This is a genomic window from Pontibacter actiniarum, assembly GCF_003585765.1.
GTDB lineage: Bacteria > Bacteroidota > Bacteroidia > Cytophagales > Hymenobacteraceae > Pontibacter > Pontibacter actiniarum.
In genome coordinates this window covers 4255197-4370539 of the sequence record NZ_CP021235.1, presented here as the reverse complement: position 1 = coordinate 4370539, position 115343 = coordinate 4255197, and the positions used below count along the sequence as shown (strand labels likewise).

The window sequence follows — 115343 nt, the reverse complement described above, 5'->3', positions numbered from 1 at the left end:
ATCGTCAGCAGCACGGCCACCAGGGCTTGCCACCCTTTGTTTATCGCTTTCATATTTATCAATCCATTAGTTAGAAAATAGCTTTACGACCAGAGCAGCCTTGCCGTTACGAAAGGGCTGGCACAACTAAGTGCCTCTAGCGGCGTATCTTACAATAGGCGGCACTGGTTAACGCAGGGCCGCCGCTATGAAAACAAGTTTGACTTAAAGAGAAATTTATATGGGATTGTTTGATTTTTTTAAGAAGGGAAAGGAAGAACCATCTAAACCAGCCAGCAATGTGGAGTCGTCTAAGCGAGTCGACACGCCAAAGGGCACGCAGCCGATCAGCAAAGGCACTGATATGGTGTCGAAAGCGCCTGGCCACCCGGAGCAAGGCTTCTACAGCAAGAGCGACATGAACAAAGTAACCGACCCGGGGCCAAACCAGGACGTGTACACGGTACAGAGCGGCGACTCACTTTCCAAAATTGCCCAGAAGCACTACGGCAACGCCAACGACTGGACAAAGATCTACAAAGCGAACAAGGATAAGATTGGCGATAACCCAGACCTCATCCGCCCAGGCCAGCGCCTGGCGATACCAAGAGACTAAAAGCACCTGTTTGTGTTGAAGGTAAGCGGCCGGCACCCTTTCTGGAGCCGGCCGCTTTTTACTTTCTGGCTGTTTCGTTGCACCGCCGGTGCTCCTGCGCCCTGCGCTTGAACTATGGCCTGGCGCAGCCTAAGCCCAAAAAACAAAAAGCCCACCAAGCATACAGCTTAGCGGGCTTTTAATCAATAAGTATCCTTTTGCTTAGAAACGCTCGTCAGCAGCGAAAAAGAAATCGCCTTCGATCTTTGCGTTCTCGTCAGAGTCAGAACCGTGAACGGCGTTTGCCTCGATTGACTTGGCGTACTTCTTACGGATTGTTCCTTCAGCAGCGTCAGCCGGGTTAGTGGCACCGATCAGCTTGCGGAAGTCCTCTACGGCGTTGTCTTTCTCCAGAATCATCGCCACGATAGGGCCGGAAGACATGTATTTTACCAGATCTCCGTAGAACGGACGCTCCTTGTGCACCTCGTAAAACTTGCCTGCGCGCTCCTCAGACAGTTTTGTCTTTTTCATTGCCACAATGCGGAAGCCGACTTCCTCAATCATCTGGGTAATACCGCCAATGTGGTTTTCTGCTACCGCATCAGGCTTAATCATGGTGAATGTAATGTTTCCGGCCATGTTCTCTTTTACTTTATCGTTTATAACTTCTAATTTAGCTCGCAAAAATAGCGCATTTCGGGTAATATAGCATACTTTTAAGCTATACTTTAGTAAAGAACCTGATTTACCTGGTGGGCTTACACGCCCCTGCCAACGCCGCCGGTGTTGCTTTAGACGTATTTTATTCAGAAATTCGCGCCTTATATCCCTATTAATCAGAGGATTTATACTTACAGCATGCATAACATTGACGCTCTTAAAGAGCTCCTGAATGAGCCTAAAGAGGTGATGATCACCACACACCACAAACCGGACGCCGATGCGTTGGGCTCTTCACTTGGCCTGGCCGGCTACCTGAAAAAGAAAGGCCACCGGGTTACAGTTATCACCCCGTCGGACTACCCGGACTTCCTGAACTGGATGCAGGGCAACGACGATGTGCTTGTTTACTCTGCGAAAAACGATGCGCTGGTGCGCCGGATCATCAAAGAGGCCCAGGTCATTTTCTGCCTGGATTTCAACAACCTCTCACGCATTAACGAGATGGGCGGGTACATACGCGAAGCCGAAGGCACAAAGGTACTGGTGGACCACCACCTGCAGCCGGAGAACTTTGCCGACCTGGACTACGCCAACACCAATGCCGCCGCCACCGCCGAGATCGTGTATGACCTGATCAAGGCCATGGGCGACGCAGACCTGATCGACACCGGCATTGGCGAGGCGCTCTATGCGGGCATCATGACCGATACAGGCTCTTTCCGCCACCCGAGCACTTCCCAGAACGTGCACCTCATTATCGCCGACCTGCTGAAGATCGGGGTAAAGACCTCCGATGTGCACCGCCTTATTTACGACAGCTCTTCGGAACTGCGCCTGCGCTTTTTGGGTTACGCCCTGAAAGACAAGCTGGTGGTGCTGCGCGAGTACAATACGGCCTACATTGCCATCACGGCAGAGGAGCTGAAGGCCTACGACTCGAAAACAGGGGACACGGAAGGCCTCGTAAACTACGCCCTCTCCATAGAAGGCATTGTTTTTGCCGCCCTCATCATCGATCGCTCACAGGCCGTGAAGATGTCCTTCCGCTCGGTGGGGGATTTCTCCGCCAATGAGTTCGCACGCGATCACTTTAACGGAGGCGGCCACAAAAACGCGGCTGGCGGCATGTCTATGGACACGCTGGACGCTACTGTGGCCAAGTTCGAGAGCCTGCTGCCGCTCTACAAAGAGCAGTTGCAACAGGCCACTGTCAGATAAAAACTTATATCAACCTATACTAAATGCTATCTAAGACAAAATTTTTACTGCCGGTGCTGGCAGGTGTGTTAGCGTTGCAGGCTTGCAACAACAACAACGATGAGTTTTATACTACGGCTGACGGCCTGACCTATAAAATCTTTGAGCAAAAGGAAAACGGAGAGTACGAGAACAAGGGCAAAGTTGCCCCGGAAGACTCTACCGGCGCCAAAATCGGGCAGGTGGTAACAATGCACATGTCCTACAAAAACGCAGAGGACTCCGTGCTGTTCGACTCCCGCAAGCAGGGCATGCCGATCATGATCCCGGTAATGGAGCCATCGTTTAAAGGAAGCTTGGAGCAGGCCCTGATGATGCTCTCCCCGGGCGACAGCGGCGTGTTTAAAGTAAACGCAGACTCTTTGTTTGCCAAAACGTTCGGCCAGCCAATGCCTCCGTTCATCAAGCCGGGCTCTGACCTGACCTTCTTCATTAAGGCGGAGAAAGTGCAGTCGCGTGAGCAGGCCATGGTAGACCAGCAGCAGATGATGCAGGAGCAGATGCAGCAGGCACAAGTTCGCGCCGAGAAGCAGCTGAAGGTGGACGATGAGAAAATCCAGCAGTACCTGAAGGAGCAGAACCTGCCAAACGCTCAGAAAACAGAGTCTGGCGTGTACTACGTGGTAACAGAGCCGGGTAAAGGGCCACAGGCCAGCGCCGGGGACCAGGTAACGGTACACTACACGCTCACGCACCTGGACGGGAAAGAGCTGGAGTCATCGCGCAACAACCCGATGAACAACAACCAGCCGTTCCAGTTCACGCTGGGCCAGGGCCAGGTGATCAAAGGCTGGGACGATGCCATTCAGCAACTGAAAGAAGGCAGCAAAGCCACGCTGCTGGTTCCTTCGCCGCTTGCTTACGGAGAGCAGGAGCGCGGCCCGGATATGCCGGCAAACTCTATCCTGCGCTTCGACATCGAGCTGATGAATGTAGAAAAACAATAACTAGCTAGCAACAGATGCTCTCTTACAACATAAACAAGCACAGAAGCGGCCTCCTGCAGGCGCTTCTGCTGCTGTTCGTCGCCCTTTCGTTCTCTGCCTGCAAAGACGATGACGTGGACCAGAAGGTGAAGGACGACGCACAGATTCAGCAGTATTTTAAGGCCAACAACATTGATACGGCCACTGTGGTAAAAACCAACTCAGGTCTGTATTATCAACTCTTGAGGGAAGGTACCGGCGAGCGGATTTACCCTGGCGACAGAGTATCCGTAGATTACCTGGGCACGCTGCTAAACGGCACCAAGTTCGACTCCAGCTATGACGAGGGAAAAGAGCCAATCGAGCTTACTGTCGGCGTAACTAAAGTCGTACTAGGATGGCAAGAAGGGCTGCAGCTGATGCGCGTAGGCGAAAAAGCGCGCCTGTTTATCCCGTCCCACCTGGGCTACGGCACAAGGAGAGATGTTCCTGCTATCCCACCAAACTCACCTCTGGTTTTTGAGGTGGAGGTGCTGGAGATACTGTAGTACCGCTCTCTATAAGCGAAGTATAAAAAAAGCCGCTGGACTTATGTGCAGCGGCTTTTTTATACTTCGTTTTTTCCTGTTCCTACTCAGCCAGCACCTCCGAAAGTATGGCCAGCGACTTAATCTCCCCCAGCCTATCCACGTGCAGCTGGTAATAGCGGATCACGATATCCAGCAGCTCGCGCCGCACCTTGCCGTTCGGGATGGTAGCGTAGTCCGGCTCTTTCAGCAACTGGTCAAAGTAGGCCTCGTGCACCTGCAGCGCCAAAACGGGTGGTGCAGAGGTGGCTGCCTGCGTGTTGGGGGAAAAGGCCACCTGCTCTACCACCTCTGCCCCGGAGCTCGGGCCAAAGCCCAGGTGAAAGCTCAGCTGCAGCAGAAACACCAGGTGGAAGTTCTCGAAGCCCCGGTCCATCTCATCAAAAGTGACCACGGCGTTAAACAGAAAGTGAAACAGCGGCGGGTTTTCCTCCTCCTCCTTCACGGTGCGCGACAGTATTTCTGACAGGAACAGCAAAACGCTGCTCTTCCGGATATCAAAGGGAATGGTCGCAAAGGGGTGCGCCGACCTGTACTCGGAAATGCGCGTCAGCCCGCCTCTCTGGGAGGTATACACCACCATGTCCAGCAGGGTGAACGGCTGAAACAGCGCAATGCGTGAGCCCGTGCCCTTCTTCCGCACACCGTTGACGATGTACGACTGCACACCCAGCGTTTCGGTGTATATTTTGGTGATGATGGACGACTCTCTGTACTTGATGTAGTTGAGTACAATGCCCCTTGTCTTGACTAACATTTACTCCAGTACGGCTATTTTACTGATACAGGTTTGGTCACCTTCTTCGCTGGCACTCATAACTAAGTAGACGCCGGCTTTCACGCGCCTGCCGTTGTAGTCTCGGGCATCCCAGGCGAAGGTGCCGCCCGTGGCTTTGCCTTTATACACCAGGCTTCCGGACACGTCGGTAATGCGCACATCGGCGTTGTTCGGCAAGCCCGAGATGCCGATTTGCCCGGTGTAATCCCGGCGCACGGGATTCGGGAAAACCATCGCGCACTCCGGTTCGCCCTCGGTTACGGTGGCGTCGGAGCGGAAGGAGGCCACACCCGCTGTCGTGGCAATAAACACTTCCCCTAAACGGTGCTCTACCCCCACCGACAGCACCGTATCGGACGGTAAAGGGCTGTTTTGTGTGGTGAAGTGGTAGATCAGCTCATCCCCGTCCGGCCCGAAAAGCCACAGCCCGTTATCTGTGCCCATCCATTTGCGGTTGGCGCCGTCTACGGCGATGGTGCGCACCGCCTGCCCGTCCAGCAGCGGCCGCCCGTCTATAATAGGAATCCGCGCATCGTACTGTTGCGACTCAAACACAAAGGCTGGGTTATAGTAGACCCCCACGCCGCTGGCGGTGCCCACCCAGATGTCCCCGTTCAGGTCTTTGGCCAGTGCGTAAAGGGAGCTGCTCGGCAGGTTTCCGTTTCCCTCGCCAGTGGAGAGCAGCCGTGCTTTGTTCTGCTTTTCGTCGTACACCACCAAGCCGCTCCGGCTGTTTTGCCGCCTGGCAATCGATAGCCACTTCTGCCCATATGCGTCTATGACAATCTGCGACAGGTTGCTCGCATCTGCCACGGGCAGCCTGAAGGCCTCCCAGGCGCCATCCGGTGTCAGCTTGTGCAGCCCCGCCCCTCCGTTTTGCTGGTTTCGGTTCACGGCCCACACGTTTCCCGCTTCATCCACGGCCACATCGGTTACGCGCACCTGGTTGTTGGGGTCATCGGCAGGCAGAGTGCTAAGGAGCGTGCTGTTGGTGCGATTGTACAGTTGGGTGTTGCCAGGCCCGCCCCACTCCAAAAGTCCATTGCCGTAGCTGGCGAAGTATACTTTGTCTGTCACGGGGTTATAGGCTGCCGCAACCAGATCGCGGGCCGCTGAAAAACCGCCGTCCGTAACCTGGTTGAAGTTTTGCCACTCCCCTTTTTCATAAACATAAAACCCCTCATGCAGGCCCTGCGGTGCATAGCTCTCACTGTAGCCACCGCTCAGCACGTATACTTTGCCGCCAGAAGTATAAACAGCGAAACTATTGCTGGCATAGGGCCCGTTGGGTGCAAAGGCAGCGGCATCGTTGTTGTTCAGGTTTATGCGCACCAGCCCTTTGGTGTAGTCGGCCACCCAGGCTGTGCCGGCCTCAGTGGCAACTGCCTCCCGTGGCTGTGCCAGCAGGGCATGGCTGAGCACTTTCTTTTTTCCGCCGGCCTCCAGCACAACTACCCCTGTAGCCGTGGCCACAGTTAGAGCAGCCCCCGTGGCGTTCAGGCTTCGCACAGGAGCTCCGGAACTGAGGGTGGTGATTTGCCAGCTGCCGTTGCGGAGGGCATAAACGCCACTGCCTGTGCTGGCATACAGCTGCCCCTGAAACGCAGCCAGGCTTACAACCTTATTCGCATCTGCAAGGCCCTCGCTCTGGTTCTGCCAGCTCAGGAAATCCGGCAGGTTAGCCCCGGCAACAGGCGCAGAGAGGATGCCATAGTCGGTGGCCAGGTAAAGCCTGTCCTGCAGTATGGCAACATCCGTCGCGCGTGTTGCCTCGCCGTTGGGCCCAAGGCCACTGTAGGTGTCTTTCACTTCGCGCTTCTGCAGGTCCAGCACCACCACGCCGAAGCTGGTGGCCAGGTAGGCGAGTTTGTTGTGGATGTAAATGCTGTTGATCTTCTTTTCGCCGGGGATGCTTTTGCGGAAGATGTCGGTAAGGGTGTAGACCGTTTGATCGTGCAGCAGGTCTACCCTGGTGCTGTTGTAAGCTACTACAAGCGTGCCGGTTGCCTCGTCAAAGGCGATATCCCTGATCTGCTGCTCGCTCAGGCCATCCACCTTTGTGATGGTTTCGGTGGTGTTAAACTCCTGGTCAAAGTAAAAGAGCCCCCGCTCAGCGGCCACGTAAACCTTATCGCCTGCTACGGCAACAGCTTTGCCTTGCTGGTACGGCACATGCACCTGCCAGTTCCCGATCGGCACCTGGCTTTGCGCCTGCACCCGGTAGGCCGCCATGCCGCACAGCAGCCAGGTCAGCAGCGGCAGGCAGACAAGCACTTTCAACTGTTTGGCAAGTATGGCTCTCACTGTTTTTTCGTGTAACGGTTAACATACTGATGCTTTCCTGTTGTAGCTGGGCAGCACGGCCTGCGCCGGCAGGCACACAGGATCAGCTTTTCTTCCCCTTCATGCCCTCGGTAAAGCAGTGGCGGCAGCGGGCCTCGTACGAGTCAGACTCCCCTAACAGCACCTGCTTCTCATCTGCGGCGTTGCGGAACGAGTAGTTGGCGATGTCTCCGCACTGTACGCAAACGGCGTGCACCTTCGTCACGTACTCCGCCACCGACATGAGCGCCGGCATAGGCCCGAAGGGCTTTCCCTGGTAGTCCATGTCCAGGCCGGCGGCGATAACGCGCACACCGCTGTTGGCCAGTTTCACGCATACTTCGGCCAGGCCTTCGTCAAAGAACTGGGCTTCGTCTATGCCTACTACGTCGCAGCTGCCCCCCAGCAACAGCATGTCCTGGGCAAAGTCTATAGGTGTTGAACGTATGGAGTTGGCATTATGTGATACCACATCCTCTTCGTGGTAGCGCTTGTCTACGGTAGGCTTGAAAATCTCGATCTTCTGCTTGGCGATTCTGGCGCGGTTCAGCCTCCTGATCAGCTCTTCTGTCTTGCCGGAGAACATGGATCCGCAGATCACCTCAATCCATCCCCTTCTGTTAGCGTGGTTCTTGTTGCCTACGCGTGGTTCAATAAACATTGTCTGGTAATGTGGTATTTAAATATATATGCTGATGCATTGCTACAAGTACAGCTTCGCGTGCGGCTCTGTGGGCACGGCCGCTACACGGCCTGCAGAAGAGGGTCTGCCCCGCAGGCAAGGGAGGCCGCACTAGGCGCCGTACTCCTCCCTAACACGCTAACCGCTATAGTTTAAGTGCGGGAGCTTTGTCTGCTCGGGCACTTTCCCGGTAACTTCTCCACCGGTTAAAGTACACTGGCACGTGAGTCTTTCGTTATCTTTCAGCCGGCCCTTCTCGCGGTAGCGGGTTTCGGCAGCCGAGAGCGGCCCAAAGTGCTCCATCCCCTGCAAAACAATGACGCGGCAGGAGGTGCAGCGGCCTTTGCCCCCGCAGGCATGCATCCAGTCGGTGCCGGTGGCCTGGAGGGCTTTCAGCAGCGTCTGCCCCTCGGTTACCCTTACTTCAAGGTTCGACAGGTTTTGCACCGTCAACTTTGCCATATTTTTATAACTTTACAGGAGAAAGCGACACCCATGGAAGACAAATATAATCAATTACACCTGGAACGGTACAGCAAACAGCTGGCAAATCTGCTTTGCGACCGCCACTTTGCCTCTCACGACACTCTGAACGGGCCCCAGCTCATCAGTTTTACCCCTATCAGGCAGGTGAACCTGTTTGTGATAAAGGAGCTGCTGCTGAAGTGGCACCACGAAATGGCGAACCTGCGCAGCCCCTATTTCGACTATGAGCACGAGGAGGTGAAAGAGGCGCTGGTGAACTTCATGAACGTGCTTTCGCGCAAGATCCTGATGAAACGCGATGCGTTTGAGCCACTGCTGCAGAAGGCGGTCTACGACACGTTTTTGGTGGTGCTGGCCCCGGCGGCGACCTTTGAGGAGAAGTTTCTCCGTATCCAGGAGGAGATTACGCTGCCCAAGCTGCAGGAGAACCTCAAGTACATCGACATTGACAAACCGCTTTTTGCCGGCTTCGTTGAGACGCTTTCCCCGAGCAGCCGTGACCGCGAGTACATCCTTAGCCGCTTTAAGCTGTACATAAACGCCAACCAGCAGCAGCGCACGCCGCTGCGCCAGCTGGTGGAGCAGTTCAGCGCGTTGCTGCCCGTAACAGAGGAGGAGATAAGCGGCCCGTCCGCGGCGGCGCCGGTTGTGGCCACGCCACTGCCGAAGGCCACTCCTGCCGCACCAACGCAGGAAAAGGATATTGTGTCGCCTATCCACACCACCCAGCGCGAGGCCTCTGCCCCTACGGCACGGCCGGTTATGTTTAAGGATGAGGAGGACGACGAGGCGGAGGAAGCCAGCAACCCCATGCGCCCGACCCTGAACGATAACTTCCGGAAGACAGCCGCATCGTCTGTGGCAGACGCTCACAGCAACCGCAAAATCGACTCGCTGAAGAACTCCATCTCCATCAACCAGCGGTTTAGCTTTATTAATGAGCTGTTCGACGGCGACAACCTGACCTATTACCAGACGATCCAGACGCTGGACAGCTTCTCGGACGTACAATCGGCCAAGCAGTACGTGTCGCACACGCTGGCGCCCAAGTATGACTGGGGCAAAAAGCAGGACCACGTTCAAAAGCTGCTCCGCCTGATAGAGCGCAAGTTCGCCTAAGCCTTTCGCTGGCCACACATACCAGGAGCCACTGTTTTCCACAGTGGCTCTTTTTAGTTGGGCCCACCCCGCTAAAAAAGGCAGGGATTCACAAAAAAGTTAGGCAACGTGGCTAAAAGTACATCCGTAGGGATTGCAAATAAAGGTGCGAAATACTAATTATGCACTTTGCTTTACACGCTGCCACAGTTTTCTGCGCCTGCTTCGGCTCTTTAGCGAAAGGCTAAAAAGTAGCCGCAACCTGACACAAACAGCGTTTCAACCCGTAACACTTTTAAAAGAACCTGATTATCAGCCATGAGAGACGATTTTGACTACGACGACGACTTAGCCTACAACGACTTTGACGACGAGGATGAGGATGATGACTTCGGAATGACGTTTGAGGAGGATTTATACCTGATGATCCGGGAAAAACTCCGCGACACCATTCAGGAGTACAAAGGGCAGTATCCGGCGCTAAAGAAGCTGGAGAGCGCTGTGAGCTCGTTTAAGGTAAACGCCAAGAACACCGACGACTCAAAGTTTTACCCGCTGGCGGCTAAGTTGCTGAGTGAGCACATTAAGCCCCTGGCCCAGGACTCGGAAGAGATTCAGGAAATCTACGATAACATGCAGGCCGACATCACGCGGTTCAAGAACCAGCGCGCGCACGGTTATGAGGGAGAGCTCTACCTCACCAACTAGGCGAGAGGCACAGCACGAAACAAAAGAGCCTGCTTTTGCATAAAAGCAGGCTCTTTTGTTCTCTCCTGCAGCAGGCCCTTTTTCACCCCTCTCCGGAAGTATGGGCGCCTTTGGCTGCCTTTATTTTATAATTTTCGTATTTAGCTTTATGTTTTAGCATCTTTGCACGCAAAAAAATCTATATTTGCACGCAACACGGATGCAACCCTTTAGTGGTTTTCGGAATCTTACAGACAGAACATTACCCCGAAAGCTGTGATACTGACATTAATACGCTACCCCAAATTAAACAAACTTAAAGCTCCGGCAAAGATGGCGACAAACAAGCTATTACCTGGAGAGCAGTACCTTATCCAAACAGTGGACAAGCGAATCGCCCTCACAACACACCGCCTGATCCAACGCAGCGCATCCTGGTCACGGCATAAAAGCCAGGCAGTAATGCTTGAAGACATCGAAGACTGGGAGGTGAAATCCACCGGTACCGCTTTGTACCTCGGCCTGAGCATCGCCTCCTCGCTGCTGGTATACTTCAACGACTCCTTCTTTTTACTCAGCGGCTTCTTTCTCGCGCTCTTCATCATGACGCGCCGCCAGCGCATCCATGTGCGCACCAGCGACGGCGCCACGATGGTGCTGCCGCTCGACGTTGACCAGAAGCACGTGCACAGCCTGATCCCGCTGGTGAAAGAGGCACAGCAAAACCGCAGGAGCACCCTGCAGCACCACGACCTGGTGGCCGCCTAAGCCATACCTGTACCACAGCATGTACAAAGCACCTGCCTCAGGTGCTTTTTTGTTTTACCTCCCCGGCGCGCAATATCTTGGCAGTACTACCGTATTATGCCTATATTTAGGGGTTTAACGGCTGGTATAGCGGCAGTCTGTTGGCCAGCCTGATTTATCTGGATAGCGTGAACACATATCAACTCAAAATAAAGCAAGTATTTAACGAGGTAAGCAAAGTGGTGGTGGGCCAGTCGTACATGGTTGACCGCCTGCTGATTGGCCTTTTCACCGGCGGCCACATCCTGCTGGAGGGCGTGCCCGGCCTGGCCAAGACGCTTACCATCAACTCCCTCTCCAAAGCACTGCACCTGGACTTCCAGCGTATTCAGTTCACGCCGGACCTGCTGCCCTCCGACCTCATCGGCACGATGATCTATAACCAGAACGCCTCTATTTTTGAGGTGAAGAAAGGGCCGATTTTCGCCAACCTCATACTTGCCGACGAGGTGAACCGCTCCCCTGCCAAAGTGCAGTCGGCGCTGCTGGAGGCAATGCAGGAGAAACAGGTCACCATCGGGGAAACCACCTACAAGCTGGACCTCCCCTTCCTGGTGCTGGCCACGCAGAACCCTGTGGAGCACGAGGGCACCTACCCGCTACCCGAGGCGCAGGTAGACCGCTTTATGATGAAGGTGTACATTGACTACCCCAAAAAGGAGGATGAGCTGGAGATCATGCGCCGCATGGCCAACATGAGCTTTACCGACTCGGTGGTGAAAGTGCTCAGCAAGGAGGATATCTTCGCCATCCGGAACGAGATAAACCAGGTACAGATTTCAGAGACCCTGGAGCGCTATATTATAGAGCTGGTGTTTGCCACCCGTCGCCCGGCGGAGTATGACCTGCTGGAGTTCGCCCCTTACATCCAGTTCGGGGTGTCGCCGCGGGCAAGTATAGCCCTGAACCGTGCCGCCAAGGCCGTGGCTTACTTCGACGACCGCGACTATGTGCTGCCGGAGGACATTAAGGAGGTGGCCTACGATGTAATGAACCACCGCATCATCCTGAACTATGAGGCTGAGGCCGATGGCATCAGAACCAAAGACTTCATAGAGGCCATACTCCGGAAAGTGCCGATCAGTTAGAAGTATAAACCCACTGACAGAAGTATAAACAAGAGGAGCCCGGACTTACTGCCCGGGCTCCTCTTGTTATGCAGCACTTTTGAGGTGCTCAGTGTTTTAAAAAGAGCCCACCGGAGGGCGGGCTCTGCGCAGCGCGGGGGACTAAGCCTCGCTGCTAATGATTGCCACGATGTTTCTCACCCATACATGTGCAACCAGTTTCTCTCTTAGTCTATGCGGTAGGTAACCCCCACTGCGAACGTTCTGCCCTGCTTGTACGAGGAGTAGATGTACTCTTTCCCGTTGTACTCGTGGCTGTTCACAAAGGCAGGGTTAAAGATGTTATCCACCGATACTTTTGCCGTGAAGGAGTCGCCCAGGCGCTTTGACACGACCAGGCTGGCCAGTGGCCTGGAGCGCTCGTAGATGTTTGGCGTCCCCCCAACCGAGATCGCGGAGATTCTGTCGCCGAACACATTGTAGTTTGCCGTGGCAATCAGGCCCAGCGAATCGTTCTGATAGGTTAGGCTGGCGTTGGCAACAAAAGGCGACTGCCCGAACAGGGGCCTTGTGGCATCTGCACCCGGCCGCACGGCCCGGATAATCTCCAGCTCCTGGGGCTCGATACTAACCTCAGACTTGATCAGGGAAAGGTTGGAGCTCACAATGAAGTTATCAAGCCCGGAGGAAATGAACGACAGGCGCTTGTTAACCTCAAACTCCAGCCCGTATACTTTGGCGTTGTCCACGTTCTTGATAAAAATCTCGTTGTTCTGCGCCAGCGTGTTGATGGTGCGCTCTATCGGGTTCTGGAAGTTCTTGTAGAACGCGCTCACACTTACATACTCCCCCAGGTTAGGGTACCACTCCCACCTTGTGTCAAAGTTGTCGATGGTGGTCCGCTCCAGGTTTGCGTTACCCGTAAAGGCGGGCTCGCCAACAAAGTCGAAGGAAGTATAAGGCGCAATCTCCCTGAAGTTAGGCCTTGCCAGCGTTCTGGAGTACCCCGCCCTCAGGTTCATTTTCTCTGTCAGGCTATAGGTCGCGTTTACAGAAGGCAGCACATCAACCTGGTTCAGCTCCCCTGGCATCAGCGATTTGTTGAAGCTTTCGACGAACATGTCTGTCACCTCCACACGGGCACCGGTTACCACCCTTAGCTTTGCTGTCAGCGGAAGGTCTACCATAGCGTAGCCTGCGTAAACGGCCTCCTGCCCATCGTAGTTGTTGGTGCGCTGTGAGCCATCCTCCAGGAAAACGCCATAGCGATACAAGCCGCCGCTTTCCGGGTCCTCAGGGCGCGCCACAATGCCGAGGTTCTCAGGGGCGAAGAAATCAGCGATGCTTCCGTTGTAGCCGTAGCCTTCGTTGAACCTGTAGCGGTAGATGTTCTCCCTGAACTTTCTGTCTTTGCGAATGGCGGCGGCGCCGAACTTTGTTTTTGCCTCTAGGCCGTTCCAGATGGTGAGCGGCGTCTCGATGTTTACTTTCACGTCCAGGTTTGTCTCATCCAGATCCCTGAAGAAGCGCGACGGCAGCGTATAGGCAGCCGGCTGAATGCGGTACGTCGTATCTGTGCCGTTCACAAAGTAGTCGTTAGCAAAGAAGCGCAGGTCCGGCTCATCCTGCTGCGACAGGGTAAAAGACGCCAGCCAATCCACCTTGCTGCCCTTCAGGCCGGTAAGCACGTGCTCCCCTTTTAGCTGCGCGCTGGACAGGGCCCGCTGCGTGTAGTGCAGTGCCCTCGACTCAAAAATGGCTCTGTCGTCGCTCACGCCGGAGGTGCCCGGGTATGTTCCGAACAGGTACCTGCTGGAGTTGCTGCCGCTCTGGTTCCGGATCAGGTTCAGCGATACTTTGTTGTTGCTGTTGAGCTTCAGGGCGAAGTTCGACAGGAAGCCAAGCGACACCTCCTCAACGCCTTTTTCATCCTCGTACAGGTTGTTGTTGTTCAGGCCATTGGCTCCCACACTGTTCAGCTCCCAAAGCCCGAAGGTGCCGTTGTTGTAGTAAGCGTAGTTTCTTTGGTAAGAGAGCCCCACCACGTAGCCGAACTGGCGGCCAAAAAGCTCCGTCTGGTTCCCCAGCGAAAAGGAGTGAGAGTGGTTAACGGGGGCTGTCATCCTCTTTGGCCCCATCTCCGTGTTGAAGGCGTTTGTGGCCTCGTCTATTTGCTCGGCTAGCTGCTTGTTAGAGTAGCTTTCAAACGGGATCTGGTAGTTTATCGCATCTGGCACAGCTCTGGTACCGTCATCAAACCCCAGCCAGTCGGAGCCCCCTTTGTTGGAGCTCAGAAACCTGTTGTTGAAGGTCGCCTGGTCGTTGTAGCCAATGGAGGTAGAGAACTGCAGAGTATACCTGTCCGGGAAATCTTTTGTGGTGATGTTCACAAACCCGCCCGAGAAGCTGCCCGGCATATCGGGGGTGAAGGTTTTGGAAACCGTCAGGTTGTCCAGCAGGTTCGACGGGAAGAGGTCCATCTGCACCGTATTTCTGTTGGGGTCGAGGCCCGGGATCTCGGCACCGTTCAGGGAGGTTTTCACGTAGCGGTCGCCCAGGCCACGCACATACACATACTTGCTGCCTTCCAGGGAGATGCCGGTGACGCGGGTTAGGGCCGCTGCGGCATCGCTGTCCCCGCTTCTGGAGAACTGCTCCGCAGAGATACCGTCCATCACCACAGCCGCCTTTTTCTGCGTGTTGCGCAGCGTGTTTTCGGAGCTCCTGATGGCTCTCCCCTCTATCACGACCTCTTTCAGATTGGTGGTGGCAGCGCCGAGCCTGATGTTGAGAACGGTTACTTCGTTTTCTTTCACTACAACGCCCGTAACCGTTTTGGGCTCATAGGAGATATAGGATGCCTGCACCTCATAGGTGCCGGGCTTGATGTTTGCCAGGTTAAACTTCCCATCCAGGTCGGTGGCCGCACCGTTGGATGTCCCTTTTATCACGACTGTGGCCCCTATCAGCTCTTCGCCAGTCTCGCTACTTGTGAGCTGCCCTCTGATAACGCCGCTCTGTGCAAACACAACGGACACAGTAAGGCCCAATAAGCTTATTAAGCTCGTGATTTTACGTAACATACTTACAGATTAAGATTGGGTGAGAAAATCCAGGAAATAAGCCGGGGCCGCTCACCTATAGTCGGAGTAAGCGGCCCCGGGCCTGCAGTTATTTCAGATAACCAAGCTGGTCGATGTAAGTCCAGCCCTTCATCCAGTTGTCGGTACCGAAGGCACCTATGTAGTCGACACTCTTAAAGAAGCCACCGTTGCTCGGCACTGCCCCGCCCGTCAGGGCAATGCTGCCAGTGGCTGGCAGTGGGTTCAGCGCTTTGTTGTTCTGCCTGCTAATGCCAGCCAGAACAGGGTCAGGCGTTACGGTGTTGTTGTTCGCGGAAGCCTTCAGGTGCTCCAGCAGGTACCCCTGGTTAGGCTCAACAGAGGTAATGCCCTCAAAGGTGTTGTTGTTGACGTTCGTGAAGATGTTGTTCTTGAAGAGCAGATCGCCGGCTTCCAGCCTCTGGCGGCTGTCCCCTACGCTTGCGTCCGCAAGGTCCTCCACCACAATACCTCCCGCAAAGTCTGCAAAGATGCTGTTGTAGATCTTGCCCCCGGCATTGTCCACCAGCATGACAGCGTTCTGGCTGGCCAGTGTTTTACCGCCGATAATGGTAGCGTTGGAAATAGTGGGGATAGAGAACGGCACGGCATCGTCTGGCTTGGAGCCTCCGTCAAACTCGCCACCTGTACCGCCTGCGTTTTCGCGGTAGATGCCAAACCAAAACTGGTTGTTGCCTCTCCAGCCCTGGTCATAGTCAAACTGGTCGTCGTCGTTGAAGGCTGACACCAGGTACTTTGTGTTCACGGTGCCACCGAACCATTCGAAGCCGTCGTCCTGGTTAGAGTAAACCTCTACGTACTCGATGGTGGTGCCGGAGCCGACGCCGCCCATTGTCAGGCCGTTGATCTCGTTGTTCGCCCCGATAACGGTACCCGCGTGGCGGATGGACACATACTTGAACACGCCTGAGTTATCGGCATCGTTTGTGCCGCCGTAAACGCCCCTTTTCTCTTCGGTCGGGATGCCTTCAATAGCCCCCTCTCCGCCTGCTTTGTTGATAGTAGCCTTGCCAAGCAGGATAACGCCGCCCCACTTACCGGTAGCGTCCAGGGGCATGTCATCAATCCTGGTTACGTCATCCTCCAGCGCCGTGAAGATAATCGGCTTCTCGGCTGTACCCTGCGCCATGATCTTGCCGCCACGCGCCACGATCAGCGCACTTGCGTTCTCTCCCGTACCTGGCTTAGCCTTGATAACCGTGCCCGGCTCGATGGTGAGCGTCTGGCCATCGTTCACAAACACAAAGCCATCCAGGATGTAGGTGTTGTTGGCCGTCCAGGTGACAGTGCCTGTACCTGCAGCGCTCTCTGTTACCACGATTTCCTGGCCTTGTGGCTGGTCGATTACCGGCCCGTTGTCATCATCATCGTCATCACAAGACGAAAAGGTGCACACAGAACCTGTCAGCAACAGTGCAAGCAAAAATTTACGCGTTACGTTCATGACTTCTTCGAGTTTAGTTGTTAGTGACTTGTTAGGGGAAACCATGCGGAGCAACGGCTCCGGGGCAGGTGTAAACCTTTCCTTCTGATTTCTGTCACAAAGGTAGCGCGGGTGTTTTAAGCTAGTTTTAAGGCGTGGTTATGATACCGTTAAGCATTGCAGCGGCCTGTTAAGCAATAGTTACTGCAGCTTTACCGGCACTTTACCTGTAGGTTACCGCTGCGTTAAAGCCCGCCCGGCAAGGGGCCTAAAACGGTGTTTGCACAACGAGTTATCCGCCCTAACTCCTCTAAATCCTGCTGTACTACAGCATTTTACAAAACCGAAGAAAATGGGCGCAAGCTTAACATTTGCATAACTTTACCATAACAAAGCAGTAACAGGAATACGCTTATTTTGCAGTATGATTCAGCACCGAGCACCTGCTTCTGACTGAAACTACAGCGCATGAACGCCAGGCTCCGGTAACGTGACTAATTACCGGCGCGGGGTTGCCTTCTTCAGAATTCCTTTAGAGTTTGAGCATATACTTACTCCGACGTGTAGCTGAAGACAGGTAAAAAGTACAAGTAACAGTAACACGATTAAAGCTCATTTCTCACCCAAATCTAAAATTCGTGTACAAGAAGCTAAAGAGCCTCCTTTTGGCTATGCTAGGTTGCCTTGCCCTAAGTACAGCACAGGGCCAAAGCGTAAACTACTCCCGATTCGGCAAAGGCCTGCAGTTTATCGCCGCCGACTCTTCTTTCAGCCTTAAATTCAGCACCCGTTTCCAGATGCTGTACCAGGGCGGCATCAACACCACCACCGACCAGCTGGACGACCGCTTCCTGATCCGCAGAGCGCGCCTTAAGTTCGAGGGCTTTGCCTATTCGCCTAAGCTGGAGTATAAAATAGAGCTCGGCCTGAGCAACAGCGATATCGGCAACGATGACCCGGCCATGTTCAACAATGCCAGCAACGTTATACTTGACGCGGTGGCCAAGTGGAACTTCGCCCCGCACTGGGAGCTGTGGGTAGGGCAGACGAAGCTGCCCGGCAACCGGGAGCGCATCATCTCCTCGCAGAAAATGCAGTTTGTGGACCGGAGCCTGCTCAACTCGCGCTTTAACATTGACCGCGACGCAGGGGTGCAGCTGCACCACGCCCACAGCATCGGCCGTGTGCTGATCCGAGAGGTGGCCTCTGTCTCCATGGGCGAAGGGCGCGACATTGCGGTAGACAACGCCGGCGGCTACGACTACACCGGGAAAGTAGAGGTGTTTCCGCTCGGCGATTTTGAGGGAGACGGCGCCTACGTTGGCAGCGACATTTACCGGGAGGAAACACCCAAGCTCGCCGTTGCCGCCGCCTATGACTTTAACGACGGTGCCACCCGCTCCAGGGGGCAGCTGGGCGACTTCCTGAGCGAGCAGCGCGACCTGCACACCTTCTTCGCCGATGCCATGTTTAAGTACAGAGGCTTCTCTGCCATGGCAGAGTACGCCAACAGCAGCGCCACCGGCGGTCCCGTCGTCAGCAGAACAGACGAAGGCGTTGTTGAGGAGACCTTTGTGACAGGCAACGCCTTTAACATCCAGGGCGGCTATCTCTTTAAAACCAACTGGGAAGTGGCCGGCCGCTATACCGCCTACAACCCGGCGGCGGTAACAAACCTGCGTGCGCAGGAGCAGTACACCCTGGGCATGTCTAAGTACATTGTGGGCCATAGCCTGAAGGTGCAAAGCGAGATAACCCTGCAGGACCAGCCGGGCCGGGAAAACAGCTACCTTTTCAGGCTGCAGATGGAGGTATCGCTTTAGCCCCAAAGCTTAACAAACACTTAACATTGCAAAGCAAGAATTAACAAAACTTCTGCCTCTCTTTGCACCCAGAATAGTGCGTAAGCGGCACAAAAGGCAACTTTCACAACTACTTGATTAGCATCAAGGTATATCACCAAAAACCACGGTGCTCCTATAAACCCACCAAAACACAACCTACAATTAAACGCAACGCTAGCTTATGTTAAACTTTAGGCTTAACAACATCAAAGTAAACGCGGCCCTACTCATGGGTACAGCACTGATGCTCGGTGCCTGTGGCGGCAACTCAGAAACTGACTCCGGCCTTTCCGGCAACATCCAGATAGACGGCTCCTCTACCGTGTACCCTATTACAGAGGCTGTGGCAGAGGAGTACCGTGCCGAGGCGCGGGACGTGCGGGTGACCGTGGGGGTGTCCGGCACCGGCGGCGGCTTTAAGAAGTTTACCCGAGGCGACATTGATATTGTGGACGCCTCCCGCCAGATAAAGCCGTCTGAGGACAGCCTGGCGCAGGCAAACGGCATTTCGTATGTGGAGCTTCCTGTAGCGTACGACGGCCTGACAGTAGTGGTACACCCTGAGAACGACTGGGTAAAGGACATCACGATCGAGGAACTGAAGAAAATATGGGAGCCGGCAGCGCAGGGCACCATTAAACGCTGGAACCAGATTCGCCCGGAGTGGCCCGACCAGGAAATTCACCTGTACGGCCCTGGCGTTGAGTCTGGCACGTACGATTACTTTACCGAGGCTGTTGTAGGCGAAAGCGGCGCCAGCCGTGGCGACTACACGGCCAGCGAAGACGACAACGTGCTGGTACAGGGGGTGTCTACCGACCCTAACGCACTTGGCTTTTTTGGCTACGCCTACTATGAGGAGAACCAGGGCAAGCTAAAGGTGGTGCCGGTCGACGACCTGAACGACAGCAATGGCAAAGGGGCGATCACGCCGACGCTTGAGACGGTAAAGGACGGTTCCTATGCGCCGCTTTCCCGCCCGCTCTTCATCTACGTTAACTCCAAGGCCACTGCCAGCCCGGCCACGGTGGACTTTGTAAACTTCTACCTGGACAATGCCGCCGCGCTGAGCCAGGAGGTGGGATACATCCCGATGCCAGACGAGCTGTACAAAGAGCAGAAGCAGAAGTTTGCGCAGTTTGCCAAAGGCACGCAACAGCAGGGGACGCAACAGTAATATTCAGACAGAACGAGGCACAGGCACGGCAGCGACACAGGTTGCCGCGGCCTGCGCTCCAAAACTTACAGCACCTTGAGAGTATCAGAGAAAATTATCGAGGGCTTGTTGTGGTTAGCAGCCGTAATCACAATACTCATCACGGCAGGCATTATTTGGGTGCTCCTGTCCGAGTCTATCAGCTTTTTCAGGGTGGTTCCGCTTTCAGACTTCCTGACCGAGAAGGAGTGGACGCCCCTGTTTGCCGATAAGAAGTTTGGCATTATGCCGCTGGTGGCGGGCACCTTGCTAACCACGGCCGTTGCCATTGCGGTGGCCCTGCCCATTGGCCTGACCATTGCCGTGTACCTGAACGAGTACGCTCATGCTACCCTGAAACAGGTTGTAAAACCAATGCTGGAGGTGCTGGCAACCATCCCAACGGTCGTGTACGGGTTCTTTGCCCTGACGGTGGTCACGCCGTTCCTGCAGCAGATTATCCCGTCGCTGGCTGGTTTTAACGCCCTTTCAGCCGGTATCGTAATGGGCATTATGATCATCCCGATGATCTCCTCGCTAAGTGAGGATGCCATCAGCTCGGTGCCGCGCTCCCTGCGCGAGGCTGCCTACGGCATGGGCTCCACCCGCCTGCAGACGTCCTTCGGGGTAATGGTACCGGCCGCCTCGTCGGGCATTGTGGTGTCGGTTATACTTGCCATCTCCAGGGCCGTGGGCGAAACCATGATTGTGGCGATTGCCGCCGGGCAGCAGCCGCGCCTGACGCTGAACCCGCTCGTGCCGATCGAGACGATCACCACGTACATCGTGCAGGTAAGCCTGGGCGACGTGCCGCAGGGCTCGCTGGAGTACAAGACCATCTTCGCGGCAGGTATTACCCTGTTTGTCTTCACGTTTGCGCTGAACAACCTCAGCTTCTGGATTAAAAAGAAATACCAGGAAAAATATGACTAACTCCGACATCAACAGGCTAAAGGACAAGGCATTTCAGGTCTTCGGCATCTTTTGCACCTTTATAGGGCTGGTCGTGCTGGCGATCTTCCTTATTGACATCATCGCAGAGGGTGTGGCCCGTATCGACTGGGACTTCCTGGTTAGCCTGCCATCGCGCAGGGCCAGCCGCGCCGGCATCTTAACGGCCTGGGTGGGTACGCTCTGGATCCTGGTGCTCACCACGCTTATCGCCTTCCCGCTCGGCGTGGCCGCAGGGGTCTACCTGGAGGAGTACAGCAAGAAAAACAGGCTGAACAACTTCCTGGAGATCAACATTTCGAACCTGGCGGGTGTGCCCTCCATTATCTACGGCCTGCTGGGCCTGGAGATCTTCGTGCGCCAGATGCGCCTGGGCGGCAGCCTGCTGGCCGGCGCGCTTACGCTGTCGCTGCTCATCCTGCCGATCATCATCGTAACGACGCGGGAGGCGATCAAGGCTGTGCCGCGCAGCATCCGCGACGGCTCCTATGCGCTGGGCGCCTCCAAGTGGCAAACCGTCTGGAACCAGGTGCTGCCAGCTTCCTTCGGCGGGATTCTTACCGGCATCATCCTGGCGCTCTCAAGAGCGGTGGGCGAAGCAGCGCCGCTCATTGTAATCGGAGCCCTGGCCTATGTGCCTTTCACACCGGCCTCGCCCTTTGATGAGTTCACCGTATTGCCGATCCAGATCTTTAACTGGACCTCCAGGCCGCAGGAGGCGTTCCTGACGAATGCAGCAGCGGCCATTATTGTACTGTTGATTATCACCTTTATGCTGAACGGCATTGCCGTATACTTACGCAACAGGCAGCAGAAAAAAATTAAGTGGTAACATACCATGAGCAAAAAAGCAACAAAACTGGAGGCCATAGACCTCAACGCATACTACGGCGACTTTCATGCGCTGAAGAACATTAACATTGGGATGGAGGAAAAGGCCGTAACAGCCTTTATCGGCCCTTCCGGCTGCGGCAAGTCCACGTTCCTGCGCACCTTCAACCGCATGAACGACTACATAGACGGGTTTAAGGTAGAGGGGCAGATCCTGATCGACGGAAAGGACATCTACCAGAAGAGCGTGCGGGTAGACGAACTGCGCAAAGAGGTGGGCATGGTCTTCCAAAAGCCTAACCCGTTCCCGAAGAGCATTTTCGAAAACGTGGTGTACGGCCTGAAAATACAGGGCATCAAGAAGAAGGCTGTGCTGGAGGAGGCCGTGGAAACGTCGCTGAAGCGTGCGGCCCTGTGGAACGAGGTAAAGGACAAGCTGCACAAGTCGGCCCTGGCGCTTTCGGGCGGGCAGCAGCAGCGCCTGTGTATTGCGCGCGCCTTGGCCATCTCCCCCTCTGTGCTGCTGATGGACGAACCGGCCTCTGCCCTGGACCCCATCTCTACCGCCAAGGTGGAGGAGCTGATCTATGAGCTCAAGAACGACTACACCATCGTTATTGTGACGCATAACATGCAGCAGGCCGGCCGCGTGAGCGACTATACCGCCTTCTTTTACATGGGCGAGCTGGTGGAGTTTAACAAGACCAAAACGATCTTCACAAGCCCGAAGGATGACCGCACGCAGAACTACATTACAGGCCGCTTCGGTTAATCCGCTGCATGGCCCTTTTCGTATACTTTAGATTCTCACCCTTCTAGATAAAAAGACCTACATGCCACACATAGACACCGAACTAGAACGCCTGAAGACCAAGCTCCTGGAGATGTGGGACCTGGTGGAGTACCAGCTGCAGAGCGGCCGTGAAGCGATGCTCACAGCCGACGTGGAGCTGGCCAAGCTGGTTATCAAGCGCGACCGCAAAGTAAACCAGTACGACGTGAAGATAGACCGCATGTGCGAGAACTTCTTTGCCCTGTTTACACCCGTTGCCGTGGACCTGCGCCTGGTGCTGGCGGTACTGAAGATCAACGCCAACCTGGAGCGCATCGGTGATACAGCGGAGGGCATTGCCCGCTTTGTGAAGAAGCTGGAGGCGCCTGTGGAGCCTAAACTGCTGGAGCTGACCAAGGTGCTGCCCATGTACGATGAGGCCCTGGCCATGTTTGAGGACTGCCGGGTTGCCTTCAAGGACAACGACCCTGTGCTGGCCAAGGCCTTGATCAAGCGCGACAGGATGCTGAACAAGATCTACCGTAAATCCGACTCAATTGTAACGGAGTACATGGCCGCCAACCCGAGCAGGATATCAGAGGCGCTGGCTATACTTTCCATCATCAAAAAGCTGGAGCGCGTAGGAGACCAGGTAACCAACATTGCGGAAGAAATCATCTTTTACCGGGAGGCGAAGGTTGTGAAGCACAAGGACTACAAAAAGAAGAAGAAAAACGGGAGCAAGAATAAAGACAAAGACACAGACACAGACAACACCGAGCAGTAGTATACCTACAGCGCGATAGCCAGGAGCGGCACGGGCCACAGCGGTCCGTGCCGCTCTGTTTTTCTCCCCTTCGGTTAAAGGCAGCGGAGGGCAAAGCAGCGGACCTCCTCGCCCTCTGTCGCCTTGCAGATCAGCAACTAATCACTAAAAGCTACTTTCACAAGCTTTTGTGCCTTAACTTTGCGGCAAAACGAGAAAACGTGCTGCTTAAAGAGATTCTATACCTGATTCAGAAAGACCTGGTGCTGGAGTGGCGCCAGAAGTATGCTTTAAACGGCATGCTGCTCTACGTGGGAAGCGTGGTGTTTGTGTGCTACCTGAGCTTTGGCATGCGCTCTAACATACTGGTGGCACCGGTCTGGAACGCGGTGCTCTGGATTATACTTTTGTTTACCTCCGTAAACGCCATTGCCAAAGGCTTTATGCAGGAGAACCGGGGCCGCCTGCTGTACTTCTACTCCATTGTGAGCCCGCAGGGCATTATCCTGGCGAAGATCATTTACAACACCCTGCTGATGCTGCTGCTGGCCACTATCTGCTTCGTGTTTTACGGCTTTGTGCTGGGCAACCCCGTCCACGATGTGCCGATGTTCCTGCTCAGCATTCTGCTTGGGGCCATTGGCTTCTCCACCTCCCTCACCATGATTTCGAGCATCGCTGCCAAGGCCGCCAACAGCAGCACGCTGATGGCCGTGCTGAGCTTCCCGGTCATCGTTCCGATGCTGCTCATGCTCATTAAGATGTCTAAAAACGCCATGGATGGCCTCGACCGTAGCCTCAGCCTCGACGAACTGCTTACCCTGCTTGCCATAAACATGATCGTTGTCACTGTTTCTTACATCTTATTCCCGTACCTTTGGCGTTCGTAAAGCACGCGCCATAACACAGGTGTAAGCAGCTTTTTTCGGGGCTTTGGTGACGAATCCGGCGGAAAAGTGTTCTTAGTCTGTAACGCGCGTTAACCGCTTTAGATATTCAAGTACAGATGAAAAAAAATTGGTGGAAAATACTGGCAATCGCACTCCTGGTGTTTACGGTGGTGGCCGGTATACTTTCTGAAGTGCCGCGGCTGGCGATCCTCAACGAGACCATCCGCAACCTGTTCTTCCACGTGCCCATGTGGTTTGGCATGATCCTGATCCTGCTGGTGTCGGTTATCTACTCTATCAAGTACCTGCGCAACCCAACTGTAAAAAACGATGTGGTGGCCTATGAGTCCGCCAAGGTCGGCATCCTTTTCGGGGTGCTGGGCATTGTGACCGGCATGGAGTGGGCCAGGTTTACCTGGGGCGACTACTGGAGCAACGACCCGAAGCAGAATGCAGCGGCCATTGGCCTGCTGATCTACTTCGCCTACCTGGTGCTCCGCAGCTCCTTTAACGAGCAGCAGCAGCGGGCCCGCATCAGTGCGGTGTACAACATCTTTGCGTTCGCGGCGCTTATTCCGCTGCTCTTCATCCTGCCGCGCCTTACCGACTCGCTGCACCCAGGCAACGGCGGTAACCCCGGCTTTAACACGTATGACCTGGACAGCAGCCTGCGCCTGGTGTTTTACCCGGCCGTGCTGGGCTGGACGCTGCTGGGCATCTGGATTGTGAACGTAAAATCAAGGTTAGAATTACTCAGACAACGCTTATATGAAACTGTTTAGAATACTGGCGATGTGGTGCTTCGTACTGTGCGCCACCGCTGGCATCCAGCAAGTGCAGGCCCAGCCCGCCCAAACCGAGAAATCCACTAGTGTTTTGGCAGAGGCAGAGGTGCAAATGGCCGATGCGCTGCGCCAGGATGGGAAGATTTACGTCGTGGTGATGGTGCTCCTGACGGTCATGATCGGCCTGATCGCTTACCTCATCACCCTGGACCGGAAGGTCGGCAAACTGGAAAAGCAACTCCGCGACTAGCCCGCACCGCCTTCTTATACTTATACGCAGGCAGAAGAGCAGCAAGGATAACGGCGAGTATTTCTTTACCCGCCGTGCAGCATTAAAAAATAGCCGGGCGCTATGGATTTAAAATAGCCAGTGGCATGTTAGGCAACAAGAATAGCAGTACCAGATTTATACTTGACAGATGAAAAAGACACACATCATCGGTATTCTCGTGATTGCAGCGGCAATCGTCATCATTATGTCGTCAGTAGGCGATGCCAGCACCTACGTTAGCTTCGGCGAGGCCATTGAGCGCTCCCAGGACGGCGACATGACCAAAGTGCACGTGGTAGGCCGCCTCAAGAAAGACCCACAGGGCCACATTGTAGGCATGAACTACGACCCGCTCGTGGACCCCAACTACTTTACCTTTACCCTGGTGGACACCAACCGTGTAGAGCAGCAGGTGGTGTACTATAACCCAAAACCGCAGGACTTTGAGCGCTCAGAGCAGGTGGTAATCACGGGCAACATGCAGCAAAACGTATTTGTAGCCGATAAGATCCTACTCAAGTGCCCGTCGAAGTACGTGGAGAAGGAAGTACAGCAGAACACAGCAAGCCTGTAGTTTAGTTAAGGGTTGAAAGTTAAGAGTTTAAAGTGATGACTCTTTTCCCTACTCAACTCAAACCTCTCAACTTTAAACTTTTAACTGTTAAAAATGATTAATACGCTGATCGGGGATATTGGCCATGCGAGTGTGATTGTGGCTTTTGTAGCGGCCATAGTATCCTCCTATGCTTATTTTATGGCCTCTCGCGCCAAGGTAGAAGCAACCGGCGACAACAGCTGGCGCAACCTGGCACGCGGTGCGTTCTACGTGCACGGAGCCGCCGTTATGATGATCATCTTCGCGCTGTTCAACATTATTTACGAGCATCGCTACGAATACTATTACGCCTGGAGCCACTCCTCCAACCACCTGCCGGTGCACTACATGATCTCCTGCTTCTGGGAGGGCCAGGAAGGCTCCTTCCTGCTCTGGATCTTCTGGCATGTGCTGCTGGGCCTGGCACTGATACGAGGCGGCAGGAAAGACAAAGTATGGGAGGCGCCTGTGATGGCGATGTTCTCCTTTGTACAGCTCTTCCTGACTTCCATGATCCTGGGTGTGGTGATCGGAGACCTGAAAATAGGTTCCTCTCCTTTCATCCTGATGCGCGACTTTATGACAGACGCGCCGGTGTTTGCCCTGGACCCTAACTTTGTGCCCAACGATGGCACGGGCCTGAACCCGCTGCTGCAGAACTACTGGATGGTGATTCACCCGCCTACCCTGTTTCTGGGCTTCGCCGCAACGCTGGTGCCTTTTGCCTTCGCTATGGCTGGCCTCTGGAAAGGCAAGTTTACCGAGTGGGTAAAGCCTGCGCTGCCATGGTCGCACTTTGCGGCAGTGGTGCTAGGCATAGGTATTATCATGGGTGCCTACTGGGCCTATGAAACGCTGAACTTTGGTGGCTACTGGAACTGGGACCCTGTAGAGAACGCCGTGTATATCCCATGGCTGGTGCTGGTGGGCGCGATTCATACTATGATCGCCTACCGCCGCGGCAAGTCCGGCCTGAAGGCTTCTTACATACTTGTTATTGCCTCTTTCCTGCTGATTCTGTATGCCACGTTCCTGACCCGTAGCGGTATCCTGGGCAATGCATCGGTACACTCTTTCACAGACCTGGGCCTGTCTGGGCAGCTGTTTGCCTACCTGGCGGTGTTTGCCGTACTGGCTGTTGCCCTGCTGGCTTATCGCTGGAAGAGCATCCCAACAACGCAGAAAGAGCTCGCTACCTACAGCGGTGAGTTTTGGGTGTTTATCGGCGCTATTGTGCTGTGCCTTGCGGCCTTCCAGGTGCTGTTCACCACCTCTATCCCGGTTTACAACTCCTTTATGGGCTTTATCGGGTTTGAGTCTAATGCAGCCCTTCCGGCAGATCAGATTGCACACTATACCAAGTTCCAGCTGTGGGGCGGTGTAGCCGTGGCCGTGATCTCTGGCATCGGCCAGCTGCTGTGGTGGCGCAAAGGCAACCAAGGCAGCTTTCTGGACGCCATTACGCTGCCGGGCATGCTAACCCTGCTGTTTGCCAGCCTTATTATCGTACTGTCTAAACTTGGGGTGCTCAACGAAACAATTGACAACCCGGTGTATATCACGCTGCTGGTGGCGGCTCTGTTTTCTGTGTTCGCCAACCTGAGCATCATCCTGAACCTGCTGCACAAGAAAGTATCGCTTTCGGGTGGTGCTGTGTCGCACATCGGTATTGCCCTGATGCTGATCGGTATCCTGTTTTCTTCAGGCTACTCCAACATCATCTCGCAGAACGTTTCAGGCATGGTGTACTCCCGTGAGTTTTCGGATGATATTAACCGTGACAACGTGCTGCTGTGGCGAAACTCTCCGGTGGAGATGGACAAGTACTCTGTAAGCTACCACGGTCAGTTTCAGGAGATAGCCGGTGTGCCGGGCTATGTAAACCGCGAGCTGCTCTTCCCGACTGCGGATGAGTACAAAGCCATCGCCCGCGGCCCGATCAAAGCCAAGGACAAAACATACTTTGAGACCGGCGATACGCTGGAGGTAGTTTCCCCGGAGAATATCTATTACCAGGTGCAGTATAAAGAGCGTGACGGAGACAAGTCCTTTACACTCTACCCACGCGCTCAGGTAAACCCGAACATGGGCCTGTTAGCCTCTCCGGACATCAAGCACTTTGCTGACAAGGACCTGTACACGCACGTATCCTCTATTCCGGACCCGAATGAAGAGAAAGAGTGGGGTGAGCTGCAGGAGTACGAGGTGACCGCCGGCGACACCATCATTCTGAACGACTATGTGGCGGTGTTCAACGGTATTGAGCCGATACAGCAAGTGCCAGGCGTAGCACTGGAGCCAGGCGACGTAGCAGTGCAGGCCGACATGAAGATCTTCGGGGAGCGTAAGAACTACCACGCGCACCCGGTGCTGATGATCAAGGACCAGATGCTGGGCCGCGTGCCGGAAGAGGTGGCTGACCTTGGCCTCCGTATCACGTTCCTCAACATCGACACAGAAAACAATAAGTTCAAGCTCGGTGTGAACGCCTCTCAGAAGGACTACATCATTCTGAAAGCCATGGAGAAGCCGTTTGTAAACGTTCTCTGGATAGGCACAATCGTGATGTCTATCGGTTTTGTGATGGCCATCATTCGCCGAAACGACGAAGGAAAGAAAAAGCCGAAAGCTGCCGCTCCGAAAGAAAAAAGAAAAGTACAGGCGGCCTAACGCTAAAATAATTAGATTTGAAAAGGCAGGCGGGTTCGCCTGCCTTTTTTTGATTTAAGTTGAGCGCAGCATGAATGTATTCGTCATCCCCTCCTGGTACCCTACACAGCACAGGCCCCACTCGGGTATATTCGTGCGGGAGCAGGCAGAGGCGCTGGCACAGGCGTACCCGGGCTCTAACTTCGCTATCAGCACTTGGGGCTCGCACAACCCTGATCTCCAGCTGTGGGCAAAGGACCACGTCAGGAACCTGGCCAAAGTGCTAAGGCACAGGCGCGGGCAAACATCCGAAACAAAGCTTGGGCCTAACTTAACAGAATACTACACCCCAGCCTTCACATGGAGCCGGAAGATCCTGCGAGGCAATATCGATACCATCATCAAAGCGAATGAAAGCCATTTAAAGGCTTTTGAGGCAGCAGCAGGCCCGGTAGATGTGCTACATGCCCATACGGCTTACCCGGCGGGCTGGGTGGCCATGCACCTTTCCGCCAGGTACAAGGTCCCCTACCTTATAACTGAGCACATGGGGCCCTTCCCGTTTAAAGATTTCCTGTTAAGGCCCGGGCAGCTAAGCCCCTATTTGCAGAAGCCTCTGCAGCACGCTGCTGCCACCGTTGCGGTAAGCCCACAGCAAAAGGAAACGCTGCAACACTGGGGCATTCCCCACGTGCAGTACATCCCCAACCTCACCGATGAGAGCTTTTTCAAGCCTTCGCCGGGGCATCAGAAAAACAGCCTCCCCACAACGTTCTTCACCTTGGCGCGGCTGGAAGAAGGCAAGGGCATACGTTATCTGATTCAGGCGTTCAAGCTTTTCCTTGCGGCTCATCCGCAGTGCCGTCTGCGCATCGGGGGCGGCGGCTCCTGCCGTGAGGAGTATCAAGCTCTGGTGGAGGAGTTGGCGATAGCGGATAAGGTAGAGTGGCTTGGCGTACTGAACCGGGAGAGCGCCCTGGAGGCATACCGGCAGTGTGATGTTTTTGTGCTGCCAAGCCTCTACGAGAACCTGCCGCTGGTGCTGCTGGAGGCCACAGCATGCGGCAAGCCTGTCATCGGTACCTATTGCGGTGGGCCAGCCAGTATCATTAACCGCAACAACGGCCTTTTAGTAGAGCCGGGCAACGTTCAGGAACTGCACCACGCGCTGCTGGAGATCTACAGCAGCTACAGCCAGTACGACCAGGAGGCAATTAGAAACGAGTTTTGCAGCAGGTACTCCAGAAGTGTTGTTTGCCAGCAGATTATGGAAGCTTACCACGCCGCAGTTAAGGAACATAGAACCAAAGTATGAACATAGCCATTATCGGCGCCGGAAACGTAGCCTGGCACCTGGCGCAGGCGCTGCAGGCGGCCGGGAACACCGTTAGCGCCATTTACAGCCGCACACCTGCGCACCGCGAAGCCCTCGCACGCCTGTTGCCGCAGGCGCATGCCCTCACCTCCCTGGATCTCCAGCAAACAAGCGCAGACATTGTGCTGGTAGCGGTGCCCGATGCCGCGCTTGCCGGTGTGGCCGCGGCGCTGCAGGTAAAGGCGGGTACCATTGTGGCGCACACCTCCGGCTCTGTGCCTATGGGTGTACTTAACAGCGTAGCAGGAGCAAAACCAGGCGTTTTTTACCCCCTGCAGACCTTTTCCAAGTCCAAGCCGGTCGACTTTGCACTGGTGCCGCTGCTCGTGGAGGCACAGGAGGCGGAAAGCCTGCAGCAGCTGGAGCAGCTGGCCCACAGCATCACCCCCAAAGTGCAGCGGGTTACCTCGGAGGCACGCAAGCAGCTACACTTGGCGGCGGTGTTCGCCTGCAACTTTACAAACCATTTGCTCGGCATCAGCCAGCAGCTGCTGCAGGAGGCGGATCTACCTCTGGAGCTGTTACAGCCGCTGGTGCAGGAAACAATAGCCAAAGCCATGCAGCAGCACCCTTACACCGTGCAGACCGGTCCCGCCGTCCGCCACGATGAGAACGTTATTCAGGAGCACCTGCACATGCTGCAGCAGCACCCCCGGCAACAGGCGCTCTACCGCCTCCTCACACAAAGTATACAGGCCACCCACAACGGCAGCTAACGGAGCAGCCGGGCGCGGCCAAAGCCGTGCCATTCCTACAAGTGCACTTTGATTCGGTAGCTTGGCTTTGTAACTTTGCAGTTTAGAATAAAGACACAGACATGAAAGTTGTAAATATAACGTTTAAGTTTGCAGATGGCTCCCCGGACGAAACCCACCCAGCTGTAGAAGGCGAGTCGGTGCTGGATGTAGCCCTGAACAATGACATCAAGCTGCAGCACAACTGCGGCGGCGTGTGCGGCTGCAGCACCTGCCATGTGTACGTAGAGGCCGGCATGGACGACCTGCCGGAGATTTCCGACAAAGAAGAGGACTACATTGACCGCGCCGTTGACCCGCGCATTAACTCCAGGCTGGGTTGCCAGTGCGTGGTGCAGGGCAACGAAGACATAGTGGTAACCATTCCGGAGCAGGACTTCCTGGGCCATTAATCCTTTACATTTAACAGCAGGCGTTTATCGGCACTAGTGCGGTAAACGCCACATGATAACCGATAACTGAAAAAGAGTATGAGCTACGAGCCACCAATACACTGGAACGATTACGAAGACATCGCCATGGCACTTTACGAGAAGTTCGGCGATGACTTTACAGAGTCTAAGATCTACCGCATCCGCTTTACCGAGCTGTTGGACTGGGTACTGTCGCTGCCGAACTTTGTAGGCACCCGCGAACAGGCTAACGAAGGCCACCTGGAGCAAATACAGGCAGCCTGGGTATACGAGTGGCGCGATAACCAGGACTAAATCATACCTGCCCTCCGCACGTATAAATTCAGAATTTTATATACTTTTAAAGGCTCTTTCACCGTAAAGGGCCTTTTGCTTTTGTTAGCATGTAAGTAACCTATTATTCACTTGTTGTCTCTGCCAAGATGTCAATCACTCAAACAGACCTTACCCGCATCAACACCTTTGTTTTCGATGTGGACGGCGTATTAACCGACGGCCTCCTCTACTGCTTTGCCGACGGGGAGCAGGTGCGCGCCTTCAACATTAAAGATGGCTTTGCCATTAAACACGCCATCAGCCAGGGCTACCGCGTGGCCATTATCTCCGGCAAAAACGAGCCCGGGGTGCGTAAGCGCCTGAGCCAGTTAGGCATAGAGGACATCTTTCTGGGGATTGAGGACAAGGTGGACGCGCTGGAGGATTACATTTACACGCAGGGCATACACCCGGCAACAGTAGCTTACATGGGCGACGATATGCCTGATTTTGAGGTCATGCAGCGTTGCGGCCTGCGGGCCTGCCCCGCCGATGCAGCCGACGATATCCGGGCAATCGCCACCTTCGTTTCTACCAAAAACGGGGGCAGAGGCGCTGTGCGTGAGCTTGTTGAGCAGGTAATGAAGGCACAGGACACTTGGTAGTTAAACATCGTTTATACTATTTTGCAAAGGAATTGAAGAATTTCTTTAATATGCTATTGCATATATTGAATCATTTTTTTAGTTTACACTCAGTTTAATTACCATTAACAGTTCAATTACTTATGAAGACAGGAAAAGTAAAGTTTTTTATTGAGTCTAAAGGCTTCGGCTTCATCACCGAGGACGACACGAACGAAGATTTCTTTGTTCACGTGACTGGCCTGAACGGTCTGCAGATCCAGCAAAACGACCGCGTTGAGTTCGACACTGTAGAAGGCAAAAAAGGAATCAATGCAGTAAATGTGAAGAAGTTCTAACGACGCATACTTACTGATACAGGAAAAGCCCCGCTACCGGGGCTTTTTTTGTTGCCCGTTTGCCGCTGTGTCGTAACTTTACAGCAGCCACTCGGCCTGATTTACCTGTGAAGTATATTCTGACCCTCATACGTGCCCGCAACCTTGTGATGATTGTGCTGAGCCAGGCGCTGGTGCAGGCGTGTTTGCTGGCTCCCGGCGTTGACTGGGCCAAACTGCTGGACCCGGGCTTTCAGGTGCTGGTGCTGTCAACGGTGTGCATCGCCGCCGCGGGCTACATTATCAACGACTACTACGACGTTAAGATCGATGCCATAAACAAGCCGGACAGGCTGCTGGTGGGGCGCCGCATACGCAGGCGCCGGGCGATGTTCGCGCACCTGATCCTGTCGGCGGTGGGCGTGCTGCTCGGCCTGCTCCTGTCCATCCCTGTAGCGCTGATCAACCTGGGCGCGGTGCTGCTGCTCTGGGGCTACTCGGCCCGGCTTAAGAAAATGCTGCTGGTGGGCAACGTAGTCATTGCGCTGCTGTCTGCCTCCATGCTGCTGGTTGTGGCGGTTTACAACGACACCCTCAACCGCATTACCCTCGGCTTTGCCTTATTTGCGCTGCTCATATCGCTAATCCGCGAAATCATCAAGGACGTGGAGGACATGAAAGGCGACGCCTCCTTCGACTGCCGCACCTTGCCTATTGTAGCGGGTTTGCGCGGGACGAAGCTGGTGCTGTACCCGCTCGTTGGTCTCTTCCAAGTGTTCGTCCTCGTCGTGGTCTTTCACCCCGCCTCCAAGCCCCTCTTCGACGCTTACATGCTCGTGCTGGTGCTGCTGCCCAGTGTGTGGCTGGTGGCTAAACTGGTGCGTGCCGACCGGAAGCGCGATTTCTCTTACCTGAGCAACTTAAACAAGTTTATCATGCTCACCGGCATTCTCTCCATGCTGCTGCTATAAAGAACAAAAGCCTGGGGCAGCTGCCCCAGGCTTAAACGTAACCAATAAGCAAAGGAAATTATCTTACGATCAGGCGGCTCGACGCCACGTCATCTTCTGCAAACACTTTAACGAAGTAAGTACCGCGGGCATAGTCCTGTGTGTTGATCTCCACTATCCCGTTTGCCTTGCTTACCTCCAGCACCTTGCGGCCCAGCATATCCACCACAGCCACGCTGGCGTTGCGGATCTGGCCCAGGTTAAGCCGCACAGCCCCTTCCGAAACAGTAGGGTAAACGGCTACGCGCGTGCCACCGATCATATCGTCGATGCCGGCTACCGTGCCCACCTGCACACTTTCGTCCAGCCTGGCCAGGTCGGTGCCGTCCCTGCGGCGCAGGGTTAGTTTATAACCGTACACGCCTTCTTCGGCAAAGTTAATTTTAAAGTACTCCCGGTAGTTTCCCTCCATCTTCTCGCCCTTCGGAGGGCCAACCATGGCAAAGCCGGCTTCGTTAAACTCCACCTGAGAGTAAGTGGCCTCCTCCTCATTCTGGGCCTCCCTGTTGGAGTTGTAAAGCAGTGTGAAATTATCGCGAAGCTCCGGGTTCAGCAGCTGTATCTCCAGGTTTACGCTATCGCCCAGATAGTCGTACGGCCTCACGAACACCTGCCACAGGTAGTCTTCGCCTACCTCCAGGTTCTCGTAAGTGTCCAAGGTGCCGTCAATCGTCGGCTCCTGGATGGTTGACTGTGCTTGGCTGGTGCCAATTGCCAGGGCAAGCGCTATAATGGTTAAATAAGCATGTAGAGTTGCTTTCATTGTAAGAACTTATAATGATGTAACTAATGGATATAACTATTCAGCACTAGGTGTAACTTTAAATTTCATACGTAAGCGGTACGATTTTGCTTGCCTTTTTCTATACTTTTTTTACTATATACTATTTGCCCTTTTTTGCATTTTATGTTTTATGAGGATAAACCTGTATATTTGAAGGCTGCTGAGGACAGTGAATGTTAGAGAAAATGGAAAAAGCGCAACAGCTGTTATTGGACTATGGTTTACGCAAAACTGGATGCCGCCAGGAGGTGCTGCGCCAGTTTCTACATAACGGCCACGCCCTGTCTCACGCCGACCTGGAACGGCTCATCGGCGACCGCTACGACCGCGTCACCATTTACCGCACCCTGTACTCTTTCGAGGGGAAAGGGCTAATCCACAGCATTAACGATGTCAGTGGGGCTGTGAAGTTTGCCCTCTGCCAGGAAGAGAGCTGCTCCCGCCAGCACCACCACGACAACCACGTCCACTTTAGCTGCACTGCCTGCAGCCAGACGTTCTGCCTGAACGAAGTACACATCCCCCCTATTTCGCTGCCGCAGGGGTACCAGGTGGAGCGCATGCATTTCTCAGCCGAAGGCATCTGCAAAGACTGCAGCACCCGCTAAGCAAGGCTTTATACTTTTATTTACCTATATTTATACTTGCTGCACTTCCCCTTTCCCCAAGGCGGGCGGGAACACGGCAAGTATAAACGATAGCATCATGAAAGCACCTAAAGATAAAGCCGCTGAGTTCCGCCAGATGGTGGCCTCGCCTGTTAAGTTCCGCCTGTTTATGCTGGCCAAACTGCCCATGGCCTACATGGCCGACCTGCGGGTCGCCTCTATTTCCGAGGAGCGCGCCACTGTTACCATCCCGTACAAGTACCTCAACAAAAACCCGTTCAGCTCCATCTACTTTGCCTGCCTGAGCATGGCTGCCGAGCTGTCGACGGGGGTGCTGTGTATGATGCACGTGCACAAGTCGACCCCGGCGGTGTCAATGCTGGTGGTGCACATGGAAGCCGATTTCACCAAAAAGGCTGTGGGCAAAATAACGTTCAGCTGTGAGGATGGGAAGCAAATACAGGAAGCCATCGACAAGACGAAGGCCACCGGAGAGGGTGTTACGGTAATAGCAACCAGCATAGGCCGCAACGAGGCGGGCGAGCAGGTGGCCACCTTCCGCTACACCTGGTCGCTGAAGGCCAAGAGCAAGCAGCTGGCCTGAAGTTGATTAGCTTTTGGGCCGCTATACTTGTAACTTGCACCCGCAACCATACAGGTGACTTTATCCCACATGAAATTCCGAGCCATTTGCACTGACATAGACGGCACACTGCTGAACAGCGAGCGCCAACTCTCGCAGCGCACCATCGACACGATCAAAAGCTTAGACACAGACGTACCCGTAATCCTGGCCTCCTCGCGCATGCCGAGCGCCATGCGCCACCTGCAGCAGGAGCTGGGCATCCTGCACCACCCACTCATTTGCTTTAACGGTGGCTATGTGATCTACTTCGAGGACGGCAAGACAGCACCCGTGCAGCTGGACTCCGTGCAGATAACTCCTTCGGTCTGCCAAACCATTCACGACTTTGCCAAAGGGACCGACCTGCACGTGAGCCTTTACGAGCAGGACAACTGGTATGTGCCACAGTTCGACTATTGGGCAGAGCGGGAGAAGAACAACACCAAAGTCTCGCCTAAAGTAGCGGAGCTGGCCCCAATACTCGAAAACTGGCACCAGGCGGAGACCGGGGCACATAAAGTAATGTGCATGGGCCCGGCCGATGAGATTGACGCCTTGCAACAGGAGCTAACCACCAACTATGTTGGCCAGGTACACGCTTACCGCTCCAAAGACACCTACCTGGAGATCGCCCCGCGCGCCATCTCTAAAGCCACCGCACTGGAGCTCGTGCTGCAAGACCGCTTTAACATAGCCCTGCACGAGGTGATGGCCTTCGGCGACAACTACAACGACATAGACATGCTGCAGGCTGTGGGCATGGGCGTAGCCGTGGGCAACGCCCGCGAAGAAGTAAAAGCCGTAGCCGATAACGTTACCCTGAACAGCATAGACGACGGTGTAGCCGTAGCTATAGAGAGGTATTGGAAGTAACTTTTAGACATAAGTAGTAAGACTCAGGACACAAGACTTTATCATAAAGCAATTTCTGCCTTAAACACTTATAAGCTCTTTTTTCAAGTATACCGAAAGAAGTCTTGGGTCTTGATACCTGTGTCTTACATCCTTTTAAAGAACCATGAAAGACTACAAGAAATACTACATCATCCCTGCCGAGCCGGAGGAGGTGTACATCGCCCTGACGAACCCGCAAACACTGCAACTCTGGACCGGAGAGCCGGCCGAGATGTCTACGGAGCCGGGCTCGGAGTTTTCGCTTTGGGAAGGCAGCATCACCGGAAAGAACTTGGAGTTTGAGGAAGGCAGGATGCTGGTGCAGCAGTGGTACTTCGGGGAGCAGGAGGAGCGGTCCATCGTTACGATCAAACTGCACCCGCACAAGTACGGCACCTCGGCCGAGCTGCGCCACCTGAACATCCCCGACGAAGCCTACGAAGACATTACCGAAGGCTGGGATGAGGCGTACTTTGCCGCGCTGATCGACTTTTACGAAGGGGAGTAAGCAGTCTGTATCTTTTATACTTCTTTGCTTAGCATCTATGGCATAACCCGCTATATTTGCAGCTTCATTACAAGACCGTACTTTTGGAACCTAAGGATAAGAAAAACATAGTCATTTTCGCTTCGGGGTCAGGGAGCAATGCGCAGCGGCTGCTGGAGCACTTTGAGCACCACCCTGAGATTCGTGTGGCCGCCCTGTTCTCCAACAACCCGAAAGCGTATGCCCTCAAAAGAGCCGAGACCTTCCACGTCCCGGCTCTTTTGTTTTCCAGGGATGAGTTTTACAACACCGGCAAGGTGCTGGAGCAGGTGCAGTCCTTTGCCCCCGACCTGATCGTGCTGGCCGGCTTTCTGTGGCTGGTGCCGCTGAACCTGCTGCGCGCCTTCCCGAACCGCATCATCAACATACACCCTGCCCTGCTGCCCAAGTATGGAGGCAAAGGCATGCACGGAATGCATGTGCACACGGCCGTTCTTCAGGCGCAGGAGCCGGAGTCGGGCATCACCATCCACTACATAAACGAGGAGTACGACAAAGGCGAGTTTATACTTCAGGAGCGCTGCCCGGTGCAAGCCACCGACACCCCCGAAGAACTGGCTGCCCGCGTGCTGCAGCTGGAGCACCGGCACCTGCCGGAGGTGGTAGAGAAGCTGCTGCTCGAGAAGGCTTAAACTAAAAACCAATAATCAACCAATACCTTCATTCCCATGCAACCCGTTAAAATTAAGTCCGCACTGATCTCGGTGTACTACAAAGACCGCCTGGAGCCACTGGTGGAGCTGCTGAAGCAACACGGCGTCACCATTTACTCTACCGGCGGCACGCAAACCTTCCTGGAGGAGCAAGGCGCAAACGTAGTGGCCGTAGAAGACCTGACCGACTACCCGTCTATCTTCGGTGGCCGCGTGAAAACGCTGCACCCGAAGGTGTTCGGCGGTATTCTGCACCGCCGCGACAACGACAGCGACCTGTCGGAGCGCGAGAAGTATGAAATCCCGCCGATTGACCTGGTGGTGGTGGACCTCTACCCGTTCGAGGAAACCGTCGCGTCAGGTGCATCAGAGGCAGATGTGATCGAGAAAATAGACATCGGCGGCATTTCACTTATCCGTGCGGCTGCCAAGAACTTCAAAGATGTACTGATCGTCTCTTCCAGAGAGCAGTATGGCGAGGTAGTAGAGCTGCTGCAGGAGAAAAACGGTGCCACCGACCTGGAAGACCGCAAGCGCTTCGCCGCCAAGGCCTTCAACGTGTCTTCGCACTACGACACCCACATCTTCAACTACATGAATGCCGGTGAGGAAACGCAGGCCTTTAAACAGAGCGTACAGCACAGCACACCGCTGCGCTACGGCGAAAACCCGCATCAGAAAGGTACTTTCTACGGTAAGCTGGAGGACCTGTTTGAGCAGCTGAACGGCAAGCAGCTGTCTTACAACAACCTGGTGGACGTAGACGCCGCCGTGGCCCTGGCCGCGGAGTTCGAGGAACCGGTGGTAGCCATCCTGAAGCACACCAACGCCTGCGGCTGCGCCACTGGCGAGACCATGAAAGAGGCCTACCTGAATGCCCTGTCCTCTGACCCGGTATCAGCTTTCGGCGGAGTGCTCATCGCCAACCGCACCATTGACATGGCCGTGGCCGAGGAACTGAACAAACTCTTCTTCGAGGTGCTGATCGCGCCGGAGTTCGACGAGGAGGCGCTGGCCCTCTTAAAGACAAAGAAAAACCGCATTCTGCTGAAGCAAAAACCGGTGGAGCTGCCAACCAAACTGTTTAAGACGCTGCTGAACGGCGTGATAGAGCAGGACAAGGATTTGGCAACCGAGACAGAGGCCGACTTTAAGACCGCCACCAAGCGCCAGCCTACTGCCGAGGAGAAAAAGGCATTGGTGTTCGCCGCCAAGGTGTGCAAGCACACCAAGTCCAACACCATCGTGCTGGCGACGGATAAAATGATGTTCTCCAGCGGCGTGGGCCAAACCTCCCGCGTGGACGCCCTGCGCCAGGCCATTGAAAAGGCCAACAGCTTCGGCTTCGACGTGAGCAAAACCGTGATGGCTTCCGATGCTTTCTTCCCGTTCCCGGACTGTGTGGAGATTGCCGATAAAGCGGGAATTAAGGCGGTAGTGCAGCCGGGCGGCTCTATCAAAGACCAGGACTCCATCGACTACTGCGATGCCCACGGCATGGCTATGGTGATGACCGGCGTGCGCCACTTCAAGCACTAAGCGATCAAAATATAATTTTACTTATTGATTTAAATCCCCGGCCTCGCTAAAAAGCCGGGGATTTTTTGTGCCCGCCAGGCAACTCCGAACGCCACGCTCAATTTACCGCTTCAACCTGCGTTAGATACCTGAACAGGCACATTCGCCTGTTTTGTACAAAAAAAAAATTTTTATTCAGGACACAGAAGAGTACTTACATTATTAATTCCACTGAAATTCACTAATTTTGCCGCAAGTTTTTGATTAGAAATATTGTATACAGAAAATATAACAGGCAACCGCGCGCCGTTCATACTTCACCATGGGACTATTTAATTTCTTAACCAGCGATATAGCCATTGACTTGGGTACCGCCAATACCCTGATCATCCACAACGATAAAATTGTAGTAGACGAGCCTTCTATCATCGCCGTGGATCGCACCACTGGCCGGGTGCTGGCCATTGGCCGCAACGCCATGCAGATGCACGAGAAGACACACGAGAACATCAAAACCATCCGCCCGCTGAAGGATGGGGTGATCGCCGACTTCCACGCCGCTGAGGAGATGATCCGCGGCATGATCAAGATGATCGACACGGGCCGTCGCCTGTTTCAGCCTTCGCACCGCATGGTTATCTGTATCCCTTCGGGTATCACGGAGGTGGAGAAACGTGCCGTGCGCGACTCTGCGCAGCACGCAGGTGCCAAGGAAGTATGGATGATCCAGGAGCCGATGGCCGCCGCGATCGGTATTGGCATCGACGTGGAGCAGCCGATCGGCTCCATGATCGTGGACATCGGGGGTGGTACAACGGAGATTGCCGTCGTAGCCCTGTCCGGCATCGTGTGCGACCAGTCTATCCGCATTGCCGGTGACGTGTTTACCAAGGATATCCTGGACTACATGCGCCGCCAGCACAACCTGCTGATCGGGGAGCGCTCAGCCGAGAAAATCAAGATAGAGGTTGGCGCAGCGCTGACCGAAATAGAAAACCCTCCTGCTGATTACGAGATCCGCGGCCGCGACCTGATGACGGGTATCCCGAAGGTGATCAAGGTAACCTACCAGGAAATTGCCATTGCCCTCGACAAGTCGGTTTCCAAGATAGAGGAGGCTGTGCTGAAGGCGCTGGAGATCGCGCCGCCGGAGCTTTCTGCCGACATCTACGACAACGGTATTCATCTGACAGGCGGTGGCGCTCTGCTGCGCGGCCTGGACAAGCGCTTGGCTGCCAAAACCAAGCTGCCGATCCACATCGCCGAAGACCCATTAAGAGCGGTAGTGCGTGGCACAGGCGCCGCCATCAAGAACATAGAAGGATTTAAGAACGTCCTGCTAACCTAACAGGGCTACATGCGGAATCTATTTGCATTTTTTTACCGGTTCCGTGCGTTCCTCGTGTTCTTGTTGCTGGAGGTGCTGTGCGTGTACCTGATCGTGCGTTACAATACGTACCAGGGCGCAGCGTTTTTTAACTCGGCAAACAACTATGTGGGGCAGGCACTGGAGTTCCAGAGCGGTATCACGGACTATTTCCGTCTGGCGAGCGTCAACCAAACGCTCGCCAGCGAGAATGCGCAGCTGCGCCAGGAGCTGATGCTGCAGCGCCAGTTGGCTGCGGCCGACAGCTCCGCCAGCATGGACAGCACCTACTATGCCGCCACCGACTCCAGCAGGGCCCACCCTTTTATCCTGCACGCAGGCCGGGTGATCAACAACTCCGTGCGCCGGATGAACAACTACCTGACCATTGCCGCCGGCACAGCCGACGGTGTGCAACCCGGCATGGGCGTGGTGGCGCCCAACGGGGTGGTGGGGCGCGTGAAAACGGTGTCGCAGCACTACGCCACGGTCACCTCGCTGCTGCACTCCCAAATGCTGGTTTCCGCGAAGATTAAGAAGAGCGATACCTTCGGCACGATAAAGTGGACGGGCGGCAACTACCGCACGGCACTGCTCGACTACATTCCGCTGCACATTAAGCCGGTGAAGGGCGACACTATCGTGACGAGCGGCTTTAACACGGTCTTTCCGGAGGGCATCATGGTCGGCACGATCAGCTCAATCGAGAAGGAGCCCGACAAAAGCTTCTACACCATTAAAGTAAAGCTGGCCGTGGACTTCGCGCAGCTTTCTTATGTGTATGTGGTGGAGAACACCCTAAAAGAGGAGCGTGACACGCTGGAACAAAACGCAGGCATCATTACCGATGAACAGTAGCTTTGGCTTAAAATATATCGCCCAGTTTTTTTTGTTTGTGGCCCTGCAGATTCTGCTGATGGACAGCCTGGTGCTCTACAGCACCGGCTTTTGCTTTATCTACATTGCCTTCCTCCTTTTCTTACCCCTGAGTATCAACCGGGTATGGCTGCTCGTGCTCGGCTTTATAGTTGGGTTTACCGTGGACATGTTTTATGACACGATGGGCATACACGCGGCGGCAAGCGTGCTGCTGGCCTTTTTAAGGCCGCACGTATTGAACCTTCTGACGCCGCGCGATGGTTACGACAGTGGCGATGCCGTGAACATACACACGATGGGCTGGCGCTGGTTTTTGGCTTATACGTTTACCCTGGTGCTGATACACCATACGGCTGTCTTCTTTCTGGAGACCGTTACGTTTCAGACGGCGTGGTACACGATCGTAAAAATCCTGCTCAGCACCCTCTTTACAGGTATCGTCATGGTTATCCTACAACTTCTGTTCTTCTCACCTAAGCGAGAGCGAATAGATTACCGATGAAATACTTAGAAAACAGAAAGTACATCATTCAGGGCATCTACCTGCTGGTAGGCATCGTGTTTGCCCTCCGCCTTTTCTACATCCAGGTAGTGGACAGCAGCTACAAGCAGGCCGCTGAGACCAATGCCATCAAGGCAATCGTGCAGTATCCTTTCCGGGGCCTCATCTATGACCGCAACGGAAAGCTGCTGGTGCAAAACACCCCAGTCTACGACCTGATGGTGATCCCGAAGGACGTAAAGAACCTGGACACGCTACGCCTGGCGGAGCTGGTTAAGCTTCCGCTGGAGGATGTGCGCGAGCGCCTGAAGCATGCCCGCGCCTACTCCTATGTGCAGCCCTCGCCGTTTTACCAGAAGCTAAGCACCCAGGAGTTCGCCTATATCCAGGACAACCTTATCGACTTCCCCGGCTTCTTTATCAATGCCCGTACGGCTCGCGGCTATCCGCACCAGAGCCTGGCGCATGCCTTGGGCTATATCGCAGAAATCAGCCCGAAGCAGTTGGAAGACTCCACCTACCGCGGCTACCGCCCCGGCGACTACATTGGCAAGAGCGGTATTGAGCTGGAGTATGAGCCTTACCTGATGGGCAAGCGCGGGGTAAAGTACAAAATGGTGAACGTGCGCGGCGTGGAGAAGGGCTCTTTCCGCGACGGTGCCTTTGACACACTGGCCATTGCCGGCAAAAACCTCATCAGCACCATCGACCTGGACCTGCAGGCTTACGGAGAGTACCTGATGAACGGGGCCAAGGGCAGTGTGGTGGCCATAGAGCCAGCCACGGGCGAGGTGCTGGCCTACGTGTCGTCGCCGTTCTACGACCCGAACCTGTTTACCGGCAAGGAGTACGGCAAGAACTACATGGCCCTGCTAAACGAGCCGAACAAAACCATGTTTAACCGCCCCATCATGGCGAGCAGCAACCCACCTGGCTCCATCTTTAAGCTGGCACAGGCACTGGTGGCACTTCAGCAGGGCGTTATTACCCCCAATACAGGTTACCCCTGCAACCAGAGCCTGGTAAAGTGCTCGCACGCGCACCAGGCTCCCTCTAACCTCTCCATCGCCATCAAGACCTCCTGCAACCCTTATTTCTACCAGGTGTTCCGGGCGATCGTGAACCAGGGAAAGTCGGGGAACACCTTTAAGGACACCTCTATTGGCCTGGCCGACTGGCGCGAGCAGATTACCAGTTTCGGCTTCGGCACGAAGCTGGGCATCGACCTGCCAAACGAGAAGAGCGGCATCATTGCCTCCCCGGCCATGTACGATAAAGTGTATGGCGAGAACCGCTGGAAGTTCTCCACCATTTACTCCCTCAGCATCGGCCAGGGCGAGCTAGGGGTAACACCGTTGCAGATGGCAAACTTTATGGCCATTCTGGCGAACCGGGGCTACTATGTGGCGCCGCACGTGATCCGCTCCATCGGAGAGAACGGCAAGCCGCTTCCGGAGTATCAGAAACGCCACTACACAAGTATCGATGCCAAGCATTTTGAGCCGGTAGTAGACGGTATGGCTGCCGTGGTTGAGTCTGGCACGGGGCGTAATGCCAGCCTGGCCAACCTGGGTATTGCCGTGTGCGGCAAAACAGGCACGGCCCAGAACCCACAGGGCAAGGACCATGCGGTGTTTGTGGCCTTTGCACCGAAGGACAACCCGAAAATTGCAATCGCGGTGTACGTGGAAAACGCTGGCTTCGGTGCGCAGTCCGCAGCGCCAATTGCCGGCCTTATGATGGAAAAGTATCTAACAGACTCTGTGTCTAGAAAATCAGTGGAAAAATGGGTGTTGAGCAGAAAGTACTTGGAAATAGATTAGTCGGCGCGCCTACCGTTCGCCGCTCCTCCCGCCTGCTCACCCCGCATATGGACTGGGTGACAGTGCTGCTGTACTTCCTGCTGGTGGCCCTGGGGTGGATGAACATCTACGCCGCCGTGTACAGCCCGGACAACGTGGTGAACATCCTGAGCTTCGACATTAACTCCGGAAAGCAGCTGGCCTGGATCGGCGCCTCTTTTCTGCTGATCCTGGTGCTGCTCGTGGTAGACTACAAAGTATACGAGCACCTTGCCTACCCTATTTACGGCTTTGTGATATTGCTGCTGCTGGTTACGCTGGCGATCGCCAAGCCTATTGCCGGGTCGCGCTCCTGGCTGGATCTGGGCGCCGGCATACGCCTGCAGCCTGCCGAGCTGGCGAAGTTTGCCACGGCTCTCGCAGCCTCCAAGTTCCTGGGGAGCGTGAATCTGCGCCAGCAGAACTTCAAGGACCAGATGAAGCTAGCGGCTATTACGCTGCTGCCGCCGGCCATTATCATCCTGCAGAACGAAACAGGCTCGGCGCTTGTATTCGCAGCCTTTGTGCTGGCGTACTTCCGGGAAGGCATGTCGCCGCTCATACTTATTGTCGGCGGATCGGCTGCGGCCATCTTCATACTTACGCTGCTCATCCCCAAGCTCTACCTTATCGCCGGCATCACGGTGCTAATGGCGCTGGCCACCTGGCTGGACTACCGCCTGCTGCAACGCTTCAAAACCATGATTCTGCTCTGGGGTATTGTGGTGGGGATGGTCTTCAGTGTGGACTTCTTTGTGAACGACGTGCTGCAGCCGCACCAGCAGAACCGTATCAAAGCGCTTATCAACCCGGAGGCTGACCCGCTCGGCTACGGGTGGAACGTAACGCAGTCAAAGATCGCGATTGGGTCTGGCGGCTTCTGGGGCAAAGGCTTTCTGGAGGGCACCCAAACGAAGTTCGACTTTGTGCCGGAGCAAAGCACAGACTTTATCTTCTGCACCATCGGCGAAGAGCACGGTTGGATTGGCAGCACCGTCCTTATTGCGCTGTTTCTCTTGCTGCTGATCCGGATAGTGGCTATTGCGGAACGGCAGAAGTCCGTTTTTGCCCGCACCTACGGCTATTGCGTAGCTTCGATCATCTTCTTCCACTTTTTGGTGAACGTGGGCATGACGATCGGGCTGGCTCCTGTGGTAGGCATTCCCCTGCCCTTCTTCAGCTACGGAGGGTCTTCCCTGTGGTCTTTCACGATACTGCTGTTTATCCTGATAGCGATAGACGCGAACCGGGCCAAGGACCTGGCCCGCTAGAGCAGCCTATGGCGCCGAGGCTTTGTCGGCCTGCTTTAGCACCACCTCTTTGGCAGTTTTTGGGTCTGTAGCCTGAGGCGCCAGAGAGGTGGCAGCCTCGGCAGGCAGTGGCGCCGTACCCTTCTTGCGGTAAGGCAGCGGCCAGTTAATGCTCCAGCTCCAGGCTTTGAGGTAGTTTTTCAGGCTTCTGGACACTTGTTTTTCCACATACCTGTTGATAAGTGAGGCCAGGACGGCGATTCCTGCAAAAATGACGGCTACCAGCACCAGGTGCACCCAGATGTTTTCTGTGGGAAAGAGCTTGCGGAAGGCCAGCCCGATCTCCTGGTGCAGCAGGTAAAAGGGATACGAAATCTCTCCCATAAACAGCACCCACTTATACTTGCTCAGGAAAGCCAGTTTACCGGCCACCAACAGCGCGAAAACGCCAAAACAGGCGCAGATAACCAACACTTCCAGGGTATGGTTGTAATAGCTCAAGTGCGCCCCAAACGTGTACTGCGTGGTAACCACCAGGCACAGCAGCAGCCCGATCAGGTGCTCCAGCTTTAGCTTTTGCGCCATGTACACCTGGTAAAACAGAATGCCTGCCACAAACAGCCCAAAGTACTTCACCACATCCTGCAGGTTCTTTTGTAAACCGGAGTCCGGTTCTAGGAACAGGCCGCCAAAGGCCGCTAAAAGCATAAAGCCTCCCCAGAAACGCGGATGCCGCACAGTTCCGGTAACAAGCGCGCCGAACACAATGACATACAGCACCAGCTCCTCCGTTAAACTCCAGTAAGCTCCGTCAATGTTACGCTCCCCCAGGAACATCTGGAACATCGTCAGGTTATAGCCCAGTTGCTTTAGCGTCACCTCCTGCCCATCCAGCAGCAGCACGGTAAACGTGAGCAGCAGGCACACCCAGTAAGTTGGATATAACCGTGAAAAGCGGGCAATAACAAAGTCAGAGGAGGCTTTCACGTTGTTTGCCGTCAGGAAAATGACAAATCCCGAGATAATGAAAAACAGGTGCACCCCCAGGTAACCGTAATTGAACAGCTGGAAGTGAAACAGGAATACGCCAAAAGCAGCCAACCCGCGCAAAGCGTCCAATTCTTTTATTCTCATAGCGTAATGTTTCCCCGGCCGAGCCTCGCAGCCGGTAAGATGAGCAAAACCAAACTAACCGCTATATCTCATCATAGGAGTATAGATAATCGGTTATACACCCGACACCGAATCTTGTTACAAAAAGACTGGATTAATTCGGGAATATAATGTAGTGAGTGACACCAACTTAGCGCTGCATGCAAGAGCAGACGAGAAAGCCCCTTATACGTCGAAGGCACGAGGGGCTTTCCTGTTCTTCTGCACGTTGACTTCAATGAACAGCGCAGGACGAAGATGGCGCTTACGGTTGCTTTTCCGCTCGTTTTAGTGGAGGTGTAGTTTCAGGAAGTATGGGAATTGGGAGTGTCGAGGGCTATAAAAGCAAAAAGCCACCTAAAACAGTGTTTAGGTGGCTTTTTGTAAGTATCTGCAGAAGCAGATACAGTAAGATATGTACTAGGAGCGTGTATTTAACCCTATCGCTATTAAGCTTTACATCAACATCTTACAAACAAATAGCAAGCATTGAGTTACAAACGAGTTACATAAATACTGTTAAAAAGAATAAATTTAAGTCTTTTAACCCATATTTAAATTACAGTTTTTAAGTATCGAATTTGAAAACGCTCCACCCTTTGTAATTATGTTAGCATTCTCAATAATGAGCTTATTAAATGATAGTTGTTCTTTAATAATATTAAGAGCAATTCTGCCTGTGATTTTTCCCCCAAAATCCATGGTCAAAATTTCATTCCCAGATGGAGTTGTTATCCTTAATCCCTTCTTATCTCCATAGATCTTATAGCCTTCATAACTCATGTTTAGTTTATGCACAATGAACTTTTCATTTGGAACATTTTCTATCTGTAGAGCAATATCACCTTTCTTCTTCCTTATGGTTAATACCCTACCTTTACTCTCTATGTCCCAATTTTCAGCATTCCCGTACCAAATATTATCAACAATTTTAAGAGTTTGCTCTTCTTCATCATTTTGAAAATAAGCATGTAATTTATAGGGTTCACCCTTTAGAGCAGGAGGAAGAATTGATAGAAGGCTAACGTTATCAACCACAATCAAAAACATAGGATTGATAAAAGTAGAATTTCCTAGCTGAACTACAGGACTCTTTCTACCAAAGTCTAAGCTGTCAAAGGAGAACCCTTTTTGTCTACATCTAGGGTTTTTCATTGCTTCTTTAACAGTATCTTTGCTAAGTATACCTCTAGTCTTTTTAGAATGACAGCTTCCACAAAGCAATGTCATGTGCTTAGGGTTATGGCTTTGTGCTTCATGCCACTCTGGATTAACATGTTCATACTCACAAATAGCCTCCCCACAAATTACACAACCAAAACCTGAGTTTTTTCTTATCTTTCTTTTTACAGTCTCAGGGATAGTTCTAGAAAGTCCATACTTGTTGACTTTTGCCATTTACAAGTTCCTTTTAAAATATAAGTACAAGGTACAAAGATACATTATGTTATAGGTAGGCTGAAACTCAATCCCAGCCCTTTTTTATATGTAAGAAAACTCAGTATTTATAATGGCTAAAGGCTTTCACTGTTAATTCAGTAATATTAAAGGCGCGTGTGATAGGCAGAAATCAACTTCTTTTTATGGTTTCTGAAAACTCAACTCCTACCCCTGTACACACACATCTTTATGTCTAAAATCTCAGGTTTTCTCGTGTTCCAACATATTAGGCTGCTAAGATCTGCTAAGGTTTATCACTGTTTATTCACTGTTAATTTGCGCGTGTGATAAGGAGAAACTCAGTAAACACTATTTTATATGTATGAAAACTTAACTGTTATCATGTCTGCTATACACGGGAAAATGTTAAGTTTTGCTAAGTTCTAGCTACTAATAAGCCTTAAGAGTAAACGATAATCTGTAGTTGTCAATAATTATTACAGTCCATAACGCGCGTGTGTGCGTGTGATAGTGTAAAAATCTTTTAAGACTCTTTTTGGCGAGTTATAATATTTATCTTTCTAGGTTTATTTAGGCTAAAAGTCGATTTGATCGGTCTGATAAATTTAATTTAACAGATGTACTAATACTTACCTATATTTAGAATTCATATAACTTACATAAGTAGCAAACTCAAAATATAGTATGGGAATTTTTGGCTTTATACTCTGGATAGCGTTATGCTTTGCTGTTTCCTCTTTTGCAAAAGACAGGAACATTAGCAGTACTACAGCTTTCATTGTAGCACTTTTCTTAAGCCCTTTAGTTGGCTTTATAGTTGTGGCTTTATCATCTAAAAAGGCTCCTCATCAGTGGAAGGCTTATGTGGAAGCGGGTAAAAAGGCTGAGTATAAAGGCGAGTTCAAAGAAGCCGTTAATTACTACAAAGATGCTATGTATCACCTAGAGAATGATTACAGCAATCTAAGCGATAAAGATGAAGAAGTAAGAAATGGTAGATTAGATCAAATCAGAATGAAGATTGAAGAGCTAAACAAAAATATTATTAGTTAATAATCATACTGAAAGTTAATGTTTATATGTCGCTCACTTTTAAAGTGTATATTCAATTGATTAGGTTAAAATAACTAACATTGCACTGCAACATATTCCCTTTAAATGACTTATGAGAAAAATTATAGCACTTCTACTTATCGCTGTATCAGCTGGATGTCAGCAAGAAAATAAGACTTATCAAGTTAATGTTTTAGATGCCAGTGGAAGCCTTAGGGAATCCTATGTTACAAGTAATGTAGAGTATGACGGTTGCTTTGTCAGGTTCAAAGACTCTATCTCTGAGGAAGAGTATTCACTTTCAGGCAACATAGAAGTAAAAGAACTATAAATACTACTAAGTAAAAAGGCCTCTTTTATGGAGGCCTTTTTACTTAGTCTACCTGTAATACCGCCTTGCTCGCTCAATTTTGCTATTTAGCTCCTGTATAAGTTCAGGCTCTTCTGCTTTGCCTTTGGTGCTTACCATCTTCTTAAGATCGTTTCTAAGGTCGGTATAATACTTTTTGTGCTTAAATACTTTTTGCTCTTTCATTATTTCAATATGATGCAGTAGAGCTTCTAAACCTTTTTCCTGCACTGCCATGAGTAACAGTTGGTCTTTATAATCTTTTGGGGTGTGTATTTTACTTGTATCCATGTTTGTAAGTCCTAATTTGTCTATGTTATCATACTCTTTATACCAGCGATCATAAATACCCATATAAAACCGCTCATCTGTCAGGGTTTCAGGGGTAATCAGTGCCTGATTGAATTGTTTTTGCAGGCGGGCTGTATAGCTAATCTCAAATCTAAACAGGTTCTTACCTGCATAAGGATCAGGTATATGCACTCTGTTCTTTTTGCTTTCAGCTATCTTGTTATAGGCCTTTTTGCTCCTTTGGCTGTTCTGATAGCTTATGCTTTTTGGCTGTGTCAGGCGGGTATAGTAGGCACTTGGCCCAAATGAGGGATAGTACAGCTCTGGCTTATAGTCTGTAATAATGTTATGCCCTGCATCTATCCTTGTAACCTTTGCCTTATGTATAGGCAGGTGCAGGGTATCTGCTAACTGCTCTAAAGCTCTTATAGTATCTGAGCGGGTAAGGGTGTGCAGGTTAGTTCCTAAGTAGAACTTAGCCAAGCTGCCTGTAATACTTACCCCATAATCTGATACTCCTACTCTTATGTTACCTGCATAGCCTGTAACATAAAGTCTGCCTGTATCCTGCCTGTAGCTTTGTGATAGGTTGGTAAGGTATGGCAGGCAATCCCAAACAGAACCGCCTGCCATATCCATAGGTAAGAATAAGCTTATAGTACAGTACATATCGTTTATAAAAACTATAAATGAATACTGCTTACTATAAGCAACTACCATAATCAAAGAACGGCTTAGCCTGTGCCCTTAGCTGTTCTATCTCACTGTCTAACTCCCCATCTATCAGGCGTTGGTAGTAAGCCCCTGCTAAGTTCCTGCCGTTGGCTATTACCAGTACCTCTACTGTGGAAAGATCCTGATTAGTGATGAACAGGTAACAATCGTTTCTGTAGGGAAACAGCGGGTTAGGCTGCCTGTTGCTTAGGAGCCTGTTAGCGTTGGGGTATCCATAGCCAAACTCTGGAAAATCAGGATCTTCAAAGTAGCTGCTGGATAGATTTAGCTTACCGCTTGATAGTGCCCATTCTGCCAGGCGTTTGCTGTTAGCCTTTACAAACTCCCTTGCAGGTATCTTGTACAGGTACATTTGCCCTTTGGTGTTTATAAAATCTATTAACCCTGTATAGCCGCTGGGGTTGGTGTGGGCTGTGCAGTCTAAACGCGCTTTGCTTCTTATGCCGTGCTTTGCCTTTACCTCATCAGGCAGGCTCTCAAACTTAAAGTATGCCGCTATCATGCCTTAGCCCTCCCCATGTTCTTAAGTGCTACATAGGTTGCCGCCTGCTGTTCTATCTCATCAGCATTTACAGGCGTTACAGGGTTTCTTTGCAGCCATTGGTCTATGTCTGCCTTGTTGAAATAGATATGCTTACCCTGTGGCTTAAAGTGGGGTATCTGGGCGGTGTGGGTTAGCTTATACAGGTAACTCTTAGATAGCCCTGTATAGGCTGCCACTTCATCAAAATTGAATACTGTTTTTTGGCTAAGCAACAGGATTTCAATGTTGCTCAGTCTTTGCTCTACTTGTTGTAAGTCCATTTCTAAACTGTTTGAAAGTTAATGAAATGGATTAGCGCTAATCCTTTGTCTGTTATAACAATAGCAAAGTAAAGCAATCAAGTAAAGGCAAAGTATTTACATAGGACTTAGGTAATAGTAAAGGTAAAGTTGTAAAGGCTATTTGAGTTTAATTAAAACGCTATCTATAATTTGTTGTTTGGCTGGGGCTAAGCCAAATTGTTTAAGGTTCTGCTTAGTTTGCCTTAAAGTTTCAGGGTTGAACTGCTCTCCATTAGGTTTCACAAAACAAGTGGTTAGCCGTTTATAATTTGCCCGTTCTTCTTTTTCTATGAGCCAACCATTAGGCCATTCATTTGAACCCTGCAATTGTTGGATAAAGTGTAACAGCTCACTTGCATTGTCTTCATGCCATTTGATAGGCTTAGGCTCTATTTCTTGTAAAGGCTTAGCCGCAAACACCGCTTCAAACTGTTCTAATGTGGTGTCTTTATGTATTAGCTCCTTATCTATCAGAGCTTTGCATAGCTTTGGCAAGTCTTCATCATTACTTAGCCAGGTATAGCTTTTATTATTCTTAGGTAACAACTCCCTTGCATTAGTATTATGATTTGGTTCTGATTTATGTTTAGCCTTTACAGGTATATTAAATCCTGCCTGTCTTTGCAAAGTGTACCAATAGGGCTCAGCATTTTCTTTGTACTCGCTTAACTGCCCACTAATATGTAACAATTCATGAATATGTGGCTTTGCATCTTCTATAAATGTTGGCTCAGGCAACTTGTCAGAATCAGGATCATTAAACCATGTTAACCAATTTAAATATTTAGCCTTGACTATTACTTCAAAGGCAGTATTAGTATCCATGTAGTAATACCGTTCTGAACTAAGAGTATCTACAACCTCACTAGAACTAAGTTTGTTTCTTTCATCTACTCCTTTCAAGGCATTAGCATATACCTCAGGGTAGTTTTTTTTAATCTCTTGTAGTTCTAATTTTACTTTCTCAATTTCCTCAGCTAGCATATCCCTCTTCATTAAGGAGTGCCTGAATATATCTTTTATTGGATTGCTCCTATGCCATAGCTCATTAGTTAACATTTTAAGATATGCCAATGACTGCAATGAAGTTATCGCTATATATGAGGTAATACCTAATTCATTTTTATCATATAAACTATCCACTTCATCTGACTGTATTGCCCCATTATACCAATCCATATAACCTAGGGAGTATGTGCCTTTTGTTTCTACCCCTCTTTCAGGATACTCTGTGTAGCTTAAATCTTCATTTTCAATTTTCAGATCTTCTGGCAGTACTCCCCATAACAACCAGTCTTCCAAAGTATATTTTGATATATCCATGATTAAAAATTAAGGTCTGGCAAGGCGTTTACAGCCTGCGCTTTGCGCTCATCTGCAATGCTTATGTATTTCTGTGTGTGCTGTATGGAAGTGTGCCCTAAGAGCTGGGAAAGAGTTTTAATGTCATACCCTAATACAAGTATGTTGGTAGCAAAGGAATGGCGGGCACTATGCCAAGTAATACGTTTGTCTATACCTGCTCTGGCTACCCAATTTTTAATAGTTTTTACTGAGCCTTCAAAGGTTGGCAGGGTAAATACAGAGGTATCAGGCTTACCCCGCTCTCCAATCAATTTAAGGGCGTTCTGGTTAAGTTTAAGCCTCAGCACTTCCTTAGTCTTGTTCTGCACTACAAACAGCTCAGAATCGCTTATATCCTGCCATTTTAGGGCTTTAATATCTCCAAACCTTAAACCAGTGTTGCAGGCAAACAGAAAGGCGCGTTTTACCACTTCATTACCACAATGTGCAGCGGCTAACCTGCCTATTTCATCTAAGCCTAATACCCCCTTATTCATGCCCCCGCTTTTAAACTTTACTTTCTCAGGCAGCGGGTATTGAGGAAATAAGTTTTCTCTCATACCATGCTTTACCACTTTCTTAAAGCGGGTAAAATATGTTTGTGGCCCCTCTCCTGTCTGCTTAGCTTCTAAAAAATCCTTAAAAGCTAAGACAAGGTTTGGGGTAAGGTCTTTACAAGGCAGGCGGTCTGTACTGTGCTTATCTTTTAGGAACTCCTTAAACTTGTTTAGGCAGGCACTAAGTACCCTGTGATCTGCTTTTGTGTAGTGGCTTACAAAACTCTCATAGTACTTCACAAAATCTACTGTTCCCTGATTCTTTGAGGAAAGGTTTAAAGCCCCTGTTAGCAGTTCCTCTGTTCTTTTGGCTTTGATGCGCTGTGCAAGCTCCAAAACTGTACTGTTAGATTGTTTTTCCTGCTTATCCTTTGGTTTGGCTATCAGGTACAGTTTTAAGAACTCAAATTCCCTTACCCCATCATAGTAGAAGTCTAAGTATAAGCTTAGGTTACCATTCTTAAGCTTTTTCTCTCTAAGCTTTACTGGCTCTTTTGCAGTTTGTTTTTTCCCTTGCATTGCTCTTGTATTCCTTTATTATCCAATATAAAAAAATATACTGAATGGAGTTACAAGCGAGTTACAAACCAGTTACAAACAACATCAAAACAAAGGAAAAAGCAGGGTATATCAGGAAAGGGCTATAAAAGCAAAAAGCCGCTTAAAACAGTGTTTAAGCGGCTTTTGAAGTATATCTGCTTTTGCAGATTAGTACATTGAGTACCAGGAGCGGGAATCGAACCCGCACGGCCTTACGGCCACAAGATTTTAAGTCTTGCGTGTCTACCAATTCCACCATCCCGGCAGCTTCGGGCTATTCCCGAAGAGGTGGCCTTAAAAAACAAAGACGTTGCTTATCACAACGTCTTTTGTCTTTCTTTAAGCGAGCGGGAGACGGGATTCGAACCCGCGGCCTCGACCTTGGCAAGGTCGCGCTCTACCAACTGAGCTACTCCCGCTTTTTGTTTTTCTTTTTTCTAAACCGCCGTAGTGATTTAGTGATGCAAAGATAGAGACAAAATCTGAGATGTCAATACCCTCTTCATTTTTTTTCGTCTCCTTCAGCTTTTCCTACTGATTATCAGGGAGAAAAATTTAAAACTTTTTTCAATGCTTTCGTGCCGCCAGCCGCTGCACGTGTTTACAGGTGTAAATTTATACTTCCTCCGCCAGAAAACAAGGGCCAACGAGCACAAAAACACCCCAGTGGGAGCTAAGGCAAGTATAAAGGCGAAGCAGAACAGCCAGTTCCCACAGCTGTTCTGCTTCTGAAGTCCGCGCTACTTTGCGCCAGCCTTCTGCTTGTCCTGCAGCAGCAGCTTCAGCTCGTTCAGCTTCAGCAGCGCCTCCACGGGCGTAATGGTGTTAATGTCCAGTTGCTCCATCAGCTCCTTAACGCGCTCCAGTTGCGGGTCGTGCAGCTCAAACATGCTGAGCTGGAAGTTGTTCTTCGGTGCTGTCTTCATCTTCTGCTGCGGGGCCTGCTCCGACACTTTCTCCTTCTCCAGGTGGTGCATGATCTCATCGGCGCGCAGCACCACATTGTTGGGCATGCCGGCCATCTGCGCCACGTGTATACCAAAGCTGTGCTCGCTGCCGCCCGGCACCAGCTTGCGCATGAACAGGATCTTACCGCCCGCCTCGCGCACCGACACGTTATAGTTCTTCACGCGCGGGAGCTCCTCAGCCAGTTGGTTCAGTTCATGGTAATGCGTGGCGAAAAGCGTCTTGGCTTTATACTTCGGATGGTTGTGCAGGTGCTCCACAATGGCCCAGGCAATGGAGATGCCATCGTAGGTGCTGGTGCCCCGCCCGATCTCGTCCATCAGCACCAGGCTGCGGTCCGATAGGTTATTCAGGATGCTGGCTGTCTCCGTCATCTCCACCATAAACGTAGACTCCCCCTTCGACAGATTGTCCGACGCACCTACTCTCGTAAAGATTTTATCGATCACGCCGATTGTAGCGGCCTCTGCGGGCACGAAAGACCCTATCTGAGCCATCAGCACCACCAGGGCCGTCTGGCGCAGCAGCGCGCTCTTACCGGCCATGTTCGGGCCGGTGATGATAATTACCTGCTGCTGCTCGTCGTCCAGGAAGATATCGTTGGGCACGTACGCCTCCCCTAGCGGCAGCTGCTTCTCTATTACCGGGTGGCGGCCCTTCCGGATGTCGAGAACATGGGTGTCATTTACCTCAGGTTTCACGTAACTGCTGCTGAGGGCGATACCGGCAAAAGCGCTCAGGCAGTCTATCACGCCGATCACTTTGGCGTTCTGCTGCACCTGCGCCACATAATCCATGGCATAAAGCACCAGCTCATTAAACAGGCCAAACTCAATGGTGTAGATGCGCTCCTCGGCGTTCAGGATCTTCTCCTCGTAGGTTTTGAGCTCTTCGGTGATGTAACGCTCCGCGTTCACCAGGGTCTGCTTGCGTATCCAGGTGCTCGGCACTTTGTCTTTATGCGCGTGCGTTACCTCCAGATAGTAGCCAAACACTTTGTTGTAGGCGATTTTAAGGGAGCTGATGCCCGTGTTCTTTATCTCGCGCTGCTGTAGCTGCGCCAGGTAGTCTTTGCCGGAGAAAGCGATCGCGCGCAGCTCATCCAGTTCCTCGTTCACCCCCTCGTTGATCATGTTCCCCTGGTTGGTGAGCATCGGCGGCTCCGGCTTCAGCACGTTTCGGATCTCTTCGCGCAGGCCGTCGCAAGGGGCCAGCTGTGCTGCCAGCTTCTGCAGGGCCGGAATATCGCTCAATGCCAACACCTTCTGAATCGGCAGAATAGCCTCCAGCGCCTTGGCCAGCTGCACCAGCTCGCGTGGGTTTACGCGGCGCACGGCCACTTTAGAGATCAGGCGCTCCAGGTCGTTTATCTGTTTCAGGTGCAGTACCAGCTCCTCCAGCAGCTCCTGGTGCTGCGTGAGCGCCTCCACCGTATCCAGGCGGCGGCGGATTTGGGTGACGTCCTTTAGCGGCAGCACCACCCATTTCTTCAGCAGGCGCGCCCCCATCGGCGTCACCGTCTGGTCCAGCACGTTTATTAGCGGCACGCCCTCCGGGTGCTGCGGGTACACCAGCTCCAGGTTGCGCACGGTAAAGCGGTCGAGCCACACGTACTTATCCTCCTCCAGGCGGGAGATGGTGGCGATGTGACTGATCTCGTTGTGCTGTGTTTCGGAAAGGTAATGCAGAATAGCACCGGCAGAGACGATGCCTTCGCGCATCCCTTCAATGCCAAAGCCCTTGAGCGAAGCCGTGCTAAACTGGCGCGTCAGCGATTCATAGGCGAAATCATAGTTAAACACCCACTCCTCCAGGGCATAGTAGCGGAAATCGGGGCCGTAGCGCTCAAAGAACGTCTCCTTCTCGCGCTTGCAGAACAACACCTCGGCCGGTGCCAGGCTCTGCAGCAGCTTGCCGATGTAGCTTTTATCGCCCTGGGCGGTGATGAACTCACCCGTGGAGACATCCAGGAAAGACACGCCCGTCTCGGTTTTGCCGAAGTGCACCGCGGCCAGGTAGTTGTTGCTGCGGCGCTCCAGCACCTGGTCGTTAAAGGACACGCCCGGCGTTACCAGCTCGGTTACACCGCGCTTTACGATGCCTTTCACCGTTTTCGGGTCTTCCAGCTGATCACAGATGGCCACCCGCTCGCCGGCACGCACCAGCTTGGGCAGGTAGGTGTCCAAAGAGTGGTGCGGAAAGCCTGCCAGTGCCGTTTCGGAGGCAGAGCCGTTGCCGCGCTTGGTTAGTACGATGTCCAGTATCTTACTCGCCTTGATGGCGTCTTCGCCGAAGGTCTCGTAAAAGTCCCCTACCCTGAACAGCAGCAGCGCCCCCGGATGCTTCGCCTTAATGGCGTTGTACTGCTTCATCAGTGGCGTTACCGTGCCTTTGCCTTCTCCTTTCATACTATGCTTACTAATTATGAATGCTGAATTATGAATCAGGAATGGAGCTACCCCACTCCTACCCCTCCGAAGAAGGATGTTATACCTGTCGTTACGGCACATAAAGTGCGCGGCCGTTTGACTTTTGCCCAAAACCGCCGGACCTTTGCAGCGCTGGGGACAAAAGGTCTTGTGTCTTATGTCTAAAGTCTAGCGTCTAAAAAATGCGTAAACTTTCGATAGATGACCTCAACCGCGAATCGGTTGAAGAATTCAAAAATAAGAAAAAAATACCGTTAGTCTTGGTGCTCGACAATGTGCGCAGCCTCAATAACGTGGGCTCTGTTTTCCGCACGGCGGATGCCTTTATGGCCGAAAAAGTATACCTCTGCGGCATTACAGGCAAGCCACCGCACCGCGATATAGAGAAAACGGCCCTCGGGGCCACTGAGTCAGTAGAATGGGAGCACGTGCCGGACACACTGGAGCTCGTGAAGGACCTAAAGGCGCAGGGCTACCAGGTAGGCTCGGTGGAGCAGGCGGAGCGAAGTATAAAGCTGAACGCGTTTGCGCCAGAACCGGGCCAGAAGTATGCGCTGGTGCTGGGCAACGAGGTGTTCGGCGTGGAGCAGGAGGTTATCAACCATTCCGACTTTGTGCTGGAGATACCGCAGTTCGGCACCAAGCACTCGCTCAATATCTCCGTGGCTACCGGGGTGGTGGTGTGGGACTTTCTGAGCAAAACGCTCACCGGAGCAAAGTAAAAGCCTCTGTTCTGCCGCAGAGGAAAGGCAGTGCCCACAGCACTGCCTTTTTTTGTGATGCCCCGGCGCAGCGCCTAACTTCCGGCCTGCTCATCTGCTGTGGCACCACAGGCAAGGCAGGCTTTTGCACCCGCGATATTAAACCTCTGGCCTCTGTAACAGTCTTATAGCTATAACCTGCTGGCTTTAGCGCTGCCCTCGCCCGATTTACCGCTTGGTTTCCAAGAATCGTGACGGCTGGAGCCTTTTTACCGTTAACAAGTGTACGACCTGTCTTCTCACCCTTAAACTACAGCAACGCAGCAAACACTGTACTTTACTCCTCATGAAAACGAACTTCTACCAGTTTATACTTATACTTCTGTTTCTCTCAACGCCCCTGCTCCTGCACGCGCAAGGGCAAACCAACGGCAGCATCAGTGGCACTGTGGTGGAAGGCCCCCAGAAAACCCCGCTCGGCTTTGCCAACGTGGTGCTGCTTACCCCCCGCGACTCCAGCCTGGTTACAGGCGCCACCACCGACATCAGCGGCAGGTTCGTGCTGGAGCGCGTGCCGCCGGGGTCTTACCTCCTCCGGATTTCCCTGGTCGGCTACCCGAACAAGTATGTGTCCAATCTCTCTGTCACGGCTGCTGAACCATCGGTAGCCCTGGGGAGCATTGCCCTGGAAGCCTCTACCACCAGGCTGAACGAAGTGGAGATTGTGACGGAGCGCGAACTGGTGGAGTATGACCTGGACAAGCGGGTCGTGAATATGAGCCAGGACATAGCCGCCGAAAGCGGGACAGTGGCCGATGTGCTGCAGAACGTGCCTTCCGTTGCCGTAGACATTGACGGGAACGTGAGCCTGCGCGGCAGCTCCAATGTAACCATACTGGTGGACGGCAAGCGCAGCTCCCTCGCAAACCTGAGCCTGGACCAGATCCCGGCGAACCTGATAGAGCGCGTGGAGCTGGTAACGAACCCTTCTTCCAAGTACGACCCAGAGGGCACTTCCGGCGTTATCAACCTCATCCTGAAAAAGGAAAAGAAAGCGGGCTTTAACGGCTCTGCCTCCCTAAACGTGGGCACCTACGAGAACTACAACTCCTCTCTGAACCTGAACTACCGCTACGACAAATGGTCGTTGAACGCAGGCTATGATTTCCGCCACAGAACCCGCCCCGGCACCAGCAGCAGCTTCACCGACTACCTCGGCAACACCGCCACGTTTAGGTCCGGTGCGGATTCCATCAGCTACAACTTCCTGGACCAGGTGCGGGAGCGGGATAACCTGGATGTGTCCCACAACTTCCGTTTCGGGGCCGACTACTCCCTCAGCCCCCAAAAAGCCCTCTCGGCCTCGGTGTTTTACCGCACCGATAACGAAGAGGGCTCCAGCGATCTGCTGTACCGTTTCCTGGGTGCAGGCCGCCAGGTGATTGGGGAGCGCACCCGCCTGACCGAAGACACCGAGGATGGCTTTAACATGGACCTCAACCTGGGCTACCGCCAAACCTTTGAGCGCAAAGGCCAGGAGCTGACAGCGGACCTTGTGTACGCCAACAACTATGACGAGGAGGGCAGCGATTTCAGGGAGGAGTACCTGGGCAGGCGCTCCCGGCAAAGCACAACGACCGACGATCAGAACACCCGCGTTACTGCGCAGCTGGATTATGTGCACCCTATTTCGGACGATAGCCAGGTAGAGGCCGGGTTCCGCAGCTCCTTTCAGCGGTTGGACGAGGACTCCCGCTTCTTCAGCTATGACTTTGAGGCGGACCGGCCAGTGTTTAACGACACTCTCAGCAACCACTTTGTGTACGACGAGCAGGTGCATGCCGTGTATGCCAACTACAGCAACAAGTATAAAAGCTTCAGCTACCAGCTGGGGCTGCGGGCGGAGCAAACGTTTACCACCTCCGACCAGCGCACCACCAACCAGGAGTACAGGAACGACTACTTTAGCCTGTTCCCAAGCATATTCCTTACCCACGACATCAACGACGACAACAAAGTACAGTTTAGCTACAGCCGCCGCATTAATAGGCCCCGAAGCCGCTACCTGAACCCCTTTGTGGACCGCACCGATAAGTTTGATGTGGATTTTGGCAACCCGCGGCTTAACCCGGAATTCATCAACTCGCTGGAGCTGGGCTACCTGAAGTACTGGGGCAGCTCCTCGGTTAACCTCAGCACCTTCTACCGCCATACAACTGACCAGATACAGCGCCTGCGCCAGACGGCTGAGGTAACCGAAGACGATGAAACGTACACGCGCCTGGAAACAACCTTCCTCAACCTCTCCACCAGCTCTTCTTATGGCGTGGAGCTGAGCGCCACACACGCTGTAGGCAAATGGTGGCGGCTGAACGGCAGTGTGTCCGGTTTCAGGACGGCGCTAAACGACACCCAGGGCGACACCGAGCTGAGCAACCAGCAGTTCAGCTGGAACAGCCGCCTTAACTCTACCATGACGGTGTGGAAGGACCTGGACATCCAGCTGAACGCCTATTACCGTGCACCCATGGCCACCCTGCAGGGGCGTATGGAGCAGCTATTCAGCCTTAACCTCGGCGTGCAGAAGGACGTGCTGGATAAGAAAGCCACCGTGATGCTGCGCGTGTCAGACATCTTTAACACCCGCCAGTGGAACTATGTAAGCTACAGCGACGAGTTCAGGACCGAGAGCAACAACCGCCGCCAGAGCCGCATCGTGTACCTTGGCTTCACCTACCGCCTCAACAGCGACGACAGCGACAAGCGCAACCGCCGCAGAGACCAGGACAGCCAGGGCGGCGGTGGAGACGAGGATGAGTTTTAGGCAACACCTGCACCTCAGCTTTTACCCAATGTTGACAGTACTTTAACCGCTGCCTCCGGTTTAAGTAAGGCTGGTTCAAGTGCACTTCTCCTATGTAAGAAAGGTTCTATTGCAAATGCAGAAGCTATCTGAATGTTTCCAGTCCTTGGGTTGAGCGCCTCTGGAATTTTTCGGTCCCGCATAAGCGGGATTGCAAAGCGACAGCGAGCAAAGAAAAGCTCCCAGCGCGATGCCCTTATCGAGGGCCCCTCCCCCCAGGACGAGCCCTCGCGGGCATGAGCGCCCCAAAGTATGAAGTGAAACAGTTGATGTTTGGGAACTGGAGGAGCAGCAGTGGCTAGAAAGTGTAGCTTGGCTGAAGATGCGGAAAGCAGTGGCTATGGAAGTACGGCCAAAGCTGTACAGGTGTGGCTCTGCGAGCCAGTTGAGTTACAAACGCAACATCATAATAAGACACGAGTTACAAACTCGCGCCAGCAGGGGCAGCTATTATGGAAATAGAAGCAAAGGTAGTCTAAGGCACAAGCGGACGCTTGCGCCAGAGAAGTTGTAGAAAGCAATAACGGGAAGTATGGCTTTGCAATCCAGTTGAGTTACAAACTCGCGCCAGCAGGAGGAAAACTGAAGTATCCCCCACTCCTACTACACTAACTCTAACTCCATCTTAATATCTGCCCGCTCGTAGATGCTCGGTGGCATCGGCACCTCCACAAAGCCCAGGCGTTCGTACAGGCTCAGGGCTGTTTGCAGGCGGCGGTTTGATACCAGGTATACTTTGTGGGCACCCACACGGCGCGCCCTATCTACAGCGGCTTCGCCCAGCATCTTCCCGATCTTCATGCCTTGCATTTTGGGCGCCACCGCCATCTTCGCCAACTCAAACACACCCTCTCCATCTTTGATCAGCGCACAGGTGCCAACAGGCTCACCATTAAAAAGCGCCATCAGAATATAGCCGCCCTTGTTAATGATGTAGCCCTGCGGGTCGCTGAGCGATTTAGTGTCGGCATCCTCCATCACAAAGTACTTAGAGATCCACTCGTGGTTCAGGTCATAGAATGCCTGCGCGTAGAACAGGTTGAAGTCCACGATTTGTATAGCTGAGGGAGTATTGTAGTGCTGTGCCATTTTATGGAAGTGTAAACACCGCAAAGGTAAGAAAATGCCAGCACTCGTGGCGGATCAAGCCTGCAGAATGAGGCACCATCCCACCTGAAGGGCTCTTTTTCGGGGTAGAGCCGACACTATACCGTGTTCCGAAAAGGCCATACCCTCCTCTGCTAGCCCAGTGTTGCACTGGTGCTGCTGCCAGTGGGAACAGCACCATGCCCTGAGCCCCCCTTCAGTTTTCTCTACAAAGAAAAAGCGGGCACAATGCGCCCGCTCTCACCTTATACAAACAACAATTTCTTACACTTTTCAACTGGTAGCTTCAGCCTCTGCACCGTTGCCATTTCTTCCTAAAGCCCTGGCTCTACCTGTATGCTGGTGCCATACGAAAGGCCTGTTTTAACAAAGCTCTTCTCAAGCTCCCGTTACTTCTCTTGCTAACCCCGGCACGATGCCAGTACTGGCGCTATAAACGGGGTACTACAATCTTTCTCATCCGGTGTCGCCACCGCCCGGCTGCAAACAGGCAACAGCCTTTTGGTGGAGCAGACTCAAGCATCGCTTTTGTACAGTATAGATGCAGGCACTAGTGCAAAGGTTGCCTGAAGGCCGAAGTATTTTATCGCCCGGCTTTTTACCAAAGCAGATTTGGCAGACCGTAACGCCCTACAGGGGAGCAGCTGCGTAAGAGGAGGCATGATGCAGCAGCTACCAAAGCCCATCCTGTTTCACCCGCTCAAGCACCACCTGGGCTATATCCGGGCATTTGCGCAGGAGAGCGTGAGCCTCCCGGAGCAGGAGCTAAGGCGTTTCCTCCGAACCATTGGCGGTTCTCAGCTGGACCTCTACACGGGGCCGCTCTCTCCGCTGCAGCTCTCCGAAGAGGTGGTTCTGCACCTGCAGGGGCAGGACCTGCTATCCCCGGCTCCTTTCCGCCGACACCTTACCCCAAGCGACTACCGCCTCTGTACCCTCTCCGACGGCTCTGCCTGGGCGCTGCGCTGGGGAGTGCAGGAAGGCCGGCACATACACCTGCACCCTGCCCGTTATTCCCCCCATACTTTACGCGTGAAGGCCAACCACCTTAAAACCGCCATCGCAGTAGCCATTGCCACCCGTAAGTATAACGCGTCCCCTAGCCTGCCGCTGCTCAACCAGGTGCGGGAAGCGTGGCTGGCCCTGCCCCCGGTACAGGAATACGTCCCTACCGAAGGACTGGGAAGGGCCCTTTCGCTGCTGCAGTAGCACAAAAAAAACAAGCGCCACCCTTTTTTAGGGGTGGCGCTGCCATTAAAAAATGTCTTTCGTTACCGGGCCATCTGTAGTAGCGAGGCCAGCGTTACCTGCTTGTTGTTAAACTTGGTATACTTGAAGTCATCGCCGCCACGGAAATCAGCCCCTTTGATGTTGAACGACTTCTTGACATCTGCATACTTGAAGTTGGCTGTGCCGTTAAAGAGCGCCTTTTCGAAATTAACGCCAGACTCAAACTCGGCATACTTAAAGTTAGCCTCCTCTGTGAAGTTAGCTCCGGCAAAGCTCACCAACTGCGGAAATTCAGCATACTTAAAGTTTGCCTCCCCGCCGAAACGCACATTGCTGAAGTTGGCTCTTTTGTCGAACTCAGCGTACTTAAACAGCGCTTCCTCTGCCAGGCGGCTGCTGATAAACGAAACAGCGCCGTCAAATTTGCTGTACTTGAAGGCAGTCCTTTGCTCAAAGGCGCAATTCTCAAACAGCACATCGCGCTCAAAGTTGGTGTTGTAGGTCTCGCTGTGCGAGTTTTTCAGGTTGATGCTGTTGTTGGGGTTATAGTAGGCCAGCACATCGCCCTTAAACCTGCAGTTCACAAAGGTAAGCGGAACGGTTACCGTGCTGACGTACTCCTTGGAGTCGTACTTGCTGTTGCTTTTCTTCAGCTCCATGTTCTGCAGCTTGGTCAGATTCAGGTCGCCCACGATCTCTGCGTTCTTGTAAGACACGGCCTCGCCACGGTTAATCTTCGCTACTATCTCCGAAGCATTTACTCTTGTTTGAGCCCATGCCATCAGGGGCAGCATAAGCATTGCCAATAATACCTGTACTTTTCTCATCATAGTGTATGGTTAGATTACAAATTGCTCTGCTCTTGTACTAAACAGATGCACCAACAGAAGGGAGGGTTGCCTGGGCCGCTAAAAAAATTAATCCTTAGTGCCTGCTGCTTCTGCAGGCACTAAGGATTGCATGCGGCTATTCGGCGGTACCTGGAGGCGCTGGCGGCTGCGGTGCGTTTTGTTGCACCGGCGTTAACGTGGCCGACTTGTCCAGGGCATAGTATTTAGCCGTGCCTAGCACCGCTGTAATACCGAGCAGCACCGCAAAGAGCAGGCCCAGCAGAAGTTTGTTACTTAGTTTCATGTTAATGCGCGTTAATGGTGAAGGTCTCTCCTAGTTTACACTTGCCCCGGCATACCTGGCCGCATAGGCTTTCAAGTCATCGAGCGACAGGCCCAGCAGCTTCATGGTTCTGAGGAAGGCGGGCAGCTCCTCCTCCACAAACTGCTCTTTCTTCAGGGCGATGGTCTTTTCAAAGCCGTCTTCGGCCAAGAAGTAGCCAATGCCCCGCTTGTTATAGATGATCCCCTTCTCCTGCAGGTAGTTGAACGTGCGCATCGTGGTGTTGGGGTTTACCTCAAACTCCACGGCCATGTCCCGGATAGAGGGTATTTTGTCGCCGCTCTGCCACTCCTTCTTCAGTATGTTCTCGAAAAAGCGGTTGGCGATCTGTAGATATATTGCCTGATTTTCTTTGAACTCCATCTTACACCTGCCTTTCTTTAAGTTTAAAAAACGATACCACCAGCAAAAAAAGCGGCAGCACAAACCAAAACAGTAGTGGCAGCACGCTTTTGACCACGAAGCCAAAAGAATCTTCCATCCTTTTAGAGTCCTCCACTGTAAAGGCAGGCCCTGCACTGCCAAACAGCAGATAGCCAAACAAGGCTGTATAGCCGACCAGCACTACCACGAATACAAACGCCGCCAGCAGTGTTTTCATGAAGTTGTTCCCCTTAAAGGCACACGCTCCGAGCAAGAACACCGTCTGGAAAACCATGTAAGCGCCTACGTCCCTAAGGTTCAGGAACAGGTACTTAGACTGAAAAAAGGCGAATGCGGACTCTCCTGCCATAAGGGCACTGATGAGCATCAGCACAGAAAAGCCAATGCCCGCAGCAGCGATAAACATAGGCGAGGAAATTAGCCAGGCCCCTACCAGCTTTTCGGCTGCAGATACCGGCAAGGCCAGAAACAGGTAGCTCTGCTGCGGAGACTGCATTTCGGCATATACTTTACTTGTGAGAACAAACCCGCTGATAAAGAAGACGGTCCCAAACAGGTTTACCAGCACAGGCACACTGTTCGCTCCCTTAAAGTACGGGAGGAGCACCGACGCCACCAGCAAAAAACCTGTTACCGCCACGGTGCCTACCCACAGCGAGCTACTATTCATGTACAGCTGCCGCTTTATAAAGTGGCCCAGCCGAGTTAAATCGAATGCAGTATTCATAGTTCTATTTTGTACAAATGGTCTAAACAATTATTACAGCGTTGCCGCGAAGTTATTCAAGAGCAACTGCAGCGTAGAAGTATAATCCAGCTGCACCGCCTGCACCAGGAAAGCGCAGCCCAGGGCGGCCGCACTGATCCAGAGCGAGCGCAGGCCTGGGCGCACCTGCTTTGCGGCCATTGCTCCCGGGCTAAGGTTAGTACTCATACTTCAGGTTGGCAAAAGCGCCATTAATGGCAGGTGCATTCTTCACGATACCGTTAAACAACAGTTCCATATCTACGCGGCTGTCTATGCCGGCTATGTTCTTCACGATACCCGCTCTGCGCCCCTGCAACTCCTCGGCGTACAGCACCTCCTCGTCCGGCACACCGGCCAGACTATGCTCAAAAGCCAGGCGTTCTGAAATGTCGGCTATACTTTGGTTAAAGATGATGTTGCCCTGCTCCAGCACCACAATGCTATCGATCAGGTTTTCCAGGTCGCGCACCTGGTGCGTGGAGATGATGATGATCTTCTCTTCGTCCAGTGCCGCCGCCATAATCTTCCTGAACTGGCTTTTTGAGGGGATGTCCAGGCCGTTGGTTGGCTCGTCGAGGATTAAGACGCGGGCGTTAGTGGCAAGGCCGAAGGCGATCAGGAACTTCTTCTTCTGGCCGTATGACAACGTAGACAGCTTATCATTCTCTGACAGCTCAAACTCGGCCAGGTATGCCTGCAGCTGGTTATAGCTAAACCGGGAGTAAAACACAGCGTTGGCCTTCACAAAGGTCGCCAGGCTGATGGCAGGCAGGTTAAACTCCTCCGGCACCAGGTACATGTCCTGCAGCATAGCCGGCTTACGCGCTGAGGTGTCGAAGCCGAAGACGGTACATGTGCCACTGTCCGGGTAAAGCAGGCCTACCATGTGCTTAAGCAGCGACGACTTGCCAGCGCCGTTTTTACCCAGCAAGCCATAGATAAAGCCCGGCTGCAGGGTAAGGTTCAGGTCCGCGAAGAGCTGCCGCCGCTTTTTGTACCTGAAGCTAATGTGTGAAAGTTTTATCATAGTTTTATTGGCTTAGTGTATTAGATACCTAGTACACTACAAAAGTAAAAAAGCAGTAGAACTTTCCAACTGTGTCGCAGAATATTTTTTTGTTGTTTAACAGGACTCGCTTGCAATATAGCTGCAACAACGCTCACAGGCACTTTCAAAGCCCCACAGGGGCTACGGGGCCTTTAAAACAACAGCGCCACCCTTTCGAGGTGGCGCTGCCGGTATTGTTAACTAAGAGGGAACCCGCTTAGATATGGATAGCCCGGTTATCTGTAGCGGCTAAACATGCTTCTTTCATGGCTTCTGCAAACGTTGGGTGCGCATGGCTCATACGGGCCACATCCTCGGCAGAGGCGCGGAACTCCATGGCTGTTACCGCCTCGGCAATCAGGTCGGCAATGCGCGGCCCGATCATGTGCACGCCCAGGATTTCGTCTGTCTCCTTATCGGCCAGCACTTTCACAAAACCGTCTGTATCGCCGGATGCCTTGGCGCGGCCAGAGGCTTTGAACGGGAACGAACCTGTTTTGTAGGCACGGCCCTGCTCCTTCAGCTGCTCTTCGGTAAAGCCTACGCCCGCCACTTCCGGCCAGGTATACACCACACCAGGGATCAGGTTGTAGTTGATGTGCGGCTTTTGACCCACGATCTGCTCTGCCACCAGCACGCCTTCTTCCTCGGCTTTGTGCGCCAGCATGGCACCGCGCACCACGTCGCCAATGGCGTAGATGCCCGGTACGTTTGTCTCCAGGTGGTCGTTTACGGCAATCATACCGCGCTCGCCCATCTGCACGCCCGCATTCTCCAGCCCAAGGCCTTCGGTATACGGCTTGCGGCCAACAGATACCAGCACGTAGTCGCCTTCAAAGGTAACCGCCTCGCCTTTCGGGTTCTCGGCCGTTACTTTCACGGTTTCGCCTTCGTTGGTAGCGCCTGTTACTTTGTGGTTCATGAAGAACTCAAACTTCAGCGACTTCTTTAGGATGCGCTGAAGCTCTTTGCCCAAGGCGCGGTCCATCGTCGGGATGATGGAGTCCATGTACTCGATCACCTGTACTTTGGCGCCCAGGCGAGCATACACCGAGCCCAGCTCCAGGCCAATCACGCCACCACCGATAATGATCAGGTTTTTCGGCACCTCTGTCAGCGATAACGCCTCTGTAGAGGTGATGATGCGTTTCTTGTCGATAGACAGGAACGGCAGCGTAGTAGGTTTAGAGCCCGTCGCGATGATGGCTTTATCCGTCTCGATCTGCTGCTCCTTCCCCTCTGCGTCTGTCACCTTGATCGTGTTCTTGTTCACGAAAGAGCCAAGGCCATAGTACGTATCCACCTTGTTCTTCTTCATCAGGTAGGTAATGCCATCGTTATTGGCTTTTACCACACCTGCCTTGCGCTGAATCATCTGCTGCAGGTTTACCTGCAGGTTATCCAGCTCAATGCCGTGCTCTTTAAAGGAGTGAGCGGCGTTATGGTAGTGCTCTGACGAATCGAGCAGCGCTTTAGACGGGATACAGCCCACGTTCAGGCAAGTGCCGCCCAGTACATTATACTTCTCTATGATCGCGGTTTTCAGGCCCAGCTGCGCGCAACGAATCGCTGCCACGTAGCCTCCAGGTCCAGAACCGATTACGGTTACATCGTATTTCATCTTTCAGATTAGAAATTAAAAATTAGAAATCAGGAGTTCGCCTTCATGGTGATCAGAATCTTGCTGATGATCTTTCGCACCTGCATGCAATCCTCATGTATAGAATCGAACGCCTTTTCAGGAAGGTACTGGCTGTCCTTTAGCAGGCGCAGCCAGTACGATGTTTCCCTTGCCTCTTTTGCGGCAATATTTAGTTTATGAACGAAATCAGCTTTAGAACTTGCAGCGATGGCTTCCTCTACATTTGCACCGATAGAAGTACCGCTTCGCAACAATTGCTTTGCCAGTACAAACTCCTTCTGCTCTTCTGTTAGAAACTTATAAAGCTTTACAATCCGGAGCGCGAAGGCATAACTCTTATCGCAAACAACATTCTCCTTCTCCTCCCCCACAATTTCTAATTTCTAATTTCTAATTCATAATTTGAGTTTAAACGCCTAATAGTAGGCGCATCGGGTCTTCCAGCAGCTCCTTCACGCGAACCAGGAAGCTAACCGACTCACGGCCGTCGATGATGCGGTGGTCGTAAGACAGGGCCAGGTACATCATTGGGCGGATCTCCACTTGTCCGTTAACAGCTACCGGGCGCTGCACGATGTTGTGCATACCAAGTATAGCCGACTGCGGCGCGTTGATGATCGGTGTAGACATCATGGAACCGAACACACCACCGTTCGTGATCGTGAAGGTACCACCCGTCATCTCCTCGATGGAGAGTTTACCGTCGCGGGCTTTCTTCGCCAGGCGGATAACTTCTTTCTCGATGCCGTCCAGCGTCAGTTGCTCCGCGTTACGGATAACCGGCACCACCAGACCTTTCGGAGAAGAAACAGCGATAGACACGTCCACAAAGTCATTAAAGACCATGTCATTGCCATCGATCTGCGCATTTACCGCCGGCCACTCCTTCAGGGCAACCGTACAGGCCTTCGTAAAGAACGACATAAAGCCCAGGCCCACTTCGTGCACCTCTTTAAACTTGTCTTTATACTTGGCGCGGATGTCCATGATCGGCTTCATGTCTACCTCGTTGAAGGTAGTCAGCATGGCCGTTTCGTTTTTCACCTGCACCAGGCGGCGCGCCACTGTTTTACGCAGTGAGCTCATTTTCTCGCGGCGCTGGTTACGGTCACCTGCAGCAGCCGGCGCGTCGTTAGAGGCAGTGGCCTCTTGCTTAGGAGCAGGAGCGGCGGCTGGCTTGGCAGCAGACTTCTGCGCGTTTTGCGCATCCTCTTTGGTGATGCGACCATCACGGCCAGTGCCCTGCACATCGGCAGGGTTGATGCCCTTCTCAGAAAGGATCTTACCGGCAGCCGGCGACGGTGTGCCTGAAGCGTAGGTCTGCGCTCCTGAGCTTGCGGCGGCCGGACGGGCCGTTGCTGCCTGCTGATCAGCGGCAGCCTGCTTGGCCGTAGCCTGTGCGTTTGCCTTCACGGCGCCAGCACCAGACACGATGCGGCACAGCAGCCCACCGATCTCCACGGTGTCGCCTTCCTGGGCCACGATCTCCAGTGTACCGGCAGCCTCAGCTGGCAGCTCGAACGTAGCCTTGTCGGACTCCAGCTCTGCAATTACCTCGTCCATCTCCACATGATCGCCGCTGCTTTTCAGCCAGCTGGCGATGGTCACCTCCGTGATGGACTCGCCTACAGTAGGTACTTTCATTTCTACCGTTTCGCCGGCACCGCCTGTTGCAGCGGGTGCGGCCTCCTGAGCGGCTGGCTGAGAAGCCTCGGCTGCCGGAGCAGACGGAGCAGCGGCGGCAGCGCCGTTCTCCTCTATTTTGCAGATAATAGCGCCCACGTCTACCGTGTCGCCTTCCTGTGCTACAATGCGTAAAATGCCTGCGGCTTCGGCTGGCAATTCGAACGTGGCTTTATCAGATTCCAGCTCAGCAATCACCTCATCCATTTCCACACGGTCGCCATCTTTCTTTAGCCACTGGGCTATGGTTACCTCGGTGATCGACTCACCTACGGCAGGCACTTTAACTTCTAAGCTCATATTTTAGGTCAATTATGAATTACGAATTATGAATTAGAAATGAAGTATGAATGATGACATGCGGTTGCTCTTGCAGCAATTCATCATTCATACTTCATCATTATAATTAAATGGCAAACGCGCGGTCTACCAGCTCCTGCTGCTCTTTTACGTGCACCTTCAGGTAACCGGTGGCAGGCGAGGCGCTGGCTTTGCGGGCCACCACGTCTTCTACCTGGCTGCGCATAATGCGCAGGATGTAGGTCCAGGCGCCCATGTTCTCCGGCTCTTCCTGCACCCAGTAGATTTTCGCGTTCTTGTACTTCTTCAGCTCTGCCTCCAACTGTACTTTCGGGAACGGCGCCAACTGCTCCATACGGATGATGGCGACGTCCTTGCGCTCGTTCTTCTGCTGCTCTTCCAGCAGGTCGAAGTATACTTTGCCAGAGCACAGCAACACCTTCTTCACCGACTTGGCTGTTACGTAGCTGTCGCCGATCACTTCCTTGAAACCTCCTGAAGTGAAATCCTCTACCGGAGACACCACCAGCGGGTGGCGCAGCAGCGACTTAGGCGACATGTTGACAGCCGGCTTGCGGAACGGCAATGCCAGCTGGCGACGCATGAAGTGGAACAGGTTGGCAGGTGTGGTAATATAGGTCACGAAGATGTTGTTCTCGGCAGCCAGCTGCAGGAAGCGCTCCGGGCGGGCGTTTGAGTGCTCCGGTCCCTGGCCTTCGTAGCCGTGCGGCAACAGCATCACCAAACCGTTCATGCGCTGCCACTTAGATTCCGTAGCCGTTACAAACTGGTCGATCATCACCTGTGCACCGTTGGCAAAGTCACCGAACTGAGCCTCCCAGATAACCAGGGCGTTCGGGTTAGCCATGGCATAGCCAAACTCAAAGCCAAGCACACCATACTCTGAAAGCAGCGAGTTGTAGATCTCGAAAGAGCCCTGCTGCTCAGCCATGTGGTTCAGGTTGTTGTACGGAGCGCTTGTTACGGCATCGTGCAACACGGCGTGGCGGTGCGAGAACGTGCCACGCTGCACATCCTGGCCAGAGAAACGAACGATGTGCCCATCCAGCAGCACAGAGCCGTAGGCCAGCAACTCACCGGCAGCCCAGTTCAGCTGCTTTGTCTCAAAGAACATCTCCTTGCGCTCCTTGATCAGCTTCTCGATCTGCTTGAGGGGCTTAAAGCCTTGCGGCAGGGTTGTCAGCGCTTTTCCAACGGTTTCCACTGCCTCGGCAGAGATGCCCGTCTCCGGCGACTGGTTAAAGTCTTCCGGCTTGGAACGGCGCAGTTCCTGCCACTCCTTCTCCATCTGCTGGTAGTTGTACGGCAGTGGCTTCTGCTTCACCATGTCCAGGCGGTCCTGCAGCATTTTGCGGAACTCCTTGTCCATGCTCTTCGCCAGGTCGGCGTCTACCTCTCCGCGGCTGATCAGGTCTTTGTTGTATACTTCGCGCGGGTTGGCGTGCTTCGAGATCAGGTTGTAGAGCTGCGGCTGCGTGAACTTCGGCTCGTCTGACTCGTTGTGGCCATGGCGGCGGTAGCACACCATGTCTATAAAGATATCGTTGTTCACCTTCTGGCGGTACTCCATGGCAAAGCGCATGGCAAATACCACCGCCTCCGGATCGTCGCCGTTTACGTGCAGCACCGGTGCGTCCAGAATCTTGGCCACGTCGGTACAGTAGATAGAAGAGCGGGCATCCTCAAAGTCAGTGGTGAAGCCAACCTGGTTGTTGATCACGAAGTGAATGGTACCACCTGTGTTGTAGCCCTCCAGGTTCGCCATCTGCGTTACCTCATACACAATGCCCTGGCCGGCTACGGCAGCATCACCGTGGATCAGGATCGGCAGGATCTTGTCGGCGTCCTTGTTATACAGGGTGTCGATCTTTGCGCGCACAAAGCCTTCCACCACCGGGTTCACCGCCTCCAGGTGCGATGGGTTCGGGGCCAGCTTCAGGTTCACTTTATTGCCGGAAGGCGTTACTACCTCAGAAGAGTAGCCCATGTGGTACTTTACGTCACCGTCACCCATGGTCAGGTCCGGAACGGCTGTACCCTCAAACTCAGAGAAGATCTGCTCATAGGTTTTGCCCATGATGTTGGCCAGCACGTTCAGCCGGCCACGGTGTGCCATACCGATCACTACCTCCTCAACACCCAGCTCAGAACCCCTGTCGATGATGGCATCCAGGGCAGGTATGGTTGTTTCGCCACCTTCCAGGGAGAAACGCTTCTGGCCCAGGAACTTCGTGTGCAGGAAGTTCTCGAACACCACCGCCTCGTTCAGCTTGGACAGGATGCGCTTTTTAAAATCGATGGAAGGGTTGAAGTTCAGAGAGTCTTTCTCTACCTTCTCCTTAAACCACTCCAGCACTTCCGGGTCGCGGATGTACATGTACTCAAAGCCGATGGCGCCTTCGTAGATTTTCTTCAGGGCCGCCTCAATATCGCGCAGGGTAGCCGGGCCGAGGCCGATGATCTCCCCCACCTGGAAAACAGTGTTCAGGTCAGCATCCGTCAGGCCGAAGTCGGCCAGGTCCAGGCGCGCCTTGCGGTCTTTGCGGGCACGCACCGGGTTTGTGATGGAGCGCAGGTGGCCACGTGTGCGGTAAGCATGGATCAGGTTACGAACCGCAACCTCTTTCTCTGACTCACCGGCAGCTACGGCGCCCTTTGCAGGAGCAGCGGCAACGCCTTCTGTAGCCTCGTGTCCGTTCTCGCCGTAAGCGGTGGCAAACTCGAAGCCTTCAAAAAACTTGCGCCAGCCCGCGTCCACTGACTCCGGGTCCTGCTGATAGGACTTGTACAGCCCATCGATGTAATCGCCGTGCGCGTTGGCGATGTATGTATATTTATCCATAGTTAAAACTACTGCATGTGTAAAAGGCAAAGTTAGAAGGATTATCCAAAAAACAAATTACATTAATTCGCATTAGCAAATATGCCTCATTATCACAGCATATAACATTTCCTAATGTACCTAAAATCCCCCTCTTCGGTTATGTTTTTTGTCACGCAGCCTTAAAAAGCTTATTCCCTGTGCGTTAATCAAACCACCGCCGCAAGCGCTGCTGCTGTAGGCTAATGAATGGGCACCTGGCCCTGCCGCTCTCCCCTGCCTGTGCCGCCACACGGGCACCACCCAAGGCCATGGCCTGCGGCGGCAAGCCCGGGCCGTGGTGTACGGCTCTATCACCCAGGCAAAAACAACTACTCCCGCCTGGAGAGACGGCTACAACATATGTTACTTTAAAAGCAGCCTGCACGGCATTAACACAGCTTATACTTAATTAACAGAACAAAAGCACCTCTTAAACCTTAAACCTGGCCTTGTAGTGCATGTTACCTTTAGCCGTTATAATTCCTGTTTTGATAGTCGCGACTGTGCTATTCTTGTATAGTGGAAACGGACGTAGCATGAGCGCGCAGTTTTGATAGAAACAGGCGGCCACAAGGCGAGTTAGTGTGTCGCATCTAAACAGCGAGAAGAGTATGTACAGTTATCTGCTGGAAGAACTTTCTAAAGCGATAGGGGCACGGCTGCTGATCAGCTTCGACTACAACGGCGAAAAGCACGTGGTGGAGCCGCACCTGCTGGGCCACAACCATCAGCACGAAGACTGCCTCTGTGCCTGGCGCCTGAGCAAGGGAGGGCAGCAGGAGCAGGAGTGGCAATGCTACAAGCTCAGCCAAATGCAGCACACCAAGCTGCTGGATGACCGCTTCAGCAGGAAACGCCCCGGCTACGACCCCTACAACAGCACCATGTCGCGTATTTACTACCGTATCTGATAGCGCCGCCACACGTTACCACTGCCTCTCCGAGTTATGAAAACCGCCTGCACCCGGCAACTATAGTGCCCTCTGAGTAAACTCTGCCGCCTTCGTTTGTGTTGCCAGTATGCAACAGAGGCATTGGCACAGCATTGGCAAAAACGCGAAAGAGAAAGTATAAACAGCCCCGGGAGCCGCTAACGGCGCAGGAGAAGATCAGCCGCTACATGCGCGGCAACAAAAGCAAAAACACCCTTCCTGAGCTAAAGCTGCGGCAGGCACTGTGGCAGGCGGGCCTGCGCGGCTACCGCGTGCACTGGCCTAAAGCGCCCGGCAAACCTGATATCTGCTACCCTGGGCGCCGGCTCGCCGTGTTTGTACACGGCTGCTTCTGGCACCGCTGCCCCTATTGCCAGCCCTCCCACCCCAAGACGAACCTCGCTTTCTGGCAGAACAAGTTCAGCCAGAACATCGCCCGCGATGCCCGGTACAAGCAACAGTACCGCGAGGCGGGCTGGCAGCGCCTGGTTGTGTGGGAGTGCCAGTTGCGGCAGCACCTTGCCGGCGTTGTTGCCACGGTACAGGAGCTACACCGGGGAGTGCCTGCCAGCTGGCAACTAGCTGCTTAAGGGCGGATGTATCGTTTTTTTTACTAATTTACAGGTTAGACCATAAGCATCTAACCTATGAGAAATCACCTCCCGCTGCTGGGCCTGCTCGGCTTGCTGGCGATGGGCTGCAACGAGAACAGCCGCCATGTAAGCGAGTCAGGCGACGAGGCAACCGCCCTTGCCGACAGCACCAACCTGCAGCCAGCCCTGCAAAGTATAACTGCCGCCGATTTGCTGGCGCACACCACTGTTCTGGCCTCCGACGCGTTTGAGGGCCGCAGCCCCGGCACCGCCGGCGAAGACTCCACTGTGGCCTACCTGACACGCCAGTTTGAGAAACTGGGCCTGCAGCCCGGCAACCCCGATGGCAGCTATGTACAGAAAGTGCCGATGTTCGGCTATACCCCGGACCCGACGGCAACCATCAACGCCAACGGCAAAAAGATACAGCTGAACTTCCCGGATGATTATGTTGCCGTGTCGCGCCGCTTTGTGCCCAACATCGACATAAACAACTCCGATATGGTGTTTGTAGGCTATGGCGTGGTGGCACCGGAGTACGGCTGGGACGACTACAAAGGCCTGGACGTAAAGGGTAAAACGATCGTGATGCTCGTAAACGACCCGCCCATACCGGACCCGAACAACCCGGGCCAGCTGGACAGCACCATGTTCGGAGGCAAAGCCATGACCTACTATGGGCGCTGGACCTACAAGTATGAAATAGCCGCTGAGAAAGGGGCCGCTGCCGCCATCATCATTCACGAGACGGGGCCGGCAGGCTACCCGTACGAAGTGCTCTCCGGCAGCAACAGCCGCGAAGGCTTCGACATCAGCGCCGCCAACAAGAACATGGACCGCGCCAAGATAGAGGCTTGGATCACGGAGCCAAAGGCGCGCGAGATCTTTACCGCCCTGGGCCGCAATTTCGAGGACCTGAAAGAGGCCGCTCGCAAAAAGGATTTCCAGCCGGTGCCGCTAAAGGCCACTGCTGACTTTACGCTTAAAAACAAGCTGCGCGAAGTGCAGTCGCAAAACGTGATTGCAAAGCTGGAGGGCTCAGACCCGGAGCTGAAGGATGAATACGTTGTGTACACCGCGCACTGGGACCACCTCGGCAAGGACACCAGCCTGAAGGGGGACCAGGTCTATAACGGCGCTCTGGACAACGCCACCGGCACAGCCGGGCTGCTGGAGCTTGCCGAGGCTTACGCTAAGATGGAGACCAAGCCGAAACGCTCTATCCTCTTCCTGGCCGTTACAGCCGAAGAGAAAGGCCTGCTGGGCTCCAAGTACTACGCCCACAACCCGCTTTACCCGCTCGAGAAAACGGTTGCGAACATCAACATGGACGTGCTGAATGCCTACGGGCCAACCGAGGATGTGGTGGTGATCGGGTACGGCAACTCTACTTTAGAAGATGTACTGGCCCAGGAGGCGGTTTCGCAAAACCGCCACATCGTGCCCGAGGAGTCGCCGGAGAACGGCTCCTTTTACCGCTCCGACCATTTTGAGTTTGCCAAGCAGGGGGTACCGGCGCTTTATGCCGAGTCCGGTGTAAAAGCGCGCAACCAGCCGGCAGACTATGTACAGAAGTGGAATGAGCAGTACACAGCCAACGATTACCATAAGCTGACGGACGAAGTACGAGACGATTGGAACCTGGAAGGGGCTGTAGAGGATTTGCAGCTGTTTCTGCGTGTTGGCAACCGCGTAGCTAACACCGAAAAGCTACCGGAATGGAAAGAAGGCACAGAGTTCAAGGCCAAGCGAGAGAAGATGCTCTCCGAGGCTTCTAAGCAACAAGTACAGTAGTTAACAAAAAGGGCCTGCCGCAGTTGCGGCAGGCCCTTTTCTTATTTTACAGGCTCTCTGTACTTCATATCCGTGAGATAGATCTCAAAGGTATTCTCTTCGGTGTTGTTGTAGATAACGTAGGCCCCGGGGTGATACCCTACCTGCTGCACCTGCGGCGCCTGCTTTACCGGCTGCATGTCCTTTCGGTTCGGATCAAGGCTCTGCAGGTAAGCCAAGGTTAGCATCGGCTCGTAAAAAATGATTTTGTTGTTATTCGCGCCGTAGATGAATGTCTTGGTGAAGACCTCCCCGTTTAGCTCCGGCGAGCTTCCGTCCATCCAATGCACTCCCATGTTAGGCACCACCTCCATACCGGACACATAACCGGCAGGGATGTACTTTTCCTCAAACTCCGGGGTATGCCCCTGCGGCCCCGGCACAACAGCTTCTCGCTCGGCTACGGGCACCGTATAGAAATGCACATCGAAGTGCGGCAGCACATACTCCATCGGCGGGTGGCCCTGCGGGTTCCAGTCCAGCATCACGTGGTTGTAAGGCGGCAGCTCCACCCCTTCCGGCAAGCCCAGCGTGTACACCGTCATCTCGTTTGGCAGTGACGGCACAACGTCTTTAGACATGCTCACGCCAATCTCCACCGGCTTTCTGTCCGGTGTTACCTTTACCCAGGCCCTTACAGCGCCCTCACCGATAAACGTTTCAGGGCCGTACAGAACGGTTGTCTCCTTGTCATCGTCTTTATCACAGCCGGTCAGCAGCAGCGACAGCCCCAGCAGTACTGCGCCCAACAGCCCGTTGGCCCTTAGTATATTTTTCATTCTTTCAACCTTATGGATTCGCCTTAAATTAGTAAAGTCCAAAATTACGTAATTAAATTTTAAATCAACAACCTGTTGCTGTACTTCTTGTGTTACCGCCGACACGAATAATCAATACTTTTACCTGTCAAAGAAGCGCATTAACTTCAAATAATGTAAACGACAACCACCGTAAGGGTTACTTTTCAGGAGGAATCGTATAAATAAGTACAAAATCAATTTGAATACGATTATGAAAAAGTATTGGAAATTAGCCGTGGCTGCCTTCGCATTCTTCGCGTTCACAGCCTGTAGCAACGAAGAAAATACAACCACTGAATCAGAGACCATCGATACAACAGAGGAATTGGAATCTGACATGGAAACTGACCTGGGCATGGAGGCTGATACCGCCACGATGATGGAGGACACCACTACCATGGACATACAGGAGGAACAACCGCCTATTGAGTAACAGAAGTATAACTATTTATAAACGGAAGGTCTCTGCCCAAAAGGCGGAGACCTTTTTCATTTTATAGTACAAAAGTGCACTGCAGCCCCAGAAAAAGGGGATCAGGGTGTGCGGATGTGCGGGAAACCTTTTAACTTTAGGAATGGAAAATACAACGCTGACACACGATGGCGTAACGATAAAACTGATCGAAGAGCAGGAGCAACTGCTGGAAACCCTGGCCACACTTTCCAGGAGCCAGGAGCTTGCACTGGACCTGGAGTTCGACCAGAATCGCTTTACCTATGGTTTTAACCTCTGCCTGGTTCAAATTGCCGACGAAAACGGCACCTGCTATATTATAGACCCTTTTGCTGTTGCAGACCTGCAGCCGCTGTTCGACCTGTTTGAAGACGGTCGCATCACCAAGATTATCCATCACTCCAACAACGATATCCTGCTGCTAGATAAGCTGGGGTGCAACATTCGCGGTGTTATGGATACTGATGTAGCCGCCAAGATCCTGAACTATGAGCGCTCTTCGCTGGCAACCGTGCTAAAGGAGGAGTTTGACATGGAGATCGATAAATCGCAGCAGTCCAGCAACTGGAACAAGCGCCCGCTCACGGAGGCGCAGCTGAAGTACGCTGCCATCGACGTTATTTACCTGCACCGCATCAAGGCAAAACTGGTGCAGGAGATTGCTGACCTTGGCCGCCTGCACTGGCTGCAGGAGGAGAACCAGCTGTTGGAGGCGCTTACCTATTCGGAACCGGAGAACCCGCACCTAAAGCTGAAAAACGCTTTCAGGCTCAACTTCTATCAGCAGCACATTCTAAAGCACCTGTTCGCCTTTCGGGACCAGATGGCCATGCAGTTTAACAAGCCCGCCTCCTACGTTATTTCTAACGAGGCGCTTGTGGAGCTGGCCAGCACGTCTAACGTGGACGTGCACGAGTGGCTAAACCACACGAAGGGCATCCACGGGGGGCTTAAGCGCTCCCGCAACGAGAAGCTGCTGGTAGACGCGCTGTCGGAGGCCAGGCAAAGCGCCAAGGACAACAACATCAGCCACGACTTCCCGAGCAACCGCTGGCCGCGCCCAGTGCGCACCCCGGAAACGGAGCAGCGCCGGGAAGAGCTCGTGCAGGTGCAGAAACAGATTATGGCGAACTATGGTGAGTTTGCCTCCAGGCTGATTATCAACCAAAGCCTTATCAACGACTACAGTTATACTGGCGAACTTCGCTGCACCAAGGAATATGCAACGCAGATTGTTTTAAGTACAGCCTCGGAGCTGGGCATCAGTTTGCCCACACCTGTTTCTAAGAATAACAGCAGCAAAAATTAACATTAAAGCTGAACCTCAATCCAATTAAATACTAGTATGAGCGAATTTAGAATGGAGCATGACTTTTTGGGAGAGATGGAAATCCCCAATGAGCTCTATTACGGTATTCAGACGGCGCGCGCCTTAGACAACTTCTACATCACCGGCATTCCTATCTCAAAGGAGCCTCTCTTTATACAGGCCTTCGGCTACGTTAAAAAAGCCGCCGCCATGGCTAACCGCGACTGCGGTGTGTTGAAAGCGGAGGTAGCCGACGCCATCTGCCAGGCCTGTGACAAACTTATTGCCGGGGAGTACCTGGACCAGTTTGTGACCGATATGATCCAGGGCGGTGCCGGTACCTCTGTTAACATGAACGTGAACGAGGTGGTGGCAAACTTAGCACTGGAAATTCTCGGCCATCAGAAGGGCGAGTACCAGTACGTGCACCCTAACAACCATGTCAACTTCTCGCAGTCGACCAACGATGCCTACCCTACGGCCTTCCGCCTGGCCCTCTACCGTAAGATTGAAAGCTTTATAGAGAGTCTGGAGGCCCTACAACAGGCTTTCGCACGTAAAGGGGAAGAGTTTCAGACGGTGTTGAAGATGGGTCGCACGCAGCTTCAAGATGCTGTTCCGATGACGCTGGGGGCTGAGTTCCACGGATTCTCGACAACGATAAAAGAAGACATCCAGCGCCTGAATGAGGCCAAAATGCTGATCTGTGAGATTAACATGGGCGCTACGGCCATTGGCACTTCCATTAACGCCCCGGAGGGATACCCAGCGATCGTCACCAAGCACCTGCGCGACTTAACAGGCATCCCTGTTGTACTTGCGGAGGACCTGATTGAGGCAACCTGCGACACGGGTGCCTATGTACAGGTGTCAGGCGTGATGAAACGCTCCGCCGTTAAAATATCGAAGATATGCAACGACCTGCGCCTGCTTTCGTCAGGGCCGCGCACAGGTATTAACGAAATTAACCTGCCACGCATGCAGCCGGGCTCTTCCATTATGCCAGGTAAAGTTAACCCTGTTATACCGGAGGTAGTGAACCAAACTGCTTTTTATGTGATAGGCACTGACATGACCGTTACCATGGCCGCTGAAGCCGGTCAGCTCCAGCTGAACGTGATGGAGCCTGTTATTGCATACAGCCTCTTCAGCTCACTGAGCTTTATGGAGAATGCCTGCTATACCTTAACAAACAAGTGTGTGGTTGGCATTACAGCAAACGAAGAGATCTGTGCGAACATGGTGATGAACAGCGTGGGCATCATTACTGCGCTAAACCCTATCTTAGGCTACGAAGAGTCAGCCTCCATTGCCAAAGAAGCGTTAGCAACAGGTAAGTCAATTCATGATATTACCGTGCTGGAGCGCGGCAGGATTACGCAGGCGAAGTGGGACGAGGTGTTCTCGGTGGAGAACCTAATCCACCCGCGCTTCATCAACAGCTAGCCCACCCGGCCCTGAAAAAGGCAAAGGCCCCGGCGCTCTTTCGCGCCGGGGCCTTTGTGTTTGTTTCCGTTTGCTCTCTGCCACGGGCTTGTTGCTCTGGCGGCTGCTTGCTGTGCTGCTGCACGCGCCACCGCTCCTCCTTCAGGCCCTGCCTGGTGCGGGTGGTTTGGTTTCGGGATGGGTGTAAAAAGGGAGCGCCCCGCTCCGCGGCTGCGGAGGGGGCGCTCTTTGTTGGGGTTGGCGGCCACCTACTCTCCCGGGTGTGACCCCAGTACCATCGGCGCGCCCGGGCTTAACTTCTCTGTTCGGGATGGGAAGAGGTGCTCACCGGGGCCATAGCCACCATTATCTTGCGCACGGCTGTTATGCGTGCCGGATGCTTTATGACATGACTTGTGGGGGAGAAACAAAATCGAGAGCGGCGGGCCGGTGCTGCTGACCGGACGCGCTCGGGCAATTAGTACCGCTCGGCTTTGCCATTCCTGGCTTTACACCTGCGGCCTATCGACGTCATCGTCTTTGACGGCCCTTAAGGGAGATCTCATCTTGGGGCGGGTTTCGCGCTTAGATGCTTTCAGCGCTTATCCCGTCCGAGCGTAGCTACCCTGCGCTGCGGCTGGCGCCACAACAGGTCCACCAGAGGCTCGTCCAACCCGGTCCTCTCGTACTAAGGTCAGGACCCCTCAAATCTCCTACGCCCACAACAGATAGGGACCGAACTGTCTCACGACGTTCTGAACCCAGCTCGCGTGCCACTTTAATCGGCGAACAGCCGAACCCTTGGGACCTTCTCCAGCCCCAGGACGTGACGAGCCGACATCGAGGTGCCAAACCTCCCCGTCGATATGAGCTCTTGGGGGAGATCAGCCTGTTATCCCCAGAGTACCTTTTATCCTTTGAGCGATGGCCCTTCCATGCGGAACCACCGGATCACTATATCCGCCTTTCGGCCCTGCTCGGCTTGTGGGCCTCACAGTCAAGCGCCCTTATGCTATTGCGCTCTGCGCACGGTTACCAAGCGTGCTGAGGGCACCTTTGAAAGCCTCCGTTACTGTTTTGGAGGCGACCACCCCAGTCAAACTACCCACCAAGCACTGTCCCCTGTCTTACAAGGTTAGGCGCCAAGCAACTCAAGGGTTGTATTTCAAGGACGGCTCCACGACGCCTGGCGACGCCGCTTCAAAGCCTCCAACCTATCCTACACATGAGTTACCCAGCGTCAATGCTAAGCTATAGTAAAGGTTCATGGGGTCTTTCCGTCCCGTTGCGGGTACTCGGCATCTTCACCGAGACTACAATTTCACCGAGCTCACGGCTGAGACAGCGCCCAGATCGTTACACCATTCGTGCAGGTCGGAACTTACCCGACAAGGAATTTCGCTACCTTAGGACCGTTATAGTTACGGCCGCCGTTTACCGGGGCTTCGATTCAGAGCTTCGCCTTACGGCTAACCCCCCCTCTTAACCTTCCGGCACCGGGCAGGTGTCAGGCCTTATACTTCATCTCTCGATTTCGCAAAGCCATGTGTTTTTGTTAAACAGTCGCCTGGGCCTTTTCACTGCGGCTTCTGCTATTGCTAGCAGGAAGCGCCCCTTCTCCCGAAGTTACAGGGCCATTTTGCCGAGTTCCTTGGCCGTGATTCACTCGAGCACCTTAGGATTCTCTCCTCGACCACCTGTGTCGGTTTGCGGTACGGGCGGCAAGCCATTTAAACGCTTAGCGGGTTTTCTAGGGAGCCTGATTAGGGACGATCTCCTTGGCCGGGGCCGCGGAGTACTTTCGGGTTTCAGCTAGGTCGGCGTACTTCACAACCGTCCTACTACCTACGCCCTTAAACGCGCTATTCCGTCAGCGCGCCGTCCTTTCACTTCTCCGTCACCGCATCGCTATGACGTGCCGGTACTGGAATATTAACCAGTTGTCCATCGACCTGCGCTTTCGCCTCGGCCTTAGGACCCGACTAACCCTGATCCGATTAGCGTTGATCAGGAAACCTTGGTCTTTCGGTGTGCGGGTTTCTCGCCCGCATTATCGTTACTTATGCCTACATTTGCTTTTCCAAGCGCTCCAACGCCCCTTGCCGGGACGCCTTCGTCGCCCTTGGAATGCTCCCCTACCAGTGTATAAATACAATCCGCAGCTTCGGTGCTGTGCTTGATGCCCGATTATTATCGATGCCCTGTCGCTCGACCAGTGAGCTGTTACGCACTCTTTAAAGGAATGGCTGCTTCCAAGCCAACCTCCTGGCTGTCTAGGCAACTGGACCCCCTTTGTTCAACTTAGCGCAGACTTTGGGACCTTAGCTGGCGGTCTGGGTTCTTTCCCTCTCGGCCTGGGACCTTAGCACCCCAGGCCTCACTGCCGTGTATATCAAATGGCATTCGGAGTTCGTCAGGATTCGGTAGGATGTGACTCCCCCTAGTCCTATCGGTAGCTCTACCTCCATATGACTCCACCACGACGCTGCCCCTAAAGGCATTTCGGGGAGTACGAGCTATTTCTCAGTTTGATTGGCCTTTCACCCCTACCCACAGGTCATCCAAATACTTTTCAACGTAAACTGGTTCGGACCTCCAACTGGTTTTACCCAGCCTTCATCCTGCCCATGGGTAGATCACAAAGTTTCGCGTCTACCCCCCCTGACTGCGCGCCCTGTTCAGACTCGCTTTCGCTGCGGCTCCGTGCTTTCAAACACTTAACCTCGCCAGGGAGGAGTAACTCGTAGGCTCATTATGCAAAAGGCACGCCGTCACCACACGAAGTGGCTCCGACCGCTTGTAAGCGCACGGTTTCAGGATCTGTTTCACCCCGTTATTCACGGTGCTTTTCACCTTTCCCTCACGGTACTGGTTCACTATCGGTCTCTCAGGAGTATTTAGCCTTACCGGATGGTGCCGGTGGATTCAGGCGGGATTTCTCCGGTCCCGCCCTACTCAGGATACCACTAGGGCCAAGCAGCTTACGCACACGGGACTATCACCCCCTATGGTCAGGCTTCCCAGCCTGTTATGCTTCAATACTTGGTCCCACGACGTGGTCCTACAACCCCAGGGCTGCCGTAACAGCACTGGTTTGGGCTAATCCGCGTTCGCTCGCCACTACTTGCGGAATCACTGTTGTTTTCTCTTCCTCCGGGTACTTAGATGTTTCAGTTCCCCGGGTTCGCCCCCCGTAGGGTAGTGTATCTTCAATACACTGGGTTGCCCCATTCGGAAATCTTCGGATCAACTCGTATGTGCCGATCCCCGAAGCTTATCGCAGCTTGTCGCGTCCTTCATCGCCTCTGAGAGCCTAGGCATCCCCCGTGCGCCCTTCTCTGCGTCTTCGGCCGGCCCCACAAGCGTGGGCCGGCCCGCCTCTCTCGCACTAGGGCCCTATCGCTAGGGCCTAGTCTATTTCTTTTGTCTCTCTCCCATCATGTCAAAGAACGTGTTCCAGTTCTAGGTAGCGGCCGCAGCCCTACTTTCCCTGAATCTGAAGCAAGAACCTGTCGTTCCTGCCTTGTGTTTACTCTCGGTGTGGAGAATAACGGAGTCGAACCGTTGACCTCCTGCGTGCAAAGCAGGCGCTCTAGCCAGCTGAGCTAATCCCCCAGGTAATTCGCGGTGGGCCTGCGTGGACTCGAACCACGGACCTCTACATTATCAGTGTAGCGCTCTAACCACCTGAGCTACAAGCCCGCTTCTCTGGCCGGGCCTGGCCGCCCGAGTAAGTGAGTTTTGAGCAATTGCCGAGACAGACGTTAACGTAAGCCTTAGGGGAGCCGAGGGCCGTCCCTAGAAAGGAGGTGATCCAGCCGCACCTTCCGGTACGGCTACCTTGTTACGACTTAGCCCCAGTTACCAGTTTTACCCTAGACGGCTCCTTTGAGGTCACCGGCTTCAGGTCTCCCTGACTTCCATGGCTTGACGGGCGGTGTGTACAAGGCCCGGGAACGTATTCACCGCGTCGTTGCTGATACGCGATTACTAGCGATTCCGGCTTCACGGAGTCGAGTTGCAGACTCCGATCCGAACTGAGACCGGCTTTTTGAGATTGGCGCCCCATCGCTGGGTGGCAACCCTCTGTACCGGCCATTGTAGCACGTGTGTAGCCCTAGGCGTAAGGGCCATGATGACCTGACGTCGTCCCCGCCTTCCTCGCTCCTTGCGGAGGCAGTCTCTCCAGAGTCCCCACCATGATGTGCTGGCAACTGAAGATAGGGGTTGCGCTCGTTGCGGGACTTAACCCAACACCTCACGGCACGAGCTGACGACGGCCATGCAGCACCTTGCTTTGTGCCCCGAAGGGAGGCTCCATCTCTGGAGCGGTCACGCGCATTCTAGCCTAGGTAAGGTTCCTCGCGTATCATCGAATTAAACCACATGCTCCACCGCTTGTGCGGGCCCCCGTCAATTCCTTTGAGTTTCACCCTTGCGGGCGTACTCCCCAGGTGGATGACTTAACGCTTTCGCTTGGACGCTGACAGTGTATCGCCAACATCGAGTCATCATCGTTTACGGCGTGGACTACCAGGGTATCTAATCCTGTTCGCTCCCCACGCTTTCGTGCCTCAGCGTCAGTTTCGGCCCAGCGAGCTGCCTACGCAATCGGGGTTCTTGGCGGTATCTAAGCATTTCACCGCTACACCGCCAGTTCCGCCCGCCTCGACCGAACTCAAGCCCGCCAGTATCAACGGCAGTTCCACGGTTGAGCCGTGGGATTTCACCGCTGACTTAACGGGCCGCCTACGCACCCTTTAAACCCAATAAATCCGGACAACGCTTGCACCCTCCGTATTACCGCGGCTGCTGGCACGGAGTTAGCCGGTGCTTATTCGCATGGTACCGTCAGTTACCCCCGCAGGGGCGTTTTCTTCCCATACAAAAGCAGTTTACAACCCAGAAGGCCTTCTTCCTGCACGCGGCATGGCTGGGTCAGCCTCTCGGCCATTGCCCAATATTCCCTACTGCTGCCTCCCGTAGGAGTCTGGTCCGTGTCTCAGTACCAGTGTGGGGGACCATCCTCTCAGAACCCCTAGCCATCGTAGCCATGGTGGGCCGTTACCCCGCCATCTAGCTAATGGCACGCATGCCCATCTTCCACCGCCGAAGCTTTTACCACGGTCGGATGCCCTCTCGTGGTCACATGCGGTATTAATCCGGATTTCTCCGGGCTATCCCCCTGTGGAAGGTAGGTTGCATACGCGTTACGCACCCGTGCGCCACTAACCAGGTCCCCGAAGGAACCTGATCCGTTCGACTTGCATGTATTAGGCCTGCCGCTAGCGTTCATCCTGAGCCAGGATCAAACTCTCCATTGTAAGAATATGCTTCCTGCGGCATAAAACCGCAAAATGTGTCTGTCCGACCCCGGCTCCCCTTGTGTCTGGCCCCCGAGGGGGCCGCAAGGTCTTACCTTAATTTCTGTCTCAAGCAATCTCTCAAAGAACTTTCCGAGAACCTTCCGTCCTCGCTTGCCGTCCTGCGACGTTATCTTCTTTCTTTTTCCCTTTCCCCTTCAGAGCCGTTCGCTCCGTGGCGGGGTGCAAAGGTAGCGGCTTTATTTCGAACCGCAAAACTTTTTTTGAACTTTATTTTCCCGGCCTCCGTGGCGCGGCTCGCGTTGGAAGCGGCTGCAAAGGTAAGGGGAAACTTCCGGAAAACAAGAAAAACTTTCTTTCTTTTTTCTCTCCCCGGCCCGTCCCTCCAAAGGGGCAAGTGCCGGCGGCCGTCTCCTTCCGAGGCGGGCTGCAAAGGTAAGCAAAGCTTTCCGTTCCGCAAGGCCCCGGGCCAAGTTTTTTTTCAGTCTCTCTTTCTCCGACGGGGCCCCGAAACCGCGGCCGCAGCCTGTGTTAGCGCTCCCCCTTCTCTCCCGTCCCTGCTGAACCGGGATGCAAAAGTAGCAAACTTTCCCCGGCCCGCAAGCGCACGCCGCCAAATAAACCCGGAAAACCCGCAACAGCCTGGAGCTGAAGGGGATTATTTTCGCCCGTTCCCCGAAAGGGCCGCCCGGCGCTCGGAAAGATCCCGGCACGGCCTCCCCCCTCTCCCCCCGAAGCAAAAAAAGAGGGGCCCGCAGCTTATGCCACGGGCCCCTATACTATACTATACTATACTATACTATACTATACTATACTATACTATACTATACTATACTATACTATACTATACTATACTATACTGCCGCCTGCTTCTCCTTATTAGTGGCTGCACTGTCAGCATAGCCCTGCAGGTAACTATACCGCTCTGTCAGCTTTCCTCCCTTTGCAATGGTGGCACGCTTCAGAATACCTTCCTCATCTCCGTTAAAGAAGTGCGGGAACACATTATCTATAAGGTGCCGGCCAAAATCACGGGAAGCATTGCGCGGCAACTCACAAGGCAGGTTGTCTACGGCCATGATGGTGATGTTGTCCGGGCGAGCATAAGCCTCTTCCAGTTCTCCGGTGGTTGGGTTGTAGTCGTAAGCGGGGCTGGTAATCGTAGTAGAGCGTTTGGTTGCAGGAATAGAACCGTTCACATCGCAGGTGATATCGGCAATGGTATCTATTTTGAAGTCGGGCTGACGCGCATCTTCCTCTGTAAACAACTTCGGGGCGCGCGGGTCCCAGTAAGCGCAGGCCATCAGCAAATCAGTAACCCGGGTAAACTTGCGGAAGGTACTCTTATATAAGTGTGGGTTGGCATAGAAATCCGGCGAGTCCCATACCTCCACATCGGGGCGGGCGTTGTAGTCGCCGGAGTGCAGCTGGGCATACACAGGCTCCGTGAACTGCTTGTAGAGGAAATCGAACACACTCACTTTCCGTATCTCCATCTTGTCCAGCACTTCCATGGCTCCGCCCGCCACTCTGCCGCCACCGGTTACAGCGATCTTTATTGGCGGCAGCTTCACTTTAAAGTACTCCTCCTGCATGTCCTCCATCTCATGGCACAGGTAGGCCGGCTTGAGGTTAAACAGCTCGTGCTTCTTGCCATAGGTCAGGATGCCGTTGTAAGCGCCAACAATACCTGCGTAACGGCCAAAGGCCACCACGCGCTGTCCGTCAGTGGTCTTCAGCAGCTCATAGTCTATCAGTGTGATGTTTTTGTCCAGGACGGCCCGCAGCAGCTTGGCGTTCTGCGGCTGCTCCTTTATTGTGTGGGAAAAGAACAGGTAGGTCTTGTCCGGGATGAGCTGCTCCGTCGGCACTTCCTTCACCCCCATCAGCACATCGCAATCGCGCAGGTCCTCCTGCAGCGGAATCTGCAGCTCGCAGTACTCTTCGTCTGTAAAACAGCGGATATCGCTCGGCTGCACCGCAATCTCCATTTCCGGAAACTCCTGCAGCGCCTCCTGGCACTTTTTAGGCGTCAAGGGCACCCGTTTATCCACAGGAACTTTACCCTCTTTTATGATGCCGATCTTTAGTTTGCGCATAGGTTTATCTCCTTGAATTGTTAGCGTGATTTGAGTGTTAAGCTGATAAACGAAACCAGCCAATGGCGCTTAAACTTCAAGCGGTTAGGTTTACACCCCTTATAGCCGAGCGCCCCGGAACTATTTAGCTTTCATGCTTCAATATAATAAACTATTACTACTTTTGTAAAAAGAGTCGGGAATAGGTCAAAAGCCCGTTCCCGAAGGAGTTGAATACCCAAAATCCCAGACTAATATACCACCGTTATGATTTTTAAAACCAAACCTGCGGATGTATTTAAGGAGCGCCACAACGGCCCCGACAAAGAGCAGATGCAGGACATGCTACGCACGATTGGCGTAGAAACGCTGGACCAACTGATCGAGGAAACTGTACCGGCCGCTATCCGCCTCAAGAAGCCGCTTAACCTGCCTGCAGCTCTCTCTGAGAAAGACTTCCTGAACAAGTTCTCTCAGATCGCCAAGCAGAACAAAGTATATAAGTCGTACATCGGCCTTGGCTACAACGACACCATTATGCCACCGGTTATACTTCGTAACATTATGGAGAACCCGGGCTGGTATACTGCCTACACCCCTTACCAGGCGGAGATTGCCCAGGGCCGACTGGAGGCGCTGATCAACTACCAGACCATGGTGATGGACCTGACCGGCATGGAGATCGCCAACGCGTCGCTGCTGGACGAGGGAACTGCCGCAGCGGAGGCCATGGCCATGTTCTTCTCGCAGCGCAAAGGCACCCGCAAAAACGCCACGCGCTTCTTTGTATCCAACCAGGTGCTGCCACAGACCATTGATATCCTGCTGACCCGAGCCACACCGCTGGATATAGAGCTGGTGATAGGAGACCACCGGGAGGCGAACCTGCAAGACGAAACACTTTTTGGCGCTATTGTGCAGTATCCGGCTGCCGACGGTGCCATTTTTGATTATACAGACTTCATCTCTAAAGCGCATGAGCAGGGAATGATGGTAGCCGTTGCTGCCGACATTCTTTCTCTGACGCTGCTGACACCTCCGGGTGAGATGGGTGCGGATGCCGTGGTAGGAACTACGCAGCGTTTTGGCGTACCGATGGGCTTTGGCGGTCCGCACGCGGGTTATTTTGCTACGCGCGATGCCTTTAAGCGTGTGATCCCGGGCCGTATTATCGGTGTATCGGTGGATGCGGCAGGCAACAAGGCGTACCGCATGGCCCTGCAGACGCGCGAGCAGCACATCCGCCGCGAGAAAGCAACGTCTAACATCTGTACTGCCCAGGTACTGCTGGCCGTTATCGCTGGTATGTACGCCGTTTACCACGGCCCTCGCCGCCTGAAGTACATCGGCCTGAACACGCATGCACTGGCGCAGCAGCTGGAGAACGGCCTGAAAGCGCTGGGCTTTGCGCAGCAAAACGAGCAGTACTTCGATACGCTGAAAGTAGTAGTAGAGAGCGCCGACATGCAGCAGGCGATCCGCAAGGAGGCTGAGGCAGCCGGCATTAACTTCCGCTACTTCGACAGCACCAACATCGGTATCTCCATCAACCAAAATACCGACCTGCAGGACGTGAAAGCTATACTTGCCGTTTTCGCGAAAGTGGCCGGTAAATCTGCGGATGTGCTGAACATCGACACCCTTCCGGAAGACACAGACGTAACCTGGGCCGATAGCCTGATTCGCAAGAGCGCGTACATGGAGCAGGAAGTGTTTAACAGACACCACTCGGAGCACGAGATCCTGCGCTACATGAAGCACCTGGAGAACAAGGATATCTCTTTGGTTCACTCTATGATCTCCCTGGGCTCCTGCACCATGAAACTGAACGCGACGGCCGAGATGATCCCGGTGACCTGGCCTGAGATTGGGCAGCTGCACCCGTTTGCCCCAGCCGACCAGACGCAGGGCTACAAGCAGATCTTCACTGACCTGGAGGCCTGGCTGTGCGAGATAACTGGTTTTGACGGTGTATCGCTGCAGCCAAACTCTGGCGCACAAGGCGAGTACGCTGGCCTGATGGTGATCCGCGCGTACCACGAGTCTCGCGGCGAAGGACACAGAAACATTTCCCTGATCCCGTCTTCTGCACACGGCACAAACCCGGCTTCTGCGGTTATGGCCGGCATGAAAGTGGTTATCGTGAAGTGCGATGAGAAAGGCAACATCGACGTGGCAGACCTGCGCGCGAAAGCAGAGCAGTATAAAAATGAGCTGTCCTGCCTGATGGTGACCTACCCGTCTACCCACGGGGTGTATGAGGAAAGCATCATCGAGATCTGCCAGATCATACACGATAACGGCGGGCGCGTGTACATGGACGGCGCAAACATGAACGCACAGGTTGGCCTGACTTCTCCGGCTACCATCGGTGCCGATGTTTGCCACCTGAACTTACACAAGACCTTCTGCATCCCTCACGGCGGCGGCGGACCTGGCGTTGGCCCTATCGGTGTGGTAGCGGACCTGGTGCCGTTCCTGCCAGGCCATGCCGTTGTAAAAACCGGTGGCGACACGGCGATTCACGCAGTTTCTGCGGCCCCTTGGGGTTCTGCCTCTATCCTGCCGATCTCGTACGCGTACATCGCCATGATGGGCGGCGAAGGTTTGACAGAGGCCACAAAAGTAGCCATCCTGAACGCCAACTATATTAAGGCGCGCCTGGAGAAACACTACCCGGTGCTGTACGTGGGCAAGAACGGCCGTTGCGCACACGAGATGATTCTCGACTGCCGTGAGTTCAAAAAAGCAGGCGTTGAGGTAGAGGATATCGCCAAGCGTTTGATGGACTACGGCTTCCACGCACCGACGGTATCGTTCCCGGTGGCCGGCACGCTGATGGTAGAGCCGACAGAATCGGAGGCACAGGAAGAGTTGGATAGATTCTGCGATGTGATGATCTCCATCCGTGAAGAGATTCGCGAGGTGGAAGAAGGCAAAGCCGACCAGAAGAACAACGTGCTGAAGAATGCGCCGCACACTGCCAGAGTGGTGATGGTAGAGAACTGGGATCGCCCTTACTCGCGCGAGAAAGCCGTGTTCCCGATGCCTTACCTGCGCGACAGCAAAGTATGGCCTACCGTGAGCCGCATCGACAGCGCCTACGGCGACCGCAACCTGGTTTGCTCTTGCGCACCGATTGAGGCATACAACGAGAATAACAACGAAATGGTAGCAGTAGGATAAGCTGCTGCTTACGTTCATACCAAAAAGCCTGGCCCCTCGGTCAGGCTTTTTGCTTTTTATCCCTGTTCGCTGGCGCTATGGCACGGCAAAACTGATTTTGAATCCAAGTAGTGCGATTGCCCCGTATACATGTATAGATGAAAATATTTACAACCAGACGAGAAAAGACTATGAAACGAACAACCGCATCTATACACCTGCTGCTGGGGCTGTGCTTTCTGCTGCTGGCAGGCTGTGCCCCCTCTGTACAGGTAGCCACAGACTATGACCGATCGGCTAACTTCGGCCAGTTCCAGACCTTCAGCTTCTTTCAGGACCGACCGTCGGAACCGCGCGATGCCGCCGTTAACTTTGATACTTCGCTGGACCTGTACCTGCGCAACGCCATTCGCCAGTCGCTGGGCAACCAGGGCCTGCGCTTCGACACTACCAACCCGGATTTGAAAGTGGCCTACGACGTAACCGTGAACACCGAAACGGAGGTGAACACCAACTATGCCTACGCTCCGGGCTTTGGCTACGGCTACAGCTACTGGTACGGCTACCGCTACAACTATGGCTTTAACCGCTTCCCTACCACTTACCGCACCGTAAACCAATACAAAGAGGGAACCGTGGTGGTGGACCTGATCAACCCGGACACCAACGAGCTTGTGTGGCGCGGCGTCGGCGAAGCGGCCGTGGACATGTCGGGCGGCATTGAGCAGGAGAAGATCAACACCATCGTCTCAAACATTCTGCAGAAATACCCGCCCAACAGGCAACAGTAAAGACGCTAGTATTACAGGAGCCACTGTCACAGTGGCTCCTTTTTTATGAGCGGCACCTGCCGGTGGTGCTCCCTCTCCAGCGCAGCTACATCAATCAGCTAAGCCAAAGCAGAATTACCGGCAGGCCCCGGAAGCTTAAGAAAGCCGGCGCCGAGCCTTTGCAATACTTCATCCGTATACCTCGTTACAGCAATAAAATGAACAGTAGAATGAAAGTAAGCCACCTGTATACGATTCTGCTCCTGTTATTCACGCTAGCCGGCTGTGCCCGAATCGCGCCAGAGACATCGTACTCCTACATCCCCAACGTTAACTTCCGGGAATACTCCTCTTTTGACTGGTACAAGGCAGAGGTGCCCAAGCCTATAGCCGGCGGGGCAGGCACACAGTTCAACCTGCTGCTGGACCAGAACATAAAGGAGGCCATCGCCAGTGAGTTGGTGAAGGAGGGCGTCAGGCCAGAGCTAGACGACCCTGACATTGTAGTGGCCTACGACATAGCTGTTGATACCAGCCTGGTAGAAAACGCCGGCTACTCTTTCCCGAGCAGCATGGGCTACGGCTACAGCTATTGGTACGGCTACCGCCACCGCTACTCTCCGGAAGGCATGCCCAACTTCCGGCCGATACAGGCCTACCCGCCGGGCACAGTGGTCGTGGATATCATTAACCCCCGCACCAATCAGCTGCTTTGGCGCGGCGCCGCTTTTGCAAACTTCGACCCCACGTCTCTGGAGCTGGACGAGGAGCGGATAAGCCTTGTTGTGGCGGAGATTATGTCGCAGTTCCCTCCTACGCCGGATATTACGCGCTAAGCAACACGCTACAAGGCATACTTCAGGCGAATGCCCCCGTAGTAATTGCGGGCCGGGGCAGGCTGAAAGTAGCGGCCTCCAAAAGCGTTCAGATCATTGCCGAGGCTGTACTTCTCATCCGTCAGGTTGTCTACGCCGCCGAACACCTCCAGCCCAAGGCTGTTCCCCAACTGCCGCTTTAGCCCCAGCCTTGCTCCGGCTACTACATGGCTGTCAGCGTACACCGTGTTCGCATCGTTTAGCGGGATGTCGTCCACGTAGTTTGCCGTCAGGTTGAGGTACGCGCCGAAACGGGTGCTCAGGTCGAGGCCTGCCGTAGCGGCGTGCGGGGCTACACCGGTCAGTTCGTTTCCGGACAGGTCTGTTTCGCCTTGCTGGTACTCATCAAAACGGAAATGGCTGTAGGTGTAGCTGCCCCATACTTTCAGCAGGCTCAGGGGCTGTGCCGGCTCATCCAGCAAAGTATAGCCTATACTTGTCTCAACGCCCTTCTGATCTGTGCTGCCCACGTTGCGGAACACCGCCACACTCGACACATCCTGCCGACTCACAATTGTTTCCTTCAGCCTAAAGTAGAAGCCGACCACATCAAAGCTCAACTTATCCGCCAGCATAAAACCGCGCACGCCTGCTTCATAGTTCGTGCCCTTCTCCGCCTCCAGGCCCTCGTTCAGCTGCCCGTCAGAAGTAAGAATCTCTTCTTCGGTGGGCGGTGAGAAGCCGGAACTGACGCTGGCATGCACGGTCACCTGGTCGCTCAGCTGCTTCAGCAGGGCCACGCGCGGCGAAAGTACGGCCTCAAAGTCCTTTTTATACTTGTAGTCTCCGCTGCTTGCCTGCTGCAGGCGCGTAATATCATACCGGGTGTCATTCAGGCTCAGGGCAGCAGTGGCAATAAAACCGGCAGGCAGCTCAAACTCGGCCTGGGCAAACACAAAGCCCGCCTTGGCTATCACCTCATCATCGGTGCGGAGGCCACCGGGGGTGCCAGCGTTGTTATCATAGGTGCGCGCCGCCTCAAAGCCGCGCTGAAACTCGCCGCCTGCTGTAAAAGTGGCGCCTACACTTCCCAGTTGCGCATCGTAGGCAAAGCTGGTGCGCCCGCCAAACTCCTGACTGGTGTTGCGCTCATAGTCTGTGTTGAAGGGGTTGTCCTTAAACTTGTGCAGCCCGTAGAGGGCGGTAGTGTTTCTGAAACGCTCATTAAAGCGGTATTCCTGCTTCAGCCCCACGTTTACCCCTTCCAGGTCAAGCGAAGCGTTTTGTGCCTCGCTCCCGAACTGCCCCCCGCGCGCCTGCCGCGGGTCCTGTTCGTACTGCTCCAACGTTAAACCGCCCGGCAGCTCATAGTATAGATTTGAGTAAAGGAGGTTGGCAGAGACGGTGCGCTTCTCAGACGGCCTGAACTCAGAGGAAAGCAACAGCACATCGCGGTCTATGGCCGACTGGGCCCGGTAGCCGTCGTACCGCTGCCGCGTGTACTGCACCAGCAGGCTGCTTTTTTCCGCCCCCACTCCTGCAGTGGCGGTGTAGCGCCTAAAGCCATACGAGCCCACTGTCGTGCCCACTTCCAAGGCTTTCTCTCCGGGCAGGGGGCGGCGCGGCTCCAGCAACACGGTACCTCCTGTGCCTGCACCATAGATACTGGCCGTTGGCCCTTTGAGAACTTCGACCCTGCCGATGTTGGCCGCGTCGAGCAGGTTCAGCGCTGTCGTGCCGTTGGCCTCCGTAAAGGGAATGCCGTTGTAGTATACTTTCACGTTTCGGACACCGTAGGGGGAGCGCAGGGTGCTTCCGCGGATGGAGAGCCGGTAGCTGGCGGGGGCGCGCTCCTCCATCCGCACGCCGGGCACCGTGTTCACGGCCCGCACGATGGAGCTTTCATCAAACCGCTCGATCACCTCCCGCTCAATCAGGCTCACGGCCCCGGCTGTTTGCAGCAGCGGGCGGTTTGTTTCGTAGCCGGTAATTACCACCTCCTGCAGGCTGGCAGCATCCGGCGCCAGCAGCACCCGCAGTTCCCGGCCTGCCGGCGGGTTCGCCACCGCCTCCGTTTTGTAACCCAGGTAGCTAAAGACGATGCGCTTGGGAGCTGCTGCGGTAGCAAGGCTGAAGTAGCCGCTCCCGTTACTGATGCCTTGCTCCCCCGTGCTGGCGGTAACGGTAACTCCCTCCAGCGGCTGCTCAGAGGCGGCATCCAGCACATAGCCGGTAAACAGCTCCTGGGCCTGCAGCACCTGCGGCATCAAAAACAGAAACAGTAAAAGTACGGGGGTGTAGTAGCGTAATGGTAAGCTCATAGTAGTGGAGTATCAACAACACAAAACGGGGAAACGCGTGCAGGGTTTGCACCAGAACGTGTGGATAAGTATCGCCTCGCAACAAATAGCACCTGTCGCCGGTAAAAACAAGGGACTTATACTTTGCAGCCCCGCCTGCACCTATCACACAAGATACGCTATGAAAACGAAATTTTCCGCATTCGCCATTGGCCTGGCCATGACTGCCTCGGCCGCTCTGGGGCAGGACACCAAGCCGCCGATCAGCGCCTCCATGGAGGGGCACATCTTTAAACCAGCCAAAGTGCCTGCCACCGATGAGCGCATACGCCGGTTAAAAGTACCCGCCGGCTTTACCGTGACCAAGTTTGCTGACAACCTGAACAAGCCCCGCATGCTGGCGGTGCACACCAACGGCAACGTGTACGTAACAGACCGCGACAAAGGCACCGTGACCCTGCTCCGCGACACCAACAACGACGGCAAGGCCGACCAGCAGCAGGTAGTAGCCACCAAAGAGGGTATGCACGGCATCGCCCTGCGCGATAACAAGGCCTACCTGGTGACGGTGAACGAGGTGTATACCGCAGATATCAACAAAGACGGCACCCTGGGGCAGCTAAAGGTCATCGCGGACAAGCTTCCGGATGGCGGCCAGCACGCTAACCGCACCTTGGCTTTCGGCCCGGACGGGATGCTGTACGTATCGGTGGGGAGTACCTGCAACGCCTGCGAGGAGACCAGCAAAGAAAGCGCCACGCTGCTGCAGATGAAGCCGGACGGCTCCGGACGCCGCGTTTACGCCACCGGCCTGCGCAACACCATCGGGTTTGACTGGCACCCACAGACGAAAGAGCTCTACGGCTTCGACCACGGCATAGACTGGCTCGGCGACACCACCCAGCAGGAAGAGCTGAACAAACTGGTAGAGGGCGGCAACTATGGCTGGCCTTACGTGTTCGAGAACGGCCGCCCTAACCTGGCCGATGAACCGCCGAAAGGCATGAGTTGGGAAGCGTATGCCAGGAAAACAATGTTCCCGGAGATGACCTACACCGCCCACAGCGCCCCACTGGACATGATCTTCTACAACGGCTCGCAGTTTCCGCAGGAGTACCAAGGGGATGCGATTGTTACGCTGCACGGCTCTTGGAACCGCAGCGAGCCCGTGGGATATAAAGTCGTGCGCCTGCACTTCGAAAACGGCAAGCCCAAACAGTTCGAGGACCTGGTTACCGGTTTCCTGGTGAACAACAACAGGGAGCAGTTTGGGCGTGTAGTAGGCCTGGCAACGCATACAGACGGCTCTTTGCTCTTTACCGATGATGACAACGGCGTGATCTACCGCCTGGCCTACACCGGCAACAAAAAGTAGCACCCGGTACAAGTATAAAACAGCGGCGCCGGCAGAATACACTGCCGGCGCCGCTGTTTTATACTTGGCTCTTCTCCTGCTAAGCAAAAAGGCTCAGCAGAAACTGCAGAGCCTTTCCAAACTATGAAAGCTAATGATATTTTAAAATCAGTTTTTCTTGATGGTGAACTCGGTGCGGCGGTTCATCTGGTGCTCCGCCTCAGAGCACTCCACTCCGGTGGCGCAGCGGTTAACCAGGCGTGTCTTGCCATAGCCTTTTGCTGTCAGGCGGCTACTGTCGATGCCTTTAGACACCAGGTAGTCTACCGCAGCCTGCGCTCTTCTCTCCGAGAGCAGCTGGTTGTACTGTGCACTTTCGCGGCTATCGGTATGGGCGCTTAGCTCAATCTCCACCCGCGGGTTGTTTTTCAGCAGTGTCACCATCTTGTCCAGCTCCTTGGCTGCGTCCGGCCGAATCTCCCACTTATCCAGGTCATAGTAGATGTTATCCAGCACAATGGCCTTCTCTACCTCGTTCTTATCGAAAATAAGAGCTACCTGCATCGTATCCGGGGCAGAGGCTGGCACGGCTACATCGGTTCCCATTTTCAGGTACCCTATCTTAGAGCCTGAGAACGCATACGTATTGCCGGTGCGGGCCTCCATGTAATGTTTCGCCTCCTTATCTGTAATAACCACGGTAGAATCTTTTGAGTTCTTCCTGGCCACCAGAATTCTTGTCTCCGGCAGCGGCTCCTGCACAGTGCGCTTCTTGTCGTTCTGGAAACGGCCCAGTGTTGTAATAGCCAGCACTACCGGCTTCTGCAGCACGGTAAAGGCATATATATCCTCTGTGCCATTCTGAGAATCGCGGTTAGAAGACAGCAGTCCCCGCTCCCCGGGCTCCGTAAACATGATGCCGTAGTCGTTCTGCGGAGAGTTGATCGGGTAGCCCAGGTTGCGCACGGCGCGCCAGTTGCCCTGCTCGCCTTCGGCAGAGAAAATATCCATACCACCCATGCCTGTGTGGCTATCCGATGCAAAGTACAGCTTACCTGCTGCATCCACGTATGGGAAGCTTTCGCGGCCGCTGGTGTTCACCACAGGTCCGGCGTTTACAGGCTCTCCCCATGTGCCGTCTGCCTGGCGGGTGCTGTAGAAAATATCGGTATCGCCCAGGCTCCCCGGCATATCGGAGGCAAAGTACAGCACCTGCCCGTCCGGGGAAACGGCCGGATGCCCTACGGAGTACTCCTCTACCTTGTTGTAGGAGAACGGCTGCACATTGCTCCAGCTCCCCCCCTGTTTCTCGGCAGTGTAAATCTCCAGGCGGTTTACGTAGTTTGGCTTCTCCTGCTTCTCCACCCAGCTGGTGGGGTCGATGTTGGTGTTGCCTAGTGCAGGCACCATTTGGGTGCGGGTAAAGTACAGCTTCTGCCCGTCTTGGGCTGTAGAGGCCGTGGCGTTGTGAAAGTCGGTGTTAACCACCTCCTGCAGCGCCTCTGGCCTGCCCCACTCGCCCTGTGCATTCTGCTGCGCCATAAACAGCTGCAGGTACGGGCGGCCGGTCCATCCGAAGATCTTCGCCTCCTTATCGCCCTTGTTAACGCCTCTGTCTGAAGTGAAGATGACGCCATTGTTTCCGTACTGCACCGGGCTGAAATCAGAGAAACCGGCGTTGTTCAGGCTGGTCAGGGGCTTCACCTCGGCCACGGCGGGCTGGTTCATCCAGCGGAGGGCCTGGTCCGTTGCCTCCATCAGCTCCTGCGCCCGCTCGGCGTGCTCCGGCATTTCCTCGCCCCACTTCATGTACTGCTCTTTGGCCTCTTTATACTTGCCGTTGCTGCGCAGCGCCTCTGCATAGTAGTAGAGGTTCATGGGTGGGCGGCCTTCCATGCGCACCACTTTCCCGTACCAGTTCTCTTCTGCCTGGCTTTGGCGCGTCATGCGGTAAGCTGTGGCAATTCGCTCGGCAGTCTCCAGCCCAGGGGTGCGCTTCTGAATCGCCTCCTGGTACGCCTCCAGCGCCTTGGCGTACTCGTAATTCTCGTATAGTTTATCTGCCTTGCGCAGCGATGACTGGGCCTGTGCCATGGGCGCAGCACCAAGTATGGCGGCAGTTATAATGCAAAAGGGTGTATATATAAACTTCATAATGTAAGCGCTTAGGTATTAAAAGTACTGCGGTGTAAGCATTTTGGTCTCTTTCTTACGGAAGAAGTAGTAGCCAACCGACACCTCGTGGGTGCTCTGATCGCTGTAGCCGTTCAGCATCTTATCAAAGGAGTAGCCGATGCGCAGCTGTTTCAGCACCTGCAGCTCTCCGATAAAGGCCACGGCTGTGCGCTTTTCCACATCTCCCGCCTCTGCATCGTTGAAAACGTTCATGCTGGTGCGGTAGGAGCTGCCCAGCCACAGGCGATCGCCCAGCAGGACGAAAGCATTCACGTCCATGTTGGTTGGCGCATGGAAGTCCTCCTTCACCAGCACGCTAGGCTTCAGCTTCACAAAGGGGCTCAGGTCAAACACATAGCCCGTGGTAAAGAAATAGTGGCGCTCCGGCTCCACCTGATCCAGGTCGTCATACTTCAGCAGGTCAGTAGCAGACAAGCCCGCGTAAAAGCGGCTCGTGTGGAAGTAGGCTCCGATCTTCACGTCTGGTTTGATGTCTGTTTCTTTCCCGGATGGGATGGTGGGGTCGTCGCTGATCCCGAACTTGCTGCCATCGACGGTAGTCTGCACAAGCCCCGGCGCCACACCTAGGCTGAATATGGCGTTCTCGTTCACCTGAAGCTTCACGGCGAAGTTGGCATAGGCACTGAACGTGCTGTGCGCCCCAATCTCATCGTGCATCAGGTTAAGCCCCAGCCCCAGCCTATCGTTGGCCACCACGCCGTCCACCGCCAGCGACTGTGTGGTAGGTGCGCCGTCCACACCCGTCCACTGGGAGCGGTGAAACAGGTTCAGGTTCAGCACGTTTTTGCTTCCCGTGTAAGCCGGGTTGATAGACATGCTGTTAAATATGTACTGTGAGTACTGCGGGTTTTGCTGAGCGCTGGCAGCCGTTGTGATCAGCAGTGCCAGTAACAGGTAATATATTCTCATTTTCATCTGAATTTCAAGTTTGTAAGCCTCTGTGTTTAGCGGAATAGGGTGGTGTATCCGGTAAACTCTTTCACTACGCCATCGCACACTGTTACCCTTACTTTATAGAAGTAAGTACCTTGCTCCAGTTTATTACCTGACCAGTTGTTCTGGTAGCCCTTTGTTCTGAACACTTCGGATCCCCAGCGGTTAAAGATCACCACTTCGTTTACCGGGAACTTCTCCAGGTTCTTGATCTCCCAAGTATCGCGGATGCCGTCGCCGTTCGGGCTAAAGGCTTTCGGGAACTCCAGGTTACCGTCGGCTTTCGAGGCATCTATCGTGGCAGAGGCCTCTATGCTGCTACACGGTCCGTTTGTGGCCACTACCGTCACACGGCCTGTAGCGTCTGCTTTGTCGGCTTTTACCGTGATGGTTGTCGTGCCTTGGCCGGAAGTGATGGTGAAGCCGCTTGGCACCGCCCATGTATAGCTTTCAGCTCCCTGTACCGGGTCGATGGCGAACACCAGCCCCTCGCATACGTTGCTCTTGTCCGTGATCTGGCCCGGCGCTACTGGCGGAGCCGATACGTTTACCTGCAGCGGCTGGCCTTCTGCTGTGTCGCAGCTGTTGGTGCCTTCTACTGTTATGCTTCCGCCTGCCGAGCCGGCAGTTACGGTCACGCTTGTACCTGTGCTGTTGTTGTTGGCGAAGCTCCAGCCCTGTGGCAATGCCCAGCTGTAAGTCACCCCTGCTTCAGGGTTCGTAATTGTATAAACCAGTCCTTGTGAGCCTTCGCAAACATCCGTCGTTCCGGAGATAACCGGTGCGGCAGGGGCCAGCGTAGGGGCAACTTCCATTTCCGCAGTCTGTCCTGTGCCGCAGCCGTTAGTCACAGCCACCGTTACCTCGCCGGTACCAGGGCCAACCCGAACATTGATGCTGCGGGTGTTGGCTCCGCTGATCAGCCCCCAGGTCTCAGGTACGTTCCAGCTGTAGTCAGTGGCATCCGCTACATCCAGCACGCTGTATGTAAGGATTTCTCCTACACAGGCACCTCGCTGTCCGGTTATGGTTGGCAGATCAGGCTTGTTGTTAACCGCTACCGTTATAGCAGCTCCTGTGTCGCTGGTGCCGCACTCGTTATTCGCGATAACCTGTATCTCACCGCCGGCTGTACCCACTATCACGTTTATTTCCTGCTGGTCTGCGGCAGTGCCTGGCGCTAACTCCCAGCCGTCTGGCAAACGCCAGGTATAAGAAGAGGCGCCCACATCTCCGGCGGCGGTATAGGTCTGCCTGGTCCCGGCACAAACTACAGCCTCACCGGTGATGGCAGTAGGCCCCACAAGCGTTGGCCTGACTTTAACATTTTTTGTACCGGTAACGACAGAGCAGCCATTGTTCACTTCCAGTGTAAGTACACCGCCTACTGCGCCTGCCTTTACTTTTACCTCTGCCTCGTTGGTTGCCGAAGTAATGGTCAGGCCACCGCTTGCTATCCATCTGTAGGTTATGTTGCCTTCATAGGCTGGTGCTGTAAACTTGATGTCGGTGCTGTTTGCACAAACCTCACCAGGGCCGGCCACTGTTACACCGGATATGTTCGGGATAACGCCAATGTTTAAAGCGCTGGTGTTTCTGCCACCGCAAGGGTCTGTAACGATTACCGCCAGGGTTCCGCTTGTCGCGCCAATCGCCACAACAGCTTTGTTACCGACAGACGAAACAACCTGCACGCCACCTGTTGTGGTGAACTTGTAGACAGCGCCGGGAATTTCTGTAGCGATATACTCTGCCCCGGCCGTGGCCTCGCAAAGGTTAAGGTTGCCTGTCAGTGCAAGGCCTGTTAGCTCCACACATCCCACATCAATCACTGCGGTAGCGTTGTTGTTGTCCAGGTTCGTATCCGGCACCTCCGGGCTGCTTACCACAGAGGCTGTGTTAACCAGCGTACCGGCCTTGTTGATGCTGGCTTTCAGGGTTATGGTCTTCTCCGCGCCTGCAGCCATCGTGCCTATCACGAGCTTTCCAGTAGCAGCGTTGTAGCTTCCCTCACTAGACGAAACAAAGGTCAGCCCGTCAGGAAGAGCGTCTGTCATCACAACGCCCTTGGCCTCGTACAGGCCGTTGTTCTTAACTGTGACTGTATAGGTTACCTCCCCGCCTACTGTGTAAGGAGCTGTAGCGGCAGTTTTGGTGATGCTCAGGTCCGCATTTAACTCCGGCACCTGAATTGTCCAGATGCTGCGGTTATCTTCTTCCCGTGGGTCCGGGTCCCTGGAAGCTGCCGTTGCCACGTTAGTGATAGCACCTGTAGCAGTTATTCTGAATGTCAGGGTTATTTCTTTTTTTTCCGCGAAGCCAAGCTCCGGGATGCTCCACCTCAGGGCTGCAGGGTCAAAGGAGGACGAGCTTCCGTCGAAAGCGGCAGAGCCCGCCACATACTGCAGGCCTGTTAAAGGCAGCTCGTCCAGCACTGACACGTCGAAGGCCGTGCCGGGGCCGCTGTTGGTCACGGCAATAGTATAGGTTATTTCATCGCCCAGCCTGTAGAGTTGGTCCGGGGCCGTTTTTACCACTTTCACATCTGTGCGCACGATGCCCGGCAGGTACAAGTTGTTGCGATCGAGGGTAACTGTACCGCCCAGTGATATGGCGCGGCCGTTAACGCCAACGCCGTCCTCCAGGTACACATCTCCCTTAGCCAGTATGGTGCCTACAAAGTTGGTGATGCCCCCAAGCTCCACACGCCCGGTCACCAGCCAATAGACGTTCTTGCTCTGTGCATACACCAGGCGAATAGCGGCGTTCGGAGCTTTTGAGATGAGGTCGCCATCTATTTCAAACACGTACATGCCGTTAGGGTCGCCCTCTGCGTTAAGCGTGAGCACACTCTCAAAACCAGCCAGGCCTGTTATTTTGTAGTGCCCGGGCCTGATCCCGTCCTTGTCGCCTTTGAACGTGGTCGGCAGCGTTGCTGTAGACTTGCCATAGAACCGGTCATACGCTGCCGTGGCATCGTTCAGGGCATTTGCCGCATATACGCCTGTCTGAACGCTTCCCTCCTGTATGCTCAGGAGCGATCTGTTTTCTATGTCGTCAGCACTGCTGATGCCAACGCTACCTGTTACACCAGAGAGATCATTTACAATGATCTTTTCTGAGGCGAGCACGGCAAAGTTGGTTGCCTGCCCCATAATTTCCCCCTCTGTTTGTGCGAAGCTAAAGGTGATACTGCCTATCAGCAATAGAAAGGTCAGCAGTAAAGATTTAATCATATAGTAAGAATAATAACTGTAGATAATATTAGTCGCATATACATAGATATAGCTGTACCTATGTTAATACATTGTACTTGAATATTTTGAAATGGTTATATTGAAAACTGGAATATATATTTATTTAATATAAAATATAGTATATACTACAAGGCAAGCCATCAGCATGTTCCCTTCCATTCTGGCCAGGGAGGGAGTAGAGCGTGATTTGTGCGACAGGAAATAAGATAGGGGGGAAAGTAAATTTGTTTACATAGGCGCTAGCTCGAGGTATTTGGCAATAAAATTACATTCTAGCTATTTATTTTCAAATAGTTATAGATAAATTATTTAACATATTGCTTACATCCAACTTCCACAAACCTTGCGAAATACACAAAAAAAGCCTCTGCCGCACTTAACGCAGCAGAGGCTTTTTCTAAAGTTTTTTGACGCTATACGTTTACGTGGCGCTCCGCATGGTAGGAGGATCTTACCAACGGGCCTGACTCCACATACTTAAGGCCGCGCTTCAGGCCTTCTTCGCGATAGTGGTCGAACAGGTCCGGGTGGATAAACTCGGCTACCTCCAGGTGCATTTTGGTAGGCTGCAGGTACTGGCCCAAGGTCAGGATATCACAACCGTTGGCGGCCAAATCATCCATCGCCTGGTATACTTGCTCGCGTGTTTCTCCCAGGCCCAGCATGATGCCGGTCTTGGTGCGCTGGCCATACTCCTTCGTGCGGCGGATCTGCTCCAGCGAACGGTCATACTTAGCCTGCGGGCGAACGCGGCGGTACAGCTCCTTCACCGTCTCCATGTTGTGCGACACGACTTCCTGGCCCGGCGAAATCATCGTGATCAGGGCGTCCCAGGTGCCTTTTACATCGGGGATCAGGGTTTCGATTGTCGTGGTTGGGGACATGAGCTTCACCTGCTTCACCGTTTCGTGCCAGATGGCGGCGCCACGGTCTTTCAGTTCGTCGCGGTTTACCGAGGTAAGCACGGCATGCTTCACGCCCATTAGTTTGATGGCCTCTGCCACGCGGCGCGGCTCATCCTCGTCATACTCGTTCGGGCGGCCTGTGGCCACAGCGCAGAAAGAGCAGCTGCGGGTACACACATTACCTAAGATCATGAACGTAGCTGTACCTGCGCCCCAGCACTCGCCCATGTTCGGGCAGTTGCCGCTTTCGCAAATGGTGTGCAGCTTATATTCGTCTACAATGCTTCTTACTTTGGCGTACTCCTTCCCAACCGGTAGTTTTACGCGTAGCCAGTTCGGCTTGCGCGGCTGGCCCAGTGCGTTAAGCCCCTCGGGCTTGGCGTTAGGCTGAATAACCGGAAGTGTCATCATTTCATCCATAGTGCAAAGATAGGAAGTTATGGGTTAAGAGTTTAGCCACAGGCCAAAAATGTGCCCGCGGCCGTGTATCCCCTTTAACAAAGCGGCACTCCTAAATGTTCGGAAAGGCTTACTTGCGGCTGCCGTAGTACAGGTTCAGGTACACAGCGGTAAAGGTGTTGTTGTTATCCGCCAGGGGGATAATAACGGGCTTGCTCGGGAAATACTCCACCGACACCCCGACCTCAATACCTGCGATACTCTCGCGGTACCGGCCGTACTCAAAGCTGAGGCCTGCCTTGGCGTGCACGCCCGGCTTAATCTTGGTCTCCCCAAAGCCGCGGAACACGGTGTCGCTGCCCAGTATGTAGTCGAGGTTGGCGTGCTCCCGCTCATCGTAGGGCACCGTGCGGATATCGGTGCCGTTGCCGTTGTAGTTATAGTCAATGTAGTAAGGCACGAGCAGGCCCAGAGACGGCCCTATGGCACCGATGGCATTTACCTGCACCCCCGAATCCGCCGCCTTCCGGAACAGCACCAGCTCACGGCCATAGTGCGGCCGCACCACAAAGAAGTAGTTCTTCTTGCCGTAGATAAACGAGTCGCCGGACACGAGGCTGTAATAGCGGTTCTCTTTTGGGTGCTTCACCTCCACCACCTCAATGCCGCCGAACTGGTACATGCGCTCGTTCATGTAAAAGGAGGAGCGGATGAACGCGCCCCCGATCAGCCCCCCGTTGGAGTTGAAGTTAACGCCATAGCTCAGCTCGTTCTGGAAGCTTTCGTCCTCCTGCTGCTGGGCCAGGGCTGGGGTAGCTCCCAAGAGAGCTGCTGCAAGTATAAATGCTAGAAATCTAATCACGGGGCAGTGCGTTTCAGATTGTATAAAAGTACTTAACTTTACGCGTATTTCAAATTCAGGATTTATACGTATGGCAACGATACAAAGTGTTTACAAAGGAAACTTGCGCACTAGCGCTCAGCACCTTGCCTCTGGCAACAGCATCATTACCGACGCCCCGGTAGACAACAACGGCAAAGGGGAGGCTTTCTCTCCCACTGACCTGGTATGCGCCGCGCTCGGCTCCTGCATGATGACCATTATGGGCATTGTGGCCAACCGCAGCAACATCGATATTGAGGGCATGGAGATCGAGATCACCAAGGTGATGGCTGCCGAGCCACGCCGTATTTCGGAAGTGCTGCTGAACTTTACCATGCCTGCCGGTAAGGCATACACGGCTAAAGAGAAGGCCATGCTGGAAAACGCGGCCCATACCTGCCCGGTTGCCCTTAGCCTGCACCCGGATATTAAGCAGACAGTTTCTTTTACGTACTAAAACGAGAGCGGCGTGGCAGGTTACTGCTACGCCGTTACTTTCTTCTTAAGCGCATCAACGCTAATGCCGAGGTGCGAGGCATCGTAGGTGCACATGCCGTCCTGCACCAGCAGCAGCTGCGGCGACTGGTGGGTTACCTGCAGCGCCTCCGCCACCTCGTTCGACACCGGGCGGTAGCTCAGCAGGTCCAGGTAGTACGGTTTCACGTGGTCAAGGCCGGCACCATCCCACTGGCGCTCCAAACGGCTTTTGGCGGTGGAGCTGATAGAACAGGACGTGCTGTGCTTAAAGATCACCACCGGCGTGTTTTTCGATTCTTCCAAAATTTCATCCAACTGCTCAACGCTGGTTAGCGGGTGCCAATTCATAGGGTCTTTCTTTTTCTTTGTTAGTTATCTCTTTTTCTCCGGTCCCGCTGCTTATGCTGGCGCTTCTTTTTAAAAAGCCGTCGCTTCTTTACCGGCTCGCCACTCATGTTAAACTGGTACTCGTCGCGATTGTCTTTGTGGACGCGCCTGCGGCCAGCCGCCCCTTTCTTGAACGTATAAGCATCGGTGTTGAGGTGCGTGTCTTTGTAGGTTGTCTTTAGCTGAGAGGCCTCCTTCAGCGACTGGCGCAGTTCCTGCTCGTGCTTTGCCGATGTTTCATGGCTTACCTGAGCATAGCCGGGCAAAGTACCCAGCAGGAAAAACAGCAGCAGGCCAAAGCCACACATCCAAACTGTTCGGGAGCAAGATTCCGCAGCACGCACCTTCATCATGGTTTTATACTGATTCTTAGTAAAGTGGTTACTAAAACAGGCCGAAGCCGCGCTTCTTCTTCACCCGCCCGTTTTTATCCTGCTGCACCTTTATGGCCTCCAGCCCCTGGGCATTCGGGCCACCAATTTTTATCGAGCGCTTGCTGGAAGGCTTAGGGCAAGGAATGATTCCCTTGCGCTGGCAGCCGGCGAGCAGCAGCAGGCACAGCAGCATAAAGAGGTAAGGGCGAAGTATACGCATGCACAAATATATAATTTTTATTTTATTTAAAATAACTTAAACACAAGGGCAGCCACGGAGGTGCTACCCTTGTGTTTCTGCTGCTTGTTAGTAGTTGAGCATCGCCTCTGCTTTCTGGCGCAGGCGTTGCCTTGGCAGGAACTCCTGCTCCAGTGGCGGGGCAAACGGCACAGCGGTGTCCAAACTGGCGACACGCGCAACCGGAGCATCCAGCAGCTCAAAGCAATGCTCGCTTATCCAGGCCGCGATCTCTCCGCCTATACCCCCAGTCATGGTGTCTTCGTGCAGGATGATGACACGGCCGGTTTTCTCCACAGCGGCACGCACGGCTTCCTTGTCCCACGGCAGCAGCGTGCGCAGGTCCAGTATCTCTATGCTTGCATCGCTTAGCTCCTGCTGCAGCTGCTTGGCCCAGTGCACGCCCATGCCGTAGGTAATAATGGTTAGGTCCGTGCCCTCGGCCACAGTCTTGGCTTTGCCGATCTCGACGGTGTAGTAATCGTCCGGGATCTCCTGTGAAATGGAGCGGTACAGCAGCTTGTGCTCAAAGTACATCACCGGGTTCGGGTCTTCGATGGCGGCGTTCAGCAGGCCTTTGGCATCGTAGGGCGAGGATGGGTACACCACCTTAAGGCCCGGCGTGTGAAAGAACCAGGCCTCGTTGCTCTGCGAGTGGAACGGACCTGCCGCTGTACCGGCACCGGTTGGCATGCGCACGACCACATCGGCATTCTGGCCCCAGCGGTAGTGGCTCTTGGCCAGGTTGTTCACAATTTGGCTGAAGCCGGCGCTCACAAAGTCGGCAAACTGCATTTCTACCATGCTTTTTTGCCCGCGCACCGATAGGCCCAGGCCAATGCCCAGTATAGCCGACTCGCACAGCGGGGTGTTTCGCACGCGGTCTTTGCCGAATTTATCCACAAAGCCCTCGGTTACCTTAAACACGCCGCCGTACTCGGCTATATCCTGCCCCATCAGCACCAGCTCCGGGTAGCGTTCCATACTTTGGCTCAAGGCATCGGAAATGGCATCCACAAAGCGGCGCTCCGTTTTGCCCTCTGCGGCCGGAGATACCACCTCCTGGTGAAAGGGCTTGTACATGTCCGCCAGCTCCTGCTCACGGTCGGCCTCCGGCATCGGCTCGGCAAAGGCTGTTTGCAGCCCCTCCTCTATCTCCGCCTTCAGCTCCTCCTTTATACTTTCCATGGCTTTCTGCGTCAGCACCAGCTCATCCAGCAGGTAACGCTCAAAGTTCTCCACGGGGTCTTTCTTGGCCCATTTCTCAAACAGCTCTTTCGGCACATACTTCGTGCCGCTGGCCTCCTCGTGGCCACGCATCCGGAATGTGATGGCCTCGATCAGCATCGGCCGTGGGTTCTTGCGGATACTGGCCGCTGCCTGACGCACGGTGTCATACACCTCCAGAATGTTGTTGCCGTCTATCTGCAGGGAGTCGATGCCGTAGGCCGGGCCTTTATCGATGAAGTGCTTGAACTTGAACTGCTCGTTGCTCGGGGTGGAAAGGCCGTATCCGTTGTTCTCGATCATGAAGATAACCGGCAGCCCCCACACCGCCGCCACGTTGAGCGCCTCGTGGAAGTCGCCCTCGCTTGCGCCGCCGTCGCCGCTGAACACCAGCGTCACCTTCTCCTTGTTCTCCAGCAGGTCGGCCAGGGCAATGCCGTCGGCCACGGCCAGCTGCGGGCCCAGGTGCGAGATCATCCCGACGATGTGGTGCTCGTTGGTGCCGAAGTGGAAGGAGCGGTCGCGGCCCTTGGTAAAGCCGAGGGTTTTCCCCTGGAACTGCGCAAACAGGCGGTCCAGCTCCACGCCCCGGCTCGTAAACACGCCCAGGTTGCGGTGCAGCGGCAGAATGTACTCGTCCTGCTCCAGCGCCATGGCAGCGCCCACGGAGATCGCCTCCTGGCCGATACCTGAGAACCATTTGGTTACTTTGCCCTGGCGCAGCAGCACCAGCATGCGCTCTTCAATCATCCGCGGCTTCAGAATAGCACGGTATAGCTGTATCAGTTCGTCCTCGGAGTATTCTTTGCGATTGTAGTTCATCTGTTTTGAGAAACCTTGTTATAGATTGGCAAGTTAAACTAATGGTGTTCTAACTGAAACTTATACCACTAATTTATACATTTGCTTGAAAAGACACAGGTATCAAGTACCAAGACACAAGATTTTTGATTCAGTATTCAAAATATTAACTGTTCTTATACAAGCTCCGTGTGCTTTGCATACATGGCTGTTACTGTCAACATCATTTAAGAAAAGTCTTGTGTCTTGATACTTATGTCATGTGTCGCTAATAAGAGATATGATAGATTTCAAAGAATTTACACTAGATAACGGTCTGCGCGTGATTGTGCACGAGGACCACACCTCCCCTATGGCCGTGCTGAATGTACTGTACGATGTGGGCTCCCGCGACGAGGAGGAGGCGCACACGGGGTTCGCGCACCTGTTTGAGCACCTGATGTTCAGCGGCTCCGTCAACATCCACAGCTACGACGAGCCCCTGCAGCGCGTGGGCGGCGAGAACAATGCGTTCACCAGCCCGGACATCACCAACTATTACCTGTCGCTGCCGGCGCAGAACATCGAAACGGGTTTCTGGCTGGAGTCGGACCGTATGCTGGAGCTGGCCTTCAGCGAGAATGGCCTGGAGGTGCAGCGCAAAGTAGTGGTGGAGGAGTTTAAGCAGAACTACCTGAACCAGCCTTACGGCGATGTGTGGCTGAAGCTGCGCCCGCTGGCTTACAAAGAGCATGCGTACAAGTGGGCCACCATCGGCAAGGAGATCTCCCATATTGAGGAGGCCACCATGGACATTGTGAAAGCCTTCTTTAAAAAGCACTACTCCCCAAGCAACGCCATATTGGTTGTGGCCGGCAACGTGACCTTTGAGCGCGCAAAAGAGCTGACAGAAAAGTGGTTCGGCCCGATACCGGCCGGCAACAAGTATGAGCGCCAGCTGAAAGCAGAGCCAAAGCAGACGGAGGCGCGCACGCTGGAAGTAACCTCGGACGTACCGCTCAGCGCACTCTACAAGGCTTACCACATGCCGGGCCGCCAGCACCCGGACTACCACGCCGTAGACCTGATCAGCGACATACTGGGCCGCGGCAAGTCGAGCCGCCTGTACGAGCGCCTGGTAAAGGAGCAGAAGCTGTTTAACTCTATCTCGGCATCCGTGTCGGGCAACATAGAGCCGGGCCTGCTCATTATCCAGGGCAAGCTAAACGAGGGCGTGGACCTGCAGGAGGCAAACGCCGCCGTCGAAGCCGTTGTGCAGGAGCTGATAGACCAGCGCGTGGACGAGGAGGAGCTGAACAAGGTGAAAAACCAGGCGGAAACCAGCATTGTGTTCTCCGAGATTGAGCTCCTGAACCGTGCCATGAACCTGGCCTACAGCAAGCTCCTCGGCGACACGAACCTCATCAACCAGGAAGGCGAAAAGGTACAGGCCGTTACCCCGGCCGACATCCAGCGCTGCGCCGGGGAAGTGCTGCGCCCTACCAACTGCTCCACCCTGCTTTACAAGGCGGAAAAGAAGGAACAGCCGGCAGAAGTATAACTTTGTAGTTTTCCCCATACATGCAGAAAAGGCCGGTTACGCCGGGCTTTTCTGCATTCAGGCTTCTATCTACAGATTTGCTCCAGATTTGCTCCAAGTTTGCTTCAGATTTAGCGTCTAGCTTTAGGGTATATTTTCAATAACCTAAACAGCACAGACCATGAAACCAACCGCAATTGCACTTCTGTTTTTAGGCAGCTTCCTGTTTGCCTGCGACAACGACGATGATGTGAAACCCGATGACGTACCTGTAGCCGTGAAAGACACCCTCGTCAACACCTTCCCGAACGCTCAGAACATTGAGTGGGATAAAAAGGGAGAAGACTATGAGGCGGACTTTGACCAGGACACGGTGGAGTACGATGCCCTGCTAAACGCGTCCGGTGCGCTGCTGATGCACAAGTATGACATTGCGGAGGCGGCGCTTCCAGAGGAGGTAAAGGCATCCATCACACAAAACTACGCCGGCTACCGCGTAGACGATGCCGAGGTGGTAGACAGAGCCGGCGCCCTCTACTACCAGGTAGACCTGGAGAAGGACAACAGCGAAGAAAAGCTGGTGCTCTCTGCCGACGGGCAAGCGCAGACAGAAATCCCCTACTGGGAGTAACAGCTCACCGGAGGGAGGCCTACCAACGCAAGGCGCAGTGCACAGAGCATTGCGCCTTGTGTTTTTTACGCCACCGCCAGCTTTATACTTACAGCCTCAGCCCTATCGCCCGAAACCTTACACCGACAAATTTTGTATATACAAATATTGTTCATAACTTTGCGATGCAATGCGAATAGAAGACGAAATACACCAGAAAGAGTTCAAGGACGACTACCGCCGTTTGATGGTTAACCTGTTGTTTACCAACAACTGGGTGAACCAGCAACTGACGCCGTTCTTTAAAGGGCTTGGCCTGACGCTGCAGCAGCACAACGTGCTGGCTATCCTGCGCGGCCAGCACCCGGCCCCGGTGTGCTTTGGCGATATCCAGAACCGCATGGTGGACCGCAACTCTAACGTCACCCGCCTGATCGACAAACTGATTGAGAAAGGCTTCGTTACCCGCGACATCTGCCAGAGCAACCGCCGCATGATCGAAGTGCGCATTACCGAAAAAGGGATAGAAAAGCTGCAGGAGGTGGACGCCAAGTCCCCTAGCCTGTTCGAGTGCTTCCATAACCTCACGCAGGAGGAAGCCATTCTGGCCAGCAGCCTGCTCGACAAGCTGCGCGGCTAGCATTTTTTTTACCGTTATATTTGTATACACAACTAATGTATAGACTATGAAAATGAAAGAGATCACTGTTAAAGGAGCAACCATACCGGCGCTGGGCTTCGGCACCTTCCAGCTGGACAACGACACTGCCTACACCATGGTAAAAGCCGCGCTGGACGCCGGCTACCGCCATATCGATACGGCACAGATGTATAAAAACGAGGAGGGCGTAGGCCGTGCCATTGCAGAGGCCGATGTTCCACGTGAAGAGATTTTCCTTACCACCAAAGTATGGCATGAGAAGCTCAGCAAAGAGCACTTCCTGCCGTCGGTGGAGGAAAGCCTGAGAAAGCTGAAGACCGACCAGGTGGACCTGCTGCTGATTCACTGGCCCAATGCAGACGTGCCCGTGGAGGAGTACATTGGCGAACTGATGAAGGCCCAGGAGAAGGGGTACGCCAAATACATCGGCGTGAGCAACCACACCACCGCCCTCCTCGACAGGGTGCTGGCAACGGGAGCCGACATCATCACCAACCAGGTCGAGTACCACCCCTTCATCAACCAGGACAAGCTTTACAACTACCTGCGCCAGCACAGCCTGACCCTGACCGCCTACAGCCCGATTGCACAAGGCAACGTGATGGGCAACGACACGCTCAAAGGCATCGGCGAGAAGTACGGCAAGAACGAGGTGCAGGTAACGCTGCGCTGGATGATGCAGCAGGACGGTGTACTGGCTATCCCGAGAAGCTCAAAGGAGTCTCACATGAAGTCGAACTTCGACATCTTCGACTTTGAACTGACACAGGATGAGATGAAGCAGGTAGATGCCCTAAAACAGGAGAACCGCCGCCTCATTAGCCCGCCATGGGCACCGGACTGGGACTAATTAAAATTTTGAATACCTGATTTTTGAATAAGTGAATGCCATCGGCAGCGATGGTTTTATACTTTGACCATCCATAAACGACATCTGATAAATGGAAAAGCAAGCATTATTACAACCGATAAAACTACACGACCTGGAGCTGAAGAACCGGGTTATCATGGCACCGATGACGCGCAGCCGCGCTAACAACGAAGGCAACGTGCCTAACGACCTCATGGTGACCTACTACGCACAACGCGCTGGTGCCGGCCTGATTATCTCAGAAGGCTCCCAGATTTCGAAGCAGGCAGTAGGCTATATTAGCACGCCCGGCATTTACTCTGCTGAGCAGGTAGAGGGCTGGAAGAAAGTAACAGAAGCCGTGCACGACGAAGGCGGAAAAATATTTATCCAGTTGTGGCACGTAGGCCGCATGTCGCACCCGGACTTCCATAACGGAGAGTTGCCTGTTGCGCCGTCTGCTATCAACCCGAACGACAAGTCCTATACGCCTGAGGGCTTTAAAGACACCGTAACGCCTCATGAGCTGACTATCCCAGAGATTAAGCAGATTGTGCAGGACTTTAAAAACGCCGCAAAAAATGCCATGGAGGCAGGCTTTGACGGTGTGGAAGTACACTCTTCCAACGGTTACCTGCTGCACCAGTTCTTCAACAGCACTTCTAACACCCGCACCGATGCCTACGGCGGCTCCATCGAGAACCGTGCACGTATCCTGTTTGAGGTGCTGGATGCCATTAAAGAAGTAATGCCGATCGAAAAGGTGGGCGCACGCCTGAACCCAAGCCTGAACGGCATCTTCGGCATGACGCTGAACGAGGACACGATCCCGACGTTTGACTACATCGTTGAAAAGCTGAACGAGTACAACCTGGCTTACCTGCACCTGTCGGAGCCGTTTAACGACGTAAGCAGTGTGCCGCACGCAGAGCCTCACATTGCCAAGCGCTACCGCCCGATGTACAAAGGCAACCTGATCATCAACGCCGGCTTTACGCAAGAGAGCGGTAACAAGGTGATTGAGGATGGCGATGCCGATATGGTGGCCTTTGGTGTGCCGTTTATCGCGAACCCGGACCTGGCGGAGCGTTTTGCTCAGAATGCAAAGCTGCAGGAGCCTCAGAAAGATACGTTTTACACTCCTGGTGCCGAGGGCTATATCGATTACCCTTCCCTGGCGGAAGCAGAGGCCTAAGCCCGAGGCGCTTTTCTATATATTCCAACCTTCAAGCCAGTTGCCTTACGGTAACTGGCTTTTGCTTTTACATCAACAGTTACTTCCTCTGACGCTTATACTTTCACTCCGCTGCTGGCGCGAGTTTTCCACTCGTGCCTTAACTATGGTATTGAGCCTGTCACTCAACTGGCTTGCAAAGCCACACTTTTTGGCCTCTGCTAACAACCCTACTGGCGCAAGCGTCCGCTTGTGTCTTTGACTGCCTTTGCTTGTACTCCCCCCTGCTAGCGCAAGTCTTCAGACTTGTGACTTGTTATAGTGTCGAGTTTGAAACTCGACTGGCTTGCAAAGCCACAGCTGCTACAGCCTTGACTACCGCTGCTTATACTTATGTAGCTGCTGCTTTTGTATCTTCAGCCAAGCTGTACTTTCTAGTTACTGTTCATCCTACAGCTCCCACACGCCTATCGTTTCAAGCAAACCTGTTTCAGGAGTAGATTTAGCCCAGAAGTGGTGCCAGGACAACAGCTGGTGGAAAACAATCTCGTCTCCGGCAGCCGTTATTCCGACACCTGGCAGCACACCTACTCATCTGGAGCGGCTCCAGTCGCGTTGATGCTGTTTGGCTGTGTCCATAGCGGGCTCTATAAAAGTATAAATAACTCAGCAATAGCTTCTTTTCACCTGCAGGTTGTCAAAAATGCAGGTTGCGGTTATTCTTTTGAAATGATCACCAGGCAAAACAACCGCCTCCTAAGCTACAGCGGCCAGTACGCGTACCAACATCAAAATCCATTGCCTTAGCTATCAACTTAAAACGCAAATAGCTACTTTTACTTTTAAGCTTCTGCTTTAGCAGCAGTAGTACACCATACATACCAATAGCAAAATGAAACTGAAAATAAGAACCGGCTTCGGCTACGATGTGCACCAACTGCAGGAGGGACTCGACTTCTGGCTCGGCGGCATTAAAATACCCCACACCCACGGCGCACTCGGTCACTCCGACGCAGATGTGCTGATCCATGTGATTTGCGATGCCTTGCTGGGCGCGGCCAACATGCGCGACATCGGCTATCATTTCTCCGACAAAGACCCCAAGTATAAGGGCATCGACTCTAAAATACTGTTAAAGGAGGTAGTCGCCCTGCTGGCCCGCGAAGGCTACGAGATCGGCAACATCGACTCTACCATATGCCTGCAGGAGCCGAAGGTTAACCCGCACATCCCGGCCATGAAAACCTGCCTGGCAGAGGTAATGGGCATCCCGGAGGAGGATATCTCCATCAAAGCCACCACCACCGAATACCTGGGCTTTGTGGGCAAGAAAGAGGGCGTGGCCGCTTTCGCAACCGTACTTATCCAGAAACAGTAATATAGCGGAACTGCTGTTTCTGGGCCGCATTAAACCTATGCTGCCTGTGCCCGTCTAACAGGCACCAGTAAACTCAACTAAACCTAAAATACACCTTTAAACTAACCTATGAGACATAATCTCTACGCCTGCGTACTGCTAGCTGCTGTTGGCTACGGCTGTGCCCAGGGCCCCAGCGCCAGCAAACCGACAACCGACACGGCTAAGCTGCGAGAAGCAGCCCCAACCTACGCACAGACCATCACGGCCGCTGACCTTTCCAAGCACCTGCACATTATTGCCTCCGATGCCTACGAAGGACGTAATACAGGCGAAAAAGGCCAGAAAATGGCCGCCGAGTACATTGCCCGCGAGTTTCGCGAGGATGGCCTGATGGGCCCGGTGAAGAGCAACAGCACCAACCCATACTACCAGACCTTTGACCTGGAGAAAAGCACCTGGGGCGAGGGCCACATCACCATCGGCGAGGAAAAATACCTGATGATGCAGGACTTCTTCCCGTATGGCTCCTCTTCCTTTGCCACGGAGCAGTCTGTAGCGGCTGTATATGCCGCCAGCGCCGACGAGGTAGCCACCAAGGACGTACAGGGCAAACTGCTGGTAACGCTGCTGTCTACCCCTGAAGAAATGCAAACCAAGATGCGCGGCTTCTCTGCCGCCGCCGAAAAAGCGGGCGCCAAAGGCGTGGTGTACGTTATGGCCGCGGAGCCTTTCCGCTTGATGTCGGAGCGCTTTTCGCACCGCCTGCAGCAGCCCTCTGTGGCGCGCAAAGGCGGCAGCACCCGTCCTGTAAACCTGATCGCCACACCTTCTGTAGGCGCTTCGCTGCTAGGCACCACTCCTGACAAGCTGATGACCTCGGGCGTACCAACGGCTACGGCGGCTGCCTCTTTCAAGCCTGCCTCTGACGTAAAGGTGCTGACGTCCCGCATCTCTGAGCCACTGCCAACCGAAAACGTGCTGGGCTACGTGGAGGGAACCGACAAGAAAGAGGAGATCGTTGTGGTAACCGCGCATTACGACCACGTAGGCGTAGACGAGTCGCTGGAGGGAGACAAGATATTCAACGGTGCGAACGACGACGGCTCCGGCACGGTGGCCGTGCTGGAGGTGGCAGAGGCGTTTGCCCAGGCCAAGAAAGCCGGGTACGGCCCGCGCCGCAGCATACTCTTCATGACGGTAACCGGCGAGGAGAAAGGCCTCCTGGGCTCCGAGTACTACTCTGAGAACCCGATCTTCCCGCTCGAGAACACGGTGGCTGACGTAAACATCGACATGATCGGCCGCATGGACTATGACCATGAGAAGACCAACGACAGCAACTACATCTACGTGATCGGCGCAGACAAGCTCTCTTCTGAGCTGCACCAGATCAACGAGGAGATGAACGAGAAGTATGTGAACCTGAAGCTCGACTATACTTACAACGACGAGAACGACCCGAACCGCTTCTACTACCGCTCCGACCACTACAACTTCGCCAAGCACGGTATTCCGATTGTGTTCTACTTCAACGGGGTGCACGACGACTACCACCAGCCAAGCGACGAGGTGGAGAAGATTGACTTTGAGAGTGCCGAGAAGGTGGCGCGCCTGGCGTTCCACGTGGCATGGGAGCTCGCCAACCGCGAGAACCGCATCGTGGTAGACAGCAATAAAAAATAAGCTTCTAAGTTAAGCGTTTGTAGGTATGAGTGGGGCAATGCTCGCAGGATGCTGCTGCAAGGGTAATGCATAAGTTGAGGAGTAGTACAATACGCCGCTCCTTAGCCACTTTTAACTATTAACGCTTAACTTATTTAAGGTTTTGCGAAAAACACCCTAACTTTAAGGGTGTTTTTCTTTTATGGGGCACCTGCAGATGCAGCCTTTGCTCCGGAAACACGTAGGGGAGAACAGCATGAGTAAACTAAGACAGTTTCTGCAGGACGCGGAGACAAAAGCATTCGACCAGGGGCACCGCGCCACCATCAAGTTTAACATCGGCAAGTACAATGCCGCTGTGCAGCGTGGCCTCACCCAATACTCCGACCATGAACTGGCCCGGGAACGCGGCTCTTTTATAAAAACCAATACCATCAACAACCTCGATAAGTACCTGATGGAGTTCGAGGCCAACTTTACCGCCCGCGGTGGCAAGGTAATCTGGGCCCGCGATGCGCAGGAGGCTTTAAAGGAGATTGGTGAGATTATGAAGCGCAAGCGCGCCCGCTCGGTAGTGAAGTCCAAATCCATGATCACGGAGGAGAT

At 53.8% G+C, this 115343-nt stretch carries 104 protein-coding genes, 4 tRNA genes and 3 rRNA genes (2 of these 111 cut by a window edge); 63 read left to right on the top strand and 48 right to left on the bottom strand.

Features of this window, described 5'->3' with window-relative positions:
- A protein-coding gene (locus CA264_RS18880) for a hypothetical protein (RefSeq protein WP_025608954.1) crosses the window boundary here: on the bottom strand, positions 1 to 53 show its 5' end (the start). The gene continues 358 nt to the left of window position 1, outside the view; the window shows 53 of its 411 coding nt (coding positions 1–53); it begins with the start codon at positions 51 to 53; its stop codon lies off the left edge, out of view.
- Between the two features lie 167 nt (positions 54 to 220).
- Between CA264_RS18880 and CA264_RS18875 the strand changes: the two genes are divergently transcribed.
- Entirely contained in the window at positions 221 to 595 is a 375-nt protein-coding gene (locus CA264_RS18875; protein ID WP_025608953.1) for a LysM peptidoglycan-binding domain-containing protein, read from the top strand.
- A 201-nt stretch (positions 596 to 796) separates the two neighbouring features.
- Here the strand turns inward: CA264_RS18875 and CA264_RS18870 are convergent, their stop codons facing one another.
- Entirely contained in the window at positions 797 to 1216 is a 420-nt protein-coding gene (locus CA264_RS18870) for a nucleoside-diphosphate kinase (RefSeq protein ID WP_025608952.1), read from the bottom strand.
- Positions 1217 to 1435: 219 nt separating this feature from the next.
- Between CA264_RS18870 and CA264_RS18865 the strand changes: the two genes are divergently transcribed.
- Genes CA264_RS18865 through CA264_RS18855 form a run of 3 tightly spaced genes read left to right on the top strand, consistent with a single transcriptional unit; the run spans position 1436 to position 3971 of the window.
- On the top strand, positions 1436 to 2458 hold the full coding sequence (locus tag CA264_RS18865) for a DHH family phosphoesterase (protein ID WP_025608951.1): 1023 nt from the start codon (positions 1436 to 1438) through the stop codon (positions 2456 to 2458).
- Positions 2459 to 2481: 23 nt separating this feature from the next.
- On the top strand, positions 2482 to 3444 hold the full coding sequence (locus CA264_RS18860; RefSeq protein ID WP_025608950.1) for an FKBP-type peptidyl-prolyl cis-trans isomerase: 963 nt from the start codon (positions 2482 to 2484) through the stop codon (positions 3442 to 3444).
- A 14-nt stretch (positions 3445 to 3458) separates the two neighbouring features.
- Entirely contained in the window at positions 3459 to 3971 is a 513-nt protein-coding gene (locus tag CA264_RS18855; RefSeq protein WP_025608949.1) for an FKBP-type peptidyl-prolyl cis-trans isomerase, read from the top strand.
- 82 nt (positions 3972 to 4053) lie between these two features.
- On the opposite strand, the gene recO is transcribed toward CA264_RS18855, so the two are convergent.
- The 4 genes from recO to CA264_RS18835 form a co-directional block, all read right to left on the bottom strand.
- On the bottom strand, positions 4054 to 4767 hold the full coding sequence (gene recO, locus CA264_RS18850) for a DNA repair protein RecO (protein ID WP_025608948.1): 714 nt from the start codon (positions 4765 to 4767) through the stop codon (positions 4054 to 4056).
- Positions 4768 to 7092 (bottom strand): type IX secretion system anionic LPS delivery protein PorZ, encoded by a 2325-nt coding sequence (gene porZ / locus CA264_RS18845; RefSeq protein ID WP_025608947.1) that lies wholly within the window; start codon positions 7090 to 7092, stop codon positions 4768 to 4770. It abuts the gene before it with no gap.
- Between the two features lie 82 nt (positions 7093 to 7174).
- Positions 7175 to 7771 carry a thymidine kinase gene (locus CA264_RS18840; protein WP_025608946.1) on the bottom strand — a complete coding sequence of 199 codons (597 nt, stop codon included), beginning with the start codon at positions 7769 to 7771 and terminating at the stop codon, positions 7175 to 7177.
- Between the two features lie 159 nt (positions 7772 to 7930).
- On the bottom strand, positions 7931 to 8254 hold the full coding sequence (locus CA264_RS18835; RefSeq protein ID WP_025608945.1) for a 2Fe-2S iron-sulfur cluster-binding protein: 324 nt from the start codon (positions 8252 to 8254) through the stop codon (positions 7931 to 7933).
- A 33-nt stretch (positions 8255 to 8287) separates the two neighbouring features.
- Here CA264_RS18835 and CA264_RS18830 point away from each other — a divergent pair, with 33 nt between their 5' ends.
- From CA264_RS18830 to CA264_RS18815, 4 genes are all read left to right on the top strand, one after another.
- On the top strand, positions 8288 to 9397 hold the full coding sequence (locus CA264_RS18830; protein ID WP_025608944.1) for a hypothetical protein: 1110 nt from the start codon (positions 8288 to 8290) through the stop codon (positions 9395 to 9397).
- A gap of 297 nt (positions 9398 to 9694) precedes the next feature.
- On the top strand, positions 9695 to 10084 hold the full coding sequence (locus tag CA264_RS18825) for a hypothetical protein (RefSeq protein WP_025608943.1): 390 nt from the start codon (positions 9695 to 9697) through the stop codon (positions 10082 to 10084).
- 312 nt (positions 10085 to 10396) lie between these two features.
- Complete coding sequence (locus tag CA264_RS18820) at positions 10397 to 10831, top strand: hypothetical protein (protein WP_025608942.1); 435 nt, start codon at positions 10397 to 10399, stop codon at positions 10829 to 10831.
- Between the two features lie 167 nt (positions 10832 to 10998).
- A complete protein-coding gene (locus tag CA264_RS18815) occupies positions 10999 to 11958 on the top strand; it encodes an AAA family ATPase (protein WP_036777685.1) in 960 nt (319 codons plus the stop codon).
- Positions 11959 to 12164: 206 nt separating this feature from the next.
- On the opposite strand, the gene CA264_RS18810 is transcribed toward CA264_RS18815, so the two are convergent.
- A complete protein-coding gene (locus CA264_RS18810; protein WP_025608940.1) occupies positions 12165 to 15020 on the bottom strand; it encodes a TonB-dependent receptor in 2856 nt (951 codons plus the stop codon).
- 88 nt (positions 15021 to 15108) lie between these two features.
- Complete coding sequence (locus CA264_RS18805) at positions 15109 to 16503, bottom strand: hypothetical protein (protein WP_025608939.1); 1395 nt, start codon at positions 16501 to 16503, stop codon at positions 15109 to 15111.
- Between the two features lie 617 nt (positions 16504 to 17120).
- Between CA264_RS18805 and CA264_RS18800 the strand changes: the two genes are divergently transcribed.
- The 18 genes from CA264_RS18800 to CA264_RS18715 all read left to right on the top strand — a co-directional run bounded on the left by CA264_RS18800 (position 17121) and on the right by CA264_RS18715 (position 32761).
- Positions 17121 to 18305 carry an FmdC precursor gene (locus tag CA264_RS18800; RefSeq protein WP_025608938.1) on the top strand — a complete coding sequence of 395 codons (1185 nt, stop codon included), beginning with the start codon at positions 17121 to 17123 and terminating at the stop codon, positions 18303 to 18305.
- A gap of 202 nt (positions 18306 to 18507) precedes the next feature.
- Positions 18508 to 19503, top strand: coding sequence for a PstS family phosphate ABC transporter substrate-binding protein (locus CA264_RS18795; RefSeq protein ID WP_051364520.1), 996 nt, complete (start codon positions 18508 to 18510; stop codon positions 19501 to 19503).
- Between the two features lie 75 nt (positions 19504 to 19578).
- On the top strand, positions 19579 to 20454 hold the full coding sequence (pstC, locus tag CA264_RS18790) for a phosphate ABC transporter permease subunit PstC (RefSeq protein WP_025608936.1): 876 nt from the start codon (positions 19579 to 19581) through the stop codon (positions 20452 to 20454).
- Positions 20447 to 21304 (top strand): phosphate ABC transporter permease PstA, encoded by an 858-nt coding sequence (gene pstA, locus CA264_RS18785; RefSeq protein WP_025608935.1) that lies wholly within the window; start codon positions 20447 to 20449, stop codon positions 21302 to 21304. Before pstC ends, pstA begins: the two co-directional genes overlap by 8 nt.
- A gap of 6 nt (positions 21305 to 21310) precedes the next feature.
- On the top strand, positions 21311 to 22075 hold the full coding sequence (gene pstB, locus CA264_RS18780; protein WP_025608934.1) for a phosphate ABC transporter ATP-binding protein PstB: 765 nt from the start codon (positions 21311 to 21313) through the stop codon (positions 22073 to 22075).
- A gap of 61 nt (positions 22076 to 22136) precedes the next feature.
- Positions 22137 to 22862 (top strand): phosphate signaling complex protein PhoU, encoded by a 726-nt coding sequence (gene phoU / locus CA264_RS18775; RefSeq protein ID WP_025608933.1) that lies wholly within the window; start codon positions 22137 to 22139, stop codon positions 22860 to 22862.
- A 227-nt stretch (positions 22863 to 23089) separates the two neighbouring features.
- A complete protein-coding gene (locus tag CA264_RS18770) occupies positions 23090 to 23731 on the top strand; it encodes a heme exporter protein CcmB (RefSeq protein WP_025608932.1) in 642 nt (213 codons plus the stop codon).
- A gap of 116 nt (positions 23732 to 23847) precedes the next feature.
- Positions 23848 to 24513 carry a cytochrome c biogenesis protein CcsA gene (gene ccsA, locus CA264_RS18765; RefSeq protein ID WP_025608931.1) on the top strand — a complete coding sequence of 222 codons (666 nt, stop codon included), beginning with the start codon at positions 23848 to 23850 and terminating at the stop codon, positions 24511 to 24513.
- On the top strand, positions 24500 to 24766 hold the full coding sequence (locus tag CA264_RS18760; protein WP_237151143.1) for a CcmD family protein: 267 nt from the start codon (positions 24500 to 24502) through the stop codon (positions 24764 to 24766). Before ccsA (CA264_RS18765) ends, CA264_RS18760 begins: the two co-directional genes overlap by 14 nt.
- A 169-nt stretch (positions 24767 to 24935) precedes the next feature.
- On the top strand, positions 24936 to 25361 hold the full coding sequence (locus CA264_RS18755; protein ID WP_025608929.1) for a cytochrome c maturation protein CcmE domain-containing protein: 426 nt from the start codon (positions 24936 to 24938) through the stop codon (positions 25359 to 25361).
- Positions 25362 to 25454: 93 nt separating this feature from the next.
- Complete coding sequence (gene ccsA / locus CA264_RS18750; protein ID WP_025608928.1) at positions 25455 to 28052, top strand: cytochrome c biogenesis protein CcsA; 2598 nt, start codon at positions 25455 to 25457, stop codon at positions 28050 to 28052.
- Between the two features lie 70 nt (positions 28053 to 28122).
- Complete coding sequence (locus CA264_RS18745; protein WP_025608927.1) at positions 28123 to 29346, top strand: glycosyltransferase; 1224 nt, start codon at positions 28123 to 28125, stop codon at positions 29344 to 29346.
- A complete protein-coding gene (locus CA264_RS18740) occupies positions 29343 to 30122 on the top strand; it encodes a Rossmann-like and DUF2520 domain-containing protein (protein ID WP_025608926.1) in 780 nt (259 codons plus the stop codon). The genes CA264_RS18745 and CA264_RS18740 overlap by 4 nt, the downstream gene beginning before the upstream one ends.
- Positions 30123 to 30223: 101 nt before the next feature.
- A complete protein-coding gene (locus tag CA264_RS18735; protein ID WP_025608925.1) occupies positions 30224 to 30553 on the top strand; it encodes a 2Fe-2S iron-sulfur cluster-binding protein in 330 nt (109 codons plus the stop codon).
- Positions 30554 to 30631: 78 nt separating this feature from the next.
- Positions 30632 to 30868 (top strand): Fe-S cluster assembly protein IscX, encoded by a 237-nt coding sequence (iscX, locus tag CA264_RS18730; protein WP_025608924.1) that lies wholly within the window; start codon positions 30632 to 30634, stop codon positions 30866 to 30868.
- 128 nt (positions 30869 to 30996) lie between these two features.
- Positions 30997 to 31494 (top strand): KdsC family phosphatase, encoded by a 498-nt coding sequence (locus CA264_RS18725; RefSeq protein ID WP_025608923.1) that lies wholly within the window; start codon positions 30997 to 30999, stop codon positions 31492 to 31494.
- Positions 31495 to 31616: 122 nt separating this feature from the next.
- A complete protein-coding gene (locus CA264_RS18720) occupies positions 31617 to 31811 on the top strand; it encodes a cold-shock protein (protein ID WP_025608922.1) in 195 nt (64 codons plus the stop codon).
- Between the two features lie 107 nt (positions 31812 to 31918).
- A complete protein-coding gene (locus CA264_RS18715) occupies positions 31919 to 32761 on the top strand; it encodes a geranylgeranylglycerol-phosphate geranylgeranyltransferase (RefSeq protein WP_025608921.1) in 843 nt (280 codons plus the stop codon).
- Positions 32762 to 32819: 58 nt separating this feature from the next.
- On the opposite strand, the gene CA264_RS18710 is transcribed toward CA264_RS18715, so the two are convergent.
- Entirely contained in the window at positions 32820 to 33563 is a 744-nt protein-coding gene (locus CA264_RS18710; RefSeq protein ID WP_025608920.1) for a T9SS type A sorting domain-containing protein, read from the bottom strand.
- Between the two features lie 206 nt (positions 33564 to 33769).
- Between CA264_RS18710 and CA264_RS18705 the strand changes: the two genes are divergently transcribed.
- From CA264_RS18705 to rodA, 11 genes are all read left to right on the top strand, one after another.
- Positions 33770 to 34192, top strand: a complete 423-nt coding sequence (locus tag CA264_RS18705; protein ID WP_025608919.1) for a Fur family transcriptional regulator — start codon at positions 33770 to 33772, stop codon at positions 34190 to 34192.
- A gap of 97 nt (positions 34193 to 34289) precedes the next feature.
- Positions 34290 to 34796, top strand: a complete 507-nt coding sequence (locus CA264_RS18700; protein WP_237151142.1) for a PaaI family thioesterase — start codon at positions 34290 to 34292, stop codon at positions 34794 to 34796.
- A 69-nt stretch (positions 34797 to 34865) separates the two neighbouring features.
- Complete coding sequence (locus CA264_RS18695) at positions 34866 to 35690, top strand: HAD family hydrolase (RefSeq protein WP_025608917.1); 825 nt, start codon at positions 34866 to 34868, stop codon at positions 35688 to 35690.
- Between the two features lie 145 nt (positions 35691 to 35835).
- Entirely contained in the window at positions 35836 to 36219 is a 384-nt protein-coding gene (locus tag CA264_RS18690; protein WP_025608916.1) for an SRPBCC domain-containing protein, read from the top strand.
- Between the two features lie 83 nt (positions 36220 to 36302).
- Positions 36303 to 36890, top strand: coding sequence for a phosphoribosylglycinamide formyltransferase (purN, locus tag CA264_RS18685; RefSeq protein WP_025608915.1), 588 nt, complete (start codon positions 36303 to 36305; stop codon positions 36888 to 36890).
- A gap of 36 nt (positions 36891 to 36926) precedes the next feature.
- A complete protein-coding gene (gene purH, locus CA264_RS18680; RefSeq protein ID WP_025608914.1) occupies positions 36927 to 38450 on the top strand; it encodes a bifunctional phosphoribosylaminoimidazolecarboxamide formyltransferase/IMP cyclohydrolase in 1524 nt (507 codons plus the stop codon).
- Positions 38451 to 38751: 301 nt separating this feature from the next.
- Positions 38752 to 39777: a rod shape-determining protein gene (locus tag CA264_RS18675; protein ID WP_025608913.1), complete on the top strand. Its 1026-nt coding sequence runs from the start codon at positions 38752 to 38754 to the stop codon at positions 39775 to 39777.
- Positions 39778 to 39786: 9 nt separating this feature from the next.
- On the top strand, positions 39787 to 40653 hold the full coding sequence (gene mreC, locus CA264_RS18670) for a rod shape-determining protein MreC (protein ID WP_025608912.1): 867 nt from the start codon (positions 39787 to 39789) through the stop codon (positions 40651 to 40653).
- The gene (locus CA264_RS18665) at positions 40643 to 41176 is read left to right on the top strand and encodes a hypothetical protein (protein WP_025608911.1); all 534 of its coding nucleotides are present in this window, start codon (positions 40643 to 40645) and stop codon (positions 41174 to 41176) included. Before mreC ends, CA264_RS18665 begins: the two co-directional genes overlap by 11 nt.
- Positions 41173 to 42999, top strand: a complete 1827-nt coding sequence (gene mrdA, locus CA264_RS18660; RefSeq protein ID WP_025608910.1) for a penicillin-binding protein 2 — start codon at positions 41173 to 41175, stop codon at positions 42997 to 42999. Before CA264_RS18665 ends, mrdA begins: the two co-directional genes overlap by 4 nt.
- Positions 42963 to 44288 carry a rod shape-determining protein RodA gene (gene rodA / locus CA264_RS18655; protein ID WP_025608909.1) on the top strand — a complete coding sequence of 442 codons (1326 nt, stop codon included), beginning with the start codon at positions 42963 to 42965 and terminating at the stop codon, positions 44286 to 44288. Before mrdA ends, rodA begins: the two co-directional genes overlap by 37 nt.
- A 6-nt stretch (positions 44289 to 44294) precedes the next feature.
- Here the strand turns inward: rodA and CA264_RS18650 are convergent, their stop codons facing one another.
- Together CA264_RS18650 and CA264_RS18645 are read right to left on the bottom strand one after the other, a co-directional pair.
- Positions 44295 to 45401, bottom strand: a complete 1107-nt coding sequence (locus tag CA264_RS18650; RefSeq protein WP_071784632.1) for an acyltransferase family protein — start codon at positions 45399 to 45401, stop codon at positions 44295 to 44297.
- Positions 45402 to 45962: 561 nt separating this feature from the next.
- A complete protein-coding gene (locus CA264_RS18645; RefSeq protein ID WP_025608907.1) occupies positions 45963 to 46817 on the bottom strand; it encodes an HNH endonuclease signature motif containing protein in 855 nt (284 codons plus the stop codon).
- 687 nt (positions 46818 to 47504) lie between these two features.
- On the opposite strand from CA264_RS18645, the gene CA264_RS18640 reads away from it, so the two are divergent.
- Complete coding sequence (locus CA264_RS18640) at positions 47505 to 47873, top strand: hypothetical protein (protein WP_025608906.1); 369 nt, start codon at positions 47505 to 47507, stop codon at positions 47871 to 47873.
- 112 nt (positions 47874 to 47985) lie between these two features.
- Positions 47986 to 48204 (top strand): hypothetical protein, encoded by a 219-nt coding sequence (locus CA264_RS18635; RefSeq protein ID WP_025608905.1) that lies wholly within the window; start codon positions 47986 to 47988, stop codon positions 48202 to 48204.
- 48 nt (positions 48205 to 48252) lie between these two features.
- On the opposite strand, the gene CA264_RS18630 is transcribed toward CA264_RS18635, so the two are convergent.
- The 8 genes from CA264_RS18630 to mutS all read right to left on the bottom strand — a co-directional run bounded on the left by CA264_RS18630 (position 48253) and on the right by mutS (position 55888).
- Complete coding sequence (locus tag CA264_RS18630) at positions 48253 to 49233, bottom strand: phage/plasmid replication domain-containing protein (RefSeq protein ID WP_157593745.1); 981 nt, start codon at positions 49231 to 49233, stop codon at positions 48253 to 48255.
- Entirely contained in the window at positions 49217 to 49600 is a 384-nt protein-coding gene (locus CA264_RS18625; protein WP_157593744.1) for a hypothetical protein, read from the bottom strand. The genes CA264_RS18630 and CA264_RS18625 overlap by 17 nt, the downstream gene beginning before the upstream one ends.
- A 146-nt stretch (positions 49601 to 49746) precedes the next feature.
- A complete protein-coding gene (locus tag CA264_RS18620; protein ID WP_025608902.1) occupies positions 49747 to 50052 on the bottom strand; it encodes a helix-turn-helix domain-containing protein in 306 nt (101 codons plus the stop codon).
- A gap of 138 nt (positions 50053 to 50190) precedes the next feature.
- Positions 50191 to 51396 (bottom strand): hypothetical protein, encoded by a 1206-nt coding sequence (locus tag CA264_RS18615; protein ID WP_025608901.1) that lies wholly within the window; start codon positions 51394 to 51396, stop codon positions 50191 to 50193.
- A 2-nt stretch (positions 51397 to 51398) separates the two neighbouring features.
- Positions 51399 to 52493: a site-specific integrase gene (locus CA264_RS18610; RefSeq protein ID WP_025608900.1), complete on the bottom strand. Its 1095-nt coding sequence runs from the start codon at positions 52491 to 52493 to the stop codon at positions 51399 to 51401.
- Positions 52494 to 52695: 202 nt separating this feature from the next.
- A tRNA-Leu gene (locus tag CA264_RS18605) sits at positions 52696 to 52779 on the bottom strand.
- 81 nt (positions 52780 to 52860) lie between these two features.
- Positions 52861 to 52933 (bottom strand) — tRNA-Gly (locus CA264_RS18600).
- A 321-nt stretch (positions 52934 to 53254) separates the two neighbouring features.
- A complete protein-coding gene (gene mutS, locus CA264_RS18595; protein ID WP_025608899.1) occupies positions 53255 to 55888 on the bottom strand; it encodes a DNA mismatch repair protein MutS in 2634 nt (877 codons plus the stop codon).
- 30 nt (positions 55889 to 55918) lie between these two features.
- On the opposite strand from mutS, the gene CA264_RS21960 reads away from it, so the two are divergent.
- From CA264_RS21960 to CA264_RS18585, 3 genes are all read left to right on the top strand, one after another.
- A complete protein-coding gene (locus CA264_RS21960) occupies positions 55919 to 56074 on the top strand; it encodes a hypothetical protein (protein ID WP_157593743.1) in 156 nt (51 codons plus the stop codon).
- A 17-nt stretch (positions 56075 to 56091) separates the two neighbouring features.
- Positions 56092 to 56631, top strand: a complete 540-nt coding sequence (locus CA264_RS18590; RefSeq protein ID WP_025608898.1) for an RNA methyltransferase — start codon at positions 56092 to 56094, stop codon at positions 56629 to 56631.
- 325 nt (positions 56632 to 56956) lie between these two features.
- A complete protein-coding gene (locus CA264_RS18585) occupies positions 56957 to 59434 on the top strand; it encodes a TonB-dependent receptor (protein ID WP_025608897.1) in 2478 nt (825 codons plus the stop codon).
- A gap of 642 nt (positions 59435 to 60076) precedes the next feature.
- Here the strand turns inward: CA264_RS18585 and CA264_RS18580 are convergent.
- Positions 60077 to 60562 (bottom strand): GNAT family N-acetyltransferase, encoded by a 486-nt coding sequence (locus tag CA264_RS18580; RefSeq protein WP_025608896.1) that lies wholly within the window; start codon positions 60560 to 60562, stop codon positions 60077 to 60079.
- A 630-nt stretch (positions 60563 to 61192) separates the two neighbouring features.
- Here CA264_RS18580 and CA264_RS18575 point away from each other — a divergent pair.
- Positions 61193 to 61789 (top strand): hypothetical protein, encoded by a 597-nt coding sequence (locus tag CA264_RS18575; protein WP_025608895.1) that lies wholly within the window; start codon positions 61193 to 61195, stop codon positions 61787 to 61789.
- A 62-nt stretch (positions 61790 to 61851) separates the two neighbouring features.
- Here the strand turns inward: CA264_RS18575 and CA264_RS18570 are convergent, their stop codons facing one another.
- From CA264_RS18570 to CA264_RS18535, 10 genes are all read right to left on the bottom strand, one after another.
- Positions 61852 to 62640, bottom strand: coding sequence for a pentapeptide repeat-containing protein (locus CA264_RS18570; protein ID WP_025608894.1), 789 nt, complete (start codon positions 62638 to 62640; stop codon positions 61852 to 61854).
- A 136-nt stretch (positions 62641 to 62776) separates the two neighbouring features.
- Complete coding sequence (locus CA264_RS21955) at positions 62777 to 62944, bottom strand: hypothetical protein (RefSeq protein WP_157593742.1); 168 nt, start codon at positions 62942 to 62944, stop codon at positions 62777 to 62779.
- 30 nt (positions 62945 to 62974) lie between these two features.
- Entirely contained in the window at positions 62975 to 63346 is a 372-nt protein-coding gene (locus tag CA264_RS18565; protein ID WP_025608893.1) for a GntR family transcriptional regulator, read from the bottom strand.
- Position 63347: 1 nt separating this feature from the next.
- A complete protein-coding gene (locus tag CA264_RS18560) occupies positions 63348 to 64094 on the bottom strand; it encodes a hypothetical protein (RefSeq protein ID WP_025608892.1) in 747 nt (248 codons plus the stop codon).
- Between the two features lie 33 nt (positions 64095 to 64127).
- The gene (locus CA264_RS21950; RefSeq protein WP_157593741.1) at positions 64128 to 64301 is read right to left on the bottom strand and encodes a hypothetical protein; all 174 of its coding nucleotides are present in this window, start codon (positions 64299 to 64301) and stop codon (positions 64128 to 64130) included.
- Positions 64291 to 65142 (bottom strand): ABC transporter ATP-binding protein, encoded by an 852-nt coding sequence (locus tag CA264_RS18555; protein WP_025608891.1) that lies wholly within the window; start codon positions 65140 to 65142, stop codon positions 64291 to 64293. Before CA264_RS18555 ends, CA264_RS21950 begins: the two co-directional genes overlap by 11 nt.
- A gap of 238 nt (positions 65143 to 65380) precedes the next feature.
- A complete protein-coding gene (gene lpdA, locus CA264_RS18550) occupies positions 65381 to 66784 on the bottom strand; it encodes a dihydrolipoyl dehydrogenase (protein ID WP_025608890.1) in 1404 nt (467 codons plus the stop codon).
- A 29-nt stretch (positions 66785 to 66813) separates the two neighbouring features.
- A complete protein-coding gene (locus tag CA264_RS18545) occupies positions 66814 to 67176 on the bottom strand; it encodes a four helix bundle protein (RefSeq protein ID WP_025608889.1) in 363 nt (120 codons plus the stop codon).
- Positions 67177 to 67213: 37 nt separating this feature from the next.
- Positions 67214 to 68788 carry a 2-oxoglutarate dehydrogenase complex dihydrolipoyllysine-residue succinyltransferase gene (gene odhB, locus CA264_RS18540; RefSeq protein ID WP_025608888.1) on the bottom strand — a complete coding sequence of 525 codons (1575 nt, stop codon included), beginning with the start codon at positions 68786 to 68788 and terminating at the stop codon, positions 67214 to 67216.
- Positions 68789 to 68894: 106 nt separating this feature from the next.
- Positions 68895 to 71651 carry a 2-oxoglutarate dehydrogenase E1 component gene (locus tag CA264_RS18535; RefSeq protein WP_025608887.1) on the bottom strand — a complete coding sequence of 919 codons (2757 nt, stop codon included), beginning with the start codon at positions 71649 to 71651 and terminating at the stop codon, positions 68895 to 68897.
- A gap of 632 nt (positions 71652 to 72283) precedes the next feature.
- Between CA264_RS18535 and CA264_RS18530 the strand changes: the two genes are divergently transcribed.
- From CA264_RS18530 to CA264_RS18520, 3 genes are all read left to right on the top strand, one after another.
- Positions 72284 to 72583: a WYL domain-containing protein gene (locus CA264_RS18530; protein ID WP_025608886.1), complete on the top strand. Its 300-nt coding sequence runs from the start codon at positions 72284 to 72286 to the stop codon at positions 72581 to 72583.
- A gap of 134 nt (positions 72584 to 72717) precedes the next feature.
- Positions 72718 to 73194 carry a very short patch repair endonuclease gene (locus tag CA264_RS18525; RefSeq protein ID WP_025608885.1) on the top strand — a complete coding sequence of 159 codons (477 nt, stop codon included), beginning with the start codon at positions 72718 to 72720 and terminating at the stop codon, positions 73192 to 73194.
- Positions 73195 to 73251: 57 nt separating this feature from the next.
- Entirely contained in the window at positions 73252 to 74991 is a 1740-nt protein-coding gene (locus tag CA264_RS18520) for a M28 family metallopeptidase (protein WP_025608884.1), read from the top strand.
- A gap of 41 nt (positions 74992 to 75032) precedes the next feature.
- Here the strand turns inward: CA264_RS18520 and CA264_RS18515 are convergent, their stop codons facing one another.
- A complete protein-coding gene (locus CA264_RS18515) occupies positions 75033 to 75809 on the bottom strand; it encodes a DUF5602 domain-containing protein (protein ID WP_025608883.1) in 777 nt (258 codons plus the stop codon).
- A gap of 232 nt (positions 75810 to 76041) precedes the next feature.
- Here CA264_RS18515 and CA264_RS18510 point away from each other — a divergent pair, with 232 nt between their 5' ends.
- From CA264_RS18510 to aspA, 3 genes are all read left to right on the top strand, one after another.
- The gene (locus CA264_RS18510; protein ID WP_025608882.1) at positions 76042 to 76263 is read left to right on the top strand and encodes a hypothetical protein; all 222 of its coding nucleotides are present in this window, start codon (positions 76042 to 76044) and stop codon (positions 76261 to 76263) included.
- Positions 76264 to 76405: 142 nt separating this feature from the next.
- Positions 76406 to 77593 (top strand): ribonuclease D, encoded by a 1188-nt coding sequence (locus tag CA264_RS18505; protein ID WP_025608881.1) that lies wholly within the window; start codon positions 76406 to 76408, stop codon positions 77591 to 77593.
- Between the two features lie 36 nt (positions 77594 to 77629).
- Positions 77630 to 79039, top strand: a complete 1410-nt coding sequence (gene aspA / locus CA264_RS18500; RefSeq protein WP_025608880.1) for an aspartate ammonia-lyase — start codon at positions 77630 to 77632, stop codon at positions 79037 to 79039.
- 235 nt (positions 79040 to 79274) lie between these two features.
- Here the strand turns inward: aspA and rrf are convergent.
- The 6 genes from rrf to CA264_RS18465 all read right to left on the bottom strand — a co-directional run bounded on the left by rrf (position 79275) and on the right by CA264_RS18465 (position 86441).
- Positions 79275 to 79386, bottom strand: a 5S ribosomal RNA gene (gene rrf / locus CA264_RS18495).
- Positions 79387 to 79476: 90 nt separating this feature from the next.
- Positions 79477 to 82368: ribosomal RNA gene (locus tag CA264_RS18490) — 23S ribosomal RNA — on the bottom strand.
- Positions 82369 to 82559: 191 nt separating this feature from the next.
- Positions 82560 to 82633: transfer RNA gene (locus tag CA264_RS18485), tRNA-Ala, on the bottom strand.
- A 13-nt stretch (positions 82634 to 82646) separates the two neighbouring features.
- Positions 82647 to 82720: transfer RNA gene (locus CA264_RS18480), tRNA-Ile, on the bottom strand.
- 100 nt (positions 82721 to 82820) lie between these two features.
- Positions 82821 to 84342: ribosomal RNA gene (locus CA264_RS18475) — 16S ribosomal RNA — on the bottom strand.
- The 16S, 23S and 5S rRNA genes sit together here with 2 tRNA genes alongside, the layout of an rRNA operon.
- A gap of 854 nt (positions 84343 to 85196) precedes the next feature.
- Positions 85197 to 86441 carry an NAD(P)-dependent oxidoreductase gene (locus CA264_RS18465; RefSeq protein ID WP_025608879.1) on the bottom strand — a complete coding sequence of 415 codons (1245 nt, stop codon included), beginning with the start codon at positions 86439 to 86441 and terminating at the stop codon, positions 85197 to 85199.
- A 246-nt stretch (positions 86442 to 86687) separates the two neighbouring features.
- Between CA264_RS18465 and gcvP the strand changes: the two genes are divergently transcribed.
- From gcvP to CA264_RS18450, 3 genes are all read left to right on the top strand, one after another.
- Positions 86688 to 89606: an aminomethyl-transferring glycine dehydrogenase gene (gcvP, locus tag CA264_RS18460; RefSeq protein ID WP_025608878.1), complete on the top strand. Its 2919-nt coding sequence runs from the start codon at positions 86688 to 86690 to the stop codon at positions 89604 to 89606.
- Between the two features lie 170 nt (positions 89607 to 89776).
- Positions 89777 to 90376, top strand: coding sequence for a DUF4136 domain-containing protein (locus CA264_RS18455; protein WP_025608877.1), 600 nt, complete (start codon positions 89777 to 89779; stop codon positions 90374 to 90376).
- Between the two features lie 197 nt (positions 90377 to 90573).
- Positions 90574 to 91191 carry a DUF4136 domain-containing protein gene (locus tag CA264_RS18450; protein ID WP_157593740.1) on the top strand — a complete coding sequence of 206 codons (618 nt, stop codon included), beginning with the start codon at positions 90574 to 90576 and terminating at the stop codon, positions 91189 to 91191.
- A gap of 8 nt (positions 91192 to 91199) precedes the next feature.
- On the opposite strand, the gene CA264_RS18445 is transcribed toward CA264_RS18450, so the two are convergent.
- Complete coding sequence (locus CA264_RS18445) at positions 91200 to 93491, bottom strand: TonB-dependent receptor (RefSeq protein ID WP_036777269.1); 2292 nt, start codon at positions 93489 to 93491, stop codon at positions 91200 to 91202.
- Positions 93492 to 93651: 160 nt separating this feature from the next.
- On the opposite strand from CA264_RS18445, the gene CA264_RS18440 reads away from it, so the two are divergent.
- Positions 93652 to 94845: a PQQ-dependent sugar dehydrogenase gene (locus tag CA264_RS18440; RefSeq protein ID WP_025608874.1), complete on the top strand. Its 1194-nt coding sequence runs from the start codon at positions 93652 to 93654 to the stop codon at positions 94843 to 94845.
- A gap of 147 nt (positions 94846 to 94992) precedes the next feature.
- Here CA264_RS18440 and CA264_RS18435 read toward each other — a convergent pair whose 3' ends face one another.
- From CA264_RS18435 to CA264_RS18415, 5 genes are all read right to left on the bottom strand, one after another.
- On the bottom strand, positions 94993 to 96978 hold the full coding sequence (locus tag CA264_RS18435; RefSeq protein ID WP_025608873.1) for an OmpA family protein: 1986 nt from the start codon (positions 96976 to 96978) through the stop codon (positions 94993 to 94995).
- A gap of 18 nt (positions 96979 to 96996) precedes the next feature.
- Entirely contained in the window at positions 96997 to 97935 is a 939-nt protein-coding gene (locus CA264_RS18430; RefSeq protein WP_025608872.1) for a PorP/SprF family type IX secretion system membrane protein, read from the bottom strand.
- Between the two features lie 29 nt (positions 97936 to 97964).
- Positions 97965 to 101189, bottom strand: coding sequence for a T9SS C-terminal target domain-containing protein (locus tag CA264_RS18425; protein ID WP_025608871.1), 3225 nt, complete (start codon positions 101187 to 101189; stop codon positions 97965 to 97967).
- A 434-nt stretch (positions 101190 to 101623) separates the two neighbouring features.
- A complete protein-coding gene (lipA, locus tag CA264_RS18420) occupies positions 101624 to 102526 on the bottom strand; it encodes a lipoyl synthase (protein ID WP_025608870.1) in 903 nt (300 codons plus the stop codon).
- A gap of 118 nt (positions 102527 to 102644) precedes the next feature.
- A complete protein-coding gene (locus CA264_RS18415; protein ID WP_051364509.1) occupies positions 102645 to 103376 on the bottom strand; it encodes a hypothetical protein in 732 nt (243 codons plus the stop codon).
- A 70-nt stretch (positions 103377 to 103446) separates the two neighbouring features.
- Between CA264_RS18415 and CA264_RS18410 the strand changes: the two genes are divergently transcribed.
- Positions 103447 to 103854: an OsmC family protein gene (locus tag CA264_RS18410; RefSeq protein ID WP_025608868.1), complete on the top strand. Its 408-nt coding sequence runs from the start codon at positions 103447 to 103449 to the stop codon at positions 103852 to 103854.
- A 26-nt stretch (positions 103855 to 103880) separates the two neighbouring features.
- Here the strand turns inward: CA264_RS18410 and ytxJ are convergent, their stop codons facing one another.
- The 4 genes from ytxJ to CA264_RS18390 form a co-directional block, all read right to left on the bottom strand.
- Complete coding sequence (gene ytxJ, locus CA264_RS18405; RefSeq protein WP_025608867.1) at positions 103881 to 104222, bottom strand: bacillithiol system redox-active protein YtxJ; 342 nt, start codon at positions 104220 to 104222, stop codon at positions 103881 to 103883.
- 20 nt (positions 104223 to 104242) lie between these two features.
- Positions 104243 to 104614, bottom strand: coding sequence for a hypothetical protein (locus CA264_RS18400; protein ID WP_157593739.1), 372 nt, complete (start codon positions 104612 to 104614; stop codon positions 104243 to 104245).
- Between the two features lie 31 nt (positions 104615 to 104645).
- On the bottom strand, positions 104646 to 104855 hold the full coding sequence (locus tag CA264_RS18395; protein ID WP_025608865.1) for a hypothetical protein: 210 nt from the start codon (positions 104853 to 104855) through the stop codon (positions 104646 to 104648).
- An 87-nt stretch (positions 104856 to 104942) separates the two neighbouring features.
- Entirely contained in the window at positions 104943 to 106922 is a 1980-nt protein-coding gene (locus CA264_RS18390; protein ID WP_025608864.1) for an alpha-ketoacid dehydrogenase subunit alpha/beta, read from the bottom strand.
- Positions 106923 to 107181: 259 nt separating this feature from the next.
- On the opposite strand from CA264_RS18390, the gene CA264_RS18385 reads away from it, so the two are divergent.
- The 5 genes from CA264_RS18385 (at position 107182) to CA264_RS18365 (ending at position 111736) form a co-directional block, all read left to right on the top strand.
- Complete coding sequence (locus CA264_RS18385) at positions 107182 to 108441, top strand: M16 family metallopeptidase (protein WP_025608863.1); 1260 nt, start codon at positions 107182 to 107184, stop codon at positions 108439 to 108441.
- Positions 108442 to 108601: 160 nt separating this feature from the next.
- Positions 108602 to 109051: a PepSY-like domain-containing protein gene (locus tag CA264_RS18380; protein WP_025608862.1), complete on the top strand. Its 450-nt coding sequence runs from the start codon at positions 108602 to 108604 to the stop codon at positions 109049 to 109051.
- 169 nt (positions 109052 to 109220) lie between these two features.
- Complete coding sequence (locus CA264_RS18375) at positions 109221 to 109670, top strand: MarR family winged helix-turn-helix transcriptional regulator (protein ID WP_025608861.1); 450 nt, start codon at positions 109221 to 109223, stop codon at positions 109668 to 109670.
- A 46-nt stretch (positions 109671 to 109716) separates the two neighbouring features.
- Positions 109717 to 110541, top strand: coding sequence for an aldo/keto reductase (locus CA264_RS18370; protein WP_237151141.1), 825 nt, complete (start codon positions 109717 to 109719; stop codon positions 110539 to 110541).
- Positions 110542 to 110632: 91 nt separating this feature from the next.
- Positions 110633 to 111736 (top strand): alkene reductase, encoded by a 1104-nt coding sequence (locus tag CA264_RS18365; protein WP_025608859.1) that lies wholly within the window; start codon positions 110633 to 110635, stop codon positions 111734 to 111736.
- A 429-nt stretch (positions 111737 to 112165) separates the two neighbouring features.
- On the opposite strand, the gene CA264_RS22520 is transcribed toward CA264_RS18365, so the two are convergent.
- On the bottom strand, positions 112166 to 112261 hold the full coding sequence (locus tag CA264_RS22520; RefSeq protein WP_418313997.1) for a hypothetical protein: 96 nt from the start codon (positions 112259 to 112261) through the stop codon (positions 112166 to 112168).
- Here CA264_RS22520 and CA264_RS22265 point away from each other — a divergent pair.
- The 4 genes from CA264_RS22265 to CA264_RS18345 form a co-directional block, all read left to right on the top strand.
- Entirely contained in the window at positions 112232 to 112522 is a 291-nt protein-coding gene (locus tag CA264_RS22265) for a hypothetical protein (protein WP_237151140.1), read from the top strand. The genes CA264_RS22520 and CA264_RS22265 overlap by 30 nt on opposite strands.
- 85 nt (positions 112523 to 112607) lie before the next feature.
- Positions 112608 to 113093 (top strand): 2-C-methyl-D-erythritol 2,4-cyclodiphosphate synthase, encoded by a 486-nt coding sequence (ispF, locus tag CA264_RS18355; protein WP_036777265.1) that lies wholly within the window; start codon positions 112608 to 112610, stop codon positions 113091 to 113093.
- A 108-nt stretch (positions 113094 to 113201) separates the two neighbouring features.
- Positions 113202 to 114758 (top strand): M28 family peptidase, encoded by a 1557-nt coding sequence (locus CA264_RS18350; protein WP_025608857.1) that lies wholly within the window; start codon positions 113202 to 113204, stop codon positions 114756 to 114758.
- A 235-nt stretch (positions 114759 to 114993) separates the two neighbouring features.
- Positions 114994 to 115343 carry the 5' portion of a LutB/LldF family L-lactate oxidation iron-sulfur protein gene (locus CA264_RS18345; protein WP_025608856.1) on the top strand. Its footprint extends 1024 nt past the window's final position, so only the first 350 of its 1374 coding nucleotides appear in the window; the start codon lies at positions 114994 to 114996; its stop codon lies off the right edge, out of view.

Excerpts from the sequence above, each read along its gene's own strand:
- recO (WP_025608948.1), bottom strand. The coding sequence starts at position 4,767 with ATGTTAGTCAAGACAAGGGGCATTGTACTCAACTACATCAAGTACAGA.
- CA264_RS18370 (WP_237151141.1), top strand. The coding sequence starts at position 109,717 with ATGAAAATGAAAGAGATCACTGTTAAAGGAGCAACCATACCGGCGCTG.
- CA264_RS18435 (WP_025608873.1), bottom strand. The coding sequence starts at position 96,978 with ATGAAGTTTATATATACACCCTTTTGCATTATAACTGCCGCCATACTT.
- CA264_RS18645 (WP_025608907.1), bottom strand. The coding sequence starts at position 46,817 with ATGGCAAAAGTCAACAAGTATGGACTTTCTAGAACTATCCCTGAGACT.
- CA264_RS18825 (WP_025608943.1), top strand. The coding sequence starts at position 9,695 with ATGAGAGACGATTTTGACTACGACGACGACTTAGCCTACAACGACTTT.
- CA264_RS18725 (WP_025608923.1), top strand. The coding sequence starts at position 30,997 with ATGTCAATCACTCAAACAGACCTTACCCGCATCAACACCTTTGTTTTC.
- CA264_RS18640 (WP_025608906.1), top strand. The coding sequence starts at position 47,505 with ATGGGAATTTTTGGCTTTATACTCTGGATAGCGTTATGCTTTGCTGTT.
- CA264_RS18625 (WP_157593744.1), bottom strand. The coding sequence starts at position 49,600 with ATGTACCTGTACAAGATACCTGCAAGGGAGTTTGTAAAGGCTAACAGC.
- CA264_RS18735 (WP_025608925.1), top strand. The coding sequence starts at position 30,224 with ATGAAAGTTGTAAATATAACGTTTAAGTTTGCAGATGGCTCCCCGGAC.
- CA264_RS18425 (WP_025608871.1), bottom strand. The coding sequence starts at position 101,189 with ATGATTAAATCTTTACTGCTGACCTTTCTATTGCTGATAGGCAGTATC.
- aspA (WP_025608880.1), top strand. The coding sequence starts at position 77,630 with ATGAGCGAATTTAGAATGGAGCATGACTTTTTGGGAGAGATGGAAATC.
- CA264_RS18510 (WP_025608882.1), top strand. The coding sequence starts at position 76,042 with ATGAAAAAGTATTGGAAATTAGCCGTGGCTGCCTTCGCATTCTTCGCG.
- CA264_RS18395 (WP_025608865.1), bottom strand. The coding sequence starts at position 104,855 with ATGCGTATACTTCGCCCTTACCTCTTTATGCTGCTGTGCCTGCTGCTG.
- CA264_RS18650 (WP_071784632.1), bottom strand. The coding sequence starts at position 45,401 with ATGAGAATAAAAGAATTGGACGCTTTGCGCGGGTTGGCTGCTTTTGGC.
- iscX (WP_025608924.1), top strand. The coding sequence starts at position 30,632 with ATGAGCTACGAGCCACCAATACACTGGAACGATTACGAAGACATCGCC.
- rodA (WP_025608909.1), top strand. The coding sequence starts at position 42,963 with ATGGGTGTTGAGCAGAAAGTACTTGGAAATAGATTAGTCGGCGCGCCT.
- ccsA (WP_025608928.1), top strand. The coding sequence starts at position 25,455 with ATGATTAATACGCTGATCGGGGATATTGGCCATGCGAGTGTGATTGTG.
- gcvP (WP_025608878.1), top strand. The coding sequence starts at position 86,688 with ATGATTTTTAAAACCAAACCTGCGGATGTATTTAAGGAGCGCCACAAC.
- CA264_RS18350 (WP_025608857.1), top strand. The coding sequence starts at position 113,202 with ATGAGACATAATCTCTACGCCTGCGTACTGCTAGCTGCTGTTGGCTAC.
- CA264_RS18465 (WP_025608879.1), bottom strand. The coding sequence starts at position 86,441 with ATGCGCAAACTAAAGATCGGCATCATAAAAGAGGGTAAAGTTCCTGTG.
- CA264_RS18830 (WP_025608944.1), top strand. The coding sequence starts at position 8,288 with ATGGAAGACAAATATAATCAATTACACCTGGAACGGTACAGCAAACAG.
- CA264_RS18865 (WP_025608951.1), top strand. The coding sequence starts at position 1,436 with ATGCATAACATTGACGCTCTTAAAGAGCTCCTGAATGAGCCTAAAGAG.
- CA264_RS18870 (WP_025608952.1), bottom strand. The coding sequence starts at position 1,216 with ATGGCCGGAAACATTACATTCACCATGATTAAGCCTGATGCGGTAGCA.
- CA264_RS18755 (WP_025608929.1), top strand. The coding sequence starts at position 24,936 with ATGAAAAAGACACACATCATCGGTATTCTCGTGATTGCAGCGGCAATC.
- CA264_RS18710 (WP_025608920.1), bottom strand. The coding sequence starts at position 33,563 with ATGAAAGCAACTCTACATGCTTATTTAACCATTATAGCGCTTGCCCTG.
- CA264_RS18620 (WP_025608902.1), bottom strand. The coding sequence starts at position 50,052 with ATGGACTTACAACAAGTAGAGCAAAGACTGAGCAACATTGAAATCCTG.
- CA264_RS18745 (WP_025608927.1), top strand. The coding sequence starts at position 28,123 with ATGAATGTATTCGTCATCCCCTCCTGGTACCCTACACAGCACAGGCCC.
- CA264_RS18565 (WP_025608893.1), bottom strand. The coding sequence starts at position 63,346 with ATGGAGTTCAAAGAAAATCAGGCAATATATCTACAGATCGCCAACCGC.
- CA264_RS18665 (WP_025608911.1), top strand. The coding sequence starts at position 40,643 with ATGAACAGTAGCTTTGGCTTAAAATATATCGCCCAGTTTTTTTTGTTT.
- CA264_RS18740 (WP_025608926.1), top strand. The coding sequence starts at position 29,343 with ATGAACATAGCCATTATCGGCGCCGGAAACGTAGCCTGGCACCTGGCG.
- CA264_RS18875 (WP_025608953.1), top strand. The coding sequence starts at position 221 with ATGGGATTGTTTGATTTTTTTAAGAAGGGAAAGGAAGAACCATCTAAA.
- CA264_RS18855 (WP_025608949.1), top strand. The coding sequence starts at position 3,459 with ATGCTCTCTTACAACATAAACAAGCACAGAAGCGGCCTCCTGCAGGCG.
- ispF (WP_036777265.1), top strand. The coding sequence starts at position 112,608 with ATGAAACTGAAAATAAGAACCGGCTTCGGCTACGATGTGCACCAACTG.
- CA264_RS18795 (WP_051364520.1), top strand. The coding sequence starts at position 18,508 with ATGTTAAACTTTAGGCTTAACAACATCAAAGTAAACGCGGCCCTACTC.
- CA264_RS18380 (WP_025608862.1), top strand. The coding sequence starts at position 108,602 with ATGAAACCAACCGCAATTGCACTTCTGTTTTTAGGCAGCTTCCTGTTT.
- CA264_RS18675 (WP_025608913.1), top strand. The coding sequence starts at position 38,752 with ATGGGACTATTTAATTTCTTAACCAGCGATATAGCCATTGACTTGGGT.
- CA264_RS18590 (WP_025608898.1), top strand. The coding sequence starts at position 56,092 with ATGCGTAAACTTTCGATAGATGACCTCAACCGCGAATCGGTTGAAGAA.
- CA264_RS18690 (WP_025608916.1), top strand. The coding sequence starts at position 35,836 with ATGAAAGACTACAAGAAATACTACATCATCCCTGCCGAGCCGGAGGAG.
- lipA (WP_025608870.1), bottom strand. The coding sequence starts at position 102,526 with ATGATGACACTTCCGGTTATTCAGCCTAACGCCAAGCCCGAGGGGCTT.
- CA264_RS18810 (WP_025608940.1), bottom strand. The coding sequence starts at position 15,020 with ATGTTACGTAAAATCACGAGCTTAATAAGCTTATTGGGCCTTACTGTG.
- CA264_RS18530 (WP_025608886.1), top strand. The coding sequence starts at position 72,284 with ATGTACAGTTATCTGCTGGAAGAACTTTCTAAAGCGATAGGGGCACGG.
- CA264_RS18555 (WP_025608891.1), bottom strand. The coding sequence starts at position 65,142 with ATGATAAAACTTTCACACATTAGCTTCAGGTACAAAAAGCGGCGGCAG.
- CA264_RS18760 (WP_237151143.1), top strand. The coding sequence starts at position 24,500 with ATGAAACTGTTTAGAATACTGGCGATGTGGTGCTTCGTACTGTGCGCC.
- CA264_RS18860 (WP_025608950.1), top strand. The coding sequence starts at position 2,482 with ATGCTATCTAAGACAAAATTTTTACTGCCGGTGCTGGCAGGTGTGTTA.
- CA264_RS21960 (WP_157593743.1), top strand. The coding sequence starts at position 55,919 with ATGAATCAGGAATGGAGCTACCCCACTCCTACCCCTCCGAAGAAGGAT.
- CA264_RS18820 (WP_025608942.1), top strand. The coding sequence starts at position 10,397 with ATGGCGACAAACAAGCTATTACCTGGAGAGCAGTACCTTATCCAAACA.
- CA264_RS18385 (WP_025608863.1), top strand. The coding sequence starts at position 107,182 with ATGATAGATTTCAAAGAATTTACACTAGATAACGGTCTGCGCGTGATT.
- CA264_RS18535 (WP_025608887.1), bottom strand. The coding sequence starts at position 71,651 with ATGGATAAATATACATACATCGCCAACGCGCACGGCGATTACATCGAT.
- mrdA (WP_025608910.1), top strand. The coding sequence starts at position 41,173 with ATGAAATACTTAGAAAACAGAAAGTACATCATTCAGGGCATCTACCTG.
- CA264_RS18390 (WP_025608864.1), bottom strand. The coding sequence starts at position 106,922 with ATGAACTACAATCGCAAAGAATACTCCGAGGACGAACTGATACAGCTA.
- CA264_RS18560 (WP_025608892.1), bottom strand. The coding sequence starts at position 64,094 with ATGAATACTGCATTCGATTTAACTCGGCTGGGCCACTTTATAAAGCGG.
- CA264_RS18835 (WP_025608945.1), bottom strand. The coding sequence starts at position 8,254 with ATGGCAAAGTTGACGGTGCAAAACCTGTCGAACCTTGAAGTAAGGGTA.
- CA264_RS18805 (WP_025608939.1), bottom strand. The coding sequence starts at position 16,503 with ATGAACGTAACGCGTAAATTTTTGCTTGCACTGTTGCTGACAGGTTCT.
- CA264_RS18445 (WP_036777269.1), bottom strand. The coding sequence starts at position 93,491 with ATGAGCTTACCATTACGCTACTACACCCCCGTACTTTTACTGTTTCTG.
- CA264_RS18840 (WP_025608946.1), bottom strand. The coding sequence starts at position 7,771 with ATGTTTATTGAACCACGCGTAGGCAACAAGAACCACGCTAACAGAAGG.
- pstA (WP_025608935.1), top strand. The coding sequence starts at position 20,447 with ATGACTAACTCCGACATCAACAGGCTAAAGGACAAGGCATTTCAGGTC.
- CA264_RS18410 (WP_025608868.1), top strand. The coding sequence starts at position 103,447 with ATGGCAACGATACAAAGTGTTTACAAAGGAAACTTGCGCACTAGCGCT.
- CA264_RS18580 (WP_025608896.1), bottom strand. The coding sequence starts at position 60,562 with ATGGCACAGCACTACAATACTCCCTCAGCTATACAAATCGTGGACTTC.
- CA264_RS18430 (WP_025608872.1), bottom strand. The coding sequence starts at position 97,935 with ATGAAAATGAGAATATATTACCTGTTACTGGCACTGCTGATCACAACG.
- CA264_RS21955 (WP_157593742.1), bottom strand. The coding sequence starts at position 62,944 with ATGAAACTAAGTAACAAACTTCTGCTGGGCCTGCTCTTTGCGGTGCTG.
- CA264_RS18720 (WP_025608922.1), top strand. The coding sequence starts at position 31,617 with ATGAAGACAGGAAAAGTAAAGTTTTTTATTGAGTCTAAAGGCTTCGGC.
- CA264_RS18610 (WP_025608900.1), bottom strand. The coding sequence starts at position 52,493 with ATGCAAGGGAAAAAACAAACTGCAAAAGAGCCAGTAAAGCTTAGAGAG.
- purH (WP_025608914.1), top strand. The coding sequence starts at position 36,927 with ATGCAACCCGTTAAAATTAAGTCCGCACTGATCTCGGTGTACTACAAA.
- CA264_RS18365 (WP_025608859.1), top strand. The coding sequence starts at position 110,633 with ATGGAAAAGCAAGCATTATTACAACCGATAAAACTACACGACCTGGAG.
- ccsA (WP_025608931.1), top strand. The coding sequence starts at position 23,848 with ATGAAAAAAAATTGGTGGAAAATACTGGCAATCGCACTCCTGGTGTTT.
- lpdA (WP_025608890.1), bottom strand. The coding sequence starts at position 66,784 with ATGAAATACGATGTAACCGTAATCGGTTCTGGACCTGGAGGCTACGTG.
- mutS (WP_025608899.1), bottom strand. The coding sequence starts at position 55,888 with ATGAAAGGAGAAGGCAAAGGCACGGTAACGCCACTGATGAAGCAGTAC.
- CA264_RS18630 (WP_157593745.1), bottom strand. The coding sequence starts at position 49,233 with ATGGTAGTTGCTTATAGTAAGCAGTATTCATTTATAGTTTTTATAAAC.
- CA264_RS18570 (WP_025608894.1), bottom strand. The coding sequence starts at position 62,640 with ATGATGAGAAAAGTACAGGTATTATTGGCAATGCTTATGCTGCCCCTG.
- CA264_RS18700 (WP_237151142.1), top strand. The coding sequence starts at position 34,290 with ATGAAAGCACCTAAAGATAAAGCCGCTGAGTTCCGCCAGATGGTGGCC.
- CA264_RS18585 (WP_025608897.1), top strand. The coding sequence starts at position 56,957 with ATGAAAACGAACTTCTACCAGTTTATACTTATACTTCTGTTTCTCTCA.
- CA264_RS18505 (WP_025608881.1), top strand. The coding sequence starts at position 76,406 with ATGGAAAATACAACGCTGACACACGATGGCGTAACGATAAAACTGATC.
- CA264_RS18400 (WP_157593739.1), bottom strand. The coding sequence starts at position 104,614 with ATGATGAAGGTGCGTGCTGCGGAATCTTGCTCCCGAACAGTTTGGATG.
- odhB (WP_025608888.1), bottom strand. The coding sequence starts at position 68,788 with ATGAGCTTAGAAGTTAAAGTGCCTGCCGTAGGTGAGTCGATCACCGAG.
- CA264_RS18515 (WP_025608883.1), bottom strand. The coding sequence starts at position 75,809 with ATGAAAAATATACTAAGGGCCAACGGGCTGTTGGGCGCAGTACTGCTG.
- CA264_RS18520 (WP_025608884.1), top strand. The coding sequence starts at position 73,252 with ATGAGAAATCACCTCCCGCTGCTGGGCCTGCTCGGCTTGCTGGCGATG.
- mreC (WP_025608912.1), top strand. The coding sequence starts at position 39,787 with ATGCGGAATCTATTTGCATTTTTTTACCGGTTCCGTGCGTTCCTCGTG.
- phoU (WP_025608933.1), top strand. The coding sequence starts at position 22,137 with ATGCCACACATAGACACCGAACTAGAACGCCTGAAGACCAAGCTCCTG.
- CA264_RS18695 (WP_025608917.1), top strand. The coding sequence starts at position 34,866 with ATGAAATTCCGAGCCATTTGCACTGACATAGACGGCACACTGCTGAAC.
- CA264_RS18375 (WP_025608861.1), top strand. The coding sequence starts at position 109,221 with ATGCGAATAGAAGACGAAATACACCAGAAAGAGTTCAAGGACGACTAC.
- CA264_RS18705 (WP_025608919.1), top strand. The coding sequence starts at position 33,770 with ATGGAAAAAGCGCAACAGCTGTTATTGGACTATGGTTTACGCAAAACT.
- CA264_RS18455 (WP_025608877.1), top strand. The coding sequence starts at position 89,777 with ATGAAACGAACAACCGCATCTATACACCTGCTGCTGGGGCTGTGCTTT.
- CA264_RS18615 (WP_025608901.1), bottom strand. The coding sequence starts at position 51,396 with ATGGATATATCAAAATATACTTTGGAAGACTGGTTGTTATGGGGAGTA.
- CA264_RS18450 (WP_157593740.1), top strand. The coding sequence starts at position 90,574 with ATGAACAGTAGAATGAAAGTAAGCCACCTGTATACGATTCTGCTCCTG.
- ytxJ (WP_025608867.1), bottom strand. The coding sequence starts at position 104,222 with ATGAATTGGCACCCGCTAACCAGCGTTGAGCAGTTGGATGAAATTTTG.
- CA264_RS18635 (WP_025608905.1), top strand. The coding sequence starts at position 47,986 with ATGAGAAAAATTATAGCACTTCTACTTATCGCTGTATCAGCTGGATGT.
- CA264_RS21950 (WP_157593741.1), bottom strand. The coding sequence starts at position 64,301 with ATGAGTACTAACCTTAGCCCGGGAGCAATGGCCGCAAAGCAGGTGCGC.
- CA264_RS18440 (WP_025608874.1), top strand. The coding sequence starts at position 93,652 with ATGAAAACGAAATTTTCCGCATTCGCCATTGGCCTGGCCATGACTGCC.
- pstB (WP_025608934.1), top strand. The coding sequence starts at position 21,311 with ATGAGCAAAAAAGCAACAAAACTGGAGGCCATAGACCTCAACGCATAC.